We start from the raw sequence: 115,343 nt of genomic DNA, 5'->3' as shown, positions 1-115,343 counted from the left end.
CGTCATTATTGATGTACGCAAAGGTTTAGATCCACTGCGTGAAAACTGGATCGAAGAACGTAACGATGTTGAAGAGTTAACCGGCTTCAGCTCTGATTACGCTAAGATCCGTGAGATGAATATTGCATTAGAGGATTTGCGTTTTGAGTTAAAGCGAAATCCTAAGAGAGCCAAGGCCGGTCAGAATGTGACCCAGCTCTATTATGCTAAAAAAGGCATTATTACGCCGGAGATGGAATACATTGCCATTCGTGAAAATCTGGCGTTAGCGGAAGCAGAGTTAGAAAAAGCACTGGAAACACAGCATCCGGGTGAAAGCTTTGGTGCCAATATTCCAAAAATGATCACCCCGGAATTCGTTCGTGATGAGGTAGCTCGCGGACGTGCCGTTATCCCGAATAATATTAACCACCCGGAAACTGAGCCGATGATTATTGGCCGTAATTTCCGCACCAAAGTGAATGCTAATATCGGTAACTCGGCAGTAACGTCGTCTATCGAAGAAGAAGTGGAAAAAATGGTATGGGCTACCCGTTGGGGCGCTGATACCGTTATGGATTTATCCACCGGTAAAAATATTCACGAAACCCGTGAGTGGATTATCCGTAATTCGCCGGTGCCAATCGGAACGGTGCCTTTGTATCAGGCATTGGAAAAATGTGGTGGTATTGCAGAAGACCTGACCTGGGAACTGTATCGCGACACGTTAATTGAGCAGGCCGAACAAGGGGTTGATTATTTCACCATTCACGCTGGTGTGCGGCTACAGCATATTCCGTTAACGGCTGAACGGGTAACCGGCATTGTTTCCCGCGGTGGCTCCATCATGGCTAAATGGTGTTTGGCGCATCATAAAGAAAATTTCCTCTACACCCACTTTGAGGAAATTTGTGAAATCATGAAAGCTTACGATGTGTGTTTTTCTTTGGGTGATGGGTTACGTCCGGGTTCGGTGGCAGATGCTAATGACGAAGCGCAGTTTGCAGAACTACGTACCCTGGGTGAATTGACCAAAGTTGCCTGGAAGCACGAAGTTCAGACGTTTATTGAAGGTCCGGGTCATGTGCCTATGCATATGATTAAAGCTAATATGGATGAGCAATTAAAACATTGTCATGAAGCACCGTTTTATACCTTAGGGCCACTCACCACTGATATTGCGCCGGGTTATGATCACTTTACTTCGGGCATTGGCGCGGCACTGATTGGTTGGTATGGCTGTGCCATGTTGTGTTACGTCACCCCAAAAGAACATTTGGGTTTACCGAATAAAGACGATGTTAAACAAGGTTTAATTGCTTATAAAATTGCTGCTCATGCAGCGGATCTGGCGAAAGGTCATCCGGCGGCACAATTACACGACGATGCGATGTCGAAAGCGCGTTTCGAATTTCGCTGGATCGACCAGTTTAATCTGGCGCTGGACCCCGATACAGCGCGTGCCTATCACGATGAAACGTTGCCAAAAGACGGTCATAAAGTGGCTCACTTCTGTTCTATGTGCGGACCTAAATTCTGTTCAATGAAGATTTCTCAGGAAGTACGTGACGTATCTTCAGAAAATCCAAACTGGGCGGAAGAGGCGCAGTCAAAACTGGACGAAGCTGAGAAAGGCATGGCGGAAATGTCGGAGCAATTCCGTGATCAGGGCAGTGAAATCTATCATGTTGCTGAAAGCTGATTCTCAGGCAATCGTTATTGTTGGTGCGGGTTTGCTGGGCAGTTTGGCTGCCTGGCGCCTTGCCAGACAAAATCCGCAACTGGCGGGTCATATTTACGTGCTGGAAAAATCATCACGCGATCAGTTACAAAGTGCAGCCAATACGGCAGCAGCAATGGTGGCGCCCTTCGCCGAGCGTAATGTTTGTGATAACGAATTATTTGAGCTGGGGAAAACCAGTTTAACGCTTTGGCCACAATTATTGCTTCAGTTAAAAGAAGGCAGCGGTAAATCGATTCCTTATGGTCGCAACGGTTCTCTGGTGGTGGCCCATCAGGCGGATCAATCTGAATTACGTCAGTTCCAGCAGGAGATGTCGGCGTTTGGCTTATTGGGCGATGATACCGCACACGCGGTTAATCATTCGCAAATTCAGCAGCTCGAACCCGGCGTTAACCGCGAATTCCAGCAAGGCTTTTTCCTGCCGCAGGAAATGCACTTAGATAATCGTGCGTTACTGCCACTACTGCACTCTGAAGCCGAAAAACTGGGTGTCGAGTTTCGGTTTGATTGTGAGGTTTCTGACGAAACTCTATTGCAGCAGGCTGAACAGTGTCTGGTGCTGGATTGTCGTGGTGTGGGTGCGAAAAAGGCTCTGTGCAATGATGATCTTCAGCTGCGGGGTGTTCGTGGCGAAGTGTGCTGGATCGAGACAGCGGAAGTAAAAATTTCTCGCCCGATTCGGTTATTACATCCCCGATATCACTTGTACCTGGTGCCAAAGGGACAAACTGAGGCCGGCGTATATCGCTATATGCTGGGTGCAACTGAAATTGAATCGGAGGATAAATCACCGGTCAGTGTTCGCTCTCAGTTGGAAATGTTAAGCGCCTTATATTGTTTAAGTCCGGCATTAGCGGAAGCGCGCATCACCGAAACCGATGTGAATTTACGGCCGGCGTTTCCAAATCATAAACCTCAGGTGGTTCGCAGTGGTGAAAACCTGTATCGATTGAATGGTTTGTTTCGTCACGGCTATTTATTGGCACCGGCTTTTTTACAGCGGTTTGAGTCACAGTTATTAGCCAGCCATAAGCTGGGGCTTGGTCTAACCACAATAGAAGGAGCATGATGTGAATCTTGCAATAAACGGTGAGCAGAAACGTTTCGAAAATATTGAGACGTTGCTACAGCTGTTGGTTGTTCTGGAATATGGGGCAGACGAAGGTGTGATTAACAGTAATATTGTAGTTGCGCTGAATCAGGCGATTGTTCCGGCATCGCAGTACGCTGAGACCATCCTTAACGATAACGATAGGTTAGATATTCTTGGTGCAATAACCGGCGGTTAGCTATGACAACTGAAAAAACGATACGTATCGCAGGCGAAGAAATACATGGCCGCTTGTGGTTGGGAACCTCTATGTACCCGTCGCCGGAAATTATGCGTGATAGCCTGATTGCCGGAAAGCCCGGATTTGTCACCTTGTCGTTGCGCCGTCAAACCGCACAGCAGGTTGCTGACAACGGCCATTGGCAGTATGTACAACACTTTATCGATCAGAGTGGCTGTAAAATCCTGCCAAACACCGCTGGTTGTCATACCGCTGAAGAAGCGGTGCTGTTAGCGAATATGGCGCGGGAACTGTTTAAAACCGACTGGATCAAGCTGGAAGTAATCGGGGACGATTACACTCTTCAGCCACATACGACTCAGTTGGTAAAAGCGGCCGAAACATTGGTTCAGCAGGGTTTCAAAGTGCTGCCGTATTGCACCGATGACTTGGTGTTATGCAAGGAATTATTAGCCGTTGGTTGCCCGGCGGTGATGCCTTGGGGCGCTCCGATTGGTACTGGCAAAGGTTTGTTAAACCGCCATCAGCTCACTACGTTACGTGAACGCCTCGCTGATGAAGTATTAATTATTGATGCTGGCCTGGGCAAACCTTCCCAGGCAATGGATGCGATGGAACTGGGCTTTGATGCAGTGTTATTAAATACTGCAGTGGCTAAAGCTCATGATCCGGTGCTGATGGCTAAGGCTTTTTATGATGCGGTTAATGCCGGTCGTATGGCTTACGAAGCTGGCATGATGCAGGAACGCCAGGCGGCCAGTGCATCTACACCGACATTAGGCATGCCATTTTGGCATCAGAGTTAATAGCTTTTTAAAATGGCGCAGCAGAAAATAAACACAGTGTTATTTTTTGCCGCCCGCGCCGAAGGGCCATCCCTGGCTCTGCCGCGCGGACGTGACATCCTGTCGCTGCTCTCAAAAACAACACTGTATTTATTTGACGTTCCCGAATGATTGATTCGACTATGAATGAAACCAACCGCAAAAAAATCTGGGCGATCAGTGCATCGGACACTTGTGCCGGAGCCGGACTTCAAGCCGATTTGAAAATGACACACGCACTCGATGTCGAGTGTGGCACTCTGGTCAGTGCACTCACCGCACAAAGCAGCTTTGGTGTTGATGCTGTTGAAACGGTATCTGTCGAATTTCTGCAGCAACAGTGGCTGTCATTAAAAAAAGATGGTTTGCCGCAGGCTATTAAAATTGGTTGGTTTCCTAAAGACGAAGCTTTTATCAATTGGTTGGCCGACAAGCTGAGCGAATATAAAAATGAGTTACCAGGCGGTTGGGTAATCTGGGACCCGGTGTTATCTGCGTCGCAGGGTGGTTTGACCTCTGGCGAATTATTCCTGGTAAAGCAACTGCTGCCGTTGGTTGATGTGGTGACTCCGAATCAATCGGAAGCTCGGCTGCTTACAGGTTGTAAAACCCCTGTTGAAGCCGGAAAAGCTTTGCAGCAGGCCGGTGTTCTTTATGTAGTGATCAGCGGCGGTGATTCTGATATCGATTCAAATGCTGTTCAGAGTTTGTGTTTTGGCGGTTCTGATTTATCCGAACCAGAACAAGCCGTGTTGACTCAGTTTATTATTCAGCAGCGACGTATCGATAAAAAAGTACATGGTACGGGTTGTCATTTTGCCTCTGCTATTGCAACTTATCTGGCAAATGGTGAGCGTATTTATGATGCGTTATTGTTAGCGTCGGCCACCATGAGTCAGATTATTCAACAAGCATCAGATACACCTTCCGGTTATTTAAATGCCTGGGCCACAGCAATCGATAAAAACGGTTTGGGTAATCTACCGGCGGAACAGTGGCCTCTCGTTTTACCTTTATCTGAACAGTCCGAAACTAACTTTCCAAACGTAGCCCAGCCTCTGGGATTATATGGTCTGGTTGATAATCTTGAATGGCTGAATACTCTGCTGGAGCTGGGGGTAGATACCTTGCAGTGGCGGGTAAAGTCACCGGACTTGTATGAACAACAATATGGCGCTGGTAGTTATGCCCGTGATATGAAAACTGCTATCGAGTTGTGTCAGCAACACAATATTCCACTGTATATTAATGACGACTGGCCGATGGCCATTGAGCTTGGTGCTTACGGTGTGCATTTGGGTCAGGAAGATATGCTGGAGGCTAACCTGTTGGCGATTTCACAAGCGGAGTTGGCTTTGGGAGTCAGTACTCATACCGAATGGGAAATTGCCCGTGCCCGTGCATTTAAGCCGTCTTATATTGCTTTTGGCCCGGTTCATCCACCGTTATCGAAAAAGTTGAAATATCCACCGCTGGGATACACTAACTTAACTAACTGGTGCGCGCGGGTAGGGCAGGAATTTCCACTGACCTGCATTGGAGGCATCACCACGGGAAATATCGCCAATATTAAAAACTGTGGAATGCCATCAGCTGCTATTGTGACTGACTTGATGCCAGACGATGCTCTGGCTGAGAGGCATCGGTGTTTGCGGGAATTCTACTGATGTACAAAACTTAACTGGCTAAGCGGTCAGAAAGTCGTTAATCTCCGCGTTTTGATTATCAGGTCAATATGAATCAGAGTCATCCTTCAAATGATTCAAACCGCGGAGCACTGTTCGCTGTTTTAGCCTTCGCCTGGTGGGGGCTGTCTCCTCTGTATTTTAAATGGGTTTCCCATGTTGCACCGCTCGAAATTCTGGCTAATCGGGTGGTGTGGTCGTTTTTTCTTGTTTCAGCCTTGGTGTGGTTCAGTTATAAAGCCACCGGCATTGCCGATATTCTTAAAAGCCGAAAAAAGCTGTTGGCGATGCTTGGCAGTTCATTATTGATCGCACTCAATTGGCTGACGTTTATTTGGGCTGTGAGCGAAGACAAAGTACTCGAAGCCAGTATGGGTTATTACATTAACCCGCTGGTTTCCATTTTTCTTGGCATGCTGTTCCTGAAGGAAAGATTAATAAAGGTTCAATGGATTGCACTCTCCATGGCTGCCGTTGGCGTGGCAATTCAGGTGGTTGCGTTAGGTTATTTGCCTTGGGTGACTTTGATGCTGGCATTTACCTTTGGTTTCTATGGTTTATTGCGTAAGTTGGCACCCACAGATGCTTATACTGGCTTGTGGTTTGAAACCGCTATGGTTACACCTGTTGCATTAGGTTATCTGTTGTGGATAGAGGGTGGAGTGTTAACGACCAGTAATCTGGAATTGGGTAAGTTATTTTTGTCGGGGGTCGTAACCACAGCACCTCTGATCTGGTTTGCGATTGCCGCTAAACATCTACCGTTAACCACGCTTGGTTTTATTCAGTACCTGGCACCAACCATTGCATTGATTCTGGCTACTCAGGTATTTGGTGAAGAGTTGAATTGGATTAAAGCATTGACCTTCATATTCATCTGGCTGGCATTGCTGCTGTTAATTATTCATGGGGTGGTGCAACGCGGTAAAACGTAGCCGTGGTGACTTTTACCTACATCACTTTCTTTGGCGCATCAGAACCTCATCAGGACAACTTTTCGCCATAAACGTCCGCCATAAGCTGGCGAATTTTTTGCGCTGTGTGCAATGTCACAAAGGGTGCAGAGGTTCCCGCTAACATGCTTTTTTTAATAAAATTCCATTTTCGCACCAGTGCGTTGTAATCGCGGTTTTTATTGCGAGTCTGTTCCAGTAGTTGGGAATATTTGGCCACACTTTCTTCGATGGTTTCATCGCTGTGGTACACGCCCATTGAGGTGGAGGTATAGCCGATATACTGGGCGATTACTTTTTCAAATTGCAGACGGGTTTCCAGGTAGCCACTGCTCAATCCCCTTGGCTGGGTTTCCAGGGCAGTTCTGATGCGACGATACAGCTCGTTCATATAAACCGCTAAGGAAGTATCAAGGCGACGATCGGTGCCATCGCCAGCAGCTTCTTCATTGTCGTTAATAAAATCAGCAGCCAGTTGCCACTGTTGTTTCACTTCAGGGAAACGGTTCAGCGCCGCAACCCGGTTATTTTGTTGTTGAATGGCCTGCTTCAGCTGCTTGCGGAATTTCGGCTCTCCCTCAAAGAAGACATAAGCAGAGAACGCGGTAGAAACCTGATAGCCACCAATTTCTGTACTCAGCAAGTCATTGCGATCATTGGCGTGCGAGCAGATTGCATAAAGAAATAACGGCAGGAAACTGGTCAGACGTACTACAAATTGCATGGCTGAATCTCTCTGGGTTGAGACGTATCCTGCCCTGGAATATGTAATTTATAGAAGCATGTTACTCATGGACTGTTCGATCAGGCAAACCTGAGCGAGGAATCTGGCTTGATTAGATACTTTATGTCTGCCGTTGGCCCCTGATCTGGACGCTTTTAGCAAAGAACGTTTTATAAAGTGGCATTATAAAATTGTGAAGTTATAACAAATGCGCCATGACGATTGGCAAGGTCGCACCTGAGACACCTTGATGGCGCTTAAAAGCCTGTTAATAGCCTTTAAGCGCTCAGAAAGATCCGTCAGCGGCCTAAACCCCGCTCTTACTTCGACCAGTGGTCAATACAGGAAGTACCAATAACAGCAACCAGAGTATCGCGCCTCCGGAAGAGTCGTTGTCATCTTTTCCGGGTGTTGGGTTCGGTTCTGGCTGAGGTTCAGGTTCAGGTTCAGGTTCTGGCTCAGGATTCGTTGGCGCAGTAATAATTTGTGGCCAGGTATCACTGCTACCATCGGTATCTCTGTCGCCATACAAATGTCCCATGAGTAACACTTGTGGTGCTTCAGTGTTACTGCCAAATTGCCACAACGTTTCTCCAGCATCATTGGTGGCTGTTTTGAAGCTGCCAAATTGCAGGCCATTGCAATTCACATCGGCCGTTGCGCATTGAATATCGCTGGCCAGAACTGTACTGGTGCCAGCTGGATCATTGCCGATACGTTGATTGCTGTTGGTCAGGTCGGTCGCCCAGTAAGCGCCACTGAACAGGGCGCTTTTATAACGGCTGTCAGAGCGAATTAATCCGGCGGCAGAAATTTCTTCCGGTACGTGCAGCAGGCTAATGGCATTGCTGATTTCTACAGTATCCTGCATAGATTCGCTGTAATCGCTGCCAATAATTCCAGCGGCTGAGGAAGCGCTGGTCACTTTGCCGGTAACCAGCAAGTTCTTCAGTTTATCTTTATTCGCTACTCCGATTATGCCACCAACACCGGCCGCAACATCGCTGCTAATGTCGGTATATATCGCCTGATAATTGCTGGTATCACTCCAGCCGGTGATTGCGCCCATATTGCGCCAACCGGGTGCGTCATTGGTGGTTGAGAAGTTGGTAAAGCTGCTTTTGGCGGCAATATCCGACAGTTCAACGGCACTGGTGCGGCCGACGACGCCACCGGTACGGAAGTTGGTGTGCATCTCGGCGTCAATGATTACGTTTTTGATCGATGAGCCTTCTTCAAGAATACCAACTAAGCCGCCAACCTGGTCATCGGCGCTGCTGACTTTGACTGATGCTTTGATGTTTTCAACGCGTGTTTGCCAGCCGTGCCCCAACAGTGATCCACTGTGCATGCCACCGATAATTTCGGCCTGTAGCGTCAGATCGTGGATATACGACATTTCGTTATAACTGAACAAACCGACAAAACGTTGATCAGGGTAATTCATATAAAGGTGGCGAATGGTAAAGCCATTGCCGTGGAATTCAGCGCCGAATTTTGGGGAATACTGGCCAAATGGAGCAAAGCCTTTTCCGTCGTTCCAAAAGCTGTCGCCCTCATCGAATTGGCCATTATTGTTGGTATCAAATGACAGGTCGCTGGTCAGCTCATAACCATGGCAACCGTTCCTTTCTTCTGTAACGGGGCAGCCATCGTTCTTTCCGTAAAGATGTGTACCTTTTATCAGGCGCGTCGCAGTATCGAATTCGTTACGGATCTGATTGAGATCCTCTAGGGTATTAATTTCGATCAGGCCGTCATCATCAATGTCATAATCGATGCGTTGTTCAGCCAGGGTCTGGTTGGTCAGCGTGATCGCTGCCAGCGATAGTATTATCCTTGCTTGTTTGAGAAGTTCCATAGTGAGTCCGGTGTAAATCAGCATTAACAAGAGAACGGATGTTAACGGGATACAGTTGTTAATAAAAGTACCAAAAGCGGGATAAATTGTTATGGCTCTGAAACAATCAGATGTGCCAGAGAGTTAAGGTCTTGAATTCTGAATTGCGGCCCCCAGATACTTGGTCAGAACAAATGGCACTTAAGATTCAGCTAGTGAAAGGAGCAATACATGACCGCTGCCAGTAAAGAAACACTGGGCTTTAAGACCGAAGTGAAGCAGTTGTTACATCTGATGATTCACTCTTTGTACTCCAACAAAGAAATCTTCCTGCGAGAGTTGGTATCCAACGCTTCGGATGCCTGTGACAAGTTGCGTTTTGAAGCGCTTCAGAACGATGGCCTGTTCGAGGGCAGCAGTGAGCTGGCGGTGCACATCGACTTTGATGCCGAAGCGAAAACCGTCACCATCGACGACAACGGCATCGGTATGAATCGCGATGATGTGGTGAATCACCTCGGCACCATTGCTAAGTCCGGGACTGCAGAGTTCCTGAGCCAGTTGAGTGGTGATCAGGCGAAAGATTCGCAGCTTATCGGCCAGTTTGGTGTGGGTTTCTATTCGGCTTTTATTGTTGCTGACCGAGTGACGGTTGAAACCCGTCGTGCTGGCGAAGCAGCCGACTCGGGTACGCGTTGGGAATCGGCAGGTGAAGGTGACTTCACGCTGGAAAGCATCGACAAAGCCGAACGCGGTACACGCATTACTCTGCACCTGAAAGACGGTGAAGAGGAGTTTGCTGATAACTTCCGTCTGCGTTCACTGATCAAGAAATATTCTGACCACATTGCGGTACCGGTATTTCTACCACAAGAAGTGTCTTCCGAAGAGGAAGACGGTGATAACAAGCAGATTCCGGAAGCAGTGAATGAAGCAAAAGCGCTTTGGACGGTACCGAAGTCGGACCTCAGTGACGAAGACTACAAAGAATTCTACAAGCACGTTTCCCATGACTGGAATGAGCCGCTGACCTGGATGCACAACCGTGTAGAAGGCAAACTGGATTACACCAGCCTGCTGTATATCCCGGCCAAAGCTCCGTTTGACATGTGGAACCGCGAAGTAACCCGTGGCCTAAAGTTGTACGTACAGCGTGTCTTTATCATGGACGACGCCGAGCAGTTCCTGCCGATGTACCTGCGTTTCGTCAAAGGTGTTTTAGACTCCAACGATCTTTCGCTGAACGTGTCCCGTGAAATTCTGCAGCAGGATAAACAGGTTGATTCCATGCGCAGTGCGCTGGTGAAACGTGTACTGGACACACTGACTAAGATGGCAAAAAACAAGCCGGAACAGTATCAGGAATTCTGGAGCCAGTTTGGTGAAGTACTGAAAGAAGGCCCGGCGGAAGATTTTGCTAACAAAGAAAAAATTGCCAAACTGTTCCGTTTTGCGACCACTCAGAGTGAAAGTTCCACTCAGACTGTCGGTCTGGAAGACTATGTTGCGCGCATGCGCGAAGGACAGAAGAAAGTGTATTTCATCACCGGTGATAACCACGCTGCTGCATCGACCAGCCCTCACCTGGAGTACTTTAAAAACAAAGGTGTTGAAGTATTACTGTTAACTGATCGGGTTGACGAGTGGATGGTAAGTCACCTGAACGAGTTTGATGGCAAAGTGTTCCAGGACGTAACCAAAGGCGAACTGGATCTGGATGAGCTGGCCGACGAATCTGAAAAGACCCAGCAAAAAGAGCTGGAAGAGAGCCACAAAGATCTGGTTGAACGCCTGCAAAAAGCTCTTGAAGGTGATGTGAAAGAAGTGCGTGTTACTTCCCGTCTGACCGATTCCCCGGCGTGCCTGGTGGTGGGTCAATACGATATGGGTGGTCATATGCGCCGCATGATGGAAGCGGCTGGCCAACAAATGCCGGAAGTGGAAGTTGCTCTGGAAGTCAATCCAACTCACCCACTGATTGAACGTTTGGATGCTGAGCAGGATGAAGATCGCTTCAATGAATTAACCCAGATTATTCATGCTCAGGCGCAACTGGCGGAAGGCAGTCAGCTGAAGCAACCTGGCGACTATGTGGCTAAGTTGAACAAGCTATTACTGGATCTGATGAAGTAAACTGCTGAACAACTAGCCACCTGATATGGGTGGTTGATGCCATTAAGTACCCTGTCTTTTCAGCGATGAAACGACGGGGTATTTTTTTATCGCAAGGTGTTCCGGTATTGGCATCGTCGGGAATAACGCATGGGTTGGGAAAGTCAGTTTTACGTTTCTTTTGGTTCCGGCAGGGTGCCATTGTTTCACCGGCAAGCCTGCGCTGTTATGATCCACAGCAATAATAAAGTGTTGGCGATACGTTTTTGTGTATCGTTTTTTCGATTTGGGGAATGTGTATGTCTCAGTTAAAAAAAATGACTGCAGCAACGTTACTGGTTACTGCGGCTGGTGTTAATGCCGGTGGTTCGCTGGATTTAAGTTTATCGAACGAAGTAGTTCGTGCTGCCTACGACGCAACCAAAGTTGGCTCAGGGTTGCACGTTAGCGCCGATGTTTTGCATCACACTGACGATGGTGATATCGCCTCGTTGGGTGTGCACGTGGTGGATGTGCGTAATTCCGACAGTGATCTGTACATCGGTGTTGGCGGAAAGTTATACGGCTTTGCTACTCGCGGTGCGGAAGATTACACCGGAGGTGGTCTCGGTTTGGGTGGTTTCTTCCGTTACCGTCTGCCTCAGCTTCAGGAGATCAGCATTGCCGGTTATGCTTATTACGCGCCACCGGTGGTTTCGATTTCCGATGCTGAAAACCTGACCGACGCCGATATTCGTGTGCAGTATTCTCTGATTCCGACGGCTCGCGTGTATGTCGGTTACCGTTATACTGGTATTCGTCTGGAAGATGTGAAAGATCGTTTAGAACTGGGCGACGGAGTTCATCTGGGTCTGAAGATCGATTTTTGAAGCTGTTATTAACCTGATAATGAGATTGCGATGGCCAGCTGGTTGAGCTTTACCAATCATAAGCTGTATCAATGTCGCCTGTTATTGCAGCAGGCACAACAGACAACTGAACCTGTAGTACTGAAAGATGCGTTGCAGGACAGTGCACTTCATCTGCTGCATGATGCTTATTTGTCTTATCTGCACGAGCTGGCTGAGCTGGCCACTTATCGGCAATCTGTTGAATCGTTAGCTCAGCTGTTGCAAGTGACGCCACTCGTAACCGGTGAAATGCTTGAATTGGAGCATCTGGAAAAAGACAGTTTTTCCTGGTTAAGACAGTTTTTAAACGCGGTCGATGCGGTGGCTCAGCCGAATAATATTTCAGTACCTGTCACTCCTGTACAGCCGGGTATGATCTCTTTGGTTGATAACAGTACTCCTGACATTTCACTGTGGTACGAGCGCCTGACGCAACTGATTGATCTGCAAAGAGAAAACCGTCAAGAGTGTTAACCTGGAAGGCAGCTGCCGAATTTTCGGTATTCTGTGAGGGCATTCGGTCGACCGAATTATTCTGATTTACATTGATTTTTGGGGTCAATTCCTGCCCCTAAAGCACCGGCGCTGTGTTACACTTCCGCGCCCTGATTTGAGAGGCGGATATGGCACGCTTTTTTGAGATTGTAGAACTGTCGAATGGTGATATTGCTCTGCGTCGTGCAGACGAGCAGGACGGCGATGCACTGGTGAGTATTCATTTTTCCGATGACGCAAAAGCAAGTCTGCAGGCGCATCATATGGACATTGCCCGCGTGATGATTGAAGCCGGCGTACGTAAGGTCGGAGAGTTATCCGGCATGGAAGTCGAGCGTGAAGATTTTGAGCAGCCGGAGTATCAGCAGCAACTGCATTAATCATTTGATTGTACCTGATTAATAAAAAAAGCCTTGCGAGATTTCCCTCGCAAGGCTTTTTTATTTCTGCATCAGGCAAGAGGCAGTCGGGTTGTTTACCGCGGCATAATAACTTGCCGCAGTAAACTTAGCGGGCTGAATATCTCAGCGCCGCTGGATAAGCACAACATGGCTACCGGAGAGATGAGCTTGTTGTTCAATTTTCTGGCGTTGTGGTTCTGTGAGAGGACCTTGCCATTCCATGATCAGGTGGCTGTTGGCCGCTTGTAATGCTTTTTCAACCAGAGCTTGTTGCGTGTGCTCACAAACATCCAGGTGGATGACCGGAGAATTCTGTAACCCCAGGCTGTCCAGATAATGTTTATTCATGGGCATTTCCGGACTCAACCACATCAACCAACGCTGCTGTGCAGAACATTGAGCCAATAATGGTAACAAGTGCATTGGCTGGATGGCGCTGCCTTCGCTCAGAATCATCTCCGTCAGGCTGCCAGTGCTTACCTGAGGTTGTTGCAGAGAGCGGCTGCTTAAGCTGAGTCCGCCCTGTTCCATACCAAGTGGTTCCATTCCTAGAGTTAACTGACGCATATCTTCACCCTGAATAACAATTTTCAATCTGTTTAGCTGCGGCGCACCACGCCTACGTACAAACCTTCAATCGCAAAGTCGGACTCCTTCAGGTCGACTTCAATTGGGCTGTAGTCTTTGTTTTCCGGAAAGAGCGTGATCTTGTTGCGTTTCTTCTCGTAACGTTTGACGGTCACTTCGTTGTCGACCCTGGCTACGACAACTTCTCCGTTACGAGCCGTATCCATTCGATGAACTGCAATGTAGTCACCGTCGAGTATCCCCATCTCCATCATCGAATCGCCGTGAACTTCCAGCAGATAATTTGCTTCTGGTTTGAAAAAACTTGGCGGAATTTCGCAATAATCGTCTATGTGCTCCTGCGCCAGAATGGGTTCACCTGCGGCAACACGACCAACAATCGGCAAACCATTGGGAGTGTCATCAATAACACGTATACCGCGAGACGCTCCTGCCATCATTTCAATGGCACCTTTGCGCGCCAGCGCTTTCAGATGCTCTTCTGCGGCGTTGGGGCTGCGGAAGCCCAGCTCTGTCGCAATTTCGGCACGAGTCGGCGGAAAGCCGGTTTCTTCCAGGGAAGCTTTAATGCAATCGAGAACCTGTTGTTGACGCGCGGTCAGCTTGATCATGATTATTTATCCAAACTGGTGATCCATACAGTGACTGTAAATGTATACAGTATTTTTATGAGTGTAAACCCTTTTGTTGGATTGTCTTGTAAGCCCTGAGGAGGCAGTGACGTGCACAGTAACGGGATAAAAGAGCTGCATAGTGATCATGGAGGGAGATGTGTATACAACAGGGAAATGGCTGCAGGGCGCGCAGGGCTTGCCATTCCCATGTTTTAAACGTATGTTTGAAACACTTGTTTTCATAGGTTGTGCGCAATGGCGAACAAAGATACGGCCAAATCGATATTAAATGCCGCGGAAGAGCTATTTTCTGAAAAAGGCTTTGCCGAAACATCATTGCGAAACATCACAACCAAAGCTGGCGTTAACTTGGCGGCGGTGAACTATCACTTCGGCTCCAAAAAGGAACTCATCCAAGCGGTGTTCGCGCGCTTTCTTGACAGTTTCTGTCAGCAGCTGGAAACCCGCCTGGATCATTATTCTGCCCAGCAGGGTGATCAGGCGCCTGATCTAAATACCGTATTAATGTTGTTGCCAGCAACGGCTCTGCAATCTGACGGTGCTGTTCAAGGGGATCACGGGCAGCGTCGCCTTGGAATGTTTATGCGTTTACTGGGTCTGGCCTATGCCCAGGGTCAGGGCCACGTGCGTAAGTTTTTGAAACAGGAATATGGCACGGTATTTACCCGCTATATGGCGTTGGTGACTGCAGCATCACCGGAATTAAATGATATTGAGCGTTTCTGGCGTATCCATTTTATGCTTGGCGCTACGGTGTTTACCTTGTCTGGTGCCGATGCACTGATGGCGATGGCAGAGCATGAGTACGGTGCCAATACCGATATCGGTCAGGTGTTTGATAAGTTAATTCCTTTCCTTGGTGCAGGTTTGAAAGCCTGACGTTAATGTTGTTCAATCCGAGTGGAGAGATTCTGTACGCTGATCGCTTCTGTTAAGCTATTTGGTCAATTTAAATCGTACTATTGGCATCTCAATGACGGACAATCTGATCGAAATTTCCATCGCCGATCAGGCTTTGCGGCTTTCCACGACCGGCTCCTGCCATTTCTATTCTGTTTCAACTGCAGTCAACGGTATTGGCGAACAGTCCGGCTCTGGCAAAACGCCGCGGGGGTGGCATCGTATTGCTGCAAAAGTCGGCGCTGCTGAGCCTGAGAATGCAGTCTTCGTTGGACGCAGGCCCAGCGGCGAAATTTATTCGGAAACACTTGCTGAAAAATACCCCCAGCGAGACTGGATTTTGAGTCGCATTCTTTGGTTGCAGGGATTGGAAGTCGGGCGCAACAGGCTGGGGAATGTCGATACGATGCGACGTTTTATTTATATTCACGGTACGCCGGATTCGGAACCGATGGGCGTCGCAAAATCCCACGGTTGTATTCGCATGCGTAATAAAGACCTTCTGGAGTTATTCGACCTGGTTGAGGCGGATACGCCAGTATGGATTCAGGCCCACAGTTTTTCGAGAATTCCATGCAAAAGTCTGTAACAACTGCCGAGTGTCTGCAATCAGGTGTTGGGGTGGTCGTTGATATCGCCGGAACCGAGTTAACCGCTTCTGATCGGGATTTTTTACTGCAGCCGGAAATTGCCGGATTAATTCTTTTCAGCCGTAATTACGAAAACCCGATGCAACTCAGGCAGCTGACACAATCAATTTCCGATGTGCGACCTGATGTACTGATTTGCGTTGACCAGGAAGGCGGTCGGGTACAACGCTTTCGCGAGGGTTTTACCCGGTTACCCGCTATGCTATCGCTTGAGTTGCTTTATCTCGATGATGCTGTTCAGGCTTCAAGCCTGGCTGAAGATCTTGGTTGGTTAATGGCGTTGGAGTTAATTGAGCAGGGAGTGCATCTGAGTTTCGCTCCTGTTTTGGATATAGAGCGCGATTATTCCAAGGTTATTGGCGACCGCGCTTTCGGTCATGATGCTGATACGGTAACCAGATTAGCGGGGGCTTTCATCACGGGTATGCAGTCTCTGCAGATGGCGGCAGTGGGTAAACATTTTCCGGGCCATGGCGCTGTTGAAGCCGATTCCCACCTGGATTTGCCGGTAGATGAACGTGAACTGGAGCAGATTGAATACGATATGCAGCCATTTGCTGAGCTTATGGCGCAACAGAAGCTCGCTGGTGTGATGCCGGCACATGTTATTTACTCTCAAGTGGATAGCACGACCACGGCCGGCTTTTCTGAAATTTGGCTACAGCAAATCTTACGTCAGCAACTAACATTCTCTGGCATCATCTTCAGTGATGATTTATCCATGGCTGGTGCAGCCGCCGCCGGCAGTTACAGTGAGCGCAGTACCAGGGCTATCGGTGCAGGTTGCAACGCGCTGCTGGCATGCAATAACCGTGATGCGGCGGTTGAAGTGGTGGCGGCAGTGCGCCGTGCCAGGCAACAAGATCCGCAGTTATCGGCGCTTGATTTATCGGCGCTGATTCCACCTGCCATAGAGATAAATGAACAACAACGGCAGCGGCGACAACGAATCCAGCAGCGCATTAACGACGTATTCAATTAGTATGAAAGCAAAGAAGATAGGCATTATTGGCGGTACCGGTCTGACTCAGTTACCGGAGTTAGAGGTTATTTCAGAGCAGCTGGCAGACACGCCTCTGGGGCCGACATCGGGTCTGTTGACTGAGGGTAACTGGCTGGGAAAAGATATCGTTTTTCTTGCCCGTCACGGCCATCCGCACTCAATACCTCCGCATAAAATTAATTACCGGGCCAATCTGCTGGCGTTGCAGCAATGCGGTGTAGACACCATTATTGCCGTTAATGCGGTGGGGGGAATTCACCCGTTAATGGAATCCGGTGTGATTGCCGTACCTCATCAGATTGTTGATTATACCTGGGGCCGGGAAAGCACCTTTTTCGATGGCGAATTTAAACCGCTTGACCATATCGATCTGACTCACCCTTACGACAATTGTTTGCGCCAAGTGCTGATCGACAGTGCTGGAGATGTCGAGTTTTCTGTTCAGGACTTTGGAGTTTATGGCGCTACTCAGGGACCACGACTTGAGACCATTGCTGAGGTTCGTCGAATGGAGCGTGATGGATGTGATCTGGTGGGGATGACGGGCATGCCGGAAGCGGCGTTGGCGCGAGAGCTGAATATTGCTTATGCCAGTATTTGTTTGGTAGTGAACCCGGCAGCGGGTAAAAGTGATGATGACATTACGATGGACGAGATTCGGGCTGTGCTCGCAGGTGGGATGGATCATGTCAAACAATTGTTGGCTGTGGCGATCAAGCGCTTGCAGTAACAGCCAAGCCTGAGACTGGCGGCGGCATTATCATTGTATTATTTCAGGCGCTGAATAAATTGGGCGAGATCGGGCAATAATTGCAGGTAAACCCCCAGTCGACTGGTATACAGCAAGCCGTCTTTTTTCAATATTTGCTGCTCGGCATTACGAACGCTTTGCAGCAGCAGTTTTCTCGCTCTGAGTCTGTTGATGCCCCATTCTAAGCCTGGTGCAATAACCGGCGATAACAACATTGCACTGATCACACCGACACTGGCACCCGCAACCGTTACCCAGCCGGGTACACCCATCCAGCCTAACCACAGTCCGGTGAGGTAGCCTTGTTGGCTAATGTACCCGGATGTTGCCAGTGTACCACCGATACTGGCAGCACTGGAGAGGATTGCTTTATCGCCGAGAATGCGGCCACTGATCATCAGGGTAAAGGCCAATAACCCCTCGCGCAGACCTTCATTTGTCAGCTGCAGGCGATCAATCTGGTGGCTTACATATTGTTTGAATTGCAGGCGCTGAGCGTCACTGAGTTCGGAATGTTGTTCAATTTCCTGCTGGTATTGGCCAATCGCTTGTCGCAGGTATTGCTCAAGCTTGGTTTCCAGCCCCGGTAAATCGAGCAGATCATGGTAAACCAGATCATACACCTCCCGTTGTTTGCCACTGCGGTCATCATCAGGTTTGTTCACTGACCGGTGCGTTAGCCTTTTCCCCAATGTTAATAAGGAACGCGGCAGTGCCATCAGGTCTGCGGGGATGTCTCTTTTGTGACGCCAGTGACGAGACAGAATGGCCCGACCACTGGCGAAATGTTGCCGATACACGATATCGACGCGCTGCTCTGCTTCACTGAAGTGGTTTTTGATTAAATCATGCAGCTGCGGCGGTACTGCACCAGTGCTTTTTGAGGTGTTCATCGCGTCCCGCTGTATCCTGTTCTTGGCATGTATTAACCTTTTTAATCGACAAGAATCCACCTATTTTGCCCGACATTGACCTTAACGTCGCAACGATGGTGACAATTAAGCCAAGCAAGTGACCGAGACTCAAGGTACACTTTGCTGCAAAGGGTCATGGGAATGGAAATTCCCGACACAATAACAACAATACTCATCAAAAAAATGTGGGGTCTCCATGTCAATTCTGACGCGCTTTGCGCTGCTGTCTGTTGCACTGATTTCTATGTCTGGCTGTAGCATGGTTTATAAAACAACCGGCTGGTTCGCTTACGACTTTACCGAGGAATATGCCATTCCTTACAGCCTGAAAACTGATGATCCGCAGATGGCCTGTGCCATGACTGAAGGGTTAACCGGTGGTCTGCTGGCGTTCAGTGAAGTAGCCCACACACCAGACCGCCCGGCAATTACCATGTATATGATGGCCGGTGCTTGTGCGGAAGATCGTGCTCAGGAGGAGGGGTTAGCCTATCTGCGTGCTTTCCGTGTACAAAACATCGGCGAAGCCAAGGACGCTCGTATTCGTGAAAAGCGTCAATTTGCTCTGGCTGCCAACCGACAGTACACCGCGTATCGTCACTTGATGAGTCAGTTTGGTGAGCCGGGCAAAGAGTGCCCGGATATGAGTGAAGATGAAGAGCTGTTCTGGGTAATGGGACTGTTAGCCGGCGTGCAGGCGGTTATGAATGATGTACGTGCCCAGGGTGCGGTGAACGTTCCCAAAGATATCGCCATGAAAGCAACTCGTGGTATTCAGTGTGTTGACAATGAGCGCTGGTGGGGTATTCCACAAGCCACATCCGCGGCGGTTAATATCATGCTGCCAGATGCCGAAAGTGATAGCGATCCGTGGGCTGAAATGCACGCTGCAAGCCGCGTTGCCTCAGCATCCGGTGTTCGTCTGGCCCATGCGGTTGAGATTACCGTTGCCGACGGTTCCGGCAATCAGCAACAACTACGAGATGCTATCCGGCGTCATGCCGCCTCTGTTAAAACAACGCCGAGCAATCGTCAGTTCCGCATGATGGATATTATGGCGACTCGCCAGATTCAGGCGATTTCTGATCGGCTTTGGACCGAGGCAACCGGTGCCCGCACGCCAATTGGTGGTTTGGGAACCTTCTGGGACGACGCTCGCACTCAGGCACCGGCCCTCGATATTGACGATCTGCTGGAGGACTGAGTTATGCGTTTAGTGGTATTGGCTGTAATTAGCCTGTTAGCGCAACTTGGGTTGACCAGTATGCAAGTGGCTGCTGCGCCAGCGGCACTTGAAAAGCGGATGTTCTGTGTGTTCGATCCACTGGGTGCCAATGGTTCATTGTTCGGAACGGCCAAAGACTTTGCTACTAAGGCCCTGGAGTGGGGGTATGACCTGAAGCTGCGGCCGTATACCGACGAGAAGATTGCGACTGACGATTTTAAAGCCGGCCAGTGCGATTCCGTATTGGTAACCGGTGCCCGTGCCCGACCGTTCAATAAATTTGCTTCCACCGTTGAGGCCATTGGCGCTATCCCGTCTGAATCGGTTATGCGCAATCTGGTGAATATGCTGGCAACGCCAAAAGCGGCTAAGTACATGAGCGAGGGTCGTTACGAAGTTGTTGGTATTATGCCTGCAGGTCCGATCTATCTGTTTCTGCGCGATCGCACTGTCGACAGCATTGAGGAATTGTCGGGTAAACGCATTGCCACGATTGATTATGATGAACCGTCTAAACGTCTGGTACGCCACGTCGGTGCGTCTATTGTTCCAGCCAATTCCGCCAACTTCTCCGGTAAATTTAACAATGGCAGTGTTGATGTTGCTTATGCGCCAGCCGTGGCTTACAAGCCATTGGAACTGTACAAAGGTATTGGCGAAAAGGGCGGTATCGTGCGCTATAACCTGGCCTATCTGGATTTCCAGATTTTGGTTCATAAAGACCGCTTCACTCCGGAATTTGGAATTCAATCACGTAAAACCGTTGCCGAGGCTTACGATAAGGTTGCTGAATTTGTCAATCGTGACACTCAGGCCATTCCTGAAAAGTACTGGGTCGACTTGAACCCGGCGGACGTGGATAAATACAACCTGATGCTGCGCGATGTGCGCATCGCCTTGCGCGACGAAGGTGTTTATCATCCGACAATGCTGAAAATTCTGCGCAAATTGCGCTGTCGCGAGAACCCGGCTAATGCCGAGTGTGTTGAAAAATTAGAATAATGACGAACGGGCGGCCGCCGCAGCCCGATTACCATAATAATTAAAGCTCATCAGGGCTAATGCTCTGGCTCCGGTGCCACACCCGGAGGCAATCACGGCCGAATATCGGCTACTACAGGGGAAATCACTATGGAGCAAGCTATCCGCGTAGGCAATCGCACGGCCTATGAATGGCTCGCCGCGTTACCAGCCTTTCTGGTGCTGGTATTTGTTGTCATTCTAAATACCAGTCATGCGATACACGCTCAGCTGTTGCAGGTGGGTGAGGGCATTTGGGATGGCTATTTCATGCTTCGCAGCGATCCGGTTGAACCCAGCTGCGATATCAACATGAACATCGATACTCAGTTGGCCACTCTGGTTGCGGAGGCAGCTGACGAAGACGAGTGGGATTTGTTTGACGCTGAACCGGTTGATGAAGTTGCAATGCGACAGTCGTTAGTGGCCGCCAAACAGCAATGTGAGGTGAAGCATCAACAATATCAGGAAACAGTCGAGCGCATCACGCCGGGGGTTGAAGTATTTCGCGCAATCGAGTTGGGCGTGGCTTCCTTTGGTGAGTTAGGTTTAAGCGCACAACGCATTATGCTTGCGGTATTGGTGTTAATTTGTGGTCTGACGGCGTTATTCCGTCGCCATCACATTGCGTTGCGCCCCATGGAAACCGCAATGGATTATCGCGTGGCCTCGGGTGCTCAGCTGATTGCGTCGGGGATTCTATTTTATTCGGTATACAGCTTCCGCGATGTGGCCTTTTCTGCTGGCGTGGAAGTGAGTGATCAGCACAATATTTTGCATCATTTATGGATCATTGGCTTTGCTGCAATATTCCTGCTGAGTGTTTATCAATTGCTGTTTATTCCGAAAGACGCCAAACCGGGCGGTAGCTTTCTGAAAGCGCAGTTGTCTGTGCCTCTGTACGCCACCATGAGCATGATATCCGGTTTCTATTTTATTTCGTCGGGTCACAGCGCTGGAATTGGTATTTACCTGAACCAGATGATGGAACTGTCGCAGCTGTTTCTGAATGTTGGTTTGTACGTCTGGATCGGAATGTTGCTGAAGCGTACTTTACTCGCCAAAGTCGTGTTTGATCTGTTTCGCCCATTTAAATTACCACCTGAGATTCTGGCGGTTGCCGTGGTTGCGCTGGCGGCAATTCCAACGGCTTACACTGGTGGCTCTGGTATTTTCGTGATCGCGGTAGGGGGGCTGATTTACTCGGAGTTACGTCGTGCCGGTGCTCGTCGCCAGTTGGCGTTAGCGGCCACCGCTATGTCAGGCTCTTTGGGGGTGGTCTTACGCCCTTGTTTGTTGGTTGTCATTGTTGCGGCGCTGAACAACGAAGTGACCACTGACCAGTTGTTTGGCTGGGGGATCAAAGTATTCCTGCTGACGACCCTGTTATTCGGTGGAATGGCGTTGCTGACCAGTCAGGACTCCATTCGTATCCATTTACCAGATAACGTTTGGGCAGAATTCCGCAAGGCACTGAAGCCGCTGATGCCCTATGTCTTTATTATCGGCGGCACTCTGTTGGTATACAGCCTCGCATTAAATGCCTACCTGGACGAATTCTCTGCTCCTTTTATTCTTCCGGTGCTGTTGTTGGTTATTTTGCTTTACGAACGTGTTGCCCAGGAAAAAGGCATTCTTGCACGTGAAAATATGAATGTTGAGTACGTTGAAGAACGTGTCGAAAAAGGTATTAATGATCTGGTTCAGGGTCGTGACTCACTGGAAAAAACCTTGCGTGAAGCAACGACCGAAACCACGGGGCACATCGGTGCGCTGTTAATGCTGATGGGGATGTCGGTCAGTATCGGTGGTGTTATTGAGCGCGCTGAGTTAATGACTATGTTCCCGACTGATTTCGAATCGGTCTGGCTGGCGATGGCGTTGCTGGTTGCCATTCTGGTGGTGATTGGCATGGTAATGGACCCGTATGGGGCGGTCATTCTGGTGAGTGCCACCATTGCCACGGTCGCTTATGACAGTGGGATTCACCCGGTGCATTTCTGGATGGTGACACTGGTCGCATTTGAGCTGGGTTACCTCAGTCCACCGGTTGCTCTGAATCACCTGTTAACCCGGCAGGTTGTGGGGGAGAAGGAAGTGGCACTTGCCAGTCAGGAAGGTCACAATTTCTGGTATCGCCACGAGAAAATTCTCCTGCCGCTGGTGACTATGGCGATTGCGTTAATACTGGTTGCTTTTGTACCACTCGCGATCGGTTACAGCTGACATCCGAGTCATTGACCGATAAAAAAAACCGGAGCATGCTCCGGTTTTTTTATCTCTTAATACTTATCAGCGTAATGTTAATTGGCGGCGAGCTGGTGCGCATAAGGGTTGGAATAGCTGACTTCCAGTATCTGAGGCTCAAACGTTCCGTAGTTCAGTAAGATGCTGACCTTGCCGGAAGGCACGTTCATTTCGCGTTCAATGTTAACCGCCTGGCCAGCGCGAGCGCCGGCCGGGATTATGACCTCTCCGATCTGTTTGTTGTTGTCAAAGATGGTGACGACCAGCGTATCGTTTGTGCGATTGTGCAGGCTCAGGTGATAGCGGTTAAGCACGGTATCGTTAGGTGTCAGCTCGTAAAGAGAAACACGATCCCGCTGAATGCTGGCGGTCAGCGGATCGTGATTGAATGTGCTGAACAGTGTTAATCCGGCGGTCATGCAAATTGCCATGCCATAACCCCAAAGACGCCAGCGTTGCCCGACGGAGCGTTGAAGTTCCGGCTCGTAGGTAATCAGTCCTGTTGGTTTGCCCAATTTCTGCATTACCTGATCACAGGCATCGATACAGGCTCCACAGTCGACACAGGCGATTTGCAAACCGTCGCGGATATCAATGTTGGTCGGACAAACATGAACACACAGATTGCAGTCAACGCAGTCGCCGGTTTTGTTGCCTGGGTTGCCTTTGCCACGAGGTTCACCGCGCTGCTCATCGTAGCGCACCGTCTGGGTATAAGAGTCAAACATCACAGATTGAAAACGCGAATACGGGCAGGCATGGGTACAGAAACTCTCCCGCAGCCAGCCAGCGTTAATAAAAGTCAGTCCGGCAATGATGATGACCCAGGCACTTGCCGCACCAGAAATATCGCCCTGTACGAGGTCGGCTGCCCACATTTCAAGTGGGTAGAAGTAAGCCAGTGCGGTGACGGCAGTGGCCAATGAGATGGCACCCCACAGCAAAAATTTAACGCCACGCCGTACTTTTTGCTCCAGGGTTGCGTGGCCGCGATCGTGTTTCCGGCGCGAGTTACGCGAACCTTCAATCTTTTCTTCCAGCCAGACAAACATAAATGTCCAGGTGGTCTGTGGACAGGCATAACCGCACCAGAGTCGGCCTGCGTACATAGAAACAAAGAACAGGGCGAAGGCACCGCCCACTAATAAACCAGTAATGATAGTCAAATCTTCTGGCCACAGAACCCAGTTCCACAGCTGAAATTTTTTCTGAACCAGATTGAAGTGCACTGCTGGATTGTCGTTCCAGGTTAACCAAGGAGTGATAAAGAATGCTGCCATCAACGGCCAGGTGCTAATGCGCCGCCAATTACGGAAGCGGCCATGGGTCAGCTTCACCCGATGGGGGTACTCATCAATGGGCTGGGCATCAATACGTCTCGCTTGCCAGTCGATCTCGCTCGTATTCGCCATAGTGCTCTCTCATGCTTTCTAATTAATCTGAGAAAGCCATGGCAACCCTTGTACCAATGTTGAAAGCCCGTAACCACGGGCTTTGTTCATGCTATTGATGCCTAATGGGTGAAATGTCGTGGCGATATATCGTGTCTGGCGAAATGTCGTGGCTTATGGTGTACACCCGCTGCGGGCACTCAACGCCCAATTTTCAGCTTTTTCATACGTGAACGCAGGGTGGACGGGGGTAAATCGAGCAGTTCGGCAGCGCCTCCTCTGCCAGCAATCAGGCCGTTACAGTAACTCAGTGCCTGACTGATATGACGCCGCTCCGCCTCTGCCATTGAGAGCGGTCTGGTTTGCTGTTCGCCGCTGATATCCGGGGTATTGAGCGTTGGAAGAAGCAGCTGGTGGTCGCTGACTATCAACGCATGTTCCAACACATTTCCCAGTTCACGCACATTGCCCGGCCAATGATGTTGCATCAGTTGCTGAAGGGTTGCGGGTGACAGTTCAGGCTCTCGTTTCCCCAACCGCTGGCTAAGTGTGCGCAAAAAGTGCCTGACCAAGAGTGGGATGTCGGCTTTACGTTCTCTCAGTGGCGGAATGGTGAGTGGAAATACTCTCAACCGAAAATACAGATCGGCGCGAAATTCGCCTTGCTCGACCATTTGCTCCAGGTTGCGATGAGTGGCAGCAATTACCCGAACATCAACACGAATGGTCTGACTGCTGCCAAGGCGTTGAATCTCGCCCTCTTGCAGAACACGAAGCAGTTTCACCTGGGCTGCAGTGGATAGTTCAGCCACTTCATCCAGAAACAGGGTGCTGCCACTCGCTTGTTCAAAGCGCCCGATGCGACGCTGATGGGCACCGGTGAAAGCGCCACGCTCATGACCAAACAGCTCACTTTCTAATAAATTATCAGCGATGGCACCGCAGTTTACTTTCACCATCGAACTCTGATGGCGTTGACTGTGGCGATGCAAAGCTTCAGCGACCAGCTCTTTACCCGTGCCACTTTCTCCCTGCACCAGCACGCAACTCGGGGTTGGTGCCACTTGTTCGATGGCGTGCTGAAGTTGTTGCATGGCATCACTCTGGCCGATCAGATCTCTGTGGTTCTGATGTTCGCGCAATGCCTGCTGCAAATAGCGGTTTTCATCCTGCAGCTTCTGCTTTAACTGTTCCACTTGAGCCAATGCCGCTTGCAGTGACCTTTGATGTTCCAGTCGTTCGCTGATGTCTTTAAAGACAACCACGGCTCCGGTGATTTCACCGTTTTCAATGATTGCGCTGCTGGAATATTCCACAGCAAAGAAGCTGCCGTCTTTACGCCAGAACACTTCGCGATCGCTGTGAGCGCTTTTGCCAGTTTGTAAGGTGTGATAGATGGGGCATTCGCACTGTGGATAATGACTACCATCGGCGTGGCTATGGTGGTGAAACTGGTGGATACTTTTGCCGCGAATTTCATCCTGGGTCCAGCCCGTCAGTTGCTCTGCAGCTGAATTGACAAAAGTGGCATGGCCTTCGGCGTTCAGGCCATAGACACCCTCGGACATAGCTTCGAGAATACGCTGATAACGGTGGGTGAGTTCACTGTGAGTCAGATTCATGGTGGTCATCGTGGGGACTTCGGAGCGATGAGTATATCAGTTCTTGTTCCTCATGCGCTTGGCGAGTACGCTTGGCACCTCAACCACAAGCAAACAGATTTTAAAGGAAACAGGATAATGGGTGGTCAGTTGCAAGATCGCATGCTGGATATCAAAGAAAGAGTACAGGACTGGTGGGCCGATGGTGGCTTTGCGCGGGGCGGTCTGATAGTTGTTTTCATGATTTACTTGCTGGTCGCGCTGGTTCTGGGGGTGTTCTGGAGTGACGAGCCGGAAACATTTGCGGTCCAAAATAATGCCGCGGTGCAGGCTGAAGCGATGGGTGTTAACACCGTAACCGGCTTTACAACCACAGCCACTTTGATGAAAGTGACGGATACCTTGCTGAATAAGTCTGGTGGCTATCTCACCAATGATATTTTTCCTCCGGGTTTGTGGTTGGATAATATCCCAAGCTGGGAATACGGTGTTTTAGTGCAGGTGCGAGACTTCTCTCGTGCGCTGCGAAAAGACTTCAGTCGTTCCCAGAGCCAATCAACCGAGGACAAAGATCTGGCGATTGCTGAGCCTCAGCTTCACTTTGATAACAAGAGCTGGGCGGTTCCCTCGACTGAGGCTGAGTATGAACGCGGTCTGAGAGCACTGGAAAACTACCTGGTGCGGCTGTCTGATCCAAATGAACCTACGGCACAATTTTATGCGCGTGCCGACAACCTGCGGCAATGGTTGTTTGATGTCGAAACTCGTCTTGGCAGTCTATCTCAGCGGCTGAGTGCGTCGGTTGGTAAACGTCGTTTGAATACTGACCTGGCAGGTGACAGTGCCGCCACTCAGTCGACGCCGGCGGATTACGATCAGGAAGTTAAAACACCGTGGACACAGATTGATGATGTGTTCTACGAGGCGCGAGGCACTGCTTGGGCGCTGGTGCATATCCTGAGTGCCATTGAAGTTGACTTCCGCGATGTGCTGCAGAAGAAGAACGCACTGGTGAGCCTGCGTCAGATTATTCGTGAACTGGAATCCACCCAGGAAGAGATTTGGGCGCCAGTCATCCTGAATGGTAGCGGATTCGGCCTGTTTGCTAACCACTCCCTGGTTATGGCCTCTTACATTTCACGGGCAAATGCTGCCATTCTCGACCTGCGTGAGTTACTGTCTCAGGGTTAATTCGCCGTCATTTTATACGCTTGAAAAGCGCTCTCATCAGAGCGCTTTTTTTGTACCCTCTCGTCGCCCCGGCTTTACAATCGATCATTAAAATTTACATAACGTTTATTAACAATCTAGTTATCTGATTTATATAGAAAAAAGTCAGTAAAGGTAGTGTCAAATCGGAACATTAGTACAGCTTTCTATAGTACTCGCGGACCATATCTGGTAACTTGCACGACCGTATCATCAATAATCCGTTCGCATAACAATTATAAGAACAGGGGAGTAGGAAGATGGCTGCAAAACGCTATCTCGCGTTGGCTGGGGTTGTCGCTCAGATCAGTTCGCTACAGGCGCTTGAGGCTCTTGACGAAGCTGCGATGTCTGCTGTCACTGGTCAGGCTCAGGGAATTCGCTTCACATCTGAGTTCGATGCAACGACAAGCTCTATCACCTATCACGATGATAACGGTTACTACCGCGCCGTTGATGCGAATGGCATTAGCCAGGATGCAGGCTCGATTGAGTTGAGCCAGGTGAACATCAAGACACCGACAAACCGACCCATGGTTGTTGACGTTGTAGTCGGTGACTATGCAGCCGGTACCGGTGAGCCTTCCCGTAAAGGTCTGTTCTTCTACAACCGCGATCTGCCGTTAGACATCAGTATTGAATCCATTGCAATCAACGGTAATTCCCTGGGCAGTTATGGGCAGGGAGATTTTCGTATTGCCGATGGAGATGCGATGGTTACCCGATTATTTCCCGGCGGTGCGGATGGTGAGGAGGGGATAACCATTGATCTTGAAATCCCTAAATCGATGTCATTTGAAACCTATTATGAGGATGACGGTGCACGATTCTCCAGTCGTGTGGACTTCAGTGATCCGAGGGATCCCAATGCCGGAGGATTGACTCTTCGTGGTCTGACATTTGACTTAGTGAGTGAGGGGCTGAAGGTCGGTTTGCCAACCACTAATGGCGGAAATATTAACGTATACAACGCGGCGGTTGATGGTGATGTGCTGAATAGTGCGGCCTACCGCAACATCAAGCTGAAAGGCGGCTATGTTTTGGTTAAAAACGCTAAAAACAGCGGTGATGTGGGTGTGGAGTTTGATGTTAACTTAAACGCATATGCGGCAGATGACACCGGTAAAACCGGGGAAACCGCATCTTTGGACTTTGTTTACCTTGCCGGTACGGTTGACGAAAATTATCCGAATCCGGTGCCTGACCCGAATGATCCTGATGCCGATCCGGCATACGTTTATGAAGCTTCTGTCAGTTTCAGATTGCTAGATGACCTGAAAGTCGATGGCTTACGAATGAATGTTGATCGTGAGCGAGGTCTTGTTCTGGATTTCGACCGCAGTGGAAGTCAGAAAGAGACCGTCATATCAACACGTTTGTTGGCAGAAAATATCACCCTTCAACGCAGTGATCAGGTTAAATTGCCAACCGATGCGAACTATCAGCGCCCGGTCAGTCTGGGAACCATTGATGCAAATATAAACCTCACGAACCACACTTATCTGCAAGTTGAGGGGCACTGATATGAATGCATATTTTTTGGGTGTATTTGCAGTTTTTCCTACTTTGGCCGTTGCGCTTCAGCCAATTTCGGATGTTGATTTGCAGCAAGTCTCTGGGCAGGCGGGGTTAACCATTGAGACCACCATCAACAATCCAGATGATCCAGGGACTTTTGTAACAACCGGAGCGATTCGATTCACAGAAAACGACTTGGATGGTGAAGGGGAGGAGTACTTCGAGACAGAAAGCCTGAAGATCCAAATGGTAGAACTCGATGGCAGTGGCAATGTAATAGGCCCTGGCGATTTTACGACGACCATCGATGTTCTTGCTGATGGAACACTTAGCTTGAAAACAACCGATATCAGCGCTCTTAATATTTCTCTGGGTGCAGTCAACTTCAGTGGCAGGACTGTTGGCCAGGTCGACATCAATAAGTGGAAATTCGGAAGTGGTAGTTTTCTGGAAACAGGCGTTGTGCCGGATGCTTCCACCGTGAAGTTGCGTATGCGCACGCTGATGACGGCCGGCAGCGAGCTGGATTTTCGCTATACCGAAGATAATCTGACCTTGGCTACCGATGTTAAATTCGAATCCACCTCAAGCGGGGAAGCGTTCGAATCTGAATTCTTTCTTTCGGCCGTCGACAATGAACTCCGCCTGGAGTTTGGTAAAACAGTGGGTACGCTTGAGCTGAATAACCTCCGCCTGTTGGATGATGGCGGTAACAACTTATTCGGTAACCGCTCTTTTGGTGATGTCGGATTTGGCGATGTTACTGTAAATGATGGATATTTTTCGCTTAAAACTAATCCAGATGGTGAAGGCCTGGCAGGCTCATTCAGTCTTGATCAAACGATAGGCAATCTATTCTATCGGACCAACGGCAATCGCCTGGCAGTCCGGAACTTCAATCTCAATACAAACGGTTTAGCCAATTATACATTCGAGTTAAGCGGCAGTAATACTGATTATGCCAGGGGTTTTACGACCACTATTTCCGGGTTAACCAATCTGGACTTAACGTTTTCATCAATTGGTTTCGAAGACGGTGATGGTACCAATCCAACACCGAGTATTGGTTCGTACGCTCTCAAGAATTTTTCTCAACTGGGCACCACCATGACTATTGATGTGCTGGCGCTATCTGGTGCTGGAAACGAAGGGCTGCAGGTTAATACTGAAATTCCCAAAGCAAAGTTCGATGTCACTATCTGTGATAAGCCTAGTCGCTGTTCTGACAGCGACCCAAAGATAACCGCTGCTACAGAAATAACCAATCTATCTATATCCAATAAATTCGATCTGACAGAGAAAGGGTTGCATATCAGTATCGATGACCTGAGTGTTTCCAGTATCGATATCAGCTCGATAAAACTGGGTGATAACCAAACTTACCAAGGCCAGACGGGCCGAGTGGTTGTGAGTGATTTAACACTGGCCCCCGGTAGTTATATGCGCGCCGAACCAATCTCAATTCCATAATAAATGACGCGAACTTATGAATTTTAAAAATATAACAATATTCGTATTTCTCACTGCTTTGTATGGATTGAAGTCCTTCGCAATTGATAATCCAAATCGTGCCGGAGGCGATATTGCAGCACCGGTCTATTACGATATTCGTGATAACTGTAATTCGGAACGCTCAGGACCATTCACTGATTACGAAACCGGTGGTAATAACGTTTCATTAGCAGATGCGAGGGTCAATAACTCCGGTGCGTTAGATTTCTGGAACGTACTCGGTACATCACTTTTTGTTTGCGGGCTTGAGGCTCGACCTGAGCCAAACAATTCCGGTGATTGTGCCTATCTTTTTACCCAGAATAACGGCGACCGTCAGGATATTGGTAATTGGGACGACACCAGTTGCAGCCAACAGAAAAAAGTAGCGTGCTTTAACGGCTATGAGTGGGCGATTTCAGCCAACGCCGTGTCGTTCGACGGGGGAAGTGGTGAAAGCATGGAGAACCCACAAAATGCTTGTCGCGCGATTAGCCGCAATGGAGTTTCAGGCAATTTTAAATTTGCAGCGCCTGTTTCGGTAAAGGATAACCTGGATATTGTCGAACTGGGAAAGAATGAGGGTGGTACCGGTATCTGGATCAACTTGCAGGACAAAAAGCATGAAGACACCTGGAAGTTTAATAAAGATCTTGATGTTATTGCCCCTTTCTGGGGTAGTGGTCAGCCAGATAATTTTCAGGGAAACGAGCACTGTGCAGAAATTACTGGAACGGGTGATTGGAATGACATCAGCTGCAGCACCAGTCGGAAAGTAGCTTGCTATGATCCCTATGTTTCATCAAATGGACAGTGGAGAAAGACTGCGGGGTCTTATTCGTTCAGCACCATCGAAGCATTCAATCTGATTTGTCAAAATGAGTTTGGTGGACGCTATAAGTTCTATGCTCCGGTTACATTGTCACAAAATGATGATTTGAAAAATACCGCTGGCGGTAATGCATGGATCAATTCAAACGATAAAAAGAATGAGGGTTTTTGGGACTTAAACCTGGAGCTGAATAACTGGGAATCCGCTCAACCAGATGCAGTTGCTGCTAATCGCTGTGTTACAGCGAGTGCGGTGGATGCAACCTGGAGCGCTGCAAGCTGCTCGGCAAATCACAGCGTCGCCTGTAGCACGGGAGGTCGCTGGTATTTCACTACCACGAAGACTACGTTGGAAAATTTCTCCGATGGACAGCGGTTATGTGACGAGCTTGGCCAGGGATATCAATTCAGTGCACCAAAAAACTATGTGCAAATGCGTTCGTTGCAGTACTACGCAGAACAGGATAATCGTAATAACGAGCAGGTTTGGATTAATGGTAACCGGATGGATGATTTCTCCTCCTGGGTTTGGAATGTCCGTGATCTCTCTATTCCAAGTTGGGCAGCAGATGAGCCAAATGGCAGTGGTATAGAGAATTGTGCTGTCTTAACTCGTAACGGTCGTTGGGAAGACGTAAATTGCTCCACCTCTGATGATTTTAAGTTTTTGTGCAAAAATTCAAACTCAGGAAGCTGGGAACTATCAGGCAGTGTGACCGATGTTAGCGGAAATACCAATGCCGGGGACCTGGTTGCCCTTGGTGCTTCTGAATGCAGAAAAAAAGGCAGTGACTGGAATTTTGTTGCGCCTGCAACCTATAACGACAATATAACGGCAGCCACACTGTTGGCGGCCAATGAAAAAGTCTGGGTCAACGCAACGGATGAACTTGCCGATGGAACATGGCTTGTCAACGCAGCTAATATTACTGAGGCGGCTCCGTGGGGAAGTGCTCAGCCCGATAATGGTGGTATTTTAAAAGCCGCAGAAACACCCCTTGTGAAAGGTGAGGACTGCGTCGTCCAAGACCTTAATGGGGTTTGGTCTGATGTGTCCTGCACCTCTGGTGCAGAGTACCCATGGGCATGTACAAATGGCTCCGATTGGCGTGTTACGCGTGCTCAGGGTGTTATTGGCAACCTGTCATCGGGACACAAGCAATGCCTGTACGAATACGGCCCTGATTTTGTTTTTGCCACGCCACTGACGAAAGCCGACGCAATTCAATTAGATTTTGCCAGATTGCTTGCGGCTCAACAGCGTCGTTCTTCAATTGCGTCTGTTTGGATCAATATCACTGATGGTGGTGATGAAGATGAAATTACTGTCAGCAGCGATGGCGATCTTTTCCGTAAAAACCTCCCTTTTACCAATTGGCAGCTACCAGGGTATCCCGGTGAAGAGCCTTTAAATTCATGTGTTTTTAAAGCAAGTGTGGATGTTGGGCAAAATAGCTCTTGGTTGACGGCCGATTGCGTTACCCAGGCTGCACATTATGCCTGCTTTAACGGATCGACCTGGCGCATTGCGACAGGAAAGGGAAAAATTGTCAGTGGCTCATTGCAGATCGTCCCTAATGTGGGTGAAGACTACTGGTCATACGAGCGCGGCAACGATATGTGTAAGACTCAGTTTGGTCGGGATTATACGTTTTCAGCGCCTGTCACTGCGGCAGAAGAGCTGGCCCTGGACTCCGCTATTCGAAGCGCCAATGCTGAAGTAAGAAATACCTGGATCAACTATTACTATGTTTCGGAGGTAACGTCACAAAATGACCGATGGTTTGCAAATCGTTTGAATCTTGGAGTTTGGCAAAAGCCAGAATTCAACAACGTCAGGAGTGCTGACTGTGTTCTGTTGCATAAAGATGGCTCATGGACCGATGCCGAGTGTAGTGAATCTGATTATGGCTACGCTTGTTTTAACGGCAATTGGTCGGTCGTTGCGAAGAATAATAACGGTTGGAATGCTGGATTCAGTCAATGTGCTGCCGCTGCAAACGCTGTGTTTGCAGCGCCACGTACTCCTAATGAACTGGAGACACTGAAATTACAGATGGGTGTCGATCCGGTTTGGATAAACATGACGGATACCGAAGTCGAATCTCAGTGGATTGTTAATCGATTACGTTTCTCCTGGTGGAAAAACGAGGAACCCAGAAATAACGGTAATAAAGATTGCGCTGTCGCGTCCAGCGATGGTTGGTACGCTGAAAAATGTGCCTTAGAAGTGAAAGCATTTGCCTGTCGCTCTCGTGTAGGTACAACGATTAATTGGAATATCTCAACGGCAAAAGGTTTGTGGTCTCAAGGATTTTCTGTTTGTAAAAAAGAATTTCCTGAAAGTGATTTTTATTCGCCGGTTGGTTACGGCACGATTTCTGCCACAGCGTCTTATCAGACACTGGAAAGTCTGGTCAGTAGTAATGGGCAAGATGTGTGGATTAACCTGAGTGATCGCGAGATCGAAGGAGCATGGCGTGTGCGTCAGGCTTATCAGGATTGGGGTACAGACTCATTATTGAATGATGATCAGGATTGTGCATATTTTGATCGAATCAGTGTTGATAAACCAGGTACATGGCTCGCTGATCGCTGCAAAGAAACCCTCACCAGCCCGGATGCGAGGCAATTTGCCTGTACCAATGGTTACGAGTGGAAAATCGTCACGGCCAGCGATAGTAATAAGCAGCGCTGGTCAGAAGGTTTTGGTTTGTGTCGCGGTTTGATGCCACAGAATACCTGGAAATATTCAGCACCGGAAAATGCTGTTGATAATGCGCGTCTGAAATTAGCAATGGAGCTGGCTGATGTTAATCAGGTTTGGTTGAATGCGCATGATCGTATCGAGGAAGGTATCTGGCAAATTAATGGCCTTGAAACCAACTTCCCACCCGAAATCGATACTTCAGACGTTGCACTCGACGTGACAGAGCAGACAACGGCTATTCAATTGAAGGCAATACTGTCCGATGATGAAGAGCAAGGTGTTCAGTCCGCACAATGGACACTGGTTTCAGCCAATCCTACCGGTTTTGATATTAATCTGCGTTCGAATACCAAAGTGGATGGGGTGAATGGAACGGCTGTTGTAACCGCTGAATACGATACGCCAAGTTTGCTGCAACAGGATTTGGTCCTGGTTTTTCGTTTAACCACTACCGATGTTGGCTCGGGTACCGCTGCACCCGCAACGAGTTCGAAAGAAGTGACTGTCAGAGTAAAGGCGCCAATCCTTGCGCATTATGATTTTAACAATGCCGCTTTTCCTGAACGTGATATTTCCTCTAATAATAAAGATGCTGAAAATACGCTGGATGACCCTATGCCTCCGTTAGTTGACGGCGCTATTTCCGTTGGTCCAGGGGTACGTATGCGAATTAACGGAGAAGCGAAAGGTGGTCTGACAATTCCTGATGACAGTTACACTATTGCCATGCGCGTGTCTGTCGAAGAGGGCTTTGCTACCGGGAGTAACCCACCATGGAGGGGGTTATTGGTTAAAGGAAATGGCGGAATTGATGGGCGCCAGCCCGGGATCTTCTTCCACCCAGACTCGAATGAAATCCATACGGAGGTCAGTGTTTCCGGCACGCCGCGGGCAACACTGGATAATATCAGCCATCCATTGCAGCAATGGTTTAATCTCGTTCTAGTGCGTTCTGCCGATCGATATGAGCTGTATGTTGATGGGGTGAAATCAGAAAAAATTCATACAGGTCAGGCACCGGTCGCCAATGATGCGGATATTTTTATTGGCGCAATTCCTGGTGCTGCTGCATCGGTTGTTGCACTGGTTGATGATCTACAGATCTATAATCGTGCGTTGACATCGACTGAGCGTGAATCGATTTTGCCTGCTCCTCCGGTAGGCGAAGTCAATTTTGTTATCCCCGGCTCACAGGCTGATGAATTCGCTGCTCAGCCAAATAATAAGGTTGCCGTGAGCCTGGCGCGCTCCCGTGGATCGAACGGTCGGCTAACTGCGTATGTTGATTTCTTACCTAAAAATAATGCTACTGGTTTGACAGCAACACCCGGAGTATTCAGCGATCTTTCGGTGCCTTCTCAGGAAACGGATGTTGCGTTTAGTACTCAATATATTCCAGGTAGCGGTATGCCAGTGGTTTGGAATGAGGGGGATAAAACAACCAAAACTCTGGATATATATATCGACCAAGCCGATGACACTATTCAGGAGGGTACCGAGTTTACCCGCATCGAGGTTAAGTCAACTCAGGTGGCTGGTACACTGGTGCCCGGAACCGGCACTCCCGCAGGTATTATCGGTGATAATAACCAGTTTAAGCTCGGTTTACGTGACTTGACTCCGAACCCTGACGGGAACTTCTCTGTCGTTGCGCCTGACCCGAATGTTGTTCTGGAAACAAACAGTGCCACACAGCAGATATGTATCCGACGTGAAAGTGGCAATGAGGGTGCGGTTTCGCTGAATTATGCTATCTCCGGCGATGCTCAGCCAGGTTCGAATCAAGCCTCGGATGATTTTGAATATCTTCCTTCCGGACTAAGTTATACCGGTGCTACGGGTACCGTGACTTTCCCTGATGGTGACGGAGCCGATCAGTGTTTTGATATAAGGGTTTATAACAGTCCACAAGCTGGAGTGCAGCAGGATCGCAGTATTATCGTAGAGCTTACCGGAATTACTGCAGAGCCCGGTCGCACGCCATTGTTGACCGCCCAAAATCGCGCTGAGCTGATTATTCGCGATTATTCCCCAGGTGAGTTTGGTTTTGTAACCGATAGTTATACCTGTAAGGAACCGAATCAAGATCAAACCGTTCCAGATAATCTTCAGCCAACCGATGGCGAATTAACCTGTACGATTTCGGTCCAACGGATAAATACCGGCCTGTATTCGCCAGAAGCGGAAGTTACGATCTCGGTACTTGGTCCTCCAGATCCAAATAGCCCTGGTAATAATCTGCCGGCATCGCTGGATCTTTCGACCCCGGTAACTATCAGCTGGCCTGCCGTTACCAATACGACACCAAGAAGCTTGATCACTCTTCCACGCGAGGTTCAAGTGACGATTGTTAATGATGATGATCAGGAAATTGATGAGGCCTTCGTGTTCAGTCTCAACCCAACAACCGGAGATGATCTCACCGAAACCATCACAGCCGGCGGTGGCAGCGTCTACCCAACAACAACATTGACCGTGACAGATGTTACTTCACCTGCTCTGCTGACAATCGATTCCGGCAGTTCAACGGTATATGAAGGTCAGAAACTGTTTGTTGATTTGTCTCGTTCGGGTAATGCCAACACGGAATTTGACGTAAATCGCAATATCCAGATTATTGGAGGATTCGGCGCTGTAACGGATTATATTGATTTCAGCCTAAGCAATCGCAGCAGTGCCACCGGTACAGAGTCTTTTGCTAAAAATGGTCCTGTTGCAATTAATAACTTGCTGCAAATTCGGACCAAAGATCGTTCTGATTTGGGAGATGATTACACCATTCGCGTAACTCTCGATAGCCCCGATCCTTCCAGAGTGGTTGGTTTGGGTGTAATTGATAATGCGGGTAAAGCGGCAGGAGTAAACAGAACCAGCAGAGATTATGTGATTACTAACGATAATAATAGTTTGAATGACTTGTCTGAAGTTAGCGTCGATGCATCATCAGGACAGGATATAAAAATAGATTCCGTTAATTATTTGACGACGAGTGGAAAGTTGGCATCAAGAGGAAGGGTGCAGATAACGTTAAATATTCCGGCAAAATCAAGTTTTAATGATCAGAGAAACTTTTCGAATATTAATTATGTCTGGGATTTAAGTCAGTTGAATGGTGCCGTTAGAGTTTCAGGAGATACTTCAGGAGATATTAGTTACCCTGATGGAAAAGGCGCTAGTTCAGCTTCTCTGGTTCTTGATTTGCCGTTTGCTAAATTAACAAATGTAATATCCAGCATAAGCGTGAATTTATTTTCCGGGCCAGATTCAGTTCAGAATAATGCAGATGAAATAGTCCAGAAAAGCGTGACATTTACTACTCAACCACGTTGGAGGCGAATACGTAGCCGTGACGATACCGGTGATTGCTTGCGTTGGAACGGCAGTAACTTTGTAACGATTCCATGTAACGGTGATGATTTCGAATACTGGTCTTATGACCCAGTAGAGAGACGTATGGTTAATAAAGGCGATGGAGCTTTATATTGTGCAACAGGTAACGGAGACTTGGTAAGGACCACTTGTAGCAATGCTGATCGTTGGTCTCTTAGCAATTACAGCTCTGACTTTCGGGTGCGCCAGGAAGGTGGTAGTGAAGTATGGTGTCAGGTCGGTGGTGAGACTGTGAACGTCAGAGATGAAAATTTCTTCAACTGCACGTATGAAAATGAGAGGAGATGGTTTTGGGATTAAAAATAATAACCACAGCTACCAGTTTGTTGTTAGCTGGAATTAGCCAAACATCTTTTGCATTGAAAGCCCTGGATGAAGAACAATTATCTGAAATAACCGGTGTGGGTATTGGTGCAACGTTTGACAATGTCTCTTTACATGCTGCTGATTTGGGTAAGCCAGGTGAACTGAATATTCGTCTTAATCTGGAAGAGGGCAGTAACCCGGATTATTTGAATATCAGTGAATTACGTCTCTTCAAGTCTGGCACTGTTTCTGGTACTGCATCGTCAGGTGGTCGCTTCGGTACTTATGATGATCCTTTCTTTTTAGGAGACCTAAGAACCATTACCGAAAAATCAGGTGGCTTAAATGCGATCAGTCATACGGCTTTGTATACCGGCTTTCCGGCTGCGAGCTTAGAACAAATGGAGCGGAGCTTCGCCCGATACGCCAAATCGAGGGCTTCTTACAGCGACGACCCGGAATATGATTATAAAGGAGTGCCTCAGGGATTTTTCAGGTTTAACGCAGACAATGATGACCCGGCCATGGGTAACTTTTTTTCATTGGCGCAAGCTTACCAAGCCGGTTTAGCTAATTTTGAAAGCACGCTTGATCGGGCGACCGACAAGTTCGACCTCCATTTTCGTATTGATTCAATTAATGATTCAAACAGAAATTTATCTTCAGATGATCAATTACTGGCAAGTGTTGATATTGAGGGAATGCGTCTCTATGGCACAGAAGCGTATATCTGGGCGCACTCGGCTCAGGATCCGACAGGTGTCCGTCCTGATTACGGCCTTGCAATTTCCGGCGTCATTGGATTACGCGCTGATAGCATAGGAATTACCGCCGACATCGGTACCACATTAAGCCCTGCACCAGCTGCAAGTCGGCTATCCCTTGAGGGAGTGGACGCTTATATCCCACTTGGATCCTATGATCAGCCATTGACAATCAGCACCGTACAATTCCGACAGCAGGACCGCTATAACTGGACAACGAATGCTGCGGGTGAAAGAACCTTTAACGGCAGTAATGCGGATAACGTAGCAACCACTCAATTACGCGTTGAGATACGCGGTCTGCCGGAGGATGTTGGTCAGTCGCCGCAAGGTCACATTTTTATTCGCCAGCTTAATTTTGGCGACCCCGGAGACGATGAAGTGCTAACCGGTATTGAAGATATCTACTTACGTGATGAGACTGGTGACATTGTCGATACGATCGAAGACGTTCGTCATTATGCTTTTGTTCCGAAAACGGTAACTTACAATCAGGAAGTCAAAAACTATAACGAAACGAATGGAACAAATCTGCCCTTTATCCCAAATGAAAATGTTATCGAAATTCGTGGCCTGGAAATTCAGCGCTTAGTCATTACAACACAGGATCTTAACCGATGAGTCGAATGATATTATTAATGTTAAGTGTCAGTGCGATGAGTTGGGCAGAGATGAAACCCATCGGTGATGCAGAGCTTGAGAAGCTGAGTGGTCAGGCTGGCATTACGCTCAGTGCTAAAGTTGATTTTGCGGAGGGCACGCGCATCAGTTATACCAATAAAGACGCTGATTATAAGGATTCGACAGAGTACTGGTTGGTTATCGATGAGCTTACGGGGAGTCTCGAACTTCAGGATCTTCAGATTGATATTGTGAATGACTTTGGCCCAGCCAGAAACAAAGGTGCTGTTCAGATTACGCTGCCAACAAAAATTGTGGCGGATAATTTAGAAACAGAAGGAATTTACGTTGGTCCAGGCGAAACAAAGGGCAATAATCATCAGTTTATATTGGGTATTGAAATAGACGGAACTTTGGCAATGCCTGCTTCTGGTGGTATGCAGGTTAATTTATTCCCAACAGAGGGGAAGTGAATAATGATGATAATAAAACTACTTTCTGTTCTTCTTTTTGTATCAGGCGTTAGCCATGCAGGTCTCATCCCTATCGATGATACAGAACTTGGTGAAAATTATGGCCAGGCGATTTTTGAAGTTGTTGATCAAAAGGTTAGACAACCCAGTGGTGCTGATCTGGATATGGTTAAGTTGACGATTGGCGCGCGTGTCGAAATTAATGCCAATGTTGAGGAGCTCGCACTTGGGCGTTATTGGCGGCCAGCAGGTACCAATTGTACGGGTGGTGCTGGCGGCGATAAGTTGTGTTACAACAATATCGTGCCTGCTGGTTACAATGATCAGGTTAAATGGGCGTGTACAACGCAACCTTGTGGCTCGGTTGGGCTGCCCTCAGAAAACTATAAGTCGTCATTAATTACACATGATACTGGTGGTGAAAAGGATTTCTCTGATAAATCTGCCTTTCCCGGCGGTTTTGAACCTGATGGCGGAGTTGACGTAAAACTCCGTGATGTGACCATGGGGCAAGTAATAGCCAAAGACGGTGTGCTGACGTTATCGCCGTTGGTTCAGGAGAACCCATATTTAGAATTTGCATTTGATGAAAGCAGCGGTGCAAGAAAACTGGTCGGGTTCCGTCTGGGGTTCGAGGATAGTTTTGGTTATCAGGGCAACACAATTGATGTTATTTCTGGTTTTATCCGACCTACCATTGCTGCAAATGCGCGTTTAGGTGGGATTAACCTCGGAACCATTAATCTTGAAACTCAGCTTGGTGGTGTCCGCACAATCGGTTGGATTGACCCAAGAACAACGCGGGTCAATTCGGTCGAAGGTTTAGCATCAATTTTGGTAAGTGATCCAAGTTCGTTGTTATCTCTGGCGGCGCATGGCCAGTTATTTCCGGTTCAATCGAATTATCTGGATCATACAGCGGCCTTCTTTTTTAGTGTAGGTACCCGAGCTATCCAATGGAGCAGCCTGACTGCGAAAGGGGGGAAAGAGTTTGCTCCTGGGGTAACCGCACCAGGGTTCTGGCTTAATCTTGGTGGTGACGGTGGTTTGCGTGCTGAAACCCAAAAAGGGGATCACCCGATCAATTACTTTCCTGGACACCCGAAATATGAAGTTTTCAAGGACGGAACTAACTACAACAATGCTCGACCAAATTGGTCGGAGACTTATCAATAGTTGATATTCATGTTTGTCTGAAAACCACCTTTTGGGTGGTTTTTTTATTTATTCTCACACTAAAACCTTGGTCGATTGGGTTATCTGCAAGGCGAAAAGTCTATTCACTTGGGAAATAGTAGGTATACATACTATTGATTTCAATTATGAGGTCTAACTCACTAGTATTCTCCACAGTTACTATCACACCAGTCGGTTTCGGTGTGGTGTCTTCGCTAACTCACTTTGAAGGATTGACCTTATGTCAGCTTATCAAGACGACATCAAAGCGGTTGCAGCTCTGAAAGAAGCAGCTGGTAACCCTTGGGACGCTATCAACCCAGAATCTGCTGCACGTATGCGTGCTCAGAACCAATTCAAAACGGGTCTGGATATCGCTCGTTACACTGCCAAAATCATGCGTGAAGACATGGCAGCGTTCGACAAAGACAAGTCTCTGTACACTCAGTCTCTGGGCTGCTGGCACGGTTTCGTAGGTCAGCAAAAGCTGATCTCTATCAAAAAGCACTTTGGTACTACTAAGCGTCGTTACCTGTACCTGTCTGGTTGGATGGTTGCTGCTCTGCGTTCTGAGTTCGGTCCTCTGCCTGACCAATCTATGCACGAGAAGACTGCTGTTGCTGGTCTGGTAAATGAGCTGTACACCTTCCTGCGTCAAGCTGACGCTCGTGAGCTGGGTGGCTTGTTCCGTGCCGTTGACGCTGCTCGTGAAGCTGGCGATGCGGCTAAAGAAGCTGAACTGCAAGCTCAGATCGATAACTACGAGACTCACATCGTACCTATCGTTGCTGACATCGATGCTGGTTTCGGTAACGCTGAAGCGACTTACCTGATGGCTAAGCAAATGATCGAAGCGGGCGCTTGCTGTCTGCAGATCGAAAACCAGGTTGCTGACGAGAAGCAATGTGGTCACCAGGACGGTAAAGTTACTGTTCCTCACGCTGACTTCCACAACAAACTGCGCGCTCTGCGTTACGCTTTCCTGGAACTGGGCGTTGATGACGGTCTGATCGTTGCACGTACTGACTCTGAAGGCGCTGGCCTGACCAAAGAAATCGCTGTGGTTAAAGAGCCAGGCGACCAAGGTGACGTTTACAACTCCTTCCTGGATGTTGAAGAAGTTGACGTTGCTGACATGGCTGAAGGCGATGTTGTATTCAACCGTGGCGGTAAGCTGGTTCGTCCTAAGCGTCTGCCTTCTGGTCTGTACCAATTCCGTCAAGGCACTGGCCACGAGCGTTGTGTATTCGACTGTATCGAAGCTATCAATGCTGGTGCTGACCTGCTGTGGATCGAAACTGCTGTACCTACAGTACATGAGATCAAAGGCATGATGGACGAAGTACGTAAAGTTCACCCAGATGCGAAGCTGGTTTACAACAACTCTCCATCTTTCAACTGGACTCTGAACTTCCGTCAGCAGACTTTTGATGCTTGGGAAGCTGAAGGCAAAGACGTTTCTGCATACGATCGTAACAACCTGATGTCTGCTGAATACGACGATTCTGAGCTGTCTGCTGCTGCTGACGCTCGCGTTAAGACTTTCCAGGCTGATACTTCTCGCGAAGCGAACGTATTCCACCACCTGATCACTCTGCCTACTTATCACACGACTGCTCTGTCTGTTGATAACCTGGCTAAAGAATACTTCGGTGACCAAGGTATGCTGGGTTATGTTGAAGGCGTTCAGCGTAAAGAGATCCGTCAAGGCATCGCTTGCGTTAAGCACCAAAACATGGCTGGTTCCGACATGGGCGATGACCACAAAGAATACTTTGCTGGTGAGAATGCTCTGAAAGCGGGCGGCGCTAAGAACACTTCTAACCAGTTCTCTTAATTTGAAACTGATTAGTTAGTTCTGAAAAAGGCGACCTTCGGGTCGCTTTTTTTATGCCTGTTTACTGTGTTTCAGGTCAGGGTATCTCGCCTAATATGTGATGACTGAGCAGTAATTGCAGTTCGTCATTAAGCATGTTGTTATTACTGTGCTTGTTCAGTTTGTGAATCTGGGGCAGACTGGATGAAATTCCTTTTTCTGACTGCTGATGCCGGATAACACTCAAGTAGCCTGTCATGAATGCGATTTACCCGTGACATTGCCTGATGATGCCAGTGGGAAGCAATTGTGCCCGCGTTGTGGTTGTTTGTTAGCCAAGTTCAGTCGGGATGGTCAGGCATTGTTGGCCGTTTCTTTTACGGCATTGATACTATTGCTAGTGGCCAATGCCTTTCCTTTCATGGCTTTCAGTATACAAGGGCAGTATCAGGCCATTACTTTATTGCAGAGTGTCTTTGAATTGTGGGGGCAGGATTATAAAAGCCTAGCGATCATGGTTCTGATCTTTATTCTGTTGGCGCCACTATTATTCCTCAGTGGATTGATTTCTGTATTGTTACCACTTCAGCTGCGCCGACGTAACCGCTTTACTGTTTTCATTTTGCGATGGTTGTTTCGTATCACTCATTGGTCGATGGTTGAGGTATTTCTCATTGGCGTTTTGGTGAGTCTGATAAAAATAGCAGCCATGGCGGATGTGATCCCCGGTATTTCTTTCTGGGCTTATATTCTGTTCAGTATCGCTGTAACTTATGTGTTGTCACAGGTTGATCGGGTTCAGCTGTGGCGCTGGGTTAATCAGGGTCATTGCCATGACTGAGCATTCGCGCAATCCTTTTTCCCCAGGCAGTGCAGCAGAACAAGGGATAGCGAGTTGTCATTGCTGTGGGCTACTAAGTGCTGTTGAGGCTCGCAATTGTCCGCGCTGTGGTGAGTCTTTGCACCTGCGAAAGCCACACTCTTTGCAATATACCGCAGCGCTGGTGATTACCGCTTTTTTACTCTATGTTCCTGCCAATATTCTACCGATTATGACAACGACCCTGTTAGGCAGTAGCACCAACAGCACGATTATGGGCGGTGTTGCTGTGTTCTGGAGTCACGGTGATTATCCCATTGCGTTGATTATTTTTGTTGCCAGTGTGATTGTCCCGCTGGCTAAGTTGTTGGCGCTGAGTTGGCTTTGTATAACGGTCGCTCGTGGTCATCGGTATCGTCTTCAGCGGCGGACGGTTTTATTTCGTATGACGGAATTGGTTGGTCGCTGGTCTATGGTTGATGTTTTTGTGGTGGCAATTCTGGTAGCGCTGGTGCAGCTTGGAGGGATTATGACGATTTCTCCCGGGCCCGCTGCGTTGGCCTTTGCTGGTGTCGTGGTGGTTACTATGTTTGCGGCGATGAGTTTTGATCCGAGATTAATCTGGGACGCGTTGGAGAGCAGGAATGAACATGAATAATGTTGCTCAGCAGCAACCTGAAAATGGCTGGTCACCCATTTGGTTGCTGCCATTAGTTGCATTATTTCTAGGCGGTTGGATGTGGTATGACCATGTTGCCAGTCAGGGACCGCTGGTGACCATTTCATTTGCAACTGCAGAAGGGTTAGAGGCCGGTAAAACTCGAGTTAAAACCCGAAGTGTTGACGTTGGTTTAGTTGAATCAGTGTCGTTAGACCTTGATAGTAAAGGCATTACTGTTCGCGCCAGAGTTGATAAATCAGCGGCGTCCTTGTTAACCAGTGATGCTCGCTTTTGGGTTGTTCGCCCGAGGATTGGCAACGGTGGTATTTCCGGATTGGGTACCTTGTTGTCTGGTGCTTATATCGAGCTTGATCCCGGTAAAGCAACGGCTAAGGGCAAAGAGTTTGTTGGTCTTGAGGACGTACCTCTCACTTCGCCTGGAACGCCGGGTCTGGCGTTAACGTTGTACAGTAATGGTAATCATTCTTTGTCGGTCGCGGATCCTGTGCTTTATCGCGGCTTTAAAGTCGGGCAGGTCGAGAGTGTCTATTTCGATCCGAATAAAAAGCAAGCAGAGTACCGGATTTTCATCCATTCTCCGTACGATGTGCTGATCAGTGAAAATACTCAGTTCTGGAATGTGGGTGGGTTTGAACTGGATGCAAATGCTGAAGGCATTAATGTATCCGCCGGTTCGCTTGAAACCTTATTGGGTGGTGGCGTTACTTTTGCTGTCCCCCCGGACCTGCCGGTTGGTAAGGCTGTGGCTGAGGAGCATTCATTCCGTTTATACGATAATCGAAAAGCTGCGTTTAATCGTGAATATCGGTTTGTTGCGGAATATCTTGTGTTACTTGAGGACTCTGTTCGTGGTTTAAGTCATGGGGCTCCGGTTGAATACCGCGGGATACGCATCGGTACGGTTGCCAAAGTAAATGTTGAGGGTATCGAGCGCAGCGGTAAGTCCTGGTTGGATAAAATGATACCGGTGTTGATTCATCTTGAGCCGGGTCGTGTGGGTTATGGTGATACTCAGCAAGCATTGGACAAGTTCCGTAACGATCTTGTCTCCTGGGTGAAAGACGGTATGAGTGCGCGGCTGGAGACGGGTAACCTGATCAGCGGCAGTCAGTTTGTTAGTCTGAATTTCCATGATGATAAGCTTCTCGATTTTCCTGATTATTATGCTGGCTATCGTGTTGTGCCAACCTCTCAGGATGGCTTCGGTCAGATTACTGATCAGGTGGCGAATTTACTGGATAAATTTAATCAGTTGCCAATTGAGGATACGGTTTCACATGCTAATAAAGCGTTGGCGCAAATAGATCGTACGTTGAAGCAATTGGACCAGTTAGGCAGCAAAGCGAATACACTTCTCGATAGTGACAGTAGCCGGGAAATGCCCGAGCAACTATTGAGTGCTGTTAAGCAGTTGAACGAAACCCTGAGTGGTGTCAGCCCGGGCTCTGATAATTATCGTCAGGCGCGCCAGGTGATGACTGAATTGAATCATGTGTTGGGTGAAATACAACCGTTACTGCGTGAATTAAATAGTCGCCCGAGTGCGTTATTGTTCAGTCAGCCTAAAGCTGAAGATGCGCAGCCGGGTGGATCTCGCTAAGGACTTATTATGAAATTGATACTTGTTACTTTAGCGCTGGTGCTGACGTCCTGCAGCAGTTCAGTACCTAAAACCCATTATTATTTGCTCAGTCCGGATATGGGTCCTTATGAGCCGGTGGTTGCGTCACGAGCAGGGTACTTTATAGAAACAGTTGTGTTGCCTGATCACCTCAATCAGCAGGCATTAACTATGTTTTCAGGGGCGCATGAGGTACAGGTGGCCAGCTATCATTATTGGGCTCAGCCGTTGTCGCAAGGAATTGCTCAGGTTGCTGGCTATGAACTTAACCGGCGATGTGCGTGTGAGATTCGTAGTTCTCACCAGGGGGATCGGAAAATTGCAGAGGCTACCAATTTACGTTTGTTTATCGATCAGATGTCGGTTAGTGATTCTGGTAAAGTCGTGTTATCCGGGATGTTTGAGCTGGATTCAGAAAAGCGGCAACGTTTCTATTTTACCGAGCAATTGCAGCAACCCGGTTATGAGCAGGCGATTGCTGTTCAGAGGAAATTACTCGCAAAAATGACGCAGCAAGTTCTGAACATGGATTCAGAAAATAATTAACAACAGACTTATGCGACCATCGGCTTAGTAAAAGGGATCAGAGGTCGGAACGCATGGGATTCTTCGTTGAGTGGTATGATAATATGCGCCATCAGTAGAAACTCTCAGGACTTCGGAGTTTCAGGTCATCGGAGACTTTTGTGTGAGTAAGACGGTATTCTTTTTTCTGACCCATCTCCTTATGTTGCCATCTGCTGTATTGGCAAACGATGCCGACCGCGACGGTTTGTGTGCTGATAACATCAATCGCAGCTACTGTCTGGCAGGACCGGATCAGGATGATGCAAATCCGGATGTTAATAGCGATGGTATTTGTGACGGAATTCGCTCGGTATCGATTGGTGCTATACGTTGTATGCAAAAGCCAAATCCTGGTACAGATTCAGATGGTGACGGCACCTTCGACGACCAGGAGAGCGGTGATCTTGATGCCGATGGCATTCCTGATTATCTGGATCTTGATACGCCGGCTAACGGAGCGGGTGATTCCGACAATGACGGTATTGATGATCGCTTGGAATGTGGTGGTCAGCTGCCTTGCCTGAATTCTGATGGCGACAGTATTTTTGATTATCGTGACCCTGACTCTGATAACGACAGCGTGCCTGACAGTGAAGAGGCGGATCATATTGCCGGCAATCAGTCGGTAGACAATCCGTTGGATATTGACGGCGATGGCCAGCCTGATTTTCGTGATATTGATTCCGACGCGGACGGTCGCAGTGATCAGTCAGAGGGCAGTCTTGCCAATGATCAGGATATGGATGGAATACCCGATCGTTACGATGCCGACGACCGGGATGATGACTCCGGTCAGGGTGGCGATAGTGACAACGACGGGATCAGCGACAAGATTGAGTGCCCGCTTTTTCCGGTAGATTGTCCCGACAGTGATGTTCCAAAAGATGGCAAGCCGGACTATTTAGACAATAACCTCGATTCAGATGACGATGGTATTCCAGATGTCCATGAAGATCTGAATCTTGATGGTGATAATAATCCAGCGACGAATGCCACAGACACCGATCGTGACGGCGACGCGGACTACCTTGATGGTGATTCCGACAATGATGGTTTGTTGGATCGTGACGAGCGCAATAACCCATTTAATGCCGTTGAGCGTTTGGATACTGATACTGACGGCATTCCCGATGTACTGGATTTTGATGGGCGTTTAAATGGCAACAATCAGGGCGGTGACAGTGATTCCGATGGCGTTGCTGACCAGCAGGAATGCCCCCAGTGGCCAGTCTGTCCGGATACCGATAATGACGGCGTTTTCGATTATCTTGATGCTGATTCATCACCACCAAAACCCGATATGGGTGAGGTGCGTACTGGGGTTGATGGTGTTGGTGTATTTTGGTGGTTGTTGATTTTACTGCCTTTGTTGGCCGTTACAGGCAGAGGGCAGGCGGAAGAGTCTGTGCCGGTTGTATCAGGATTGATCAGTGAATCAAGGATGCCGGACTTGTATGTCAATATTGCTCTGGGACGTTCGCAGTTAGAGCCGGACACATCCGCAAGTTTGTATTCGCTTGATCGCAAGGGTGATTGGGCTTATCGCTTGTCTGGCGGTTGGGATCTGAGCCAATATTGGTCTGTTGAAGGGTATTACGCCAACCTTGGGAAGGCTATCCTCAAGCCGGAAGGTGATGTGAGTTATCAGGTTTTCGGGGGTTCAGTTATTGGTCATTATTGGTTATTGGGTGGTGAGCGACTCCCCGGCGCTCTGGCTTTAACCGGACGAGCAGGGTTAGCGTCATTATCGACCGATGCCAGTGGTGTGCGACTGCAGCAGAAAAACGCCTTGCAGCTTAGCGTAGCGGCTGGCCTTGAGCTCTATTTTGACAATAACTACAGCCTTCGTTTTGAAGTAGATAGCTTTGCTGCCGATGCCACGCTGATGTCACTTGGTGTCTCCAAGCGCTTCGGTTTGCAGCAACAACTTGTATACGCCATTCCGCAAGACGATTCTCTGACGATGCTCAATAATCTTCCGCCGACTTCTGCGGGAATTCGGCGTGCCATTATTAAACCGTTAGTGATCGATGCGGACGAAGATGGTTTGTTGGACGATGTGGACCTATGCCTCAATTCACCGCCACAAAGTGCGCAGGTTCAGATTGACGAACGCGGCTGTGCGCCATTCCAGGGAGTAATTGATGGCGTTGATTTTGTTTCGGGGCTAGAGCAATTGACGGAGTCTGGCAAGTCGCGTTTGCGACAACTGTTGCCAATACTGGCTCAGCAGTTGAAAAAGATTGAAAAATTACGTCTGCAAATTCTCGCACACACCGACAGTCAGGGTGCCGCAGGTTATAATAAAAAACTGTCTCAACAGCGAGCAAACGAAGTTGCCCGTTACCTGCTGGATTTTGGTATTGAGCCTGGCAGATTGGATGTGCGTGGAATGGGGGAGGCAATCCCGAGAGCCGATAATGCGACTGCGCAAGGACGAGCATTAAATCGTCGGGTAGAATTTATTCTGATTTCTGAACGCAACTAGGGGTGAACAGTGTTAATAGCCTATCTGGAAGATGACATGGACCAGGCGCGTACGGTGACTGGATGGTTTGATGAGTTCGGTTTTGAATACGAGCACTTCAGTCAGGCCCAGGCTTTGTTAAAGCGCTTAAAAGACAGGAACTTTGATGCGGCGGTTCTTGACTGGGAATTACCGGACATGCCAGGTACAGAAGCACTTCGCCAGATTCGTGAGAAGTTTCACCAGGAGTTACCTGTCTTGTTCTGCTCTATGCGTGATAGTGAAGAGGATGTTGTCACAGCGCTTGAACTCGGTGCTGACGACTATATGCGCAAGCCACTGTTAAAAACGGAATTAAAAGCACGACTATCGGCGTTGTTGCGTCGAATCCAGGGCCCGCAGCAAGGCGATGGTCGCGTAATTGAGCATGGTGCATACCGATTCGATCTCAAGTCGCGCGAAGCCTATTGTGACGGAATCATGGTCGAAATGACCGATAAAGATTTTGAACTGGCCACATGTTTGTTCGATAACATTGGCCGGATTATGTCACGAGGCTTTTTGTTGGATGCCGTCTGGGGGGTCTCGACTGATTTAAACACCCGTACAGTGGATGTACATATTAGCCGTATCCGTAAAGCATTAGGCATCACTCCTGCCAGTGGTTATCGTATCAAAACGATTTATCAACACGGCTATCGTTTAGAGCGAATTGATCAGGGATAAATTATGTTGCGCAGGCAGGTTTTCATTTTCTTAATTGCCTTTGTTTCTGTAGCGATGGCTGAGACTGATAGTAGTGGTGATTGGCAATACGAAGTAAAGCGTGATGATACAGTTTGGGATATCTGTAAGAACTACGTTGCTGGTAATCAGTGTTGGCGCAAGCTGGTCAAATATAACAACATCAAAACGCCGAAATACCTCCCGCCCGGAACCGTATTAAATATCCCAAAGGCCTGGCTGAAGCCTTCTGTGGCTCAGGCACTGGTCATTTCGGTACGCGGTGACGTGATTGTCAGTCGCGCTGGTGAAGACGGTCAAAAGCCAGTTATCAAGGGCGATAAGCTGGATCAGATGGATACCGTTACTGCGAAAAATGGCAGTGCGATGATTGAGTTCGCTGATCAATCGCGATTGTTACTGAAACCTAATAGCGCAGTTCGTCTGCAGGGGCTGCGTTATTACCAGCGAGGTGGCATTGCTGAAACTCAGATTCGCTTGCTAAAAGGACGTGTGAGGGCCAATGTTGAAAAACTGAAAGGGTTGGGCAGTCGATTCGATATTGCCACGCCAGCTGCAGTTGCAGCCGTACGCGGCACTGAATTTCGGGTCGGTTTTTCCCCGGCGGATGGCGACAATAAAGCAATAATGACGACCGAACTGCTGGAAGGCAGTGTTAAGGTAGCAAATGATCAGGGCGAGCAAACGCTTGCCGCAGGTGAGGCCGTTCGTGCTGTCGAGGGTGAAGAAGTCGCTGCCCCCGTGGCCTTGCTACCTCGTCCACGATTGGATTTGACCAAAGAGCAGGAAGTTCGATTGCCACATCGGGTGGTTTGGTATGAGGTCAAAGGTGCTGATTATTATCGTGTTACGCTGAGCCGGGATGGTATTTTGCTTTGGGAAGTGACAACGCAAATACCAGAGCTAGAGGTTGATGTTGCCGATGATGGCGAGTATGAACTCATCATCAGTGCTGTTGATTCTCAAGGCTTTGAAGGAAAAGGGCGGCGCCTGCGTATCTCCAGCAGAAAATAATCCGGGTAAAATGATTCAGTGAGCCATGTCTAAAAATAATAAATTATTGTCGGATGGACCGCTGGTTATTCTGATAATCATTCTGGCGCTGTTGGTAAACTCTAATCAGATCAAGAACTGGTCGTATGCGACTGATCGTTATTTGTACGATCATCTAATTTCTTTCATCCAGACCGACGCCGAAGGCGATGTTGTTATTATCGAAATTGATGATCAGAGTTTGTCTCTGATCGGCAGTTGGCCGTGGGATCGAGCTTATCACGCTGAACTGATTGATATCCTGACGCTTGCTGACGCACAGTTCGTTGCTTATAACCTGACGTTTTCCTCCAGCCATTTGCCGCTTACTGCCAGTGACTATTTGTTGGCAGACTCAATTTTGCGCAATAGGCGGGTAATTCTGCCGATTTACTTTGATCAAATTCTCAACAACGGCCCTTTGGAAGAAATACTGCCACATTCAATTTTTACTGAGGGTGCTCAACTCGGCCACGTTAATGTGTATCTTGATGACGATGGGGTTTATCGCAGTGTCCGGTTGATTGATTATTACCAGCAGCATGAATGGCCACACTTCTCCTTAGCGGCTTATGATGTTGCGCATAATACGCTCTCGCCATCGGCCGATGAGCTGGCTTATATTCGGTTTGTGAATCGCGGTACTGGTTTTAAACGTTATTCCTTCGTTGATGTAATCACCGGAGAAATCGACCTCGCCGAATTTTATCGAAAGAATGTATTTGTCGGGGTAACGGCAACTTCAATTGGTGACCCGCTGATTACATCCGTCAGTCAGAATGGCATGCAAATGGCTGCCGTTGATATCAATGCCAATATCTATCAGATGCTGAATCAGAGGCAATCAATCACGATTTTGCCACTTTGGTTAAGTATGTTGATTAACACACTGGCCATTGCGTTGATGGTATTTCTGGTACCGCGATTATCGATGGTCAGGCAGGTCTTAGTATCATTGTTTGCGGTTGCGTTAGCAATTATCGCCTTTTGGTCTGTTATTCAATTCAGCTACTGGTATCAAATCGCCGGCTTAATATTTGCACTAATTATTATTCCCTTTGCCTGGAATACGTTGCGCTTGAGTCTGCTGTTTAACTATTTTCGTACTGAGGCACGACGGCTTGAGCAGCAACAAAAAGACGAGCAATTTCATTTCCCCGAGCAGCTTTTGTTTCATTCAACCCAGCAACTTGAGAAACTTTTGCAGTTGCTTGGGATCGGCGCTTATCATCTTGAGAAGAGTCCGTGGGTAGTAAGTCCGTTGAACTCGCAGGCATCAGAGATTGAGAAAACGTTCCCGATGTCAATCAATGGCGAAAACTACAATCTCGTTCTGAATTTTGGCGAGTATGCCGATCGCGAGCAGCGTCAGGTTGGTTTGTTGCGGCGTCTCTTATACACAGTGACAGACAATGATACAGATGCGATCGAAAGCAGTGATATTTTCTCGCGGCAGTTGAATCTGATTCAGAACTTTCAGGATTATATTGATTCCAGTCAGCATTTATTTGAATCCAGCATTCAGGGGCTGAGTTCAGCAGTGCTGGTGGCTGATTTGAATGGTGATGTACTGTTCCGAAACGAACAGGTTAGTCGTTTTGTGCAGTGCGACAGTCGTAATGTGTTTGAGTTATTGCAGTCATGCAGGCTGAGTGGCAATGACACATGGGAACAGGTGATTCAGACTGCGGTACTGTCTGCAGATGCCATTACCGTTGAAGCAAAATCCTGTGATTTTGATTTATCCATCAGTATTCGCTGTTTGGAGGATCAAAGCACACGCTCTCCCCTGTTAGTGCTCAACATGTCAGATATCTCTCAAGTCAAGCACGCGCAGCGAGCCAGAAACGAAATGATTGACTTTATTTCTCACGATATGCGATCACCAATGGCGTCATTGCAGGCTCTGGTCAGGCAACTGCAGCAAGCTCCGCAGTCAATCAGCATCGATGAGCTGTTAAAAAAGGTTGAATTTCATAGCCAGCGAGGGCTTAGTTTTGCCGAAGAGTTTCTGAGTTTGGCCAAGGTGGAGAGTGAGGAGAGTATTCAGCAGTATGAAGTGGATATGTACGCTGTATCGCAAAACGCGATCGATACTCTGTATGAGCAGGCCGAAGCAAAACATATCGCGATTGAGTTGAAAGCCGACGACGACTGTTGGGTAATGGGTAACGGCGATATGTTGGAGCGCGTCATTCTGAATCTGGTAAGTAATGCGATTAAATACAGTCCAGCAGAAACCCGCGTGATAGTGCTTGTGAAAGTATCTGATAGCTGGATTGATTTATCCGTGTCTGACCAGGGAGAGGGGATTGATGAGCAATTATTGCCTGACCTCTTTAAATCCTTTCAACGCGGTACTGGTGAACGCGAAGTAAAAAGTAAAGGGCTTGGATTGGGACTGCGCTTTGTTGATGTAGCACTCAAGCGTCATGATAGTCAGATACAGGTTCAATCCGGTGCACAGGGTACCTGCTTTTATTTTCGTTTGGCCCGACTGCAATTTTAACAGGTATAATCGCCACCCTGTTTATTTGGTTGGAGAAGGCTGTGCTTACGGCGCCTTTTATTCTTATTATTTTTAACCCGGCTTCGGGTGTCGGCAACCGCGCGAAAGTAGATGCAGTCATACAAGTATTAGAAGCCGCGGGGGCAACGGTTGAGCTCTATCTCACCCAGTGTGCTGGTGACGCCAGTCGGTTTCTTTCGGAGTACCGGGGAGTGTTCGATATTGTCGCTGCGGCTGGTGGTGACGGAACCGTTAATGAAGTGGTTAATGGCTTAAAAGATCGACAAGTAGGCAGTTATCGTCTGGCTATCATTCCAACAGGCACAACGAATGTGTTGGCTTCAGAGCTAAGGTTTCCGAAAAAACCGAAAGCGCTGGCGGATATTATTCTGGGCAATCAGCAAAAGGATATCTTTTTGGGTCAGGTTAATCAGCGGCGTTTTGTCTTGATGGTGGGAGTTGGATTTGATGCCTGGGTTGTCGATAAGGTTAATCTGAACTTGAAGAAAAAAGTCGGCAAACTGGCTTACGTATTGTCAATGCTGAAGGAAATCCGGAATTTTGGTTCCAAGACCTATCGTCTGACCATTGATGGTGAAGAACATCTGGCAAATTCGGTTGTGATCACCAATGGCCGCTACTATGGCGGCTCGTTTACCTTATCTCGTCAAGCGGATTTATCTCGCGATACTACCCAGGTCATGATGATTTCAGGTAGCAGTCCATGGAAGTTTGTCGGTATTTTACTGGGTTTGCCGCTGGGGATTATGGAAAAAATGCCCGGAATGCGATCAATGCCCGCGAAGCACATGTTGATTGAACAGGTAGAGGAGAATAGCCAGCGGGAGCCAGTGCAAGCTGACGGTGACTCCGTATCGCAGCTACCCTTAGAGCTCTCTATGGAGCCGGAGTCAGTGCCTTTATTGGTACCTTGATCGGGGCGTGATGCTGATCACTTAAACCGAGCGGCTTCTGTTAAGGTCAAAAGGTCGTGAATTGTTGTGATCCGTGGATATTACAGAGGCTTATAGCCGCTATTCGCCTGCTCAATTGTCGTCTGGTGTAAAAAACGGCATACTACGCACCCCAAAATTTGCCACTCACTTTATATATTGGAAGGTGTCACCGTGAGCCAAGACATGCGCGAAGCCTGTTTGCAGGACTGGATGGATCGTGAAGCCATTGCTGAAGCAATGATTCCTCTGATTGGTACTCTTTACCGTAAAAACAACGTTGTCACTGCGTTGTACGGACGTCCTATCATTAACCGTTCTGTGATCGAACTGCTGAAAGCCCATCGCTTTGTTCGTCATATGGAATCTCAGGAACTGTCAGTTCATGATACCTTCCCAATCCTGAAAGCTCTGAGCGAACTTGACGTTGCCCGTGCCCACGTTGACTTGGGTAAGATGGCGGTTAAATTCCGCAATGAAGGCAATGGCCGAGATGTCAACGAGTTCGTTGCTGAGGAATTGAAAGACGTTGCTGGTCAGTCTCCTGCGGAAGGTGAAAACCGTGACGTTGTTTTGTATGGTTTTGGTCGTATTGGCCGCCTGCTGGCGCGCATTCTGATCGAAAAATCCGGTGGCGGTAATGGCCTGCGCCTTCGTGCCATCGTTGTTCGTCGTGGTAAAGGTGATGACCTGGTCAAGCGCGCCTCCTTGCTGCGTCGTGACTCGATTCACGGAACTTTCCGTGGCACTCTGACGGTTGATCACGAAAACGAAGCGCTGATTGCCAACGGTAACTACATTAAAATCATTTATGCCAATAATCCGGCTGAAATCGATTACAGCCAATACGGTATCAATAACGCCCTGGTTATCGATAATACGGGTGTTTGGCGCGACGAAGCTGGCCTGGGTCAGCATTTGGAAGCCAAAGGTACTGCTCGTGTTCTGCTGACTGCACCGGGCAAAGGTGATCTGAAAAACGTTGTGTACGGCATCAACAACAACGTAATTGAAGCGCAAGACAAGATTTTGTCTGCTGCATCCTGTACCACTAACGCCATCACTCCGGTTCTGAAGGTAATGAACGATGCCTATGGTATCGATAACGGTCACGTTGAGACGGTTCACTCGTACACCAATGACCAGAACCTGATCGACAACTACCACAAAGGTGATCGTCGTGGTCGTTCTGCACCGCTGAACATGGTTATTACTGAAACTGGCGCTGCGTCTGCTGTTGCAAAAGCATTACCAGAGCTGAAAGGTAAGCTGACTGGTAACGCGATCCGCGTGCCGACGCCGAACGTGTCCATGGCGATTCTGTCCCTGAATCTGAAGAAAGACGTGACTGCGGAAGAAGTCAACGACTTCCTGCGTGAACAGTCGCTGCATTCAGAAGTTCAGAAGCAAATCGATTGGGTGAACTCTCCGGAAGTTGTTTCTACCGACTTTGTAGGAAACAGCCATGCAGGCATCGTTGATGCTAAGGCGACCATTGCTAATGGTAATCGTGTAAATCTGTATGTTTGGTACGATAACGAGTACGGTTACAGCCGCCAGGTTGTGCGCATTGCGCAGCAGGTATGTGGTGTTGACTACCCGGTATTCCCCGCTCGCGGCTAATTCCCTCAGTTAGCTGGGAATTCTGAAATAAACAAGCCATTGCATGTGCAATGGCTTTTTTTTTGGTTAAAATTTAAACATCTGTACAGCTGCACCCGATGAGAGATGACGGATTCATGCCAGATAACTGAGGCTAAGCCAAAAGCGGTAGTGAATTGGCCTCAAGATCGGTGGATTAATCATGGTGCGATCTTTATACTTAGCGCGATTTTTTACTGGGAAATGGGTCCAAGTACTTGTTTCCAAATACAAAATTAGATCGAACAGAGTGATTTTGTTCGTTTTGCGTACAGCAACCTTGGTGAGAGGGAATGTGTTGTACGTGTTTTTGTGCATTTGGAAGCCAGTAACTATGGGTCAACTGTGATTAGGCGAGGCGTATGATCAATATCAAGAAGGGTCTCGACTTACCAATCACCGGTACACCTGAGCAAGTCATTTCGGCATCAGCCAAAGTAACGGAAGTTGCTTTGGTTGGTCCGGATTACGTGGGGATGAAACCCACGATGGCAGTTCAGGTCGGTGATCGAGTCAAGAAAGGCCAGGTGATTTTCACCGACAAGAAAACTGAAGGAGTGCGTTATACCGCACCCGCTGCGGGTACAGTGAAAGCTGTCAACCGTGGTGAGCGTCGTGTGTTCCAATCGATCGTGATTGAGATCGATGGTAATGACGAAGAAACCTTCAATTCCTACCCGGCGGATCAGCTGGGTTCACTGTCTGCTGCAGATGTTCAGAGCAATCTGGTCAACTCCGGTTTATGGACGGCTCTGCGTACCCGACCATATTCGCGTGTTCCGGCACTGAATAGCAAGCCAGAAGCGATTTTTGTGACGGCAATGGATACCAATCCATTGGCGGCAAACCCTGAACTGGTTGTTAATGAGCAGGCTGATAATTTTAAAGCTGGCTTGCAGGTACTGAAGCACCTGACGGAAGGCACTCTGTATGTTTGTAAAGCAGCCGGTGCCAATATCCCAAGCGCGGGTGTTGAACAAGTTGAAGAATTTGGCGGCAAGCATCCTGCCGGCTTGGCTGGTACGCACATTCACTTCCTGCATCCGGTAAGTGAAAACCGTACGGTATGGACCATTGGCTATCAGGATGTGATCGCGTTTGGCGCGCTGTTCCTGACCGGGAAAATTCACAGCGACCGCGTTATTGCACTGGCAGGGCCGCAGGTTAATAACCCACGCTTGGTTCGTGTTCCTCAGGGCGCCAATCTGGATCAAGTGACTGCAGGTGAAACCAAAGACGGTGAGAACCGAGTAGTCTCCGGTTCGGTATTTGGCGGTCGCACGGCAGCTGACGGTCACCAATTCCTGGGTCGTTTTCACAATCAGGCAACGGTTTTGATTGAAGGCCGTGATCGCCCGATGTTGCACTACCTGACTGCTGGTACCGAGCGCTTCTCTGTGATGCCGATTTATTTGTCGAAGCTCATGAACAAGGCATTCCCGTTCACCACCACCACTAACGGCAGTGAGCGTGCCATGGTACCGGTCGGTGCATACGAAAAAGTAATGCCTCTGGATATTCTGCCAACTCAGCTGCTGCGCGCACTGATTGTAGAAGACATGGAAACCGCAATTAATCTAGGCGCATTGGAATTGGATGAAGACGATATTGCACTGTGCAGCTTTGTCTGTCCGGGCAAATACGAATACGGTCCGATCCTGCGTAAAAACTTAACTCGCATCCAGGCGGAGGGTTAATCATGCTGCGTTCTATGCTCGATAAACTTGAGCCCCACTTCGTAAGGGGCGGCAAGTACGAAAAAATGTACCCGCTTTACGAAGCCATTGATACTGGCTTGTATTCTCCACCGAGTGTGACCAATAACACGGCTCACGTTCGTGATGGTATCGACCTGAAGCGTATCATGATCACAGTGTGGATCTGTACCTTCCCGGCTTTGTTCTTTGGTATGTACAACATTGGTTTGCAGGCGAATGAAGCCATTGCAGCTGGTGCCGGTACGGCTATAGAAGGATGGCGCGAAACTCTGATCGCTGTGCTCGGGGGTGGTGCGCATAATGCCGCCAGTGTTTGGGATAATATGGTGTTTGGAGCGGCCTACTTCTTGCCAGTCTATGCCACGGTATTTATCGTGGGTGGCTTCTGGGAAGTATTGTTCGCGACCGTTCGCAAACACGAAGTCAACGAAGGATTCTTCGTAACCTCGGTGTTGTTTGCGCTGATTCTGCCGCCAAGCATTCCGCTGTGGCAAGTCGCTCTGGGCATCACCTTCGGTGTTGTAATTGGTAAGGAAATCTTCGGTGGTACCGGTAAGAACTTCCTTAACCCGGCACTTACTGGGCGTGCCTTCCTGTTTTTTGCGTATCCTGCAGATATGTCTGGTAACTCCGTTTGGACCGCGGTTGACGGTTTCTCGGGCGCAACACCTTTGGGTACTGCGGCTGAACAAGGTGTTGTAAACGGTCAGATTGGTGATATTACCTGGTTTGATGCGTTCTTCGGCCTGATTCAGGGTTCTATGGGCGAAACCTCAACGCTCGCGATTCTGATTGGCGGTGCCGTTCTGATGACCATGGGCATCGCTTCGTGGCGTATTGTTCTTGGTGTGTTCCTGGGCATGGTAGCGACCACGCTGCTATTTAACGGCATCGGTTCAGATACTAACCCAATGATGGCTCTGCCGTGGTATTGGCATTTGGTTGTTGGTGGTTTCGCCTTCGGTATGATCTTTATGGCAACCGATCCGGTTTCCTCTTCAATGACCAATACGGGTAAGTTCATTTTTGGTGCGCTGATTGGCTTTATGGTGGTTATGATCCGTGTGATCAATCCAGCATTTCCGGAAGGCATGATGCTGGCAATTCTGTTTGCCAACCTGTTTTCCCCACTGATTGACCACTTCGTGGTTCAGGCCAATATCAAGCGGAGGACTGCTCGTGTCAGCTAATAACGACAGCATTCAAAAGACCTTAATGGTCGCTATCCTGCTGTGTCTGGTGTGTTCGATTATCGTGGCAGGTGCTGCGGTATCACTGAAGCCAATTCAGTTAGCGAACAAGCAGCTCGATAAAAATTACAACATTTTGCTGGCGGCGGGTTTAGCCAGTAAGGAAAAGATGGGTCGCGAGCAGATTGAAACGGCTTTCAAGCAGATCACGACTCGTATTGTTAATCTGGAAGCCGGTCGCTATGCGACCGACGCTGAGTTGGAAACGATTAAAGCGGCGGGTTACAACCCATCAGCTTATGACCAACTTAAAGCATCTAAAGATCCTGCATTGTCAGCATCGCTGCCAAGCGATAAAGATCTTGCGAATATCCGACGCTTAGAGAAATTTGCAGCCGTTTATACCGTCGAAAGTAACGGTGTCGTCGAGAAGATGGTCCTGCCAGTACACGGTTATGGCCTATGGTCAACGCTCTACGGCTTCCTGGCTTTGGAGGGGGATCTGCAAACGGTGGTTGGTTTAGGTTTCTATTCTCATGGTGAAACACCGGGACTGGGTGGTGAAGTTGATAATCCGGCCTGGAAAGCTCTTTGGAATGGTAAGAAGCTCTACAACGACAGCGGTGATTTAGCGATTCAGGTCGTTAAGGGTAAAGCTGCAGCTGATGATATGAACAGTGTCGATGGCTTGTCGGGTGCAACACTGACAAGTAATGGTGTGTCGAACCTGGTGCAATTCTGGGTCGGTGAGAACGGCTTCGGCAAGTTCCTGACGACCGTCAAAGGAGGTGCTTAATGTCTGTTAAGTCCGTTTTAACCGAACCTTTATTCTCTCAGAACCCAATTGCGGTTCAGATTCTGGGTGTCTGTTCTGCTCTGGCGGTAACCACCAGCCTGCAGGTTACACTGGTGATGTGTCTGGCGCTGACCTCGGTCACAGCATTCTCCAATGTGGGTATTGCATTAATCCGTAACCATATTCCGAACAACATTCGGATCATCGTACAGATGATTATCATCGCCTCGTTGGTAATTGTTGTTGATCAGATCCTGAAGGCCTACGCTTACGAAATCAGCAAACAGTTGTCGGTATTCGTCGGTCTGATTATTACAAACTGCATCGTGATGGGACGTGCTGAAGCCTTTGCAATGAAGAATGGCCCGGTACTGAGTTTCTTCGATGGTATTGGTAACGGTCTGGGCTACTCCGTAGTGTTGATTGTTGTTGCTGTGGTACGTGAGCTGTTTGGTGCGGGTTCCCTGATGGGTATTGAAATCCTGCCGTTGATCACTAACGGTGGCTGGTATCAATCGAATGGTTTACTGCTTTTACCACCAAGTGCTTTCTTCATTATTGGCTTATTCATTTGGGCATTGCGCAGCTGGAAAACCGAACAAGTGGAAGCGGCTGACTTCAAAATTCTGCCGAACACTGAGAGCGGAGGTCACCACTAATGGAACATTACATCAGCTTATTCGTTAAGGCGGTGTTTGTTGAAAACATGGCGTTAGCGTTTTTCTTGGGAATGTGTACGTTCCTGGCTATCTCTAAGAAGATTCAAACGGCTCTGGGTTTGGGCGTCGCGGTTATCGTGGTGTTAGCCATCACGGTACCGGTCAACAACCTGATTTATACCTATGTACTGAAAGAGGGCGCATGGGCATGGATGGGAGCTGAATACGCTTCTGTTGATCTGAGCTTCTTAGGATTGCTGACTTACATCGGTGTGATTGCAGCGATGGTTCAGATTCTGGAAATGGTTCTGGATAAATACGTACCGGCGTTATACAACGCTTTGGGTGTTTTCCTGCCTTTAATTACTGTGAACTGCGCCATTATGGGTGCGTCTTTGTTCATGGTTCAGCGTGATTATAACTTTGCAGAATCTACGGTTTACGGCATTGGCGCTGGCGTTGGTTGGGCATTAGCAATTACCGCGTTGGCAGGTATTCGTGAAAAACTGAAGTACAGCGATGTACCGGCAGGACTACAAGGGTTAGGTATTACCTTTATGACTGTTGGCCTGATGTCATTGGGCTTTATGTCTTTCTCCGGCGTTTCACTGTAAGAGGTCTGTGCTATGGATTTAGATATTATCCTCGGCGTTGTGATGTTCACGGTCATTGTACTTTCTTTAGTAGCGGTGATCCTGAGTGCACGTGCCAAACTGGTAAGTACCGGTAAAGTAAAAATTCTGATTAACGGTGAAACCACCGTTGAAACAGAGGCTGGTGGTAAGCTGCTGCAAACTCTGGCGGCTAACAACATCTTTCTGTCATCTGCTTGTGGTGGTGGTGGTACTTGCGCGCAATGTAAGTGTCAGGTTACTGAAGGCGGTGGTTCTATGCTGCCAACGGAAGAATCTCATTTCACCAAAGGTGAAGCTCGCGAAGGCTGGCGTTTGTCTTGTCAGGTGCCGGTTAAGCAAAATATGGTTGTCGGCGTTGATGAGGAAGTCTTCGGTGTTAAGAAGTGGGAGACCACGGTTGAATCCAACCCGAACATGGCTACTTTCATTAAAGAGTTGACTTTGCGTCTTCCTGAAGGCGAAAACGTTGACTTCCGTGCTGGCGGTTATGTTCAGCTGGAGTGTCCTCCTTTTGAAATTAACTTCTCTGACTTCGATATCGAAGAACAGTACCGGGGCGACTGGGAGCACTTTGGCTTCTTCGATCTGAAGACAGTAAACAAAGAAAACGTTATCCGTGCATACTCCATGGCTAACTATCCGGAAGAGAAGGGTGTGGTTAAGTTCAATATCCGTATTGCAACGCCACCTCCGGGCACAACCGGTATTAATCCGGGTATCATGTCGTCTTACGTGTTCAACATGAAGCCGGGTGACAAAGTCACTGTTTACGGTCCATTCGGTGAGTTCTTCGCCAAAGATACCGATGCAGAAATGGTCTTTATCGGTGGTGGTGCTGGTATGGCGCCAATGCGTTCTCACATTTTTGATCAGCTGAAGCGTTTACGTTCTGATCGTAAGATCAGCTTCTGGTATGGCGCTCGCTCTCTGAAAGAATTGTTCTATCAGGACGAGTACGATGCACTGGCGGCAGAATTCCCGAATTTCGAATGGCACGTGGCGATGTCTGATCCACAGCCGGAAGATAATTGGGAAGGCCTTACAGGTTTCATTCACAACGTATTGTTGGAAAATTACCTGAAAGATCATCCGGCTCCGGAAGATTGTGAGTTCTACATGTGCGGGCCGCCGATTATGAACCAATCGGTGATTAAGATGTTAGAAAATCTGGGTGTAGAGCCAGAAAACATCTTACTGGATGACTTCGGTGGTTAATTGAAACAGCAGGAATAGGTCCAACAAAAAAACCCGGCTTTGCCGGGTTTTTTTATGGCCGAGATTGATGTCGGCGATCTGCTTGGTAGTGATTCAAAATACTACGTATTGGCTGCTGTCATACCTCGTTTGCTCTGACGTTCTCAGGTAATGCTGCGCTGATAGTCACCGGGCGTCATACCTGTCCAGCGTTTGAACGCTTTGTGGAACGCGCTACTGTCATTGAATCCAAGTTGGAAGGCCACCTGACTGATCGGCGCATTGTTGATGTCCAGCAGGCTTTTCGCCAGCATGGCTTTGTAATGTTTGATTTCATCCTGAAAACTTGTGCCTTCTTGCTTCAGGTGGCGCTGCAAGGTTCTGGCTGTGAGGTTGAAGTGGCTTGCGGTACGTTCAATGTCTGGCTGATTGTCGGCCGCCTGTGTCTGAAAGTAGCGCCACATGCGCATTGCCAGGCTGTCATGGGTTTCAATGCGATCAAGCAGGTTATTCAGCTCAGACTGCAACAGACCTGCGATGCGAGGGCTGGGATTGTAAGTGCGGGTTTGCAGAATCGATTGCGGAAAAATAGCCTGATTGTATTCCTGATGAAACTTCACTGGACAGCGCAGTGCTCTCTCGTATTCGCTCGCCAGACCTTGCGGTGCGTGGCGAAAATGAACTTCGATTGGGCGGTTATCCTGTGTGTAATCACGATTCATGATAAACACACCGATGTTTATTAACGCTGAGATGTCCTGTTCGGCAACATGGCGCATTTGCTCCGGACCATATTGGTGGCAAAAAATTCGGTTGATGACCCTATTACCCTCCAGGATAACCTGAGACGCAAAGGCGTTATTCAGGACGAATTCAACCGACAGAATGCGCTGAAGCGCTTCTTCGATGGTGTTGCAATTCATCATCAGCTGACCCAGCAGGCCATAGTCCATCGGATGAATGCGTTCGCCAACATGGAGTGCGATCAGTGGATCTTGACTGCCTTGTTCAGCTTGACGCCAGATATCAAATAACACCTCAACCGGTACCCGGTTAAAGTAATAATCGTCTTCGGTTAACCCCTCTGTGCGGCATTCAATGTCGTGATTCGGGTAACCCATACGACTGAGTGTGTTGGCGATGATGTTCAGGTAATGAACACTGACGGACGGTATTCTCAGAGACTGCTTCATATACGTGGTGCTTATGTTTTTAAGCCGAGTATACAAACTGTGTGCGCAAAGGGAACGAAGTGACCCATCTTGGCTCACTTAGTGGCATTTCAATTTATACCCAGGGTTGTGTCGTAAAATGGCAGTCTTGCGTCTTAGCGGGATTCCTCCTTCTTAGATTTTGTTTCTTGATGTGAAGTCTGGCAGCCCATTGTGTGCACTAAGGTTGATCAATTCAGACGTTATTTTTCTGAGAAAAAGCCTCTTTAATAAATTCTTCAGAAACTAAGTCTTACTCCAACACTGTTGATCCACTGATTATAATTAAAGTTGTCATCGCTATCGGAAATATTCGATAAGTTGGTGGTATATTCCGAACTTATGTAGAGATCCACCTGATCATAAATATAAAAGTTATGACCGTAATTCAGCGAGTATTGCTGGTCGTTGCGGATCTTATCGTATAGTGGGTCTTCATTATATTGCGTATTTTTATATCGTGCTGCCAAACGCCAGCTATGGCCGGTATAGTACTGGTTGAAACTGGTTTGTAGATAATATCCCTGGGTTGCAATAAATTCGTCGCTATAGTCATTATTAAAGATGTCAATATCGAGTTGGGTACGGTGGTCAACACGGCGTAATTGCAGATACAGTTTTAGGTCGGCAGAATTACCTTTGTATCCTTCGTAGCGTTCATCTTTGGGAGTTTTATTGGTCATTGAAACGCGGGCACCGAGGCGGTTATCTCCCAAGCGTTTGGTTAATTCAAAGCGACCAGTGTTGTACAGTAGAATTTCCTGTGACGCCAATTCATAACGGCTTTGAGAATATGTACTGCGAAAACGATATTCACCCATGTAGTAATTGTAAGGTAATGAAAACGTGAATATCTGCGTTTCCAGATCGTTTTCTTCAAAACTCTCCTGAAAATAGTCCAGTATAATGCTGGCGTCACTATTGCTTTGGTCGAGAAATTCGTGCGCTACCATTAGACCAAACTGTGTTTGAATATCATCACTTTTTTGGTCCATGCCATCGTTGGCATTGCGTAAGATATCATCTGATTCAAGAAATACGTTGTTATTTAATCCACGGTTTATATCTACTTCAACATTCAATGCCTGACTCGTATGAATCCACAGCATTGTTGCTGTAATCAGCGCCGTTAATACATAATTTTTCATGACCGGCCTCGGTAAAATGTTTTTTATATACTAATTTTTATCGATATTTATTTTTTCAATTAATAATGAGCGCATTTGAATCAGGTCGCTGCTGCTTAAGGAAGAATTATAAAAGCGCTGTTAACCAGCGCTTTTAACCGGGAGATCCGATTTAGCTACCGAAACGCTCTTTCAGCAGATTGCGACGCTCCTCTCGGCTCAGATCTTTCAGTTCATCACGCAATGTGCTGCGTTCATCTTCACTTAATTCCGCAATTTGTGTGCGTATGGCCTGACGCTCAGTGCGACGTTCTTCTCGCAGCTCCTGGCGCGCCTCTTTAAATGCCTCCATGCCTTCTTCTGTGGTGATGTCAAAACCCATCTCTGCTGCTTTGGCAATGCGGCGTTCTTCACGCATTTCTTTGTGCACTTCCCGGAATGCGGCTTTTCCTTCCTCGGTGCTTAAGTCTATTCCCAGTTCTGCAGCTTTAGCTTCGCGTTGCTGCTGACGATACTCTTTAAAACCAGTACGACCTTCTTCGGTTTGCAGGTCGAAGCCCAGATCCGCGGCTTTAGCCTCAATGCGGTGTTTGCGGACCTCCGACATATTCCAGCGATCTGCAGCGTCTCCGGCGATTGCTGCAGAAGCTGCCATTGTCATAGCCAGTGTCATAGCCAGTGTCATAGCCAGTGTCAGGGCGGAAATGAACTTAGTTTGAATTTTCATAATGTATCTCCAGAATTTTTAGATTTTTGCGATGTGCGTCGCTTAGCACATAGGATTACAACGGGAGGAGACTGAAAAGGTTGACGAGATGCCCTTAAAAAAGTCATAAAAAACTCTAAGTAACTGTTTTATATCGCAGAAATAATTTTGAATTTAGTGACAGCTGAGCTCCACTGAATGATTTGATATGCTGTAAACCACTGACACAGGAATAACAGAGTGACATTCAACCGATGAAATACGCTGCCATATATTTACTGTTCTTTTGTGGTTGTTGTCAGATCACCATTGCAGAGGACGTCACAGAGCAATGGAGTGGCCACTCGTTGATGATTGGCTTTAATCGTGTAGGGCAGCCATTTAGTTTTGAGCAGAATGATATAGAGGTCGTTCTGGTCGGCCGAATGCTGCAATATCAGTACTTCAGTGGCGATTGGAGTGGCGGTCTCAGTGTGTCGGAGTCACCGGGGGGACAAATCGGCTGCCGACAGCACCGCATATCAGCTTGATCTTGAAGGTGAGTCACTGGCCGTATTTCTTGAACACAGACTCAGGCAGTTTGGTAACGGCACCGCCTGGCTATGCACAGGCGTGGGTTCCGCTGTCGATGAACAATCTTTATCCGCTCAACGTTTTGTGAATCAGCGCCCTGTTGGTCGCGGCGAAATCGGTGTTGAATCACGCTTTCGCAGCTTCAGTATTGATGGTGGTTATAGCTTTGTGCTGGAATCATCCAGTATCAGTGCCAGTGTCGGATTGACACAGCAATGGTTACATGAAAAACAGCGTGCTCTGGTTCAGCCCGTTGATGCTACTGACGTTATGCAACAACAAAATATCGATGAACAAACCTTAATTGCCGGACTGTCTGTCGGTTATGAAAAATACTGGCAGATAAATACAGAACTTGAGTGGTCAGTCTTCACTGGGGTGCGTTATCAATACACGGTAGGTGGTAGTGGTAAAATTTACCAATCGCAGTTTCGTCGTGGGGCAAGAGGTGTGCAGCAGGGGCAGCGCAGTGAGTCTTTTCAGCAGGAAAATGATTCAACCAGCGCTGTATCGTTGCGCCTGGCAGCGTATTTTCAACAATTTAACCTGGCCTTTGACGTGGATAAACTGAGTGATCAGTCCATCGGTGACGCCTATTATGGCGCCACAGCCGGACTGAATTTTTAGTCTCAGCAAATACTACTTACGCGAGCCGTTTATCGGCGACCTGGGCGCAGCTGTCGCTGTTGGCGGTATTGTTGCTTTAACGCTTTCTGTTGTTTCTGGTTTAATTTTCTGAACTTCTTATATTGCTTCTGCAGCTTTTGCTGTTTCTGTGGCGTCATTTTCTGATAACGCTGGATCTTCCTTTTCGCTTGCAGCCTCTGTTCTGGGGTCAGTTTTTTGAATTTCTGGAAACGGCGTTTGGCATTCTGTTGCTGTTCCGGGGTAAAGTTGTTCCAGCGTTTGGCGCCATTAATCAATTTTTGCTGTTTGCCGCTGTCAAAGTCCGACCATTGGTCTTTAAAAGGCTCCAGAGTGGTCCGGATATCTGTAGGTAATGTGGCAAAATCCTGAGCCTGAAGCGGTGTTGCAATCAACACAATGGCCAGCCACAGGGTAATGGTCAGCAGGGTACGACGGTTACTCATGGCTGTCCTCCTGTTGTGTGTTCATTTGTGTCGTCTTTATCTGGGGTTTACTGATCTGGACGTTCGCTGTTGCATCGTTTTGTTGGTTATTGGCAGATTGCTTTGTTGCCGTACCGGTATTTTCCACAGCGTGCGGTTCAGCCATGCTCAAGGCATCCAGCAGTTGTCCGTTTTGTTCAACACTGTCTGCCAGAAAGAATAAAAACTCGGCGTCGTCCACGGCACTCGGTTGGCTGTGACTGAGATTACACATCGTCATACCACTAACCGTTAACAGCGTCGTCATAAGTGTGGCTGCCCTGTGGGGCTCCTTCCTGATCGACCAGCCATAAGGCAAAATCGAGGTCATCGACCATATCCAGTTCATCGTCGTCCAGTTCAGCATACGTTGTGATTAAGTCTAACGCATTCAACTGAGATTCTTCACTGTATGCTAACGGAATTGTGTCCGGTAGCGCATTTTCAGCGGGTTGAGGCAGGTTGCTGACGCTGAAATACCACAAAGGTGCGGCCAGTAATAAACTTGCGGCCAGACTGAGGGATGTTCTCGGCCATTCACGTACGCTGCTTAGCAAAACAACGTTGTCATGGCGTTTGTCTTTCGAACCCGCTGCCTGAAGAGCTTTTAATCTCGCTGCTTTCAGCTTATCGGCAGTCGCTTCATCGATATCGTCCAGACTGTTGTCGAGCTGCTGTGAAACTATATTTTCTATATCATCAGGCCTTGTCATAAATCACCTGCTGGAGTTTTTGTAAGGCACGAAAGTGATGGGTTTTAACGCTGCCTATGGTGATTTTCATCATGTCTGCGGTCTCCTGTAGCGAAAAGCCTTCCCAGCTGCGCAACATAAAACATTGTTGCTGTTGCAGTGGTAGTGCTTCGATGGCCTCAAGTGCCTGTTGCCCCAACTGCTCTGTGTGCAGATACTGCTCCGGACTGAATTCGTGTTGGTTGCTATATTCTGCCATGGCTAATTCGCCTTCTTCGTCTTTGTCCGATTGGCCAGCGGATAACAACCGCTCTGGAACAAACCATTTGCGCCAACGAGTCTGACTGCGGTGGAAGTCCATGATGCAGTTTTGCAAAATCGTGTAGAACAGCGGTCGCCACTGGCTGATTTCATCCGCGGCCTGATAATGGCCGTAACTGCGCGCCAGTTTAATCATGCTGTCCTGCACAATATCCAGTGCATCGGCATCGCTCTTAACCGCCATGATCGCCATGCGATAGGCTTTTCGTTCAACCGACGCCAGAAACTGGTCAAGTGTCTCTGGCGAATCCGTTTTTTCTGCCATGTCAGTGGTCATCTGTTTAGCGGTTTCTGCTGCATCGTGTTTCCTGAGTTACGTCAAACGGTGTTATAGGGTCATAACGTGTGTCGTGTATTAAGGTTGACAGCATAGTGAAAAAAAAATGACTTTGTCCAAACTCACACCTGATTTTTCCAGGGTAACTCAAGAGAAACAATCACTTCGCACCGACAATATTGTGTTGCAAACGCCGTTACTGATTACGCCGGGAAACTGACTGATCAGCGTCAGTCGTGTCTGAATTTGTCGTTATCAGGACATGAACTGACGCCACGCAGCACTGCCTGTCAGCGTCTCGCGATTTAGACTGAAGCAGTAAAATAACAAGAGAAACTCCCATGCAATTGCTGAACCTTAAATCCATTCTCATCTGTCTGTGGTTGATTGCCTGCAATCCGGCACTGGCAGAAAGCTACATTTATCTGACCAATAACACCAATCAGACTCTGACGCTCGATATTGAGCAAAGTGGCTCTCCACTGGTTAAGGGGGAGCACTGGTGGCAACTGGCCACAACTGTTGCGCCTTATGCCACGGTGCGCTTCCTGGAGACCAATCGCGACCGCGGCATCAAATGGGGGAAAACGTACTATTACAATACGACGGTGACGGCGGAAGACGGTAGCACGGCGTTATTGCAGCAACGTCTCAAAGGTACTTGGAATTTCAGCAATATCTGGCATGGCACCCGTCAATCATCATGGTATGACGATCGTGGATTGTATTCTGTGCGCCAGGACTTTAGTGGTCAGCCATCAACGATTGCTTTTAAAGCAGAACGTGCGCGGGTTAACGGTGACGATATTTATTATGTGATCCACCCGGATCGTCAGGCACCACAGTTGGGATTATCGAATCAGCTTAATGTGCTGGCTTACAACGTTTGGGCTCTGTTGCCTGGCCTTGTGGCAAAAGATACCAGTGAGCGTTTGACTGAAATCAGTAAACAGCTGGATGGTTATGACGTCATTGTTTTCTCGGAGTTGTTTGAAAATAATCGCCGAGAGACATTTCTGAATCGCATTCGTAGCGAATACCCTTACCAGACGCGTGTTGTTGATCGCAGTGGTGCAATTGAAGACGGCGGGGTATTGATTGTCAGCCGCTGGCCCATCGAGTATGAGGATCAAATAACGTTCTCCGACTGCGATGCAGATGACTGCCTGGCGGCTAAAGGTGTGATGTATGCACGCATTATCAAGGGAGAGCAAAAATATCATGTATTTGGCTCTCATACTCAGGCGTGGACGGCCGCCGAGAATCAGGCAACCCGGGCGCAACAATTCTCAGAAATGAAATCTTTCATCGATCAGCAAAATATTCCCGCCAGTGAAGCTGTGATAATTGCCGGTGATTTAAATGTGGATAAAACCAATTTCCCGGCAGAACATCTTGAAATGTTGAATACGCTCAACGCCTCAGAGGTACCACAATTACCGGGTAGTTACGCTTACACCGCGGACGGTAATGTCAATGCCTGGACGGATGGACGACCTGAATTTCTCGATTATGTACTGATCTCTAATGCCCATTTGCAGCCACAGCAAGCCAGCACTGACGTACTTGTGCCACGCAGCATTGATGCAAGTGTATTTACCAAATATGACCTGTCTGATCACTTTGCGATTGCAGCAGAAATGACGTTTGCAACTCCGGCGATGAATCCAACAAGTGGGTTGTTTCGAGAATTAAAAGACGCCCGCAGTGGGAAGTGCCTTGATTTTCCTGGCGCTGTGCCCTCGAACGGTTCGGTAGCTGTGATTTATGACTGTGCCGACGTTGTCTGGCAAAAATGGCAGTACGATGCCAGTAGCGGCTTACTCCGTAATAAGGCTAACCCGGATTATTGTCTGGACAATAAAGGTGAGCGCTATGCTGGGGGCAGTGTGCATCTGTGGCAGTGCTTGCCCGGCAGTGTAAATCAGCAATGGCAATTCGTTAATGGCTCATTGCGCCCGCGCGCCAATCAGGCTGTTGCTCTGGATGCCTTTGGCGTTGATAACAACAGTCAGGTTGGTCAGTGGACGGTCCATGGCGGTGCCAATCAACAGTGGTCGTGGGGACGTTAATGCCCATTCGTGTGAGCCACGTAAACATCGAATAACAATAAAAATTGTAATCACAGGAAGATTTTAATGAATAAAAAGCTACTTTCTCTGCTTTCCGGGTTAATTCTATCCGCTCAGGGGCATGCCATGAGCGGTGCCCCGGCGACGGCTGAAATCGACAATACATCGATAGGTAATCATCAGCAAAGCTGGGAATACCGGGCATTAATGCATCAGAACCTGCTGGATAATGCCACACCGTTATCTCAGGGGTTTCAGGTAATGGGGCACAACGCCTACAACAGCAGTGCTTACAGTTCGATTGTACATATCGATCCGAATCACTCGTTATCGATTACCGAAATGCTCGATCTGGGGGTACGCACCATCGAGATGGATTACCACTGGGTTTGGCAGACCAAAGACCTGCCGGGTGGTCATGCTTTGTTAATGTGCCACGCGGGCAGTAATGATATCGGTTGCAGCGGCTTAGAGCGTTATTTGCACGAAGGGGTAGAGGAGGTCAACCGCTGGTTGCGTAAACATCCGAAAGAAGTGCTGGTGCTCTACTTTCAGGATGATGCCGAGGGGAATAATGATGAGTTGGTTAAGGCCGTCGCATCAATCGATGATCTGATTTACAAGCAGCCAGCAGGCCAGTGCGATAGTTTCACTAATATGGTGCAAACGACATCGGAGGAAGATGTGTTAAGCGCTGGCAAGCAAGTCATTATCATGGGCAGTAGTTGTGCCAACCGCGGGCCGTGGACCGGTTACTCGTGGAGCAGTATTCACAACTGGGTATCGGGTGGTGGCCAGGCAATCCTTGATCGCAGTGAGGCTGATTGTCTTGCTGACACCGGGAAACAAGACGGAGCTCACCGCATCTGGGAGGATGCGACCAACTTGAGTGCTGCCTTTGGCGATCCGGGTCCGCGTATTGACGCTGCGCTGGCAGCGAAAGCGGCGCGTTGCGGCATTGGTGCATTATCACTGGATGAGATCACCATTGGCGATTCGCGTTTGCGAGCCTCTGTCTGGAGTTGGGACAACAACCAGCCGGATAATTCTAACGAAGAAGATTGTGCTGAATCCTGGGGGAATGGCCATTTTAACGACCGCTCCTGTGCTGATAGTTTGCCTTTCGCCTGCAAAACCCTTGATGGAAAAAACTGGCTGATTTCTAATACAGTCGGTTCAAACACTGCAACAGACGGCCAGTCGGCTTGCCAGTCTATGGGCGCGCAGTGGTCGTTTGCAGTCCCAACCAACAGTCAGCAGAACGAATGGCTAAAGCAAGCAAAAATTGCTGCAGGAATTGAGCGTGTTTGGCTGAATTATCGTGATACGGCAGTGGAAGGTGTTTGGACGACCCCAAACCATTCGGTGAACTACAGCGACGGCACGATCTCTCTCAGCGCCATCGAGCCGGGCTCTGGCTACGACTTTTATATGAAAGCTGTTGCCAATGGTTGTGAGCTGCAATGGCAGGGTGGCAATGCGGGGAGTGGTGAGCGCAATGCTAAGTTTGATTGTGTCTCTAAGGGAGACAAAATCGTATTTATTCCCGACTCATGGCCAACAACCGCGGCAGACGGCAGTGTCAGCGTGCATGGAGTGATTAAGGCCCAGGCCGGTGGTCATCAGTGTGGTTTGGAGTGGGACGGTTCTGAATCCGGTGGCGAGCGCAATGCAAAATTCGATTGCAGTGATCGTGCTGATCCACTGACCATCACCAGTCGTTCAGACGGCACCACTGCGCGCGTTATTATCCGCACCGACAACAATTGTGGTCTGGAGTGGGATAGCTCTCTTGATGGCAACAACGAACGCAATGCTAAGTTTGACTGCCATCCACGCTTTGATGAATTCACCTTGTATGGGTCCAGCTGGGCGGATTAACTGCACCGAGTCAGAATCAAAGCCTTTTTGCAGTCGTGTCACTTAGGCCTGAAGCAATGGATATCCCAGTGGCATCGGAGGTGGCAATCAAAAACGGGCAGACATCACTGCCCATTTCTGATTCTGGCAAACTTGGCCGAAATAGGCGTTGCTTGCCCAGCAGGGGTATTAATCTTTGATCAGTTCGGGATGAATCATGGGGGCAACAAACGGTTTATGCTGTTTGATTTCTTCCTGAGTTAAACCATTCAACTCGTAGGGAAACACCAACCAATCGTTGGTTTGATGCAAACAGAAGTCAGGTTGTAACTCTGTTCGGTTGAAATTCGGGCGCTGCCACAAGGTGGCTACTCTGACCTGAGATGGCATGTTGCGCTTAAGCTTATTGCGTAAGCGATTAATCACCGCCTGGATATTGTGTCCAGTACTGAATACATCATCAACAATCAGCAAACCATCATCGACATTCAGATTCTCCACCAGATACTGAGTGCCATGCACACGTATTTCTTCGGGTGATTCCATGATGTCCTGGTAAGCCGTCTGGCCACGATATGACGTGCGCAGGGCAATATGGTCGGTTTTTACTCCCAGCGTCTGCAAGCACTCCTGTACATAGATACCCACCGAACTTCCGCCACGCCACAGACCAACAATGAAGGTCGGCCGGAAGCCACTTTCAAAGATGGATACTCCTAACCGGAAAGCATCCTGAATCAGTTCTTCCTCATTAAGAAAACGTTTAGGCAATGAAGCCGGGGCATGTTGAGCAGACGACATAGGGGAGTTAGTCCGTGATTCGTAATAGCAGTTTGATAACTGGGAAGGTATGATACACGACTGACCATCCGGTCAGCTAATAGTTTTTGAGATGGGTTGTCGCTATGTCTGCGGCCGTAACAGAGAGCAACATAACATGAGTGAAAAACTCTACCTGACAGGACAAAGCTTACTGGAAGATTCATACCGGTTAGCGGAAAAAGTACTGTTAAGTGGCTTTCGTCCGACCTTTATGATTGCCGTATGGCGTGGTGGCGCTCCCATGGGTATTGCGGTTCAGGAATACCTGGCGTACCACGGTATTGAGACTGACAATATTTCAATACGTACTGCCTCATATGCTGCTGGCATTGACCAGCAGGCGAAGACGGTACAGGTATTCGGGCTGAACTACCTGGTTAAGAACATTCGCCACGAAGACAGCTTGCTGATTGTCGACGATGTGTTCGACACCGGTAAGTCGATCGATGCAATCATCAACGAGTTAAGTCGTCGTGCGCGTTTAAATACACCGCATGATATTCGTGTCGCTGTGCCTTATTACAAACCCGAGCGTAATAAGACTGATCGTGTGCCGGATTATTACATTCATGAAACCAGTTCCTGGTTGAAGTATCCGCATTCTCTCGAGGGTCTGTCTGCTGCAGAGATCGAACAAGGTCGCCCTGAGTTGTTTGAAATAATTAAGAATCACTTGCCGGCAGAGTAAACCGGTTATTCCCGCCTGAGCCAATCGCGGATATTGTTCCAACGATTGGCCAGTAAAGACGCGAAAATTAACCCACAGCCCATCACCTGTATGTCAGTCATTCTCTCGCCAAACCAGGCTGCAGCGATAAACGCTGTCCATATTGGTTCGAGTACCATAATCACCGCAGCATGCGACGGTGATGTCAGTCCCTGAGCATAAGTCTGTAGTAGAAAGCGCGCCGCAGTACCTATCACCACGCTGAGGGTCAGCCACCAAAGCATGTCGCCACGGATTTCGTTGGGCCACGATTCTGTTGCGACCGAAATCGGTAGGGCGACAAGGCCCACAATACACAATTGAATAGCGCTCAACGCCAGTGCCGGGATGCGCGCAGCAGCGCGACCATTGAGAATAAACGTCAGAGAAAACAACACGGCTGCGCAAAAAAAGAACAGTTGGCTGGACTCCGGTTGGAATCCTTGTTGTAGCCCCAGTAATGCCATACCAGCAATGGCCAGTGGCAGTGCTACCCAGGTGGAGGCACTGATTGTTTCGCGAAAAAACAATGCGCTCATTGGTGGTACCAGTACAACGGCCATACTGGTGATAAACGCGCCCTCTCCCAGATTATCTGCATGGAACAAACCCATAATCCAGAAGCTCATAGCGCAGCCGAACACGGTACCAACCGCCACAGCCCTGCGCCATTGGTCAGATGAAAGGGTGCGTAGCAATGTAAAGCCAAACGCAGCAAGAATCAGCCCGGCTAATAAGAAACGACTACCAACAAAGAGAAGCGGCGGGAATCCTGACAGCGCCTCTTTGGAGAACATCCAGCTGACGGCGGCTATGAGTGTGACGATTATCAATAAAACGTCGGCTTTTGTTGAATATTGCGGCACTATGAAATCGACTCGGTTACTATGTGCGGGTTAATCGGGTGATAACCGCTGAATAAATACAGAGGCCATTATGTTCGAAAATCGTTTTAAATGTCTGCCATTTACTTGTCTGCTTTTGCTTCCACTCAGCATGCTTTCGGGATGTGGCGATTCAGACAACACTGAGTCATCCAGTGATTTTGCCACCAGTGGTATTTCTGCGTATTACGAAGTGGAAGCAAAAGAAAATGCCGCCCGCGAGGGTTATGAGTATCGCTTACAGGCTCGTTTCCGACATGGTGATGACATCCTTAAACTGGATGGTGGTGATCAAGTTTCTGTTTCGGGTCCAGGCGAATACAGTTTGGCTGAAACAGCGGTGTTTGGTGATGTGATTTACAATCTGACCGTGGATATTGAAGATCCACTGCGTACCAGTTTTACCTTTAAGTTAGAACGTAACAGTCAACAGGATGCAGACCAGTCCAGTGTAACTGTGCCTCGGGCATTTGAAGCGAATGAACCGGTTGCCGGGGCAGTGGTTGAACTGAGTAGCTCTAAGCTGTTGACCGTACGTTGGTCGAATAATGATGATGATTCTGAGGGAATGACGGTTACCCAGGATTACCGTTGCTTTACCTCCGCGCAGGGAGAGGTCTTGCGTCGTGAAGAGAGTAACACGTTCAGCGAAGCTGGCGGAGAGACATCCGGTGTCATTGATGTTGCTGAAGCGACCCTAAATGGCAGTTACGCCTATTGTACGGTTGATCTGACATTCAGCCGCGCACGCCAGGGGATTCTTGATCCCGAACTGAAATCGGGCGCGACCAATGGGTATTTTGTTGATTCTGTAACTGATGTTCGCATTAACTTCTGAGGATATTCGCGATATCGGTCCAGGTTGACTGATATTGCGATTCTTATTCTTAACGTAACACTATGGCATGATCCTTCCTATTTTTGGCGCGATTAAACGCGATTGGCGTATTTTTTGGTGCTAGTATTCCGCCCTCACCACGAAGACTGAACACGTAACCTTTTGAAATATTGATAAGAAAAGAAAGATTGCTTGCTAGTGATCAGTCGAAAATAAAACGGCAGCAAAGACTGCTGTGGATAGCCTGGATAAAAAAACGCGAGGCTCAGGGATGAAATGGGTTAAAACAATAGCTCTGTTTACAGGGTTATTATGGATACCGACGGCGATGACGGAAATCTACCGTTGTCTGGATAACCGGGGTCAGGTTCTGTTTACTGATCGGGTTGAATTGTGTCCTGCCGAGCGCAGCAGTGTTCGCGCCCAGCAAAAGCGTCGTCGCGTTAATCGTCAGTTTATTTCTCAGATTCCGGATTTATTGCAAACTCATCCTCTGGCTGACTTCCTGAAGGGCGGCCAAAATTACTGTGCCCCGGCGGCCGTTGCCAACTCATTATCCTGGCTGTCGGGTAAAAAAAGCGTCGATGATCAGATTCATCTTGCCGGTCGCCTGGCGAATCCCCGCTATATGAATTCTGCTGAAAAGGGTACAACGCCGTCGGCATTGCTTAATGGCGTTGACACTTATTTTAAAGATCATGGACAACGTCCGAAAAAACTTGCGTTTCAGGGCTGGCGATCAGTGCCGGCAAAGTACCGTCGAGCGGCAGGCAGTCAGATTGATCTCAACTGGCTGGCCGATGGTATCAGTGAATCAAGTGCGGTCTGGCTGAATGTTGGTTGGTACAAGCAGACCAGTGTTGGTAATCACTTTGAGCGCATAGGAGGCCATTGGGTAACGCTGGTGGGGTACGAACTTAACAATGCAGATGGTCCTGAAAACCGCCTGATCGTTCACGACCCAGCACCGCGCTCCGGTGTCGAGTTTGCCAATGAATACGTGACTCTGGAGCAACAACGTAACGGCTTTCTGGTAGACAAAGATCACCAGCGCAAACAACGGCTCAGCGGTTTGTATCGTATGAGCGGTGGCATGCACGTCAGCGAGCGAGCGGACTTTGCTCTGCTGGATGGTGCTGTTCGCCTCGATATGTAATCGCCACCACATTTACAGCTATCAGAGTTATACTGGCGCTGAATTACTCTGATATCCGATGATTATGTCTGAACCACCTCAGTTGTCTGTTTATTATTATCACGATAATTTTTTGCATTTAATCTGCCAGACGGACCGTTTGTATCGTGATCTGTTATCGACCTCTGAGAGAGATTTTATTGACGACTTTCTGCAATTATCCGATGCGGCGCAACAGCTTTATATTCGCTTATTGTGTCGTAAAGGTGATGTGTTTCGCTTCGATAAACTCAACTACCCGGAAATTACCGACCTCAGACTTGCAGCAAACAGTCTTGCAAGTAATCAGTTTGCCTGTTGGTTAACACCGGAGCATGTTGATGAATTCTCTGTGCAGGCTTTGCTCACACTTTTTACGAAACCCGATCTTGTACAATTGTTGCTGACGTCGCACATGGCAGGCGATGAGGCAGTGCCAGACATTCCGTTCATTGAAAAAGCGGCACTGAATAAACTAACTCGATCAGCACTTGAGGAGTTATGCCAGGAATACTGGCCAAACATCCGTACCGAGTTATTTAATTATCCGCTGTTGGGAGTTTACGGCGAACTTGAATTAACGACGTTTAAGTTGCTGTATTTTGGCAATTTACGTCAGGATTTTACCGATTTCGTATTGCGTGATCTGGGTATTTATCAATATGAAGAGTATCAGATTGGCCAGCAGTCGCGTGGCTTTAGTGACCGTCATCAAATCGATGCCTATCTTGACTATTACCAGCGGCTCGATTCTCAGGAATCACTGAAAACCTATGATTCGTCGCAGTTGCTGGAGCTGGATCAACAATGGCAACAGGTCAGTGCTGCTGCTCAGTCATATAAACGGTTATTACAACGTATCAGCCGTCGTCGATTGGAAATTGCCCGGCAATTGGAGCGTCTGGGAGATGTTAGCGCAGCGCTACCGATTTACTCTGAATGTCAGTTACACCCTGCGCGTGAGCGTCAGTGCCGGATTCTGTTTAATCAGGGCGAATTTTTGCACTGTGCCAGGCTTTGTTTACAGATTTGGAAATCTCCCTGGATTGAGGAGGAACGTCAGTTTGTGTTGGCTTTTATCGCCCGTCTTAATAAAAGACTGAAGATCGACGCGGAGTCGACAACTGATATTACGTTAATCGAGATGTGTCAGTCGATTCAGCGACACAAGCAGGCAGTGAAAGAATATTTCCTCACGGCTGAGCGTGATCAATACTGGCAGGATAACGGTGTTGAAAAAGCTGCTTTAAAGGCCTTTTTACTGTTTAAACAACACAAGGAGGCACTCAATGGTGAAGGATTTTATGTTGAAAATAGTTTAGTTAATTCAGTCTTTGGTTTGTTCTTCTGGCCAGTGATCTTTGCAGAAGTTCCCGGTGCTTTTTACCATGCCTTCCAGTCACGGCCTGATGATTTGTTCGAACCTGAATTTCTCAAAAATCGTCAGAATCAATATGCCGTTCTTAATCAATTGTTAACCGATGAAGCGAATAAACCCGAGTTTAAACGACGGGTTAATCAGGCTATCCAAGAAAAGGACGCTATTGCGAATCCATTTGTTTTTTGGGGATTAATGAGTGCTGATTATATAGCGATGCTTAACAAAGCCATTGATGTGATTCCGTTGCAACACTGGAATCTATTATTCGATTACATCTGGCGTGATACTAAGAACCATCGCAGTGGTTTACCGGACCTGATCTGGCTAACAGAAGATACCTATGAACTAGTGGAAGTGAAGGGGCCGGGGGATACCTTGCAAAAAAATCAGCTCGCTTGGCTGGAGTACTTCTCTCAAAAAGGTATTCCAGCTGCGGTTCTGTATCTCAAAGAGTCTGAACAGTTTTAATCGCTAACTGGCCTGGTCCAGATTCTCTGCATGCCAGATATCAACCATCACCCGCGTACCCGGTTGTATGTTGGCTAACTCGGCCACGTCGTCGAGAGCATCGCCCCAGATATTGCAATTACAGGCCAGCCGGGCTTCGCCATAGCGGGATATCGGGGTTGCGCCATAGGCAATCGTGATACAGCTGCCGTCAGGCCAAAACCCGATATCTCCGGGTTTTACGATGTTCGTGGCATCCCACTCAAATGGTACCCGTATCGGACAATCAAAAATGACCTCGCGCCCCCAGGTTTGAATCGTTGCTTCAAACGGAATGGCGTTGATGATGGCCTGAGCGGTTTCGGTTCGGCGCAGCACTATTCGGATATTGGTGTTGTTAAAGCTCAGATTTAATATCGTCATAACCGTGCCTTCCGAAACCATTTGGGTAAAAAAAAGTTAGCAAATCCAGAGCGTGTTGGGCGCATTTTTTTGTGTAAGATTTTGCGTTACAAATTTGCTACAGAGTGGTTGTATCAAGCCTGTGCGACAGACGAGGAATAAAAATGATCCGCCAGTCTGAATACTGGCGGATATAGTTGAGGTAGTACGTTAACTGCAGTTACAAATCAGGCAGCAACCTGTTGGTTTTTTACCGCCTTATTTAAACAGGACAAAACGGCATTGAGGCTGGCGGCGACTATATCGGAATCCTGAGAAACAGCGGTATAGCGCTGTCCCCGGATGTTTACCTGCATCAACGCCATCGCACTTGCATCGGCACCTTCACCCATGGAATGTTCGTCGAACTGTACCACCTGTATTTCGGTACCAGTGGCCTTGTGGATGCCATCTATAAAAGCACTGATGGCACCACTGCCCTGGCCATGGATCAGCGTCATATCACTCTCATCGCTGATTGCAGCCTGGATATGATGTTGTTTGCCCTGCCGATCAATCTGATAGCTCGATAACTGGTATTGGCCATCGAGGTTCATAAAGTGATTACGGAAGCAGTCCAGTACTTGATTGGGTTCAACTTCACCTTGTTGCTGTTCAGCCAAGGCCTGTACCGGTTCAGCGAACTCAACCTGTAACCAGCGTGGCAATATCACTCCCAGTTGTTGTTCTAACAAATACGCGGCACCACCTTTGCCGGACTGGCTGTTAACCCGGATAACCGATTGATAACTGCGGCCCAGATCCGCCGGGTTAATGGGCAAGTAGGCCACATCCCAGGGTTCGTTATCGTTTTGCTGGCTCAGACACTTGCGGATAGCATCCTGATGGCTACCGGAAAAGGCGGTATACACCAGCTCACCTAACCAGGGGTGTCGCGGGTGAGTTTTGATACTGGTACAGGCTTCAACCGTGGCGATGATATCGTCAGCGATGCTGATATCCAGCTGTGGATCAATGCCCTGGCTGTAGAGGTTCATAGCCATAGTGACAATATCCATATTTCCGGTACGTTCACCATTGCCCAATAACGTGCCTTCGATACGGTCGGCACCGGCCAGAATGGCCAATTCGGCAGCAGCAACCGCACAGCCTCTGTCATTATGGGTATGAATGCTGACAGTAATGGCATTACGGTTGTGTACGTGGTCGCAAAAGTATTCAACCTGATCGGCAAACACATTCGGCATGGCCGATTCAACGGTCGCTGGCAAGTTAATAATGGCTTTTTTCTCGGTTGTCGGCTGCCATTGGTCAATTACGGCATTACAGACTTCGACGGCAAAATCGACTTCGGTACTCGAAAAACTCTCTGGAGAATACTGAAAAATCCACTCGGTACGGGGGTATTTTTTTGCTTCACTTTGAACTTTAGCGGCGCCATGTCGAGCGATATCGATAATGCCTTGTTTATCCAAACCAAAAACTTTCTTCCGCTGTACTGGGGAGGTGGAGTTGTAAACGTGAACGATGGCTTTCCGGGCTCCGACTAACGCTTCGTAGGTGCGTTCGATTAATTCATCGCGGGCCTGCACCAATACCTGAATGGTGACATCCTCCGGAATCTGATCCGCTTCAATTAACCAGCGTACAAAATCGAAATCCGGTTGGGACGCAGCGGGAAAACCCACTTCAATTTCTTTAAAGCCCATATCCAGCAATAAGCGCCACATGCGCTGCTTCTGTTCAACACTCATAGGTTCAATCAGCGCCTGGTTGCCGTCACGCAAATCAACGGAACACCAGCCCGGTGCCTGGCTAATCGTCTGCGCTGGCCAGCGCCGATCGGCTTTCTGTATCGCTGGGAAAGGGCGATAGTTTTGGTGATTAAATGTTCCGGTTGATTGATTCATGGTGAAACCTTGCGTGATATTCTGAATTGTCGAAAAGTATAAGTACTGTTTGGCGCTATTACTTTGCTAATTAACCTTTTTTGATGGTATTTTGTGGTGAAAAGTTGCTTGTTTTAATGATTTTTGGATATTAATTGCCCGGTACTGGCTTTAAGGAGAAAAACTATGGCGCTGAAGCAAAAGATGAAGGCGGTAGCACTGGATCGAACCGACCGGCGGATTCTTGAGTTGCTGCAACACGATGGTAGCCTCAGCAACCTCGAACTGGCCGAAAGAATCGGTTTGTCCGCGTCGCCCTGTTCGCGTCGGGTCAAAGCGCTGGAAGATTGCGGCGTTATTGAGGGCTATCGTGCGCATCTGGATGCCAAAAAGCTTGGCTTGAATCTGATGGCACTGATCAGCGTCAGTATGGACCGCCATACACCGGAGCGGTTTGAGACTTTTGAACAGCTTCTGCAGCAATGCCCTCAAGTACTGGAATGTTATCTGATCACCGGACAGTCAGCTGATTATGTTATTAAAGTGGTGGTGGAAGACATGGAAGATTTTCAGCAGTTCTTACTGGGAACCCTAACCCGTATCGATGGCGTTACCGGCGTGCACTCCAGCTTTGTAATGCGTAAAGTGCTGGATCGAAGTGCGATCGCACTTTAGAGAACCATCACTGCAACATTTGTGAAAACAGCCCGAGCTGTTACCTCCGCTAACGGCGCCAGTGTGTCTATACTGTAGCGTAATGATCCATCGCCGCCGTTGATACGCTCTAAGGAAAGTCGGACTTTGAAGATACGGTTTAAGTCAATCGAAAGCAGGCTCACACTCTATGTCGTGATCTTCAGCGTACTGCTGGGGGTGATCTTCAGTGCCATTCAGATTGGCTTTGACTACGTTGGGGATGAGCAGCGGGTGCAGGTTCAAACCCGCGAAATGCTGCGTCGTCAGCAACCAAGTACCGCCCTGGCTTTGTTCAATTATGACGAAAGCTCGTTACAGACGGCACTCGATAGCATGCGTATGAATCTTGGTATCGTTGCTGTTGAAGTCGTTGAATTTGGCAGTGATTTCCGGGTGCACTCTGGCTGGGACGCAGAGCAACGCATTACCCCGGATAATCGTGGCCAGCTGCTGGTTTTCCGAATTGATTTGATGAAACCGTTGGATTCAGTCGCGGGTGAAGACGAGTTAGGGGTGTTATCGGTTTGGGTTGATCGACGTCTGCTGCACAAGGGCTTTGAACAACGCGCCGGATTGACGCTGGTTCTGGATGTATTGCGCAACATGGTACTGGCGGTAGTGCTGATCATGGTGTTTCGTGCGCGCCTGACGGGCCCGGTGAAGCGGCTGACGGAAAAGGTATTACAAATCGACCCGCAGTCACCAATGCGCATTCCACTGAAAGTTGAGTCGCAGCTGGAACAAAGTGAATTGGATGATCTGGTGGCTAAAACCAATGCGCTGCTGGCGTCCATGGATGAGGAAATGAGTCATCGCTATGTGGCTGAGAAACAGGTGCGTTTTCTCAATGAAAAGCTGGAAGAGAAAGTACGCGACAGAACCCGCGAACTTCACGATACCAATCAACAGTTGCAGGCCAGTATTACCGAACTCACGGAAACCCAGAGCCTGCTGGTCAAAGCACAACATATGGCTGCGCTCGGGCAATTAGCATCGGGTATGGCGCATGAAATTAACAATCCGATTGCGGTGGTATCCAGCAACCTGAGCACCCTGAATGACTACCTGACGGATCTGATAGATCTCGCCAGTCAGGCCAGCCGGATTGAGCAACAAATCCCGGATGACATCATTAAGGCTCAGTTGAAGAAAATTCGGGACAGCGTTGACCTTAAGTTTGTTGAAGAGGACGCACCAGATTTGTTACGCGCATGCAGTGATGGTATTGAGCGGGTCAAGCTCATCGTTAAAGAGTTGCAGACTTTCGTTGGCGGAGAAGATGACGACGTTAAGGAATTAAACGATCTCAGCGAATTATTCTGGAAGGCGGCGCACGAGAGTCATGTGGATAGTAGTGAGGATGTTCGTATCAGTCACAACTTTGACCTGGTGGTTGACCCGGTAATGTGCAATAGCCAACAAGTGATTATGGTATTGAGTAAGATTTTACATAACGCGCAGGAGGCCATGCCGCGTGGCGGAACCATTGAGGTAGGGCTTGTCGAGGACAGTCATCACCTGATCTTGGCGATCAAGGATAACGGCGTGGGTATGACCGAGGAAGATTTGCAGTTTGCCACCAACCCATTCTTCACCCGCAAAGAAGTCGGCCAGGGCATGGGCATGGGCCTGACGGTTGCATATAACGTCATGGCCAATCATAACGGCTCACTGGAAATCGACAGTGCTCCCGACGCCGGTACCTGCGTCACGCTGCGTTTCCCGAGGCAACCAGTCTGATCGATCAGGATCAATCGTTTCAATCACTGTCTTTCAATTCGGAACTGAAATCTCGCGTTGTAAATGCTGGATGGTGATATTGACCAGCTTTGACAACGTCGCTCTCAGCCATTGATGCGCCTGGTCCTGTTCGCGGCTCTGGTGCCAGATGAGTTTCAGCGGTACTTGAGGGTATTCAAAGGGCAGAGGGGCAGATTGCAGCAAGGGTTGAATATGATCCTCATGCATTAAACGTACTGGAACCACTGCAATTAAGTCTGTTTGAGCAACAATTTGTGGAATCGAAACAAAGCTGGTGACATGCAGGCGAACATCGCGCTGCAGTTTTTGATGACCCATCAGTTGTTCGATGGGGGTGCCCTGCTGATTTCGTGGTGAGACAGTGACATGACTGAGTCGCTCAAACTGCTCAAGAGTCAGCTCCGGGCTGAAATCCGGATGATCTTTCGCAGCGATGACAACCAAATCTTCCAGCTGCAATTCTTCACTGATAAGGCCCCTGTGGTGATAGTCGATAAAGTCGATGGCGATATCAACACGACCATCCTGCAGTCGTTGAGGGATATCGCTCAGGTGATCCGGTTCAAACCTGAGGCGAACGTTGGGTGCTTGCTGGCGCAGTAGTTTCATTAACCAGGGAGTGGCGAGGTATTCCACCGCTGGGTTGGTACTGATGATAAATGTTTGTTCGCTGGTGGCCGGTTGAAAACTCTTTTGTTGCTGCCAGCCCTGTTCAATCAGCTGCAAGCCATCACGCACCTTGTTATACAGCGCAATCGCTCTGGGCGTAGGTTTTAAGCCACGACTGGTTCTTACGAACAATTCATCGTCCATTCGTTGGCGCAGCCGTTTCAATGCATTGCTGACAGCAGGCTGGCTCATATGCAGGCGCTCAGCGGCCCTGGATAGATGTTGCTCTTCCACCAGGGCGGTAAACACTGGCAGCAGGTTCAGATCAAGATTACGAAGACTCATCGGTATTATTGGTTAGAGTGATAATGTTCTTTTGTATTATAAATTGGAGTTGATTGTCACCCCTGGGTAAAGTGAAACAACGATTTAATAACAAGAATAACGAGTATTCGAGAGGTCACCCGGATGGCGTTTGATTATCAAAAGTTTCGAGAGCGTTATCGCTCAGATATAAGCCCCTCATACAATGGTTGGCTGCATATGCTGGTGGTTGCGATCACTGGTATCACCGTGATTGCATACAGCTTGTCGCAAGTGGCAGCACCAGAGGTTTCGGAGCTGCTGGTGGTGCCATTGACTCTTATTGCGGTTAACTTTGCTGAGTATGCTGCTCATCGTTGGATGGGTCACCGAAAAGGTAAAAATCGGCTGGCTAGGTTGTTTTATTCCCGTCATAGCGGTGACCACCATAGCTTTTTTGTTGGCGCTGCGATGCCCGCAGAATCGGTTCGTGATTGGCGAGTGGTGTTGTTTCCAGCGTATCTGATCTTTGCGTTTCTTATTGGCTTAATCATCCCTTTGGGCGGATTACTGGTGTACTTCGATCAGCACAATATCGCTTATTTGTATGCAGCATCGGGTATTTTTGGTTACCTGCTGTACGAGGTGATGCATTTCAGTTACCACCTTCCGAAGGGGTCTTTCGTTGAAAGAACACCCGGTTGGAAACACTTGCGGCGGTTGCATTTGCTGCATCACGACCGCAGTCGGATGGCCGGGAAAAACTTCAACATAACATTGCCGGTATTTGATGTATTGCTGAATACCCTGTACTGGAAGCCTGAAGATACTGAAATCAGCAGCGAAAAAACATCGTCATGATACGGAGGTGGGTGTCTCGATGTAGGTAACAGAGAAAAACCATCACTGGGCCTTTATTCCGTGAAAAGGATTGCTGGGTTATCCACCGCATACGACTGGTCAGAAGTTGCCGAACGACACCCGAATCGGTTAACGTCGGCGCCGAATCTATTAACAAATTCTTTAGTTATGGCAAAAGATAATAAACCGGTCGATTTATCCGCTCTTCTGGCTGGTGGGCTGGGTTCCGCAAAGACGGAATCCAATAACAGTGGGTCGGTGTATTCAACCGAAGTTGGTCGCACCTGTCCGGGGTGTGGCAATGCTAAAAATACCTGCACCTGTTCTGATGAAACATCACCCCAAGGCGACGGTATTGTGCGGGTTAGCCGCGAATCTAAAGGGCGGGGTGGTAAGGTGGTGACCCTGGTGGCGGGCGTTCCTCTGACAGGTGCCGAGCTGAAAACACTGGCTAAAGAACTGAAAAAAAAGTGTGGTGTTGGCGGTGCGTTAAAAGATGGCGTGATAGAAATTCAGGGGGAGCATCGCGATCTATTGGTGTCTGAATTGATCCGGCGTGGCTTTACCGTAAAAAAATCCGGCGGTTGAGATACACACCACCAGTCGTGGTTGGTCAATCACAGCATTTATACCAAAGCTTCGGATAATAGACTTGGTGAATACTGATAATCCTGCGACAATACGGCTTTCCGTGTATTGAGGGTTTCCTGTGAACCTGGATCGAATTGATCTTAATTTGTTGGTGTATCTGGATGTTCTGCTGCGTGAGGGTAGCGTTACTAAGGCAGCGCAACAGCTGGGTATTACGCAACCGGCCATGAGTAATGGCCTGCGTCGGCTGCGAGAGTTGTTTTCTGACCCGATCCTGGTTCGTACCTCTGATGGCATGACCCCCACTGAGAGGGCACAGGAGCTGCAACCGATGATCCGCAAGGCTTTGGGGGAGCTTGAAGCCGCGTTGCAGCCATTGGAAGATTTTGACGCGAAAATCAGTCACCGTGTATTTCGAATCATGGTCAGTGATTATGCGGAATCAACTCTGGTTCCCGAACTGGTTAAGCGTTTACGCAATGATGCCCCGGATGTGATTCTCGATGTACTGACTCCCTCTGATGTAACGTTTAAAGATGTGGAAGCGGGTAAAGTGGATATGGCAATAAACCGCTTTGACGACATGCCGCAGTCTTTTCATCAGATGACCTTGTGGCAGGACGACTTTGTTTGTCTGATTAACCCAAATCATCCCCTGGTAAACGCGTTTGATCTCGATGCTTATTTAACCAGCAAACACATCTGGGTGAGCAAAACCGGTATGGGTGCCGGTGTCGGGATTGACCCAGAGAAAGTCGTACGTCTGGGCTGGGTCGATAATGCCCTGTCGAAGCTGGGTCATAAACGGAAAATTTCAGTATTCACCCGTCATTACCAAATGCCGGCGTTGTTAGCACACAACAATGATCTGGTTGCCACCTTGCCGCGTCGTGTTGCAGAAATGCAGGCGGCATCCAGCACGCTTCAAGTAAAAGAACCACCTTTTCCAATCCCCCCATTTGAACTGAAAATGGCCTGGTCACCGCTGCTGCAGCATCATCAGGCACACCGTTGGCTGCGTCGTACCATTGTTGACGTTGCACAGCAGTGCCAGTGACGGGCTGACTAGTCCGCCATGTTGATAAACAAGCTGACTTTTACGACGTGACCCTACGGATTGATAAGGGTCAATGAACGCCTTTCTGATATGTTTATGCTGGTCTCGTGATCGTGCTTTAGATCATTACTAAATTGTTGCTGTTGTTTAGCTGTGGTGGAGTTCCATCGCATGGGAGGTCAGTATGGAGTTCCATGATTATCCGCAGGTTGCTCACGAAGGTATGAATCAGGCGCATGAAGAGTTTGTTCGACTGTTGAATAACGCCGAACAGGAGCTTCTTATGGGGGGTGAGTTTTGTGCGCACCTGGATAAGCTTTACAAACATTGTGTTGCGCACTTCTCCCAGGAGGAGGCGGAAATACTGGCGAATCATTGTCCAAATTATCGGACACATCAGCAGGAGCATGAACGAGTGTTGCAGCTGATTCGTGATCAGATGGAATACTACGAAAAAACACAGGATGATGAAGCCGCGCTGGAGTTTGTTGAAGAAACTTTGCCACAGTGGTTTATCATGCATCTTAACGCCAGGGATAAAGCAACTGCACAGTTCCTGCATCAGCGCAAAGAACGTGCTGCCTGACCTGTATTACTGTGAGTTGCTGTTTCCTGGGCATGTGGCTCTGAGACATTAATGAGTTTCAACCGATAGAAACGCTGCGGTTGCAGCGTTTTCTACGATCGACGGATGTTGACGGTCAGGGTGTGTTGCTCTCCGGGCGCCAATGAAATGCTATCGGTCATTACGTTGGCTGTTTCAATACACAGCATATGCTGATAAGCCTGATCATTAAATTGACTGAGTCGCTTCGACTTATTGATCCATGGGTTCCACACAATACAGGAGTTGCTGCCTTGTGAAAGTAGCAAGGTGTGGTGCTTCGGTGTCTGAAGCTGCAATCGCTGCGTTGCGGGAAAGTACACACGGTCGGTTTCTTCGGAAAAGCCCACAGCGCCAGACTGTCGCGACTCGCGCCACTGGCCATTGTTTTTGATCAGCGCGTTGGCAAACCGGGCGGCAGTCAGTCCATAAATCCGGCTTTGGGTGATGTCCGCCGTTGGCAAATAGGTGTGTAATGCCTGACTGAAATTCAGCGCTGTGCTATCAAGATTAGTTGTACACAGAGACAGCTCGCACTGGTACGCTGTAAAAATAAACTCCGCCGTTAGTCTGGCTTTTCCCTGCCAATCTGCACGATCTTCTGCCGTAAAAGACAAGGTCACCGTAACCTGATGGCAGGTTTCCACGACACTCTCCAGTTGCCAGATTTCATTTCGGGCAAAGCCGTGAGCCGCTGCCTTTTCTGACTGAGGTATATGCTGGCGGACCGTCGCTGGATTTTTGTCTGCATCACCAAACCATGGCCAACAAACCGGAATGCCGCCACGCAACGATTTGGTTGCTGTGTATTCCGCATTATCACTCAGCCATACCCAGCTTTCAGCTGAGTCGTGTGGTTTAAAATGAATTAATTGCCCGCCTTGCAGCAACAGCTCGGCATCAAAGAATGGGTGGTGAATTTCCAGGCATTCCAGCTGGTCGCGTTGCACCAGTCGGGTAAAGGTATAAGCAGGCATTTCTTTCCCTGATATTTTTCGATAGCGATGTTGATTGTAACGGCGGCGATTATAACGGCGATGTGGTGTGTCTGTGGTGAAAAGTTTCGGCTAAATTGCGACTACCGGAATGATCAGTCCTGATACAATATCGACTGACCATTAACCGCTCGATGCTACGGCGACAGTATGCTCGATAAGAATCAATTAAGAACCATTTTATTAGCCAGTCTGGATCAGGAGATAGAGGCGGCTCTTGCTGCTGCTCAGCAAGCACAAGAGACGGCTTCCCATGAAGATAATCAGCCGGAAAACCAATATGACACACTCAGTCTTGAAGCTGCGTATCTGGCTCATGGTCAGTCTGAGCGTATTTTGCAGCTGCAGGAAGAGCGTATTGTGCTGGCCAAGTGGCCAATGCCGGAATTTTCTGAAGACGATGTGATCGCATTGGGGGCTTTGGTTGTCGTTGCCAATAATAATGACGAAAAAATCATATGGATAACCCCAAAGGGAGGTCGTTCAATAGCGTATCAGGAGAAAACGATTCTGGTGGTCAGTCCGGATGCCCCTCTGGCTAAACAATTAGTCGGGTTATCAGAAGGAGATGAAATCATCTTGGGCCAAAACAAGCCCGGAGCTCAGGTATATTGGGAGATCGTCAGTCTTGCCTGAAAATGCCGCTGATATTGTCGGTCTTGGAAATCCCAGTGGTAACGTGCGGGTCTACATTGCTAACCGGCCTCCGTCGAATAAATATCAGCAATTACACACGTGCGAATATCTGGTGCCCGGTGAAGTTAAGCGTGTTGCCGATGAAACGGGTAATCACTGGCGGAAAATCTTTAACGTTTTTGCCAAGCTGTTATTTAAGCTGAACAGTCAGGGTTTGTCTGACTGGCGCGACTTGCGAGATCAACAGTTGTTGCAGCCGGGTTGTGACCACTGTTTGCTTTTCTCGATGCCGAATCGCGTAGCAGAAGTGAAGCAATATCCGGATAAGGGTATTGGTTTGGTTATGGGGAAGGGCTATGCCAATGAGCTGATACAACAAGGCAGGCTACCATCGGATATTGAATGGCTGGATGATTATTTTGCGGTGCATCACCAGCAACGTTTGATTGTATGTCCGTATTTTGATTATCGGCAATTGTCAGATGTGAGGATTGATCGGTTGGTTTCACTGCTTCAGCAGTTAACCGATTAGGTATTGTCTCAGGCAGCTTGTAGCTGGATGGGGAAGTGGTAACACGAGCGGTCTGCCCGCTCGCGTAGTTGGTGCTTTAACCGGTTTTTATCTTTCACGCGTTTGGCTTTGTTACTGATTTGATGAACGCCGCCTTTACGCATAATGTTAGCCTGGGCCACTGGATTACGCTTATGCGCCTTATTTTTGCCCTCTGGTGGGCTGCTCTTTTGGTGTTGTCCCATAACGTTGTCCCGTACTTTAATATGGTTAGTGAGTGTCAGGTTACTTTCACTCATGCATTATTTTCTTCAAAGTCAGACGGACGTCAATGGTAGTTTTGCTATTCGCTCTGGTATTTTTAATTTCTTGCGTATTGGTTAACTGAGCTTCTGGCTATACTCTGGGTAGCTGTATGGTGGTTGTGATAATTTTCGGGAAAGCACATGTTAGATGATATCGGCGTCGTAAATCTTATAAGCCTGGTCTGGTTTCTGTTTTGTTGGGTTGCTTACTCTTTATTTGCTAAAAGCATGGCCAAGAAGGTGGCTTCTTTGTCATCGGTTTTACACGTCCACCGGATTAACTGGATGAGACGATTATTGCAGCGTGAAATCAGAGTGGGGGACGCGGCGCTGCTGGCAAATCTCGAACGCAACGTCACTTTTTTTGCGTCCTCCTGCGTACTGATACTCGCAGGTTTGCTGGCTGCTTTAACCGCCCTGGATAAGTTGCAATATGTTTTGGCTGAAATTACCTTTGCCACGCCAGATTCTATTCTGTCGATCGAACTGAAAATGGTCACCCTGATCTTTGTATTTATTTACGCATTTTTCACATTTACCTGGTCCATGCGTCAGTTTGGATTTGCCTCCGTATTAGTCGGAGCCGCTCCCTTACCGGATGACGATACCGTAACGGCTAATGAAAAACGCAGTTTTGCAATCTACGGAGCTAAGATTATTGATCAGGCCAGCCACAGTTATAACTATGGGTTGCGCGCTTTCTACTTTTCACTGGCGTTGTTAACCTGGTTTATCAGTCCCTGGGTCTTTATGGTTGCGGCCGCAGCGGTTGTTGGTGTGCTGTACGAACGTGAATTTTTATCAAACTCACTTCAGGCAATGAAGAAAGTAGAAGGGGTGGGAGATAAGCTGTTTCAAGACGACAAAGAGCTGTATCGCCGCTCTTTAATAAAGCCTGTTGCTAATAAAGAGCGGGAAAAATAACCCTGTGCCGGACGGTTTATGATGATGCGCCCAGCTGTGCGTTTATTGTTTGTCGTTAATAAACTCGGCGAGGATTTCACCGCTCTGTTGATTGATGACAACAGCGGACAGAACTTCCGCTCTTACTGCATGAGTTGGATGCTGGCGATAGGTTGAGTCCAGATAGCAGCGGTCCTTCATCAGGCACAAGCGAAAGCCTAACTGTATTTTCAGGTCGCGTTTGGCGGTGTGCGGATAGCTGACTTCAGGAGCGACCTTCCAGGAAATATCGTGGAATAATCCTTTTTCCCAAAACCATGTCGGGTTTTCGCTGATCAGTTGCTGGTCGTTTTTAAAATTCAGACTGGCGGCAACCCAGCGTTGCCCCTTATCTTTCAATACCTGTTTACCCAGGCGATTACGTTCTGTTTCCTCTTTCAGTGCAAATTCCAATACAGACTTGGCCTTCTGACCCGGTTGGTAAAGGGCAGACTCATCGGGAAATAATGGGCTGTATACTGCACTGTTGGGAAGATTCCTCATACCTACCAGGGTGAAGCTTTGTTTAGAGCTGTTGTAATTGTATTTAGCAGGCTGCAGATCGTAGGTCAGATAGTAAATCTCATCTGACGACAAAGATGTCTCAGGGGTATCTGAAAAGACATGTTGCACCTGCTGATCCGACAGTTGTGTATTGTTTTGGCTGGCATTGCGAGCACTGGCTTGTCGGTTTTTGTATCGCTGTTGACGGCGTTCTGCTTCCAGCTGAGCTTGGCGGGCAGCTACTTCCGCACGCTGTGCTTCCAGTAATTGCATACGGCGTAATTCTTCATTCGAAGGGCCGCTGCAGGCGCTGATTAAGGCGATGGCAGTCATCATAAGCGCAATGCGAGACATGGTTTTACCTCTGTTTATGATCTTAGAATTGGAAGGGTAATGGTTTAAGCGCGCTATTATAACGACGTTTCTTTATCAATACGTGAACTATGCACGGTTTTCATGCGGTAAGTGGTTGATATGGACAAAACTGAGACGCTATGCGACTCTAAGCGCGATAACGTTTTACAGGTGATCGAGTGAAATATCTGCTGTGTTTATCGCTGTTATTTCTGACAGCTTGCGACAGTACCGGCATGAGCTATTTGTCCGACAAGGAACTGCGACAGCGTCACGCCAAGTGTCGTATGAGCGCCGGACTGTCTGCGCCGGAAATTCAGGTGTGCAAGAATCTCAAGCGCGAATGTGAAAATCGTGCCAGAGATGGAAACTACGCCTGTTGAAGCCTGGCACCGTTGCCACGTAGGCCACTTTTCAACGCAATCATTGATATTAATCGCCTTATTTTGTTGTTAACGCTAATGCTTGAAACTTGGCGTTCTTTTACCCTTCTTTCATAGGAATTATATAGGGCTTGTAGTAGGGTACAGGCTTTATAAAAAATCATGTGAAGGAACCCCCCATGAAATTAATGAAGTTTGCTCCCGCGGTAATGATGGGTGCGCTGTTATTGACCGGTTGTGGTCAGGAGGAAAAAGTGAAGTTAGAGAACCATATTGATCAGGCAAGCTATGGTGTGGGTCTGAACATTGGTCGTCAGCTGTCTCGTGAAGAAGTTGAGATGAACCCGGAAGCAATTGCCGCCGGTATTAAGGATGCATTAAGCCAGGCAGAGCAGCGTATTGACGACTCTGTAATTGAAGCCGCATTTACCAAAATCCGTGAAGAGCAGCAGCGTGTTCAGGATGCTCTTAACGATGCTGCCGCCAAAGCGGGTGAGGAGTTTCTTTCTGAGAACGCTAAGCGTGAAGGCGTAGAGGTCACTGAGTCCGGTTTACAGTATGAAGTGCTGGCATCGGGTGAAGGCGATCAGCAGAAGCCTGCAGCAACAGACACTGTGCGTGTTCACTACCATGGTACTCTGGCAGATGGCACGGTATTCGATAGTTCTGTAGAGCGCGGTGAGCCTGCTCAATTTCCGGTAAATGGTGTGATCAAAGGCTGGATCGAAGCGTTACAAATGATGGAAGTGGGTGATAAGTGGAAGTTGGCCATCCCTGCCGATCTTGCTTACGGCGCACGCAGCCCTAGCCCTAAAATACCAGCTAACTCTCCGCTGGTATTTGAAGTCGAGTTGTTGGAAATCGTTGATAACGGTTAATTCCAACCGATTTGAAAGAGCCGTTGCGTTACCGCGCAGCGGTTTTTTTGTGCCTGCTTTCAGGCTTCCTCCGATTTTGCTGCTGCCGTTGCTTCACGCATTGCGCTCTCCATATCTGTCAGTGTGCGCCTCAGACTGTTTAGCTGGTTCTCCCCGAGTTTCATAGTTTCACCGCAGTGACGACACTGGAGTTGTTTTTCTTTGAGTAGCACAGCGGCTGCCGTTGATGTATTACGATCACAAACGGGGCAGAGTAGTGGATACTGAATTATTTTTGCTACGGAATGCACGAGCGGATTCTCAATGGCAAATAAAACCGTAGTTTTAATGGAAAAGTATTAAGATTAAAAGACGGAAATGTTAAGAGTGTCTGCTAAGGATCTGATGTGTGCTAGGCATGCACTGGAAATAAAGTGGCTCCCCGAGCTGGACTTGAACCAGCGACCAATAGATTAACAGTCTACTGCTCTACCGACTGAGCTATCGGGGAACGTTAAAACACAGAGTGTTTTATCAAGTTGTTGGTCGGGGTAGAGAGATTCGAACTCCCGACATCCTGCTCCCAAAGCAGGCGCGCTACCAGACTGCGCTATACCCCGGTTGATACAGGACTTACGACCTTACAGGATAAGGTTGGCTCCCCGAGCTGGACTTGAACCAGCGACCAATAGATTAACAGTCTACTGCTCTACCGACTGAGCTATCGGGGAATGTCTCTCAACAACGGGGCGCATTCTATGAAGTCCGTGTCTTGCCGTCAATACTTTTTTTTATGATTTTTTAAAAAAAGCTAACAAAAACAAAAAACTAGAGAATTTGATTGTGGATTGATCAGGTCTGGTGAAGAACCTTTCTCAATCCACTCTCCCTGCTACGGATTTTCTTTCTTGTACACGTTCTCGAAGACATGATTTGTTGCGTCAACAAACCCTTCGATGGAGCCACAGTCGAAGCGCTGACCACGGAACTTGTAAGCCATAACACAACCTTCCTGAGCTTGCTTCATCAGGGCATCGGTGATCTGTACTTCACCATTCTTACCCGGCTCGGTTTGTTCGATCTTATCAAAAATGTCTGGTGTTAATATGTAACGACCAATAATCGCCAGGTTGGATGGGGCATCTTCTTTGGCTGGTTTCTCAACCATGTCGGTAACACGGAACAGGCCATTCCCCATGTCTTCACCGGCGATAACGCCGTACTTGTGAACCTGATCTTCCGGTACTTCCTGAATCGCCACCACCGAACAGCGGAACTGGTTGTAGATTTTAACCATCTGAGACAGAACGCCTTCGCCATCCTCACCGGCAACACACAGGTCATCGGCCAGTACCACACCGAATGGCTCATCGCCCATCAGGTTACGGCCTGAGAGAATCGCGTGGCCCAGTCCCATCATATGGTTCTGTCGGGTAAAAGCGAAATCGTTCTTGTCGATCAGATCCCGGATAGATGACAGCAGTGGCTCTTTGCTCGACCCCTGAATCTGATGCTCCAGTTCATAGCTGATATCAAAGTGGTCGGCGATGGCGCGTTTACCGCGACCGGTTACAAAACCGATGGTCGTCAGGCCTGCCTGGTCGGCCTCTTCGACGCCATATTGAACCAGCGGCTTGTTCACCACCGGCAGCATTTCTTTTGGCATGGATTTGGTCGCTGGCAGGAAACGGGTACCGTAACCAGCAACAGGAAATAAACACTTGCGAATCATGTGATCCAGTCCTTTGTCTTAAATGTAAATCAAGCTGATCAGGCGAGAGTATGTGCCTCTGATCGAAAGGTGGCAGATTATGTCAGATTTGTTTCAGTAATACGTCAGTAAGTACAATTTTTTATGACGAATTCCAGCAAACCGATCAGCGTTGATGGGGATTTAGCAATTTCAGTGCCCGTTGCTGGCTACTGGTGATGATTATGAGCCATTTACGGTACAAATGATGCTTAAACCTGTTTTTAGGCATACAGTTAAATCTTGAAAATCGCTATCAATTGCCGATATCGCACTAAAAGTGCACACGAGGAAAGGTGATATGCACATCGAAGCACCCTTTGAACTGATTATCTTTGGCGGGTTAGGAGATTTGTCACAGCGTAAACTGCTGCCTGCAATGTACATGCTGCATAGCGATGGCCGTTTACCGCAAAATGGCCGAATTGTTCTGATTACCCGCAGTTCAATGACGCCGGAATGTTTCCTCAGTGGTATTCATCGCGCACTGAAGCAGCACCTGAAAACCAAGTATTTCAGTGAAGAATTATGGACCTCATTCTCGGCTTACCTCGCGTGTCATACCATTGATCTGGAAGATATCAGTACCTTTAGAGCGCTGGCACAGGATGCTTTGACGCCAGATTGCGAAAATAGGGTGTTCTATCTCGCTACTGGTTCTGATCTCTACACCCCTATCTGCGCAGGTTTGGATGAAGCAGGATTGATTCATCCTGCCGCGAAAGTCGTGATGGAGAAACCGATTGGCCATGATTATGACTCAGCCTGCGACATTAATGAGGCTGTTGCGCGGTTCTTTAAAGAAGATCAGATCTACCGCATCGATCATTATCTGGGAAAAGAAACCGTTCAGAATTTGCTGGTGCTCCGCTTTGCCAATTCCTTATTTGAACATCAATGGAATCACAAATACATTGATCATATTCAGATCACCATCTCTGAATCGTTAGGGGTGGAGCAACGCGCCGGGTTTTATGATCACGTTGGTGCAATGCGCGATATGTTTCAGAATCACCTGTTGCAATTGTTGTGCATTACCGCAATGGAGCCACCTGCCAGTCTTGAACCAGACGCCATACGTGACGAAAAAGTCAAAGTGCTGCGCTCGTTAAAAGCGATCGTGGGTGATGGCATCAACGATAAAGTGGTACGTGGTCAATATGATGCGGGTGTCTCTGAGGGGCAGCCAGTTCCAAGATATCGCGATGAACCGGGTGTTGATCGCAAAAGCGCCACAGAAACCTTTGTCGCCATTAAAGTCGAAATAGATAACTGGCGTTGGGCCGGAGTACCGTTTTATTTACGCACAGGTAAACGGCTGGCCGAACGTGCCTGTGAAATTGTGGTGCACTTTAAAGAGATTCCGCATTCAATATTTCCGCTACAGCATAAAAATACCATGGCCAATAAGTTGGTGTTTCGGTTACAACCCGACGAGGGTGTGCGGTTAATGCTGTGCGAAAAGCGGGTGGGTCCTGGGATGAATGTCGGACCAATGAATTTAAGCCTGAATCCATCGGACCACAAACAAACTCGTGTACCTGAAGCGTACGAAAGGTTATTGTTTGACGTTTTGGTCAGCAACGCCACCTTATTTCTGCGAGACGACGAGTTAATGGAAGCCTGGCGTTGGGTAGACCCGATTTTAACTTTTTGGCACGACCTGGATCAAAGGCCGGAGCCATACACTTCTGGCAGTTGGGGACCAGCAGCCGCTACCCTGTTACTCGCTAAAGATGGTCGATTATGGGACGAAACAAATGATTAACGACAATCGTTTTTCTGATACAGCAATACTTGCTCAACAACTCGCAGATTCGGTTGCGGGTAAAATGCGGGCAGTCATCGAAGAACGCGGCAAAGTTTCGCTGGCAGTTAGCGGTGGGAAAACACCGGCATTGTTTTTCCAGAAATTATCGCAACAGGAACTCGACTGGGCCAAAGTCCTGGTGACTCTGGTCGATGATCGCTGGGTTGAAGACAGTGATGAAGCCAGCAACGCCAAACTGGTCAAAGATAACCTGCTGCAGAATAACGCAACGCTGGCGTATTTTGTGCCTCTCAAAAATACAGAGGCAACGGCCGAAGAAGGGTTGATGACCAGTGAGAATCGTCTGCATGAGCAGATCGATGAGTTGGATATTGTGGTGCTGGGTATGGGCTTGGATGGCCATACTGCTTCCTGGTTCCCTGAGTCGGAGGCGCTGACTGCGTGTCTTGATGAACAGGCGGCTGCCTGCTGTTGTGCGGTGATGGATGCTCCGGATTTTCCGCAGCGTATGACCATGTCATTATCACTGGTGTTGCGCTCTAAGAACATTTACCTGCACTTTGAAGGTGAGGCTAAAAATCAGGTATTTGAACAGGTGTGTCACGAACATGAAAAACATAATTTAGAACAGATGCCGGTGCGCTCTGTGTTATTTCAGAGTCAGGTACCGGTAAATATCTATCGGAGTGCTTGATGTCAGGAAACCGTGTTGCTGATCACGCGCCGGGTGAAATTCACCCGGTTGTTAAACAGGTCACTGAGCGAATCGTTTTACGCAGTCGTGATGGTCGTCAACAGTATTTGCAACAGATTCAGCAGGCGGTTGCCAAAGGACCGGTTCGTAATGGCTTGAGTTGCACCAATCTGGCCCACGATTTTGCTGCCGAAAATGATGCAACTAAACTGATATTAAAGGCGGATCATCGCGCCGCCAATATCGCCATCGTTAATTCTTATAACGATGTTTTATCCGCCCACGCTCCCTACCGCGATTACCCTCAACAGATTAAGACCACACTTGCCAGAGCCGGTCATGCGGCCCAGGTTGCCGCTGGTGTTCCGGCAATGTGTGATGGTGTTACCCAGGGCCAGGACGGTATGGAACTCTCTTTGTTCAGCCGTGATGTGATTGCCATGAGTGCGGCCATCGGTTTGTCACACCAGGTGTTTGATGGTGCATTAATGCTGGGTATTTGCGATAAAATCGTACCGGGCTTATTAATGGCGGCATTACGCTTTGGCCACATTCCCACCGTGTTTGTTCCGGCAGGCCCGATGCCTTCTGGTATCAGTAACTCTGATAAAGCAAAAACCCGTCAGGCATTTGCTGCCGGAGAAGCTGACAAAGATGAATTACTCGACAGCGAAATGGCTTCGTATCATTCACAGGGTACCTGCACGTTTTACGGTACGGCCAACTCCAACCAGATGTTGATGGAAATGATGGGACTGCAGTTGCCGGGCTCGTCGTTTATCAATCCAAATGATCCACTGCGCGCGAAGCTGACCGCCGAGGCGTCTTTAAACGTGGTCCGTCAAACGGCATTGGAAGCCGACTTTTTACCAATTGGGCAATTAGTTGATGAACGGACTTTGGTGAACGCAGTGGTTGGTTTACTTGCTACAGGAGGTTCGACCAACCACAGCATTCATCTGATTGCGATCGCAAAAATGGCCGGTATTCAATTGACCTGGCAGGACATGGCGGATCTATCCAATGTTGTCCCTTTGCTGGCACGGGTATACCCCAATGGTGCGGCTGATATCAATGCCTTTCAGCGCAGTGGTGGTATGGGCTTCCTGATGCGTGAGCTGGCTCAGGCCGGTTTATTACATACCGATGTGCATACCATCATGGGCAAAGGTTTGGCGAACTACTTCAAGGAGCCTTATGTCGATGAAGATGATCGGTTGCAGTGGCGTCCTGTCGTTACCGAAAGTCTTGATCTGGCCGTACTTGCACCTGCACATGCGCCGTTTATGCGTGAGGGCGGAATGAAGCTGGTACGTGGCAATCTTGGCAATGCCATTATGAAAGTGTCTGCTGTGCCGGATGATCGATGGATAATCGAAGCGCCTGCACGCGTATTCACCGATCAGAATGAGGTGCTCCAGGCATATAAAAATGGTGAATTGAATTGCGACGTTGTGGTGGTGGTCAAACAGCAAGGACCAAAAGCGAATGGTATGCCAGAGCTGCACAAGTTGACGCCTGCTCTGACGAATTTGCAGGAAGCCGGTTTTCAGGTTGCATTGGTAACCGATGGTCGTTTATCGGGGGCTTCCGGTAAAGTTCCGGCGGCGATTCACTTATCACCTGAGGCCTGTGCCGGTGGTTATATCGCCGCGATCAGGGATGGCGATAGGATCCGGCTTGACGGTCACTCTGGGGAACTCAGTGTATTGGAGCGGGAGTTTGCTGCGCGTGCGTTGGACATTCCCTCGGTAGAAAAAATATCGGGTCTTGGGCGCGAATTATTTCAGGTATTCCGCGCAAGCGTTGGTTCTGCTGAGCAAGGTGCAATCAGTATCGATTTTTAACGAACACGTGTGGGAAAGCGGAGGATAAACAATGAAATGGGATTTATGGCTGGAGCGCGCCAAACCGCTGGTGCCCGTGATTGTTATCAATGATCTCGACGGTGCTGTGCCGATGGCGCAGGCCTTGGTTGATGGCGGTGTGCGCTTGTTAGAAGTTACCTTGCGTACCGAACATGGGTTAGAAGCAATTCGCCTGATCAAGCGAGAGGTTCCTGATGCTATTGTGGGTGTTGGCACGGTAACCAATGCCCGCCAGCTCGAAGATGCACTGAACATGGGCGCAGAATTCGCAGTAAGCCCCGGAATATCACAGGAACTACTGGATTGTGCTCGTAATTGGGGCGGAGCCTATTTGCCCGGGGTAGCGACGCCCAGCGACGTTATGCAGGCGCGCAACGCGGGTTTTAAACATCAGAAGTTTTTTCCGGCAGGCGCTGCCGGTGGTATCGACATGCTGAATGCGTTATCCGGTCCCTTTTACGATGTTCAGTTTTGTCCTACCGGGGGTGTCGGAAGCGATAATTATCGCCGTTATATGTCCCTGAGTAACGTTTTTGCCGTTGGAGGCAGCTGGCTAACTCCAAAAGAAGCAGTTTCGGCACAAAACTGGCAAGCACTGACAGCATTAGCGATTGCCAGCTGATCCCGGTTCGAACTTCCAGAATCAGCGGCTGGCGAAACAGGAGAACTTATGTCGCACGCTGCTTTTGAACATTTCCGGCAACGGTTGACGCGTATCTACTCGTCAACGGACCATTCTGCGCAACAGATTCATGGTATCAGTGAACGTTTGTTGGCGCGCTGCCAGCAATTTGCTGAAACACAAGGTAAGGAAATCACCGCCCCGCCAGAAAGCTGCGATAAGCAGCGCTGGAGTCAGGATGACGTGATTCTGATTGCCTACGGTGACAGTATTCGTAAAGCGGATGCTTCGGAGTCACCGTTGGTCACACTGAAAAAATTCTTAATTCAGCAGTTATCCGGAACTGTAAACAGCGTCCATATTCTTCCTTTTTTTCCCTTCAGTTCCGACGATGGTTTTTCTGTGATCGATTATCGTCAGGTCAATCCAGACCTTGGAGATTGGCAGGATATTCGTGATATTGCCGAGCAGTTTGATTTGATGGCTGACCTGGTGATTAATCACTGTTCACGGGAAAACTTATGGTTTATCGATTTTATTGGTAATCGCCCCCCCTACGATCAGTATTTTATTGAGTCGGACCCGACACTGGATCTATCTGCCGTTACCCGTCCAAGAAATACACCGTTATTATCACCAGTGCATACCCACGAGGGTATTAAACATGTATGGGCAACATTCAGCGAAGATCAGATAGATCTTAATTTCGCTAACCCGGAAGTGTTGCTGGAATTTGTTGATATCTTTCTGATGTATTTAGAGCAGGGTGCCCGATTTATTCGCCTGGATGCCATTGCGTTTTTATGGAAGCAGATTGGTACTGCGTGTTTGCACTTACCGCAAACCCACGAGGTGGTTAAGTTATTACGGGACATTCTCGATTTTTTTGCCCCGGATGTTGTGTTAATCACCGAAACCAATGTGCCGGTCAAAGAAAATCTGAGTTATTTTGGCGCCTCTGACGAAGCCCACATGGTATATCAATTTGGCTTACCGCCGCTGGTCTTGCACGCTCTTAATCGGGGCAATGCCAGTTTCCTTACGGACTGGGCACTGACTATCCCGAAGTTACCGACTGGCTGTACTTACCTGAATTTTACCGCCTCGCATGATGGTATTGGTGTGCGCCCGGTGGAAGGAATTCTGCCGGAACGCGAAGTTCAGGATCTGATTGACTGCATGCATCGTTTTGGTGGTTTCGTCAGTATGAAAGCCAATTCCGATGGCACTGAAAGTCCCTATGAAATTAATATCACGTTATTCGACGCCTGCATGGGGACGCGGCGTGGTGTGGATCATTTTCAGGTACCAAGATTTATCTGCTCCCAGGCAATTATGCTGGCAATGCAGGGTATTCCGGCTGTGTATATTCACAGTCTGACAGCCACACCAAATGATCTCGCTCACGTTGAACAAACAGGGCGTACACGTTCCATTAACCGTAAAATCTGGGACGAAGAAGAACTGCTGTTATTACTCAACAATCCCGTTACCCCACAAGCTGAAGTGTTTACAGAGTTACGGCGGATGATTTCGATACGACGGCAGCAACTGGCATTTCATCCCCAGGCGCGCCAACAGGTGATTAAGATCAATTCCGACCTGTTCATCATTAAACGCACGGCGTGCGATAAATCTCAGTTTATTTATGCCATCTCTAATGTGACAGAACGTATTCTTAAGCTGCCATTGGCCAGTTTGGGATTCCTGCCCCATGGCTTGCAGGACTTGTTAAGGCCGCAGAGTGACGTTATCGACCATGAGTTGTTGCTGGCACCGTATCAAAGTGTCTGGCTGGCTGAAGTGAGTTAATTGATTGCTTGCGGGAACTTAAGTCGATCGCCAGCGTCTATCTTGGACTCATAGTGGTATAACAAACACGGGAATTCGTATGTTGAAAACAATGAAAAGCGTACTGTTAACAGTCATCAGTATCGGCATTTTACTGCTGATCGGTTGCAGTCTCCTGGATATCAGCGCGACGGATGAGGACAAACTGCAGCAAATATCGTATTCGGATTTGGCGCACAGTCCGGTAAAAGTAGGTAAGCCTGCCCCCGCGTTTACGCTGCCAGATTCTGATGGTAATCCAACGAGTTTGGTGGACATTAACAGTAAACAACCGGTACTTCTGCTGTTCTATCGAGGTGACTGGTGCCCCTTCTGTATGAGCCAGCTGGACTCGATTAAAGCCGTGTTGCCGCAACTGAAGGAGCAGGGGATTCAGGTGATTGCAATCAGTCCGGATGAGCAGGCAGCAGCCAAGAATACTCGTCGCCAGTTTGGGCAGGGCTTTATTTTTCTGAGTGATGAGGATTCGAGTGTGATCAGCGAGTTTGGCATAGCGCGCGACGATCAATTACCACATCCGGCCGTCTATCTGATCAAGCAAGGTGGTGAAGTCGCCTGGTTTTACGCCAGTGAAGATTATAAAAAGCGTCCAACCGGTGACCAGTTGATCGATATTGTTATGAATCGTTTGTGATGATGGTCTAACGCCCATTTTATTCATTAATTGATACACTGGCGCTTTGTTTATTCAGAGTTGGATTTATGTCTGCCGAACGCAAGGCGCTGGTGTTTGCTTTAATTGCTGTACTGCTATGGTCAACGGTTGCCACCGCTTTTAAGCTGGCACTGGTGGGGCTTTCTCCACGCTGGTTAGTCGCCATCGCCAGTCTTGTCTCCCTCCTTTTCTTGTCTGGCTATGTGTTATTAACCTCGCAGCTCGATTGTGCGTTATCTGCCTTAAAGAAATCTAAGTGGTTTTATTTGCGTCAGGGACTGAGTAATCCGCTTATTTATTATCTGATATTGTTCCAGGCGTATGACCTGTTATCGGCGCAACAGGCACAGGCGATCAACTATACCTGGGCACTCACCATGAGTTTGCTGGCAGTGCCATTATTGGGGCACTCGTTATACCGTCGGGATATCGTGGCATTGTCGCTGGCTTATCTCGGTGTTTTGGTGATTGCCACACGGGGGAACGTCTTTTCGCTCGAATTCAGCAGTCTCAGCGGCGTTATGCTGGCGTTACTGAGTACCATCGTCTGGGCTTTATATTGGATCTGGAATATTGATCGGGAAGAGCGACCGGAGATCAGTTTATGGTGTGGTTTCCTGATAGCAACACCGGTGGCTTTTTTGATTGCTGTTGCCTGGGATGGCTGGCCAATCAATGTTGGGCAATCGGTTTGGGCGGCGATGTATGTTGGTTTGTTTGAAATGGGAGTGACTTTTCTGCTTTGGCAAAAAGCGCTGACACTGACCAGTCGCGCGGCATCCATCAGCTCACTGATATTTTTATCGCCATTTTTATCGTTAGTGTTTATTAATCAGATTCTGGGAGAGGATATTCATTCTGCAACGTTTATCGGGCTGACGCTGATTGTCTCGGGCCTCGTGGTGCAGAAAATAAAGGTACAGAGCACAAAAAAGCCCGCATAACAGTAATCTGGCGGGCTTTCTTCGACGGTGACGCTGTGTAATCAGGCTTGCAGCAATTTAACCGCTTTTTTAGAAATTGGTTTGGCGCTGTAAGCCAGACCCAGCTTGTTCAGATAATCCATGCGATCCGCTTTTAATGGATTGATCTCTTCCAGTTCTTTACCACAGGCCTTGTACACGTCCTGCAGGTGTTTGATGTAAGCATTACCTGGCTCCATGAGCAGAGCCGCACCGCCGGCGTCGGTTTTGACAGAGGCGTTTTCTTCCTCATTCAGCGTTACTTCAAACACTACCGGCGTCTCACCGTTACTGAAGTAAAGGTTACGACTTTTGGTTTTCTGATCTGCCCAATAATAAGCCAGTTCTTTACTTTGAGTCAGAAATACCGGGTCTTCTGCCGTAAATGCAGGTGCCTGAATGGTCTGCAGCGTGCTTTGCATACGTTTCATCAGTGCAGTATCACCACCACCAACCAGCCCCTGATTGGTCACAGACTGAGTCAGGCCGGATGAGGTGCCGTGGTACCAAACATTGTTGCTGGCGAAGCCATCGTCTGACAGCAGCTCTGTTGCGTCTTGTAAGGCCTCTGGGATGTTCAGTTCAGTCATAACAAAATCCGGATGATTAACAGGTTCAATTTAACGGCGCGAATGATAACAGGGAATAAACTATAGGTCATAAGCATGGCTTAAATGTTGGCCATAATCCGTGTTTATGTGTCTGACTTATGTAGCCGTTTGCTCAGCTGACTGTAAAGCAGCAAGTAGGCAACGGAACATAAAAGCGAAGTCAGTGTGCCCCAATGCAGGCCGAGCATGGGATACAGGCTACTGACAGCCAGACAATAGACCACCAGTGCTCCAATACCGTCGGGATAATGCTTAATACTGGTAGCCAGGATACGGGCGCCATAACTGATGTGCAGAATCAGCATCAGAGGGAAAAACGACACCGGGAAAGCTGCCAGTAAACCGGCTCGTTCCGGTCCCAACAACTCCGCCAGGCCGGTAATCAAAAGGATGGATATTGTGGCAATACTGGCGCGAAATAATAGCGTCAGCCAATTATTCGACCATATTCCCTGGGGCGCTTGTTGAATCTGAGTCTCCTTAATGGGCTTAAATACGGTGCGGAACAGCAGGATCGCCGCGAACACCACAAGAAAATTCAGCCCCCGGTGTTGTGGCAATGTGTGCAATACGCTGGCAGCGAGCAAAAAGCATCCGAGTGCACTGATAATCGCCAGTGGCAGAAAGCGTAGCGATGGCTTACGTTGAATCACTTGCTGGTAACCCCAGGCAAAGCATATAGCCGCTGTCAGCCCAGGCAGTGTGTACACTGCGCTTTGTGCGGCAAACTGCTCGCCTTGCTGCCACCCGAAAAAATACAGTGCGATGGCTGTACCTAAAGGAAAGCCCGCTAATAAACCGGCATGGCGAGGGCTCAGCCGTTCCGCTACTTTGGCTAATAGAATAACGGTTAAAAAAGTGACCAGAATTTTGGCAGCAATCAGCACTGGAGTAACTCAATACGAAGGTGTGGTTATTGTGTCACAGATTAGTGCTGGTACGCAGTTGGATTAAAGCAGCAACCGTTTTTCGATCCGTGTAAACTTACCAGCCAGCAGAGAGTCAGGCATGTCATGAACTTTTCAAAGCCGCAACACGATGCTGCGGAAGCATGGTAGGGCAACGATGGCTTGCTTATGCGGTGGCTGAAAGCTCATGGTATTTCTGACTGAGTAAGTACTTCAGGTATCAAAAATTTCGATGAAAACACTCCTTGTTATTGGTTACGTCTGGCCAGAACCGAAATCTTCTGCGGCGGGTAGTCGTATGCTGCAACTTCTTACGGCGTTCCAACAGCAGGGATATTGCATTGTGTATGCGTCTCCCGCAGAGGAAAGTGATCATGCGGAAGATTTAGCGCGGTATCATATTCGTGCTGAAAAAATTGAGCTAAACAGTTCCAGTTTCGATGAGTTTGTTGTCAGCCTGAATCCACAGGTTGTGATGTTTGATCGTTTTATGATGGAAGAGCAGTTTGGCTGGCGAGTTGAGAAGTACTGCCCCGACGCTTTGCGTATCCTCGATAGTGAAGACTTACATTTTCTTCGTCACGCACGTCATGCGGCACTCAAAACCGGTAACCAGAATCTGACAGTGCCACCGAATCCTATTCTTTTTTCGGACATGGCCAGGCGCGAAATTGCAGCGATCTTACGTTGTGATATTACACTGACCATTTCAGAGTTTGAGATGGCATTGCTACAACAGCAATTTAATATCCCTGCTGATATTCTGCATTATTGCCCGTTTATGCTGGAGCAGGAAAAAGCACCGTTTGAACTGCAGTCGTATGAGCAGCGTCAGCATTTTATATCCATTGGCAATTTTCGTCATGAACCAAACTGGGACGCGGTTCGTTATCTGAAAGAGGCCATCTGGCCATTAATTCATGCACAATTACCTGAGGCACAATTGCATATTTACGGTGCATATCCACCTAAAAAGGCCACTCAATTGCATAATGAAAAACAAGGATTTCTGGTCAAAGGCTGGGCAGACGATGCCTTGGCAGTTATTGCCGATGCCCGGGTTATGTTGGCGCCTATTCGTTTTGGTGCAGGACTAAAAGGCAAGCTCATTGATGCTGCATTGTGTCATACGCCAGCCGTTACGACTCCTATTGGTGCAGAGGGAATTTATGGCACTGACCCTCAGCTTGAAAAGGCCGCAAGTATTTTCGACTCCCCCCAAGAGTTTGCTGAAGTTGCGATTGAGCTATATCGCAATCAGTCGAAATGGCAGCCGTCTGCAGACGCTGCTGCCCGTGTTATTGGTCAGCGCTTTGCCTGTGCTGAACATCAGCATGCCCTGTCACAGAAAGTAGCGCAGGTGTTGGCCAGGTTGGAACAACACCGGCTGAATAATTTTTACGGCAGTATGATGCGCCATCATAGTCTGAAAAGCAGCCAATATATGTCGCAGTGGATTGAGGCTAAAAATCAATTGAAAAACGGCAATGACGTGACCGGGTAATGGGTTGATAGAAGATACTGCCCCTTATGTATCTAAGTCGGGTTAAAATTCCCGGCTGACACCCAGTGCAAACAAATAATATTCCTTGTCATAAAAATTGATATTAGATTGGTTCTCGCCGCCGCTGATTAATGTATCCACTATCCATTTGTTGCCTAATAACTGATGAAAGCGAACGCCTGCAGTAACATTAACATCTTCATCCTTACGCCTTTTATCAAATATTACATGATGATTTTTATAGTGACTGCTGCGGTAAGTCAGTTGTGCATAATATTCTCGGTCATCACTGATGTGATACAGGCTTAAGTTCCCTCCGGGCAGATTGGCATCCATATTGTTCTGTTGTCCGTATTGTTGCGTATAGCGGATACCGCCGATCAGGTAGGTTTGCGGAGACATCATATTGATAAACTCCACCGCGACATCATGTTGGCTATTATCTCTGATGAGTTGCTTTTTTTGCGCTTGCGACAGGTTGTTGAGACTGCTTCCCGAGCGTTCCTTATTAATCTGTGTGTCGTTATAGCGATAACTCAGCGATAAACTACCGTAGAGCAGATTCTCGATATCGAAACCCATGCCATTCGTTTCTGCCTGTGTCGTGTTACGCTTATCGCCACTGGCGAACGGGTCTTGCCAGACCGTATTGCCGTTTCCTAATGCCGCCGGACTGATGATCAGGCTGACCTTGGTTCCCGTGTGAAAACGATGGGAAAATCCAATTTCACTGAGGTTGGTAAACTCCGACGTAGGCTCTGAACTGCTGCGCCAGAATACGTCATTCTGACCTTGATTAAAGAGATAGCCCAACTCGACGTTCGGCATAATAAAACCGCTGTTAAAACTTGGATCACGACGATTCAGTTCGTCGGTGCTGGTTGAGTTAATACGTGCATTATCGGGTGTCACAATATCTTTACCACTGGCTTTCAACCCGCCGGTTAATAGCTGTATTTCACCATAGAATCCAGTTTTCTGCTGATGCTCTGCGGGCATACCAATACTGATAAGAGGTATTGTTAAGGCTGCAATCAGGGTCAATCTATGAGAGGTTCGCATCATGGGTGTCTCTGTTCAAATAACAAGATAGGTTGGTGCCACTTTAAATGCGCTAAACTGAAACTGAGCTGAACAACAAAGCTCATAAAGTAAGTTAATAAAAACGTTACAAACTCTACTTCGGTGAAGAGGTGTTGTGACCTTGACCGACGACCCTCCTTATCGCAATCTGTAAAACCTGAAATCCCAAATAATTACGCTAGGAAGACTCTTATGAAACTGTACGATGCCGATTACGCTCCCAGCCCCCGACGTGTCCGTATGTTTATGGCGGAGAAAGGTTTGAACGATGTTGAGCGTATTAAGCTAGATCTGCCTAAAGGCGATAACCTGAGCGAAGAGTTTGCCGTTAAGAACCCTCTGAAAAAAGTACCGGTTCTTGAGTTGGATGATGGTAGCTGTATCAGTGAGGCTGCTGCCATTTATCGTTATCTTGAAGAAACCTGTGACGGCCAACTGTTGTTGGGTGAAACAGCAGTGGAAAAAGCGGTGATTGAAATGTGGGATCGCCGAATAGAATTTGCTTTTTTGGTACCCGTATTTCAGAGTTTCCAACACGGTTCGGGTATTTTTAAAGATCGGATGACACCTGTGCCGGAGTGGGCGGATGAAGCGCGCAAGAATGCTGCAGCATTTCTTACAATTCTTGAAGAAGGTTTGACCGAGTCTACTTATGTCGCGGGTGCTGCTTTTTCGGCCGCAGATATTACTGCAGTGGTCACACTCGACTTTGCTAAGGTAATTAAACTGCGTCCGGGGGAAGAGCACCCCAATATTCTGCGCTGGTACGAACTGATGAAGCAGCGCCCATCTTATTCAGCCTGAATCTGATTTACCGAACGTTATAAGGTCGGATTGGTCATAAGCTTTTTTATCTTCCACAAAAAACGCCGTCATATTTTTATCAATATGACGGCGTTTTTTAGTCAGAAATTATTCTTTCAGACGTTTATTCAACACCCTGAGAGCGCAAATATTCATCATAAGTGCCGTGGAAGTCGACAATCTGATTATCTTTAATCTCGATAATACGGGTCGCCAGCGACGATACAAACTCTCGGTCGTGGGATACAAATACCAGAGTTCCTTCGAACATTTCCAGTGCCATGTTTAAGGATTCAATCGATTCCATATCCATGTGGTTGGTTGGTTCGTCCATCAGCAGGATGTTGTGATCGTGCATCATCAGCTTACCAAACAGCAGGCGACCTTTTTCACCACCCGAACACACTTTAACGGACTTTTTAATGTCGTCCTGATTAAACAACAGACGACCTAAGGTGCCACGAACGGCCTGGTCATCGTGCTTTTCAGTTTTCCATTGTTCCATCCAGTCAAACAGGTTGGTCGCTTGTGGAAACTCGTATTCGTGGTCCTGAGCGTAATAACCGATATTGGCATTTTCCGACCATTTGATAGTGCCAGAATTCGCTTCGATACCGTCCTGATCGAAACCGTTTACCAGACATTTCAGGAAGGTGGTTTTACCGGCGCCGTTGGCACCAATCACGGCAATCTTTTCACCTGCTTCAATCATCATATCGGTGTTGGCGAACAGAGAGTCACCTTCAAAGCCATGAGACAGGCCTTCAATCTCCACCGCCTGACGGTGTAGCTTCTTCTCCTGATTGAAGCGGATATACGGGTTCTGACGGGTAGACGGCTTGATATCGTCCAGCTTGATTTTGTCGATCTGCTTGGCACGGGAAGTCGCTTGTTTTGCTTTCGATGCATTGGCCGAGAAGCGGCTAACAAACTGCTGTAGCTCGGCAATCTGTGCTTTCTTCTTGGCGTTTTCAGATTGCTGACGCTCACGGGCAGCGGTCGACGCAATCATGAAGTCATCGTAGTTACCCGGGTAGATTTTGATATCACCGTAGTCGATATCAGCCATATGGGTACAAACAGAGTTCAAGAAGTGACGATCGTGCGAGATGATGATCATCGTACACTTCATGTCATTGATGATGCCTTCCAGCCAACGAATGGTGTTGATGTCCAGGTTGTTGGTGGGTTCGTCGAGCAGCAGGATATCCGGGTTGGAGAACAGCGCTTGAGCCAGCAAAACCCGCAGCTTCCAGCCAGGAGCCACTTCGGTCATCGGACCCTGATGCAGTTCAGTTTCGATACCGGCGCCTAACAGCAGTTCACCGGCACGCGATTCTGCGGTGTAGCCATCCATTTCCGCGAACTCACCTTCGAGTTCAGCGGCGCGCATGTAATCTTCCTCGGTGGCTTCCAGATTAGCGTAAATTGCATCACGCTCTTCTTTGATGGCCCACAGTTCCTTGTTACCCATCATCACGGTGTCGAGTACGGTGAACTCTTCAAACGCGAACTGATCCTGGTGCAGTTTGCCCAGGCGCTCATTTGGCGTGATCGACACATTACCCGCGCTTGGCTCCAGTGAGCCGTCGAGGATTTTCATAAAGGTCGACTTACCACAGCCGTTGGCGCCAATCAGGCCATAACGGTTGCCGTCGCCAAATTTAACGGAAATGTTCTCAAACAGTGGCTTGGCGCCAAACTGCATGGTGATATTCGCGGTTGAGATCACAGCTTTATCCCGGATGAATCAGTGTTTTGAAAGGGCGCGACTATACCTGAAAAGACGGTTAGAAACACGTGAAAATTGGTGAGTAATTGTGCAATTCTGAGGCATCATCATCGAGCTACTGCCCAAACAGTTAAAGTGTCAACGAATATGCTGAAGCGCTTTTGAACTTTGAGTGACAAAGGGACTTTTATATCATCGATGCGTTCGGGTAATAGCTGAATCATCCTGTTGCCGGGTTCCGCTCCCTCAGTCTATCACGGCTCTGATAATGGGCTATCCGACTCCGTTCGTGCGCTCTGTGTTGATTGATTTTTCACTACTTGCTCCAATGTTATGGTTTGAATCTACTTGTGTCATTGAGCAGCGTGTTTGGGTGGTTGACACTGCTACCGATCCTTTCGCGGTTGCGGCTTATATAACCACTACATTGGGAGTGGTGGTTTTGATGCTGGAGATGTGCTGTTTCTGATATTATCAACAACGGTTATCAACCAATTTTGTGTGATGCCAATGTGAGTACTTCATACGTTTGGCATTATGACTTTGTTCGCTATCGCCTGGAGTTGGAGTCAATGACAGTGACGCGATGCCGTCTTCTCAGTGGTCACTGGCAGCCCTGGCTGTCTTATTAATAGTGAGTTGAAAGGTCATCAATATTTCTTACCAATAGACCTTTTAGTAATTTTAATCGCTAGTACTATTTTTTCAAAAGGACTTCTTGTGGGCATCTTGTGGTTCATCAATCGATTATTAATTTTACTATTTTCCTGTGTATTTCTTTCTGGCTGTTCTAACTCTGAATCGAACCATTCTGGAGATGACAAGATATCCATTGTTGTTGATTTTCCGCCGGAGAACAGCAATCTGGCCCCTCAAAAGCCTGAAGATGAGCGCAAAAATAACAGCTTACGCGTTAAGGGTCGGTTGATTGATATTGTATCTGGCGACAAACAGCCATCGGATGTCGCCTCTTTTGTCATCCGGGCTGCCAATAGCGAATCGGATAAAACGATATCATCGGCTATTCAGTGGCAAACTGAAAACCGTGGGTATTGGTTTGCAGATATTGAACTGCTGAGAGGGCCTGCTGGTAACATCCTGTCTGAACAGCAGTTTGAGGTAGAAGTGCGTTGGGTGGATGGACAGGCAAACTCTGTTGATTATCAATTTATGCAACAGCCGTTTTTAACAAGTCCGAGAAAAGCAATCTATTGGCCGCAAGAAGATTCATATTTGGTATGGGACAGTGCTCATCGGGCAATCTTTTTATTGTCAGGTGAGTCTGACGAACGCCTTATTTATCAGCTTGAGTCGGTTGTTAGCGCCAGTGAACCAATATCAGTATATGTTAACTGGGTATTGGATGAAGCAGATCAAAAGCTATATTGGCTTCAGAGTTACAGTGGTCAGTCGCAATTAAAGGTAATGAATCTGTCTGATTTTTCAGCCCGAGATAGTGATGCGCTACCTGCACATCTGAGTTTTGGTAATAACTCTGCAGATAAGGTTGAATGCGATGGTATTGGCTATTCCATTAATTGCAAGTTGTTGCGAGAAGGTGAGAGTGAGATTCAGGTTATATCCAAAACCCCTGAACTGACCGCAAGTATGCCTTATATTTTCCGTTCTGCTTTGGGTGTCGATGAAGACTATATTTTGTTTACCGACTTCCATAACTTATACCGGTTTAATCTGACTTCTGGAGAGCCGGAAGTTGTTTGGTACAGTCGTTATTTTTCTTATCAGGATATAGCCAATTGGTTTGATTATCAGGGGCAGCAGTATCTGACAATAAAACAGCTGAATGGTGACTGGTCGCTGTTCCGATTCGATACTGCTAATCAGTTGATAAAAGTACATACATTTTCCGGTGCGATCGCAGGTGACATTCAGTACGCAGGCAGCGAAGTAAATGATCATGGTTTGTCTCACATAATGAAGCTTGAATCTGGTATGTGCGAGTTAGTGACGATCAATTACATCAATAACTCGAAACAAAGCCGACCTGATTTGTCGTCACCTTGTTTGCTGGGAAGCCCTAGGTTTACTGTCGAAAGCGATGTTTTTTTCGGTATGTCAGTATTCGAAAATTCCGGGTTTTATTATTTGAACAGTATTCAGGAAAGTAGCCGTTCAGCTCCTGCAGTTTATCGTACACCGATATCTGGTGATTCAATTGGCTGGGAACTCTGGCAGAGTGATGGTGTGGTATTCGATATGGAAGCCTCCAGTGTTGCTGTTAGGCGCCTTGATGGTATTTCAATATTTAACTCCGATGGTGATGTCAGTTCATTTAATTTTTCGGAACTGGGTCATGATGCTGATGATCCTTTGAGCCCTTTTATTAATAGTGTGTCATTCGTACGCTTGCCAGTGATTGATCAAGAGAATTCAAGTGCGCGAGAAGTATTTCGCAGGGAGGTGCTTGGCAGTGTTTATCAGGAGTTATTCGATGCTTTTGGCGATAACCTGATGCATTACAATTGGTCGAATCAGCAAACGGCGTTGGTGTCGCGAGTGGAACCAGGCATTGCTGGATTTGCTTATCATTACCTGAATGAAAATAAGCACGGTTTGTGGTTGGGGTTAGGTGAGCGTGGTGTATTTATTGAAGATAAAGACTCAGGAAGACAAGCCTTGCTGTCGTTAACGTTCGAATAATAATAACAGTAATAAAGAAGTGGGCGAGTTTGCACACTTCTTTACCGGTAAGATCTTTTCGTTACATCTCTTTACTAGGGTGCCGAGGAACTTACTTCTCGCCACGCCCCATAAATTTCTTATCTTCAACGTTGATCTTCACTACGTCGCCAGTGGAGATATGCTCAGGTACCTGAATCACCAGGCCTGTGGTCATGGTGGCTGGTTTGGTGCGGGCTGTAGCTGAACCACCTTTGATCGAAGGATCTGTCTCGGTGATTTCCAGCTCAACGTGAGCGGGCAATTCCAGAGCAACCGGTGCGTCATCCAGCAGTACAACCTGCAGGCCCTGAGTACTCTCATTGAAGAACAGCACTTCGTCTTCAATTTTGTCTTTGTTCAGGCTGAACTGTGAGTAATCCTCATTATCCATGAACACGTACTCATCACCGTCGCTGTAGGAGAACATCACCTGACGGCGCATCACGTCGGCCAGATTCAGCATGTCGGAATCTTTAAAGGTTTCATCAACCTTCTGACCCGTTGCCACGTTGTACATGCGCATACGGTAGAGGCTGCCACCGGCACGGCCTTGTGGTACAGAGCGTTCGATGTCTTTTACAAAGTAGGCGCTGCCGTTAAATTCAATGGCGGCATTTTTTTTGATGTCACTTGCCTTAGGCATATCGGTTTCCTTCGCTATTTTCTAATTGGCTATCGTTTAACGGACAACGTTTTACCGGATTTTTTGTTACTGACAAAGCGCTTGCGCGATTTTTCTGCCTTTGGCTTTTCCGCGCTCTCTGAATTGCCCGATACTTTGTTCGCTGTTGCTGATTTATGGTGCTTCTTCATCGGACGTGGTTTCTTCGCATCATTATCATTGGCCAGGCGAATATGATCGCTTTCAATGACAATTTTACGTTCCTTAAACAGCTGGCCGATGGCCATTTTAAACACACGTTTAGACACGCCCAAGTGCAGTTCAATCAGATCCGCTGGGCTTTTGTCGCTCAAGCCCAGTGTGCCGTCACCTTCCTGGAGTTTCTTCAGAATCCGAGTGGCCAAAGGACCAATTTTGGCGTGGCCAATCGGTTCCAGTGAGATATCAAGGCGATGATCGTCACGAACCCGTTTGATATAACCGTCGAACTTATTGCCCGGACGAATGGCTTTGCGAATATCATCGTGGTGAATCACACCCCAGAACTCATCATCGACCACGGCTTTGTAACCCAGTTCGGTACGGTGGCTAATGATCATGCGAACCTTATCTCCGACGCAGTAGGGGTCTGGTGCCCCAGGCCAGTTGGATTTGGCCTCGTCATTGATGTAACGATTCAGCCGGGTGCTGCCGATCAGCCGGCCGGTGTTGTCCTGCAATACATACACTAAGTAGCTGTTGCCTTGCTCCATCCGCTGTTTTTGCTCAGCGAAGGGTACAAACAGATCTTTGGCTAAGCCCCAGTCGAGGAAGGCACCCGTGCGGTTAACGTCGATAACTTCCAGGCTGGCAACCTGATGCAGCTGTACGCGAGGGCGCTGACAGGTGGCGATCCAGCGATCTTCGGAATCGAGATAAACAAATACCTTAATTTCATCGCCGATCTCGGTACCTTCTGGTACCTGACGGGTAGGCAGCAGGATCTGACCACCTTCTTCATCATCCAGATAGGCGCCATGGGGAGCCAGCTCCTGAACTTTTAATGTGTTGTAACGACCAAGTTCTGCCATGGTTAGAGTCTCTGGATTGTGTCGGTGAGTGAGGGCGGGCGCGCGATTCTATCAGGATCAGGCGGAAGAATCAGGTGCGATAAATGGTTTCAATTAAATGATAGCCGAACTTGGTTTTTACCGGCCCCTGAACTTTCAGCAGCGGGCCTTTAAACACCACATCATCAAAAGCTTTCACCATATCGCCTTTGTTAAATTCACCCAGGCTGCCGCCGTTCTTTTTCGACGGGCAGGTGGAATGCTTCTGGGCCAGTTTGGCGAAATCAGCGCCTTTTGCCAGTTGTTGTTTCAGCTTATCGGCTTCTTCTTTGGTTTTTACCAGAATATGGCGAGCGCAAGCGCGAGGCATAATCGTTTCCTGAATTGAATAGTGACTGTGGCAGGTCCAGCGTTTGTTCTTTAATCGTTTGCATCAAATGGCGCCGCCACTGTGTTGAGCTGAAGCATTCTGCCTGTGACTCGGAGGGAGGGTCTTACCATGATGTGTCAGACAATGCGTGGTCTGGACCCAGCCATCGCGTTGATTATATGTCAGATTGGTAAAGTAGAGCACGGATGATGATGTATTCGATGCCATTTTGTAATTGGGCGTGAGGATGGCGAGCGTGTTTGCGTTCTCAATTCTATCAAATTGACCGATTGGTTACATTTTTGCTTAGCGCTTGCGATACAGTTGTGAGAAAATCGCGCGCCAAATGTACCCTATAACCTGCTGCTTTTTCGTTATTGTTCGGCTTTTGTGGTTATGGCGGCACCTTGAATTCTGATCTGACAGCTTATTTATAACGAGGTATCTCATGAGCGTTCATGAAATTCGCCACCCTCTGGTTCGACACAAACTCGGCCTTATGCGCCAGAAAGACATCAGTACCCGCGGCTTCCGCCAATTGGCAGCAGAAGTAGGGAATTTGTTGACGTATGAAGCAACCAAAGATCTGGAACTGGAAGATTATACCGTCGATGGATGGTGTGGTGACATTCAGGCGGAGCGTATCAAAGGCAAAAAAATCACGGTTGTTCCAATCTTGCGTGCTGGCCTGGGAATGCTGGATGGTGTTCTGGAACTGGTTCCAAGCGCCAAAATCAGTGTGGTGGGTTTGTACCGAGATGAGGAAACTCTGGAGCCGGTGAGCTACTTTGATAAGTTGGCTGGCGATATCGACCAACGTATGTCGCTGGTGGTTGATCCAATGCTGGCAACGGGTGGTTCCATGAACGCAACCATCGACTTGCTGAAAAAAGCCGGTTGTACTTCGATTCGCGCACTGGTTTTGGTTGCCGCTCCGGAGGGTATTAAGGCGGTACAGCAAGCTCACCCGGATGTTGATATTTATACCGCGTCGGTTGACGACCACCTGAATGAAAACGGTTATATCATTCCGGGTCTGGGTGATGCGGGCGATAAGATTTTCGGTACCGAATAGGTTGAGTTAATTGCGTTGGCAGAACGCCGTTATCATTTTTATCGGGATACGGCCTAAACTCCGTACTCGCAAAAAATGACTGGGTTCTGCCTGCTTCGTAAACGCTCAAGAGTTTTTACATTCATAATTTAAAGAAATAAAAATAGGGAGGTAGCATGTCTCAAGAGAATGCATATGCTGGCTGGCGTACCGTTGTTGCCGGCTTACAAATGTTATTTGTCGCCTTTGGTGCTCTGGTATTAATGCCATTAATTACGGGTTTAAACCCCAGTGTCGCGTTATTTACTGCAGGTATTGGTACACTGGTTTTCCAGTTTGTAACCAAGCGTTCGGTACCGGTATTTTTAGCATCCTCATTCGTATTCATTGCCCCGATCATCGGTATTATTCAGCAATACGGAGATGATGGTATTGCTGTGGCAATGGGGGCCTTGTTCTGCGCTGGCTTCACTTACATTATTCTGGCTATTTTGGTGGCCATTCGTGGCGCCGGATTCCTACACCGTATTATGCCGCCGGTTGTCACCGGACCGATCATTATGATTATTGGTTTGGGTCTGGCACCCATTGCGGTAAATATGGCAATGGGTAAAACCGGCGATGCGTCAGCTCAGTTATTCCCATATACCGATGCGATTTGGGTATCCATGCCGGCCTTATTGGTGACCTTGCTGGTGGCAACCGTGGCAAAGGGTATTTTTCGCTTAGTTCCGATTCTGGCGGGTATTATGGTTGGTTACACCATTGCTGCGTTTATGGGGATGGTTGATTTCAGTGCTGTGAATAACAGTTCATGGATTGCGGTACCGGATTTTGTTACTCCGAAATTCGAAATGGCAGCCATTATGCTGATGATGCCGGTGGCTTTGGTCG

The 115,343-nt window shown here is 48.2% G+C and carries 102 protein-coding genes and 3 tRNA genes (2 of these 105 running past the window's edge); 72 read left to right on the top strand and 33 right to left on the bottom strand.

Annotated features, from left to right (window positions below; translation table 11 throughout):
* From thiC to rarD, 7 genes are all read left to right on the top strand, one after another.
* Nucleotides 1–1,681: the 3' portion of a phosphomethylpyrimidine synthase ThiC gene (thiC, locus tag MK185_07630; GenBank protein MCH2040487.1), read on the top strand. The gene continues 218 nt to the left of window position 1, outside the view; the window shows 1,681 of its 1,899 coding nt (coding positions 219–1,899); the start codon falls outside the window, past its left edge; its stop codon occupies nucleotides 1,679–1,681.
* The gene (locus tag MK185_07625) at nucleotides 1,665–2,792 is read left to right on the top strand and encodes an FAD-binding oxidoreductase (protein ID MCH2040486.1); all 1,128 of its coding nucleotides are present in this window, start codon (nucleotides 1,665–1,667) and stop codon (nucleotides 2,790–2,792) included. The genes thiC and MK185_07625 overlap by 17 nt, the downstream gene beginning before the upstream one ends.
* A gap of 1 nt (nucleotide 2,793) precedes the next feature.
* Entirely contained in the window at nucleotides 2,794–3,012 is a 219-nt protein-coding gene (thiS, locus tag MK185_07620; protein MCH2040485.1) for a sulfur carrier protein ThiS, read from the top strand.
* A 2-nt stretch (nucleotides 3,013–3,014) separates the two neighbouring features.
* Nucleotides 3,015–3,821: a thiazole synthase gene (locus tag MK185_07615; protein ID MCH2040484.1), complete on the top strand. Its 807-nt coding sequence runs from the start codon at nucleotides 3,015–3,017 to the stop codon at nucleotides 3,819–3,821.
* 12 nt (nucleotides 3,822–3,833) lie between these two features.
* A complete protein-coding gene (locus tag MK185_07610; protein ID MCH2040483.1) occupies nucleotides 3,834–3,971 on the top strand; it encodes a hypothetical protein in 138 nt (45 codons plus the stop codon).
* Nucleotides 3,968–5,506 carry a PfkB family carbohydrate kinase gene (locus MK185_07605; protein ID MCH2040482.1) on the top strand — a complete coding sequence of 513 codons (1,539 nt, stop codon included), beginning with the start codon at nucleotides 3,968–3,970 and terminating at the stop codon, nucleotides 5,504–5,506. The genes MK185_07610 and MK185_07605 overlap by 4 nt, the downstream gene beginning before the upstream one ends.
* A 68-nt stretch (nucleotides 5,507–5,574) precedes the next feature.
* Entirely contained in the window at nucleotides 5,575–6,459 is an 885-nt protein-coding gene (rarD, locus tag MK185_07600; GenBank protein ID MCH2040481.1) for an EamA family transporter RarD, read from the top strand.
* Between the two features lie 49 nt (nucleotides 6,460–6,508).
* Here rarD and MK185_07595 read toward each other — a convergent pair whose 3' ends face one another.
* Nucleotides 6,509–7,201 (bottom strand): hypothetical protein, encoded by a 693-nt coding sequence (locus MK185_07595; GenBank protein ID MCH2040480.1) that lies wholly within the window; start codon nucleotides 7,199–7,201, stop codon nucleotides 6,509–6,511.
* 307 nt (nucleotides 7,202–7,508) lie between these two features.
* The gene (locus tag MK185_07590; GenBank protein MCH2040479.1) at nucleotides 7,509–9,062 is read right to left on the bottom strand and encodes a hypothetical protein; all 1,554 of its coding nucleotides are present in this window, start codon (nucleotides 9,060–9,062) and stop codon (nucleotides 7,509–7,511) included.
* Between the two features lie 210 nt (nucleotides 9,063–9,272).
* On the opposite strand from MK185_07590, the gene htpG reads away from it, so the two are divergent.
* The 4 genes from htpG (at nucleotide 9,273) to MK185_07570 (ending at nucleotide 12,918) form a co-directional block, all read left to right on the top strand.
* Entirely contained in the window at nucleotides 9,273–11,174 is a 1,902-nt protein-coding gene (gene htpG, locus MK185_07585) for a molecular chaperone HtpG (GenBank protein MCH2040478.1), read from the top strand.
* A 278-nt stretch (nucleotides 11,175–11,452) separates the two neighbouring features.
* Nucleotides 11,453–12,022 (top strand): YfaZ family protein, encoded by a 570-nt coding sequence (locus MK185_07580; GenBank protein MCH2040477.1) that lies wholly within the window; start codon nucleotides 11,453–11,455, stop codon nucleotides 12,020–12,022.
* 30 nt (nucleotides 12,023–12,052) lie between these two features.
* The gene (locus tag MK185_07575; protein ID MCH2040476.1) at nucleotides 12,053–12,517 is read left to right on the top strand and encodes a hypothetical protein; all 465 of its coding nucleotides are present in this window, start codon (nucleotides 12,053–12,055) and stop codon (nucleotides 12,515–12,517) included.
* A gap of 149 nt (nucleotides 12,518–12,666) precedes the next feature.
* On the top strand, nucleotides 12,667–12,918 hold the full coding sequence (locus MK185_07570) for a hypothetical protein (protein ID MCH2040475.1): 252 nt from the start codon (nucleotides 12,667–12,669) through the stop codon (nucleotides 12,916–12,918).
* A 144-nt stretch (nucleotides 12,919–13,062) separates the two neighbouring features.
* Here MK185_07570 and MK185_07565 read toward each other — a convergent pair whose 3' ends face one another.
* Together MK185_07565 and lexA are read right to left on the bottom strand one after the other, a co-directional pair.
* On the bottom strand, nucleotides 13,063–13,506 hold the full coding sequence (locus MK185_07565) for a hypothetical protein (protein MCH2040474.1): 444 nt from the start codon (nucleotides 13,504–13,506) through the stop codon (nucleotides 13,063–13,065).
* Nucleotides 13,507–13,538: 32 nt separating this feature from the next.
* Nucleotides 13,539–14,138, bottom strand: coding sequence for a transcriptional repressor LexA (lexA, locus tag MK185_07560; GenBank protein MCH2040473.1), 600 nt, complete (start codon nucleotides 14,136–14,138; stop codon nucleotides 13,539–13,541).
* Between the two features lie 258 nt (nucleotides 14,139–14,396).
* On the opposite strand from lexA, the gene MK185_07555 reads away from it, so the two are divergent.
* The 4 genes from MK185_07555 (at nucleotide 14,397) to MK185_07540 (ending at nucleotide 17,445) form a co-directional block, all read left to right on the top strand.
* Nucleotides 14,397–15,041, top strand: coding sequence for a TetR family transcriptional regulator (locus MK185_07555; protein ID MCH2040472.1), 645 nt, complete (start codon nucleotides 14,397–14,399; stop codon nucleotides 15,039–15,041).
* Between the two features lie 94 nt (nucleotides 15,042–15,135).
* Complete coding sequence (locus MK185_07550; GenBank protein MCH2040471.1) at nucleotides 15,136–15,651, top strand: L,D-transpeptidase; 516 nt, start codon at nucleotides 15,136–15,138, stop codon at nucleotides 15,649–15,651.
* Nucleotides 15,636–16,694: a beta-N-acetylhexosaminidase gene (nagZ, locus tag MK185_07545; GenBank protein MCH2040470.1), complete on the top strand. Its 1,059-nt coding sequence runs from the start codon at nucleotides 15,636–15,638 to the stop codon at nucleotides 16,692–16,694. The genes MK185_07550 and nagZ overlap by 16 nt, the downstream gene beginning before the upstream one ends.
* Nucleotide 16,695: 1 nt before the next feature.
* Nucleotides 16,696–17,445, top strand: coding sequence for an S-methyl-5'-thioinosine phosphorylase (locus tag MK185_07540; GenBank protein MCH2040469.1), 750 nt, complete (start codon nucleotides 16,696–16,698; stop codon nucleotides 17,443–17,445).
* A 38-nt stretch (nucleotides 17,446–17,483) separates the two neighbouring features.
* On the opposite strand, the gene MK185_07535 is transcribed toward MK185_07540, so the two are convergent.
* A complete protein-coding gene (locus MK185_07535) occupies nucleotides 17,484–18,359 on the bottom strand; it encodes a hypothetical protein (GenBank protein MCH2040468.1) in 876 nt (291 codons plus the stop codon).
* Between the two features lie 217 nt (nucleotides 18,360–18,576).
* Here MK185_07535 and MK185_07530 point away from each other — a divergent pair, with 217 nt between their 5' ends.
* The 3 genes from MK185_07530 (at nucleotide 18,577) to MK185_07520 (ending at nucleotide 22,851) form a co-directional block, all read left to right on the top strand.
* The gene (locus MK185_07530) at nucleotides 18,577–19,584 is read left to right on the top strand and encodes a hypothetical protein (GenBank protein MCH2040467.1); all 1,008 of its coding nucleotides are present in this window, start codon (nucleotides 18,577–18,579) and stop codon (nucleotides 19,582–19,584) included.
* Nucleotides 19,585–19,587: 3 nt separating this feature from the next.
* Nucleotides 19,588–20,607 (top strand): DUF6091 family protein, encoded by a 1,020-nt coding sequence (locus MK185_07525; protein MCH2040466.1) that lies wholly within the window; start codon nucleotides 19,588–19,590, stop codon nucleotides 20,605–20,607.
* A gap of 129 nt (nucleotides 20,608–20,736) precedes the next feature.
* Entirely contained in the window at nucleotides 20,737–22,851 is a 2,115-nt protein-coding gene (locus MK185_07520) for a TRAP transporter large permease subunit (protein MCH2040465.1), read from the top strand.
* Nucleotides 22,852–22,928: 77 nt separating this feature from the next.
* Here MK185_07520 and ccoG read toward each other — a convergent pair whose 3' ends face one another.
* Nucleotides 22,929–24,284, bottom strand: coding sequence for a cytochrome c oxidase accessory protein CcoG (ccoG, locus tag MK185_07515; protein ID MCH2040464.1), 1,356 nt, complete (start codon nucleotides 24,282–24,284; stop codon nucleotides 22,929–22,931).
* A gap of 179 nt (nucleotides 24,285–24,463) precedes the next feature.
* Entirely contained in the window at nucleotides 24,464–25,894 is a 1,431-nt protein-coding gene (locus tag MK185_07510; GenBank protein ID MCH2040463.1) for a sigma 54-interacting transcriptional regulator, read from the bottom strand.
* 108 nt (nucleotides 25,895–26,002) lie between these two features.
* Here MK185_07510 and MK185_07505 point away from each other — a divergent pair, with 108 nt between their 5' ends.
* The 24 genes from MK185_07505 to nqrF all read left to right on the top strand — a co-directional run bounded on the left by MK185_07505 (nucleotide 26,003) and on the right by nqrF (nucleotide 61,418).
* On the top strand, nucleotides 26,003–27,055 hold the full coding sequence (locus tag MK185_07505; GenBank protein MCH2040462.1) for a DUF2333 family protein: 1,053 nt from the start codon (nucleotides 26,003–26,005) through the stop codon (nucleotides 27,053–27,055).
* Nucleotides 27,056–27,333: 278 nt separating this feature from the next.
* Nucleotides 27,334–28,596, top strand: a complete 1,263-nt coding sequence (locus MK185_07500) for a hypothetical protein (protein MCH2040461.1) — start codon at nucleotides 27,334–27,336, stop codon at nucleotides 28,594–28,596.
* 1 nt (nucleotide 28,597) lies between these two features.
* Complete coding sequence (locus MK185_07495) at nucleotides 28,598–30,061, top strand: hypothetical protein (protein ID MCH2040460.1); 1,464 nt, start codon at nucleotides 28,598–28,600, stop codon at nucleotides 30,059–30,061.
* A 16-nt stretch (nucleotides 30,062–30,077) separates the two neighbouring features.
* Nucleotides 30,078–37,313 carry a hypothetical protein gene (locus tag MK185_07490; protein MCH2040459.1) on the top strand — a complete coding sequence of 2,412 codons (7,236 nt, stop codon included), beginning with the start codon at nucleotides 30,078–30,080 and terminating at the stop codon, nucleotides 37,311–37,313.
* Complete coding sequence (locus MK185_07485) at nucleotides 37,304–38,704, top strand: hypothetical protein (protein ID MCH2040458.1); 1,401 nt, start codon at nucleotides 37,304–37,306, stop codon at nucleotides 38,702–38,704. Before MK185_07490 ends, MK185_07485 begins: the two co-directional genes overlap by 10 nt.
* Nucleotides 38,701–39,177: a hypothetical protein gene (locus tag MK185_07480; GenBank protein MCH2040457.1), complete on the top strand. Its 477-nt coding sequence runs from the start codon at nucleotides 38,701–38,703 to the stop codon at nucleotides 39,175–39,177. Before MK185_07485 ends, MK185_07480 begins: the two co-directional genes overlap by 4 nt.
* Nucleotides 39,178–39,180: 3 nt before the next feature.
* Nucleotides 39,181–40,353: a hypothetical protein gene (locus MK185_07475; protein ID MCH2040456.1), complete on the top strand. Its 1,173-nt coding sequence runs from the start codon at nucleotides 39,181–39,183 to the stop codon at nucleotides 40,351–40,353.
* Between the two features lie 241 nt (nucleotides 40,354–40,594).
* On the top strand, nucleotides 40,595–42,190 hold the full coding sequence (locus MK185_07470; protein ID MCH2040455.1) for an isocitrate lyase: 1,596 nt from the start codon (nucleotides 40,595–40,597) through the stop codon (nucleotides 42,188–42,190).
* 208 nt (nucleotides 42,191–42,398) lie between these two features.
* Nucleotides 42,399–43,010, top strand: a complete 612-nt coding sequence (locus MK185_07465; protein MCH2040454.1) for a paraquat-inducible protein A — start codon at nucleotides 42,399–42,401, stop codon at nucleotides 43,008–43,010.
* On the top strand, nucleotides 43,003–43,647 hold the full coding sequence (locus MK185_07460; protein ID MCH2040453.1) for a paraquat-inducible protein A: 645 nt from the start codon (nucleotides 43,003–43,005) through the stop codon (nucleotides 43,645–43,647). Before MK185_07465 ends, MK185_07460 begins: the two co-directional genes overlap by 8 nt.
* Nucleotides 43,634–45,271, top strand: coding sequence for an intermembrane transport protein PqiB (pqiB, locus tag MK185_07455; protein MCH2040452.1), 1,638 nt, complete (start codon nucleotides 43,634–43,636; stop codon nucleotides 45,269–45,271). The genes MK185_07460 and pqiB overlap by 14 nt, the downstream gene beginning before the upstream one ends.
* A 9-nt stretch (nucleotides 45,272–45,280) precedes the next feature.
* Nucleotides 45,281–45,838: an ABC-type transport auxiliary lipoprotein family protein gene (locus MK185_07450; protein ID MCH2040451.1), complete on the top strand. Its 558-nt coding sequence runs from the start codon at nucleotides 45,281–45,283 to the stop codon at nucleotides 45,836–45,838.
* A 142-nt stretch (nucleotides 45,839–45,980) separates the two neighbouring features.
* Nucleotides 45,981–48,347 (top strand): OmpA family protein, encoded by a 2,367-nt coding sequence (locus tag MK185_07445; protein ID MCH2040450.1) that lies wholly within the window; start codon nucleotides 45,981–45,983, stop codon nucleotides 48,345–48,347.
* A gap of 9 nt (nucleotides 48,348–48,356) precedes the next feature.
* Nucleotides 48,357–49,052 carry a response regulator transcription factor gene (locus MK185_07440; protein MCH2040449.1) on the top strand — a complete coding sequence of 232 codons (696 nt, stop codon included), beginning with the start codon at nucleotides 48,357–48,359 and terminating at the stop codon, nucleotides 49,050–49,052.
* Nucleotides 49,053–49,055: 3 nt separating this feature from the next.
* A complete protein-coding gene (locus MK185_07435; protein ID MCH2040448.1) occupies nucleotides 49,056–50,084 on the top strand; it encodes a FecR domain-containing protein in 1,029 nt (342 codons plus the stop codon).
* A gap of 25 nt (nucleotides 50,085–50,109) precedes the next feature.
* Nucleotides 50,110–52,611, top strand: coding sequence for a CHASE2 domain-containing protein (locus MK185_07430; protein MCH2040447.1), 2,502 nt, complete (start codon nucleotides 50,110–50,112; stop codon nucleotides 52,609–52,611).
* 41 nt (nucleotides 52,612–52,652) lie between these two features.
* Entirely contained in the window at nucleotides 52,653–53,546 is an 894-nt protein-coding gene (locus MK185_07425; protein ID MCH2040446.1) for a diacylglycerol kinase family lipid kinase, read from the top strand.
* A 192-nt stretch (nucleotides 53,547–53,738) separates the two neighbouring features.
* Complete coding sequence (locus tag MK185_07420) at nucleotides 53,739–55,187, top strand: glyceraldehyde-3-phosphate dehydrogenase (protein MCH2040445.1); 1,449 nt, start codon at nucleotides 53,739–53,741, stop codon at nucleotides 55,185–55,187.
* Nucleotides 55,188–55,567: 380 nt separating this feature from the next.
* Nucleotides 55,568–56,902, top strand: a complete 1,335-nt coding sequence (locus MK185_07415; protein MCH2040444.1) for a Na(+)-translocating NADH-quinone reductase subunit A — start codon at nucleotides 55,568–55,570, stop codon at nucleotides 56,900–56,902.
* Nucleotides 56,902–58,113, top strand: coding sequence for an NADH:ubiquinone reductase (Na(+)-transporting) subunit B (locus MK185_07410; protein MCH2040443.1), 1,212 nt, complete (start codon nucleotides 56,902–56,904; stop codon nucleotides 58,111–58,113). The genes MK185_07415 and MK185_07410 overlap by 1 nt, the downstream gene beginning before the upstream one ends.
* The gene (locus MK185_07405; protein MCH2040442.1) at nucleotides 58,103–58,909 is read left to right on the top strand and encodes a Na(+)-translocating NADH-quinone reductase subunit C; all 807 of its coding nucleotides are present in this window, start codon (nucleotides 58,103–58,105) and stop codon (nucleotides 58,907–58,909) included. Before MK185_07410 ends, MK185_07405 begins: the two co-directional genes overlap by 11 nt.
* Nucleotides 58,909–59,568: an NADH:ubiquinone reductase (Na(+)-transporting) subunit D gene (locus MK185_07400; GenBank protein MCH2040441.1), complete on the top strand. Its 660-nt coding sequence runs from the start codon at nucleotides 58,909–58,911 to the stop codon at nucleotides 59,566–59,568. The genes MK185_07405 and MK185_07400 overlap by 1 nt, the downstream gene beginning before the upstream one ends.
* Nucleotides 59,568–60,182 (top strand): NADH:ubiquinone reductase (Na(+)-transporting) subunit E, encoded by a 615-nt coding sequence (nqrE, locus tag MK185_07395; GenBank protein ID MCH2040440.1) that lies wholly within the window; start codon nucleotides 59,568–59,570, stop codon nucleotides 60,180–60,182. Before MK185_07400 ends, nqrE begins: the two co-directional genes overlap by 1 nt.
* A gap of 12 nt (nucleotides 60,183–60,194) precedes the next feature.
* The gene (gene nqrF, locus MK185_07390; GenBank protein ID MCH2040439.1) at nucleotides 60,195–61,418 is read left to right on the top strand and encodes an NADH:ubiquinone reductase (Na(+)-transporting) subunit F; all 1,224 of its coding nucleotides are present in this window, start codon (nucleotides 60,195–60,197) and stop codon (nucleotides 61,416–61,418) included.
* A gap of 143 nt (nucleotides 61,419–61,561) precedes the next feature.
* Here nqrF and MK185_07385 read toward each other — a convergent pair whose 3' ends face one another.
* The 3 genes from MK185_07385 to MK185_07375 all read right to left on the bottom strand — a co-directional run bounded on the left by MK185_07385 (nucleotide 61,562) and on the right by MK185_07375 (nucleotide 64,462).
* A complete protein-coding gene (locus MK185_07385; protein MCH2040438.1) occupies nucleotides 61,562–62,590 on the bottom strand; it encodes an AraC family transcriptional regulator in 1,029 nt (342 codons plus the stop codon).
* Between the two features lie 257 nt (nucleotides 62,591–62,847).
* Nucleotides 62,848–63,756, bottom strand: a complete 909-nt coding sequence (locus MK185_07380) for a DUF2860 domain-containing protein (protein MCH2040437.1) — start codon at nucleotides 63,754–63,756, stop codon at nucleotides 62,848–62,850.
* Nucleotides 63,757–63,907: 151 nt separating this feature from the next.
* A complete protein-coding gene (locus MK185_07375) occupies nucleotides 63,908–64,462 on the bottom strand; it encodes a hypothetical protein (protein ID MCH2040436.1) in 555 nt (184 codons plus the stop codon).
* Nucleotides 64,463–64,900: 438 nt separating this feature from the next.
* Between MK185_07375 and MK185_07370 the strand changes: the two genes are divergently transcribed.
* Nucleotides 64,901–65,641, top strand: coding sequence for a hypothetical protein (locus tag MK185_07370; protein MCH2040435.1), 741 nt, complete (start codon nucleotides 64,901–64,903; stop codon nucleotides 65,639–65,641).
* Between the two features lie 29 nt (nucleotides 65,642–65,670).
* Here MK185_07370 and MK185_07365 read toward each other — a convergent pair whose 3' ends face one another.
* Genes MK185_07365 through MK185_07350 form a run of 4 tightly spaced genes read right to left on the bottom strand, consistent with a single transcriptional unit; the run spans nucleotide 65,671 to nucleotide 67,401 of the window.
* A complete protein-coding gene (locus MK185_07365) occupies nucleotides 65,671–66,105 on the bottom strand; it encodes a DUF3106 domain-containing protein (protein MCH2040434.1) in 435 nt (144 codons plus the stop codon).
* Nucleotides 66,098–66,391 (bottom strand): hypothetical protein, encoded by a 294-nt coding sequence (locus MK185_07360; protein MCH2040433.1) that lies wholly within the window; start codon nucleotides 66,389–66,391, stop codon nucleotides 66,098–66,100. The genes MK185_07365 and MK185_07360 overlap by 8 nt, the downstream gene beginning before the upstream one ends.
* The gene (locus MK185_07355) at nucleotides 66,369–66,836 is read right to left on the bottom strand and encodes a hypothetical protein (protein MCH2040432.1); all 468 of its coding nucleotides are present in this window, start codon (nucleotides 66,834–66,836) and stop codon (nucleotides 66,369–66,371) included. Before MK185_07355 ends, MK185_07360 begins: the two co-directional genes overlap by 23 nt.
* Nucleotides 66,823–67,401, bottom strand: a complete 579-nt coding sequence (locus MK185_07350) for an RNA polymerase sigma factor (protein ID MCH2040431.1) — start codon at nucleotides 67,399–67,401, stop codon at nucleotides 66,823–66,825. The genes MK185_07355 and MK185_07350 overlap by 14 nt, the downstream gene beginning before the upstream one ends.
* 353 nt (nucleotides 67,402–67,754) lie before the next feature.
* Here MK185_07350 and MK185_07345 point away from each other — a divergent pair, with 353 nt between their 5' ends.
* Complete coding sequence (locus MK185_07345; GenBank protein MCH2040430.1) at nucleotides 67,755–69,485, top strand: ricin-type beta-trefoil lectin domain protein; 1,731 nt, start codon at nucleotides 67,755–67,757, stop codon at nucleotides 69,483–69,485.
* Nucleotides 69,486–69,551: 66 nt separating this feature from the next.
* Nucleotides 69,552–71,366, top strand: a complete 1,815-nt coding sequence (locus tag MK185_07340) for a hypothetical protein (protein ID MCH2040429.1) — start codon at nucleotides 69,552–69,554, stop codon at nucleotides 71,364–71,366.
* 168 nt (nucleotides 71,367–71,534) lie between these two features.
* Here the strand turns inward: MK185_07340 and MK185_07335 are convergent, their stop codons facing one another.
* A complete protein-coding gene (locus tag MK185_07335; protein ID MCH2040428.1) occupies nucleotides 71,535–72,146 on the bottom strand; it encodes a hypoxanthine phosphoribosyltransferase in 612 nt (203 codons plus the stop codon).
* A gap of 136 nt (nucleotides 72,147–72,282) precedes the next feature.
* Between MK185_07335 and MK185_07330 the strand changes: the two genes are divergently transcribed.
* Complete coding sequence (locus tag MK185_07330) at nucleotides 72,283–72,855, top strand: hypoxanthine phosphoribosyltransferase (protein ID MCH2040427.1); 573 nt, start codon at nucleotides 72,283–72,285, stop codon at nucleotides 72,853–72,855.
* Between the two features lie 5 nt (nucleotides 72,856–72,860).
* On the opposite strand, the gene MK185_07325 is transcribed toward MK185_07330, so the two are convergent.
* Complete coding sequence (locus tag MK185_07325) at nucleotides 72,861–73,739, bottom strand: DMT family transporter (protein ID MCH2040426.1); 879 nt, start codon at nucleotides 73,737–73,739, stop codon at nucleotides 72,861–72,863.
* Between the two features lie 70 nt (nucleotides 73,740–73,809).
* Here MK185_07325 and MK185_07320 point away from each other — a divergent pair, with 70 nt between their 5' ends.
* From MK185_07320 to MK185_07310, 3 genes are all read left to right on the top strand, one after another.
* Nucleotides 73,810–74,595: a hypothetical protein gene (locus MK185_07320; GenBank protein MCH2040425.1), complete on the top strand. Its 786-nt coding sequence runs from the start codon at nucleotides 73,810–73,812 to the stop codon at nucleotides 74,593–74,595.
* A gap of 328 nt (nucleotides 74,596–74,923) precedes the next feature.
* Entirely contained in the window at nucleotides 74,924–75,751 is an 828-nt protein-coding gene (locus MK185_07315; protein MCH2040424.1) for a hypothetical protein, read from the top strand.
* A 64-nt stretch (nucleotides 75,752–75,815) separates the two neighbouring features.
* Nucleotides 75,816–77,618, top strand: a complete 1,803-nt coding sequence (locus MK185_07310; protein ID MCH2040423.1) for a VRR-NUC domain-containing protein — start codon at nucleotides 75,816–75,818, stop codon at nucleotides 77,616–77,618.
* A 3-nt stretch (nucleotides 77,619–77,621) separates the two neighbouring features.
* On the opposite strand, the gene MK185_07305 is transcribed toward MK185_07310, so the two are convergent.
* Entirely contained in the window at nucleotides 77,622–78,020 is a 399-nt protein-coding gene (locus MK185_07305; protein MCH2040422.1) for a cyclophilin-like fold protein, read from the bottom strand.
* Between the two features lie 206 nt (nucleotides 78,021–78,226).
* Entirely contained in the window at nucleotides 78,227–79,909 is a 1,683-nt protein-coding gene (locus MK185_07300; GenBank protein MCH2040421.1) for a 2-isopropylmalate synthase, read from the bottom strand.
* A gap of 165 nt (nucleotides 79,910–80,074) precedes the next feature.
* Here MK185_07300 and MK185_07295 point away from each other — a divergent pair, with 165 nt between their 5' ends.
* Nucleotides 80,075–80,563, top strand: coding sequence for an Lrp/AsnC family transcriptional regulator (locus MK185_07295; protein MCH2040420.1), 489 nt, complete (start codon nucleotides 80,075–80,077; stop codon nucleotides 80,561–80,563).
* A 126-nt stretch (nucleotides 80,564–80,689) separates the two neighbouring features.
* Nucleotides 80,690–82,324, top strand: coding sequence for an ATP-binding protein (locus MK185_07290; GenBank protein ID MCH2040419.1), 1,635 nt, complete (start codon nucleotides 80,690–80,692; stop codon nucleotides 82,322–82,324).
* A gap of 33 nt (nucleotides 82,325–82,357) precedes the next feature.
* Here the strand turns inward: MK185_07290 and MK185_07285 are convergent, their stop codons facing one another.
* Nucleotides 82,358–83,299, bottom strand: a complete 942-nt coding sequence (locus MK185_07285; protein ID MCH2040418.1) for a LysR substrate-binding domain-containing protein — start codon at nucleotides 83,297–83,299, stop codon at nucleotides 82,358–82,360.
* Nucleotides 83,300–83,422: 123 nt separating this feature from the next.
* Between MK185_07285 and MK185_07280 the strand changes: the two genes are divergently transcribed.
* From MK185_07280 to MK185_07265, 4 genes are all read left to right on the top strand, one after another.
* The gene (locus MK185_07280; GenBank protein MCH2040417.1) at nucleotides 83,423–84,118 is read left to right on the top strand and encodes a sterol desaturase family protein; all 696 of its coding nucleotides are present in this window, start codon (nucleotides 83,423–83,425) and stop codon (nucleotides 84,116–84,118) included.
* Between the two features lie 168 nt (nucleotides 84,119–84,286).
* Nucleotides 84,287–84,706 carry a translation initiation factor Sui1 gene (locus MK185_07275; protein ID MCH2040416.1) on the top strand — a complete coding sequence of 140 codons (420 nt, stop codon included), beginning with the start codon at nucleotides 84,287–84,289 and terminating at the stop codon, nucleotides 84,704–84,706.
* A gap of 121 nt (nucleotides 84,707–84,827) precedes the next feature.
* Nucleotides 84,828–85,766: a LysR family transcriptional regulator gene (locus tag MK185_07270; GenBank protein MCH2040415.1), complete on the top strand. Its 939-nt coding sequence runs from the start codon at nucleotides 84,828–84,830 to the stop codon at nucleotides 85,764–85,766.
* 184 nt (nucleotides 85,767–85,950) lie between these two features.
* Entirely contained in the window at nucleotides 85,951–86,352 is a 402-nt protein-coding gene (locus MK185_07265) for a hemerythrin family protein (protein ID MCH2040414.1), read from the top strand.
* 92 nt (nucleotides 86,353–86,444) lie between these two features.
* Here MK185_07265 and MK185_07260 read toward each other — a convergent pair whose 3' ends face one another.
* The gene (locus MK185_07260) at nucleotides 86,445–87,347 is read right to left on the bottom strand and encodes a D-hexose-6-phosphate mutarotase (GenBank protein MCH2040413.1); all 903 of its coding nucleotides are present in this window, start codon (nucleotides 87,345–87,347) and stop codon (nucleotides 86,445–86,447) included.
* A gap of 168 nt (nucleotides 87,348–87,515) precedes the next feature.
* On the opposite strand from MK185_07260, the gene MK185_07255 reads away from it, so the two are divergent.
* Complete coding sequence (locus tag MK185_07255) at nucleotides 87,516–88,001, top strand: GreA/GreB family elongation factor (GenBank protein MCH2040412.1); 486 nt, start codon at nucleotides 87,516–87,518, stop codon at nucleotides 87,999–88,001.
* Entirely contained in the window at nucleotides 87,994–88,533 is a 540-nt protein-coding gene (locus tag MK185_07250) for a hypothetical protein (protein ID MCH2040411.1), read from the top strand. The genes MK185_07255 and MK185_07250 overlap by 8 nt, the downstream gene beginning before the upstream one ends.
* Nucleotides 88,534–88,541: 8 nt before the next feature.
* On the opposite strand, the gene MK185_07245 is transcribed toward MK185_07250, so the two are convergent.
* Nucleotides 88,542–88,811: a hypothetical protein gene (locus MK185_07245; protein MCH2040410.1), complete on the bottom strand. Its 270-nt coding sequence runs from the start codon at nucleotides 88,809–88,811 to the stop codon at nucleotides 88,542–88,544.
* Nucleotides 88,812–89,045: 234 nt separating this feature from the next.
* Between MK185_07245 and MK185_07240 the strand changes: the two genes are divergently transcribed.
* A complete protein-coding gene (locus tag MK185_07240) occupies nucleotides 89,046–89,741 on the top strand; it encodes a DUF599 domain-containing protein (protein MCH2040409.1) in 696 nt (231 codons plus the stop codon).
* A 42-nt stretch (nucleotides 89,742–89,783) separates the two neighbouring features.
* On the opposite strand, the gene MK185_07235 is transcribed toward MK185_07240, so the two are convergent.
* The gene (locus MK185_07235) at nucleotides 89,784–90,617 is read right to left on the bottom strand and encodes a hypothetical protein (GenBank protein MCH2040408.1); all 834 of its coding nucleotides are present in this window, start codon (nucleotides 90,615–90,617) and stop codon (nucleotides 89,784–89,786) included.
* Nucleotides 90,618–90,796: 179 nt separating this feature from the next.
* Between MK185_07235 and MK185_07230 the strand changes: the two genes are divergently transcribed.
* On the top strand, nucleotides 90,797–91,000 hold the full coding sequence (locus tag MK185_07230) for a hypothetical protein (protein MCH2040407.1): 204 nt from the start codon (nucleotides 90,797–90,799) through the stop codon (nucleotides 90,998–91,000).
* 179 nt (nucleotides 91,001–91,179) lie between these two features.
* Entirely contained in the window at nucleotides 91,180–91,878 is a 699-nt protein-coding gene (locus MK185_07225) for an FKBP-type peptidyl-prolyl cis-trans isomerase (GenBank protein ID MCH2040406.1), read from the top strand.
* A 414-nt stretch (nucleotides 91,879–92,292) separates the two neighbouring features.
* On the opposite strand, the gene MK185_07220 is transcribed toward MK185_07225, so the two are convergent.
* The 4 genes from MK185_07220 to galU form a co-directional block, all read right to left on the bottom strand.
* Nucleotides 92,293–92,368: transfer RNA gene (locus MK185_07220), tRNA-Asn, on the bottom strand.
* 32 nt (nucleotides 92,369–92,400) lie between these two features.
* Nucleotides 92,401–92,477 (bottom strand) — tRNA-Pro (locus MK185_07215).
* A 35-nt stretch (nucleotides 92,478–92,512) separates the two neighbouring features.
* Nucleotides 92,513–92,588: transfer RNA gene (locus MK185_07210), tRNA-Asn, on the bottom strand.
* A 161-nt stretch (nucleotides 92,589–92,749) separates the two neighbouring features.
* Nucleotides 92,750–93,589: a UTP--glucose-1-phosphate uridylyltransferase GalU gene (gene galU / locus MK185_07205; protein ID MCH2040405.1), complete on the bottom strand. Its 840-nt coding sequence runs from the start codon at nucleotides 93,587–93,589 to the stop codon at nucleotides 92,750–92,752.
* Between the two features lie 319 nt (nucleotides 93,590–93,908).
* Here galU and zwf point away from each other — a divergent pair, with 319 nt between their 5' ends.
* The 7 genes from zwf to MK185_07170 all read left to right on the top strand — a co-directional run bounded on the left by zwf (nucleotide 93,909) and on the right by MK185_07170 (nucleotide 102,012).
* On the top strand, nucleotides 93,909–95,375 hold the full coding sequence (gene zwf / locus MK185_07200) for a glucose-6-phosphate dehydrogenase (GenBank protein MCH2040404.1): 1,467 nt from the start codon (nucleotides 93,909–93,911) through the stop codon (nucleotides 95,373–95,375).
* Complete coding sequence (gene pgl / locus MK185_07195; protein ID MCH2040403.1) at nucleotides 95,368–96,072, top strand: 6-phosphogluconolactonase; 705 nt, start codon at nucleotides 95,368–95,370, stop codon at nucleotides 96,070–96,072. Before zwf ends, pgl begins: the two co-directional genes overlap by 8 nt.
* Nucleotides 96,072–97,919, top strand: a complete 1,848-nt coding sequence (gene edd, locus MK185_07190; GenBank protein MCH2040402.1) for a phosphogluconate dehydratase — start codon at nucleotides 96,072–96,074, stop codon at nucleotides 97,917–97,919. The genes pgl and edd overlap by 1 nt, the downstream gene beginning before the upstream one ends.
* Nucleotides 97,920–97,950: 31 nt before the next feature.
* A complete protein-coding gene (gene eda, locus MK185_07185) occupies nucleotides 97,951–98,562 on the top strand; it encodes a bifunctional 4-hydroxy-2-oxoglutarate aldolase/2-dehydro-3-deoxy-phosphogluconate aldolase (GenBank protein ID MCH2040401.1) in 612 nt (203 codons plus the stop codon).
* Between the two features lie 48 nt (nucleotides 98,563–98,610).
* Nucleotides 98,611–100,374: a sugar phosphorylase gene (locus MK185_07180; GenBank protein ID MCH2040400.1), complete on the top strand. Its 1,764-nt coding sequence runs from the start codon at nucleotides 98,611–98,613 to the stop codon at nucleotides 100,372–100,374.
* A 79-nt stretch (nucleotides 100,375–100,453) separates the two neighbouring features.
* On the top strand, nucleotides 100,454–101,047 hold the full coding sequence (locus MK185_07175; GenBank protein MCH2040399.1) for a peroxiredoxin family protein: 594 nt from the start codon (nucleotides 100,454–100,456) through the stop codon (nucleotides 101,045–101,047).
* Nucleotides 101,048–101,115: 68 nt separating this feature from the next.
* Nucleotides 101,116–102,012 carry a DMT family transporter gene (locus MK185_07170; protein ID MCH2040398.1) on the top strand — a complete coding sequence of 299 codons (897 nt, stop codon included), beginning with the start codon at nucleotides 101,116–101,118 and terminating at the stop codon, nucleotides 102,010–102,012.
* 41 nt (nucleotides 102,013–102,053) lie between these two features.
* Here the strand turns inward: MK185_07170 and MK185_07165 are convergent, their stop codons facing one another.
* Both MK185_07165 and MK185_07160 read right to left on the bottom strand, forming a co-directional pair.
* Entirely contained in the window at nucleotides 102,054–102,620 is a 567-nt protein-coding gene (locus MK185_07165; protein MCH2040397.1) for a hypothetical protein, read from the bottom strand.
* Nucleotides 102,621–102,724: 104 nt separating this feature from the next.
* The gene (locus MK185_07160) at nucleotides 102,725–103,528 is read right to left on the bottom strand and encodes a hypothetical protein (protein MCH2040396.1); all 804 of its coding nucleotides are present in this window, start codon (nucleotides 103,526–103,528) and stop codon (nucleotides 102,725–102,727) included.
* 253 nt (nucleotides 103,529–103,781) lie between these two features.
* On the opposite strand from MK185_07160, the gene MK185_07155 reads away from it, so the two are divergent.
* A complete protein-coding gene (locus tag MK185_07155) occupies nucleotides 103,782–105,053 on the top strand; it encodes a glycosyltransferase family 4 protein (GenBank protein MCH2040395.1) in 1,272 nt (423 codons plus the stop codon).
* A gap of 42 nt (nucleotides 105,054–105,095) precedes the next feature.
* On the opposite strand, the gene MK185_07150 is transcribed toward MK185_07155, so the two are convergent.
* Entirely contained in the window at nucleotides 105,096–106,118 is a 1,023-nt protein-coding gene (locus MK185_07150) for a DUF2860 domain-containing protein (protein ID MCH2040394.1), read from the bottom strand.
* A 210-nt stretch (nucleotides 106,119–106,328) separates the two neighbouring features.
* Between MK185_07150 and MK185_07145 the strand changes: the two genes are divergently transcribed.
* Complete coding sequence (locus tag MK185_07145; GenBank protein MCH2040393.1) at nucleotides 106,329–106,940, top strand: glutathione S-transferase; 612 nt, start codon at nucleotides 106,329–106,331, stop codon at nucleotides 106,938–106,940.
* Nucleotides 106,941–107,064: 124 nt separating this feature from the next.
* Here MK185_07145 and MK185_07140 read toward each other — a convergent pair whose 3' ends face one another.
* Nucleotides 107,065–108,672 carry an ABC-F family ATPase gene (locus MK185_07140; protein ID MCH2040392.1) on the bottom strand — a complete coding sequence of 536 codons (1,608 nt, stop codon included), beginning with the start codon at nucleotides 108,670–108,672 and terminating at the stop codon, nucleotides 107,065–107,067.
* 720 nt (nucleotides 108,673–109,392) lie between these two features.
* Between MK185_07140 and MK185_07135 the strand changes: the two genes are divergently transcribed.
* Complete coding sequence (locus MK185_07135) at nucleotides 109,393–111,333, top strand: hypothetical protein (GenBank protein ID MCH2040391.1); 1,941 nt, start codon at nucleotides 109,393–109,395, stop codon at nucleotides 111,331–111,333.
* A 91-nt stretch (nucleotides 111,334–111,424) separates the two neighbouring features.
* On the opposite strand, the gene yeiP is transcribed toward MK185_07135, so the two are convergent.
* From yeiP to MK185_07120, 3 genes are all read right to left on the bottom strand, one after another.
* The gene (gene yeiP, locus MK185_07130; protein MCH2040390.1) at nucleotides 111,425–111,997 is read right to left on the bottom strand and encodes an elongation factor P-like protein YeiP; all 573 of its coding nucleotides are present in this window, start codon (nucleotides 111,995–111,997) and stop codon (nucleotides 111,425–111,427) included.
* A 29-nt stretch (nucleotides 111,998–112,026) separates the two neighbouring features.
* Nucleotides 112,027–113,046 carry a S1-like domain-containing RNA-binding protein gene (locus tag MK185_07125; protein MCH2040389.1) on the bottom strand — a complete coding sequence of 340 codons (1,020 nt, stop codon included), beginning with the start codon at nucleotides 113,044–113,046 and terminating at the stop codon, nucleotides 112,027–112,029.
* 70 nt (nucleotides 113,047–113,116) lie between these two features.
* Nucleotides 113,117–113,398, bottom strand: coding sequence for a peptidylprolyl isomerase (locus tag MK185_07120; protein MCH2040388.1), 282 nt, complete (start codon nucleotides 113,396–113,398; stop codon nucleotides 113,117–113,119).
* A gap of 445 nt (nucleotides 113,399–113,843) precedes the next feature.
* Between MK185_07120 and upp the strand changes: the two genes are divergently transcribed.
* Together upp and MK185_07110 are read left to right on the top strand one after the other, a co-directional pair.
* Entirely contained in the window at nucleotides 113,844–114,470 is a 627-nt protein-coding gene (gene upp, locus MK185_07115; protein MCH2040387.1) for a uracil phosphoribosyltransferase, read from the top strand.
* Between the two features lie 155 nt (nucleotides 114,471–114,625).
* Nucleotides 114,626–115,343, top strand: partial view of a uracil-xanthine permease family protein gene (locus tag MK185_07110; protein MCH2040386.1) — the 5' portion only. The gene runs 560 nt beyond the window's last position; 718 of the gene's 1,278 nt are visible here — the first part of the coding sequence; its start codon is at nucleotides 114,626–114,628; its stop codon lies beyond the right edge, outside the window.

The sequence above is a fragment of the Saccharospirillaceae bacterium genome (genome assembly GCA_022448365.1).
Classification (GTDB): domain Bacteria; phylum Pseudomonadota; class Gammaproteobacteria; order Pseudomonadales; family Oceanobacteraceae; genus Bacterioplanoides.
The sequence above is the reverse complement of the archived record's forward strand: the minus strand, read 5'-3'. Positions and strand labels throughout refer to the sequence as shown.

Excerpts from the sequence above, each read along its gene's own strand:
- MK185_07625 (MCH2040486.1), top strand. The coding sequence starts at position 1,665 with ATGTTGCTGAAAGCTGATTCTCAGGCAATCGTTATTGTTGGTGCGGGT.
- MK185_07615 (MCH2040484.1), top strand. The coding sequence starts at position 3,015 with ATGACAACTGAAAAAACGATACGTATCGCAGGCGAAGAAATACATGGC.
- MK185_07610 (MCH2040483.1), top strand. The coding sequence starts at position 3,834 with ATGGCGCAGCAGAAAATAAACACAGTGTTATTTTTTGCCGCCCGCGCC.
- MK185_07605 (MCH2040482.1), top strand. The coding sequence starts at position 3,968 with ATGATTGATTCGACTATGAATGAAACCAACCGCAAAAAAATCTGGGCG.
- rarD (MCH2040481.1), top strand. The coding sequence starts at position 5,575 with ATGAATCAGAGTCATCCTTCAAATGATTCAAACCGCGGAGCACTGTTC.
- MK185_07595 (MCH2040480.1), bottom strand. The coding sequence starts at position 7,201 with ATGCAATTTGTAGTACGTCTGACCAGTTTCCTGCCGTTATTTCTTTAT.
- MK185_07590 (MCH2040479.1), bottom strand. The coding sequence starts at position 9,062 with ATGGAACTTCTCAAACAAGCAAGGATAATACTATCGCTGGCAGCGATC.
- htpG (MCH2040478.1), top strand. The coding sequence starts at position 9,273 with ATGACCGCTGCCAGTAAAGAAACACTGGGCTTTAAGACCGAAGTGAAG.
- MK185_07580 (MCH2040477.1), top strand. The coding sequence starts at position 11,453 with ATGTCTCAGTTAAAAAAAATGACTGCAGCAACGTTACTGGTTACTGCG.
- MK185_07575 (MCH2040476.1), top strand. The coding sequence starts at position 12,053 with ATGGCCAGCTGGTTGAGCTTTACCAATCATAAGCTGTATCAATGTCGC.
- MK185_07570 (MCH2040475.1), top strand. The coding sequence starts at position 12,667 with ATGGCACGCTTTTTTGAGATTGTAGAACTGTCGAATGGTGATATTGCT.
- MK185_07565 (MCH2040474.1), bottom strand. The coding sequence starts at position 13,506 with ATGCGTCAGTTAACTCTAGGAATGGAACCACTTGGTATGGAACAGGGC.
- lexA (MCH2040473.1), bottom strand. The coding sequence starts at position 14,138 with ATGATCAAGCTGACCGCGCGTCAACAACAGGTTCTCGATTGCATTAAA.
- MK185_07555 (MCH2040472.1), top strand. The coding sequence starts at position 14,397 with ATGGCGAACAAAGATACGGCCAAATCGATATTAAATGCCGCGGAAGAG.
- MK185_07550 (MCH2040471.1), top strand. The coding sequence starts at position 15,136 with ATGACGGACAATCTGATCGAAATTTCCATCGCCGATCAGGCTTTGCGG.
- nagZ (MCH2040470.1), top strand. The coding sequence starts at position 15,636 with ATGCAAAAGTCTGTAACAACTGCCGAGTGTCTGCAATCAGGTGTTGGG.
- MK185_07540 (MCH2040469.1), top strand. The coding sequence starts at position 16,696 with ATGAAAGCAAAGAAGATAGGCATTATTGGCGGTACCGGTCTGACTCAG.
- MK185_07535 (MCH2040468.1), bottom strand. The coding sequence starts at position 18,359 with ATGAACACCTCAAAAAGCACTGGTGCAGTACCGCCGCAGCTGCATGAT.
- MK185_07530 (MCH2040467.1), top strand. The coding sequence starts at position 18,577 with ATGTCAATTCTGACGCGCTTTGCGCTGCTGTCTGTTGCACTGATTTCT.
- MK185_07525 (MCH2040466.1), top strand. The coding sequence starts at position 19,588 with ATGCGTTTAGTGGTATTGGCTGTAATTAGCCTGTTAGCGCAACTTGGG.
- MK185_07520 (MCH2040465.1), top strand. The coding sequence starts at position 20,737 with ATGGAGCAAGCTATCCGCGTAGGCAATCGCACGGCCTATGAATGGCTC.
- ccoG (MCH2040464.1), bottom strand. The coding sequence starts at position 24,284 with ATGGCGAATACGAGCGAGATCGACTGGCAAGCGAGACGTATTGATGCC.
- MK185_07510 (MCH2040463.1), bottom strand. The coding sequence starts at position 25,894 with ATGACCACCATGAATCTGACTCACAGTGAACTCACCCACCGTTATCAG.
- MK185_07505 (MCH2040462.1), top strand. The coding sequence starts at position 26,003 with ATGGGTGGTCAGTTGCAAGATCGCATGCTGGATATCAAAGAAAGAGTA.
- MK185_07500 (MCH2040461.1), top strand. The coding sequence starts at position 27,334 with ATGGCTGCAAAACGCTATCTCGCGTTGGCTGGGGTTGTCGCTCAGATC.
- MK185_07495 (MCH2040460.1), top strand. The coding sequence starts at position 28,598 with ATGAATGCATATTTTTTGGGTGTATTTGCAGTTTTTCCTACTTTGGCC.
- MK185_07490 (MCH2040459.1), top strand. The coding sequence starts at position 30,078 with ATGAATTTTAAAAATATAACAATATTCGTATTTCTCACTGCTTTGTAT.
- MK185_07480 (MCH2040457.1), top strand. The coding sequence starts at position 38,701 with ATGAGTCGAATGATATTATTAATGTTAAGTGTCAGTGCGATGAGTTGG.
- MK185_07475 (MCH2040456.1), top strand. The coding sequence starts at position 39,181 with ATGATGATAATAAAACTACTTTCTGTTCTTCTTTTTGTATCAGGCGTT.
- MK185_07470 (MCH2040455.1), top strand. The coding sequence starts at position 40,595 with ATGTCAGCTTATCAAGACGACATCAAAGCGGTTGCAGCTCTGAAAGAA.
- MK185_07465 (MCH2040454.1), top strand. The coding sequence starts at position 42,399 with ATGCCGGATAACACTCAAGTAGCCTGTCATGAATGCGATTTACCCGTG.
- MK185_07460 (MCH2040453.1), top strand. The coding sequence starts at position 43,003 with ATGACTGAGCATTCGCGCAATCCTTTTTCCCCAGGCAGTGCAGCAGAA.
- pqiB (MCH2040452.1), top strand. The coding sequence starts at position 43,634 with ATGAACATGAATAATGTTGCTCAGCAGCAACCTGAAAATGGCTGGTCA.
- MK185_07450 (MCH2040451.1), top strand. The coding sequence starts at position 45,281 with ATGAAATTGATACTTGTTACTTTAGCGCTGGTGCTGACGTCCTGCAGC.
- MK185_07435 (MCH2040448.1), top strand. The coding sequence starts at position 49,056 with ATGTTGCGCAGGCAGGTTTTCATTTTCTTAATTGCCTTTGTTTCTGTA.
- MK185_07430 (MCH2040447.1), top strand. The coding sequence starts at position 50,110 with ATGTCTAAAAATAATAAATTATTGTCGGATGGACCGCTGGTTATTCTG.
- MK185_07415 (MCH2040444.1), top strand. The coding sequence starts at position 55,568 with ATGATCAATATCAAGAAGGGTCTCGACTTACCAATCACCGGTACACCT.
- MK185_07400 (MCH2040441.1), top strand. The coding sequence starts at position 58,909 with ATGTCTGTTAAGTCCGTTTTAACCGAACCTTTATTCTCTCAGAACCCA.
- nqrE (MCH2040440.1), top strand. The coding sequence starts at position 59,568 with ATGGAACATTACATCAGCTTATTCGTTAAGGCGGTGTTTGTTGAAAAC.
- nqrF (MCH2040439.1), top strand. The coding sequence starts at position 60,195 with ATGGATTTAGATATTATCCTCGGCGTTGTGATGTTCACGGTCATTGTA.
- MK185_07385 (MCH2040438.1), bottom strand. The coding sequence starts at position 62,590 with ATGAAGCAGTCTCTGAGAATACCGTCCGTCAGTGTTCATTACCTGAAC.
- MK185_07380 (MCH2040437.1), bottom strand. The coding sequence starts at position 63,756 with ATGAAAAATTATGTATTAACGGCGCTGATTACAGCAACAATGCTGTGG.
- MK185_07375 (MCH2040436.1), bottom strand. The coding sequence starts at position 64,462 with ATGAAAATTCAAACTAAGTTCATTTCCGCCCTGACACTGGCTATGACA.
- MK185_07365 (MCH2040434.1), bottom strand. The coding sequence starts at position 66,105 with ATGAGTAACCGTCGTACCCTGCTGACCATTACCCTGTGGCTGGCCATT.
- MK185_07360 (MCH2040433.1), bottom strand. The coding sequence starts at position 66,391 with ATGACGACGCTGTTAACGGTTAGTGGTATGACGATGTGTAATCTCAGT.
- MK185_07355 (MCH2040432.1), bottom strand. The coding sequence starts at position 66,836 with ATGACAAGGCCTGATGATATAGAAAATATAGTTTCACAGCAGCTCGAC.
- MK185_07350 (MCH2040431.1), bottom strand. The coding sequence starts at position 67,401 with ATGGCAGAAAAAACGGATTCGCCAGAGACACTTGACCAGTTTCTGGCG.
- MK185_07345 (MCH2040430.1), top strand. The coding sequence starts at position 67,755 with ATGCAATTGCTGAACCTTAAATCCATTCTCATCTGTCTGTGGTTGATT.
- MK185_07340 (MCH2040429.1), top strand. The coding sequence starts at position 69,552 with ATGAATAAAAAGCTACTTTCTCTGCTTTCCGGGTTAATTCTATCCGCT.
- MK185_07335 (MCH2040428.1), bottom strand. The coding sequence starts at position 72,146 with ATGTCGTCTGCTCAACATGCCCCGGCTTCATTGCCTAAACGTTTTCTT.
- MK185_07330 (MCH2040427.1), top strand. The coding sequence starts at position 72,283 with ATGAGTGAAAAACTCTACCTGACAGGACAAAGCTTACTGGAAGATTCA.
- MK185_07320 (MCH2040425.1), top strand. The coding sequence starts at position 73,810 with ATGTTCGAAAATCGTTTTAAATGTCTGCCATTTACTTGTCTGCTTTTG.
- MK185_07315 (MCH2040424.1), top strand. The coding sequence starts at position 74,924 with ATGACGGAAATCTACCGTTGTCTGGATAACCGGGGTCAGGTTCTGTTT.
- MK185_07310 (MCH2040423.1), top strand. The coding sequence starts at position 75,816 with ATGTCTGAACCACCTCAGTTGTCTGTTTATTATTATCACGATAATTTT.
- MK185_07305 (MCH2040422.1), bottom strand. The coding sequence starts at position 78,020 with ATGACGATATTAAATCTGAGCTTTAACAACACCAATATCCGAATAGTG.
- MK185_07300 (MCH2040421.1), bottom strand. The coding sequence starts at position 79,909 with ATGAATCAATCAACCGGAACATTTAATCACCAAAACTATCGCCCTTTC.
- MK185_07295 (MCH2040420.1), top strand. The coding sequence starts at position 80,075 with ATGGCGCTGAAGCAAAAGATGAAGGCGGTAGCACTGGATCGAACCGAC.
- MK185_07285 (MCH2040418.1), bottom strand. The coding sequence starts at position 83,299 with ATGAGTCTTCGTAATCTTGATCTGAACCTGCTGCCAGTGTTTACCGCC.
- MK185_07280 (MCH2040417.1), top strand. The coding sequence starts at position 83,423 with ATGGCGTTTGATTATCAAAAGTTTCGAGAGCGTTATCGCTCAGATATA.
- MK185_07275 (MCH2040416.1), top strand. The coding sequence starts at position 84,287 with ATGGCAAAAGATAATAAACCGGTCGATTTATCCGCTCTTCTGGCTGGT.
- MK185_07265 (MCH2040414.1), top strand. The coding sequence starts at position 85,951 with ATGGAGTTCCATGATTATCCGCAGGTTGCTCACGAAGGTATGAATCAG.
- MK185_07260 (MCH2040413.1), bottom strand. The coding sequence starts at position 87,347 with ATGCCTGCTTATACCTTTACCCGACTGGTGCAACGCGACCAGCTGGAA.
- MK185_07255 (MCH2040412.1), top strand. The coding sequence starts at position 87,516 with ATGCTCGATAAGAATCAATTAAGAACCATTTTATTAGCCAGTCTGGAT.
- MK185_07245 (MCH2040410.1), bottom strand. The coding sequence starts at position 88,811 with ATGAGTGAAAGTAACCTGACACTCACTAACCATATTAAAGTACGGGAC.
- MK185_07240 (MCH2040409.1), top strand. The coding sequence starts at position 89,046 with ATGGCCAAGAAGGTGGCTTCTTTGTCATCGGTTTTACACGTCCACCGG.
- MK185_07235 (MCH2040408.1), bottom strand. The coding sequence starts at position 90,617 with ATGTCTCGCATTGCGCTTATGATGACTGCCATCGCCTTAATCAGCGCC.
- MK185_07225 (MCH2040406.1), top strand. The coding sequence starts at position 91,180 with ATGAAATTAATGAAGTTTGCTCCCGCGGTAATGATGGGTGCGCTGTTA.
- galU (MCH2040405.1), bottom strand. The coding sequence starts at position 93,589 with ATGATTCGCAAGTGTTTATTTCCTGTTGCTGGTTACGGTACCCGTTTC.
- zwf (MCH2040404.1), top strand. The coding sequence starts at position 93,909 with ATGCACATCGAAGCACCCTTTGAACTGATTATCTTTGGCGGGTTAGGA.
- pgl (MCH2040403.1), top strand. The coding sequence starts at position 95,368 with ATGATTAACGACAATCGTTTTTCTGATACAGCAATACTTGCTCAACAA.
- edd (MCH2040402.1), top strand. The coding sequence starts at position 96,072 with ATGTCAGGAAACCGTGTTGCTGATCACGCGCCGGGTGAAATTCACCCG.
- eda (MCH2040401.1), top strand. The coding sequence starts at position 97,951 with ATGAAATGGGATTTATGGCTGGAGCGCGCCAAACCGCTGGTGCCCGTG.
- MK185_07180 (MCH2040400.1), top strand. The coding sequence starts at position 98,611 with ATGTCGCACGCTGCTTTTGAACATTTCCGGCAACGGTTGACGCGTATC.
- MK185_07175 (MCH2040399.1), top strand. The coding sequence starts at position 100,454 with ATGTTGAAAACAATGAAAAGCGTACTGTTAACAGTCATCAGTATCGGC.
- MK185_07170 (MCH2040398.1), top strand. The coding sequence starts at position 101,116 with ATGTCTGCCGAACGCAAGGCGCTGGTGTTTGCTTTAATTGCTGTACTG.
- MK185_07165 (MCH2040397.1), bottom strand. The coding sequence starts at position 102,620 with ATGACTGAACTGAACATCCCAGAGGCCTTACAAGACGCAACAGAGCTG.
- MK185_07155 (MCH2040395.1), top strand. The coding sequence starts at position 103,782 with ATGAAAACACTCCTTGTTATTGGTTACGTCTGGCCAGAACCGAAATCT.
- MK185_07150 (MCH2040394.1), bottom strand. The coding sequence starts at position 106,118 with ATGATGCGAACCTCTCATAGATTGACCCTGATTGCAGCCTTAACAATA.
- MK185_07145 (MCH2040393.1), top strand. The coding sequence starts at position 106,329 with ATGAAACTGTACGATGCCGATTACGCTCCCAGCCCCCGACGTGTCCGT.
- yeiP (MCH2040390.1), bottom strand. The coding sequence starts at position 111,997 with ATGCCTAAGGCAAGTGACATCAAAAAAAATGCCGCCATTGAATTTAAC.
- MK185_07125 (MCH2040389.1), bottom strand. The coding sequence starts at position 113,046 with ATGGCAGAACTTGGTCGTTACAACACATTAAAAGTTCAGGAGCTGGCT.
- upp (MCH2040387.1), top strand. The coding sequence starts at position 113,844 with ATGAGCGTTCATGAAATTCGCCACCCTCTGGTTCGACACAAACTCGGC.